Here is a 115,343-nt window from a genome sequence, read left to right on the forward strand (position 1 = left end):
AAGGATGCTTGCAAGTGTTGATACAATATCTGATTTTACGAAGTCAACCCTGTACGAACATATGGAATTTAAGAAACTTGATGAGAATTTTATTACAGAACTTCGTAATAACTTGACAACTAATTTTAGTGATGAAGAAACATATAATTATATGAAAAAAAGTAAACGGTGGCACGAGTTGGTAAGTAGTAATTCAAATTTGCTTAAAGGTTAAATATTGTGGAGGAAGTAAAAGGACCTGAAATTCTGTGGAATGAGAGCCAGGATACTGAGAATTCAAAGTATAGAAGTGAAATTTGGATTCCAGTAAAGAAAAAACATTATTAAGTGTAAATAATCATAGACGAGAGTACTCCTAATTTTGGGGTGCTATTTTCGAAAAATTGTTTTATTCCGAATTAAAATATATATGACATCTTACTGTCATATATTTGTGATATAATAAAATATCTTAATAGTATCAAACAAAGTATTAGGAGGAAAATTTTATGAAGAGAAGGTTAATTAGTATATTTTTAATAGTTATTATGACGATTGGTTCTGCGACCGTATTTGCAGATGCAGTTGTTGGAGATGTTATCGTTTCGTTGGGTGATGATTTGACAGAAAAAGAAAAAGAGGCAATACTGGAAGAATTTGATCCGTTGGAAAATGCAACTATGATTGTTACCACTAATGCAGAAGAACATAAATATTTAGGAGATGTTGTTCCAGCCGGTAAAATAGGGAATAATGCTATTTCTTCTGTTATGATAACCTATACAGAGAAAGGCAGTGGACTTAAGGTAGATACCAGTGATAAAATAACATACATTACTGATAATATCTATACCAATGCTTTAATCACTGCTGGAGTCGAAGATGCTGATATTAAAATTACTGCACCTAAAAATGCATCTGGAACAGCAGCTTTGACTGGAATAATGAAAGCTTATGAAATATCTACTGGGGAAGTTATAGATGACGATATAAAAAAGGTTGCTAATGAAGAGATGATTCGTACTGCTGAATTAGGTGAACAAATAGGTGATGAAAAAGCTTCAGAATTAATCAATAGGATCAAACAGGAAATTGCTGAAAAGAAACCAAAGACTAAAGAGGAAGTAAGAGACATCGTCACTAATATTGTAAATAATTTTAATTTAAGTCTATCAGATGAACAGTTAGAGCAATTAGTTGCATTATTTGACAAGATGAAAAACTTAGACATCGATTGGAATCAAGTATATAACCAAATCGAGAACATAGCAAAAAAGGCTTCAGATTATCTATCTTCTGAAGAAGGACAGGGGTTTTTACAGAGTTTGAAATTATTTTTCAATAAACTGATAGATTGGATTGCTTCCTTGTTTAGGAAGTAGTAACAATGTTTTAAAATTGAAAAGAATATCAGAATTGTCGACAAGGTGTGAGGTGTATTGCTTTTCATAATGGAAGCAAGATTTTGTGGCTGAAATTACGCAAAAGTTAGATAAAGAGGGATGATCTAATTTTACTTGACAATTAAAATTAAAACAAATATTATATATGTAGTATCAATCAAAGGAGTTTTATCATATGAGGAAGAATATTTTTAAATAACTATTAACAAAATAGAATGAGTACATTTTCCATACAAGATAATATTTGTATGGCTTGTTAATTGTACTTTTATTTAAAAATATTCTCATAATAATAAATTTATATTTCTATGTATTATATAGCATTGATTAGATTAAAGATATAATATCATGGTATTATATCCAATTATGTATGTTATATTTACTCTTAGTAATTATATAAAAAACAAGTTCCCCTATGAAGAGAATATTTTTTCATGGGGGATTTTTTATATAATTATGGAGGTATAAATGAGAATTATTAATATAGGAATTTTAGCACATGTAGATGCAGGGAAAACAACTGTTACAGAAGGTTTATTATATAAAAGTGGTGTAATTAATAAAATAGGGAGGGTCGATAATGGTACAACAATAACAGATTCAATGGAGCTTGAAAGAAATAGGGGAATAACTATACGGGCATCTACAGTTTCATTTAATTACAATGGTACTAAAGTTAATATCATAGATACTCCCGGGCATATGGATTTTATAGCTGAAGTTGAACGAACTCTTAGAGTGTTAGATGGCGCCGTTTTAGTAATTTCAGCAAAAGAAGGAATTCAAGTTCAAGCTAAAATTATTTTTAACACTTTGGTAAAATTAAATATTCCAACACTTATATTTATTAATAAAGTAGATAGAAAAGGAGTATGCTTAAATGATATATACACCCAAATACAGGAGAAATTAACTTATAACCTTGTAATAATGCAATCTGTTAGTATAAAAGATGAAGGTGATTTTGAATTGACAAATATTAAAGATGATAAAGTAATTCAAGATAAAATATCAGAACAATTGTTGAATATAAATGATAATTTGGCAGAAAAGTATATAAATGGGTATTACATTACAGGAAAAGAGTACTACAATGTGTTTTTGAATGAGATCAATAACTGCAATTTTTATCCTGTTTTTCATGGTTCTGCTCTGAAAAATATTGGGATTGATGAGCTGTTATTTGCTATTACAAGCTATCTTCCCATAAGAAATGATAATGCTGTAGATAATTTGTCTGCATATATTTATAAAATTGATAGAGACGAAGAATCCCGTAAGCTTACATATTTAAGAATATTCAGTGGAAATATAAAGATACGTGAAGATGTTTCCATAAATGGTACAGAAGAAATCCTCAAAATAAAAAATCTTGAGTCGGTTGTTAATGGGGGAATTGTAAAAGTGGATCAGGTTGATAGTGGGGATATTGCAATTATTTCTAATGCTAATTCTCTTAAGATAGGTGATTTTATTGGTGAGAAATATAATGGAGTTCTAGATATAAAGATAGCTCAGCCAGCATTAAGGGCTTCAATTAAACCTTGTGATCCAAGTAAAAGAAGCAAACTGATAGGAGCATTATTTGAATTAACCGAAGAAGATCCATTTCTGGATTGTGAAATTAACGGAGATACTGAAGAAATCATATTAAAATTATTTGGGAATATTCAAATGGAGGTAATAGAATCATTACTTAAAAACAGGTATAAAATAGATGCTAAATTTGGTGAATTGAAAACAATATATAAAGAACGACCTAAAAGGAACTCTAAAGCAGTAATCCATATAGAAGTTCCACCAAATCCTTATTGGGCATCTATTGGCTTATCCATAGAGCCATTACCAATAGGATCAGGATTATTGTATGAGACCAAGGTTTCCTATGGATATCTGAATAATTCATTTCAACATGCAGTAAAAGATGCTGTAGAAAAGGCTTGCAAAGAAGGACTTTATGGATGGGAGGTTACAGATTTAAAGGTAACTTTTGACTATGGATTATACTACAGCCCCGTAAGCACACCTTCAGACTTTAGGAATTTAACACCCTATGTATTTTGGGAGACCCTTAGAAAATCAGGAACTGAAATATTAGAACCTTATTTAAAATATACAGTTCAAGTTCCAAATGATTTTTGTGGAAGAGTTATGGGTGATCTTGGGAAGATGAGGGCTTCTATTGCAGATATAGTAGCTAAAGGTGAAGAGACAACTTTAACTGGGAAAATACCTGTTGATACATCCAAGTCCTATCAAGCAGAATTACTTTCCTATTCAAATGGAAAGGGTATTTTCCTTACTGAACCTTGTGGTTATGATATATATGATGGGGAGCCGATAATTAATAATATGAAAAGTAATGATAGTAACAAGGAAGGATTAAGATATTTATTTCAGAAACAAGGCGAAAATTGAAAAGGATGACTAGTCATCTTTAGAAATGTCCAGTCATCTTTTTATCAAAATCTAGCTGTTTATGAATTTGTTGTCTGACCCCCGTCTACGTGAAGCACTTGACCGGTTACAAACCGGGAATCATCAGATGCTAAATATACGTATGTAGGTGCCAATTCGAATGGCTGGCCAATACGCATCAGCATGTTATCTTGGGGGACTGCTACTACATCCGCAGAATAACTTGCAGGAATCAGAGGAGTCCATATTTCTCCCGGCGCCACAGCATTGACACGTATTCCTTGTTTACCTAAACTTCTGGCTAGAGCTCTTGTAAAACCAACGATAGCTCCTTTAGTGGAAGTATAATCAATAAGCTGGCTTTCACCTATATAAGTTACAACTGATGCAGTACCGATTATAGAACTGCCTGCACATAGATGAGGAAGCGCTGCTTTTGTAACATAGAAATGGGGATAAAAGTTTGTCTTAAAAGTTTCGTCAAATTGTTCGTCACTGATATCCAAAAGGCTTGGCTGTGGAAATTGTACACCTGCATTATTACACAGGGTATCTAACTTACCAAGAGTTTTAATCGTATCATTAACTATATCTTCACAATGTTTTTTATTCCTTAAATCTCCGGGCAGCAAAAGACATTTTCGTCCTAGTTCTTCAATACGATTTTTTGTTCGCATTGCATCATTTTGTTCATCCAGATAGGCAATAGCCACATCTGCACCTTCTTTAGCGAAAGCTATTGCAACAGCAGCACCGATACCACTGTCACCTCCTGTAATCAGAGCAACCTTGTCTAAAAGCTTATCAGAGCCTTTGTAATTTGGGTTTTCTATGATTGGGCGCGGTACCATCAATTCTTCGAGCCCGGGCTGACGAAATTGATGTTGTTCAGGAACACTGATGGGAATATCCTCATATCGTGTGATAGTTCCGTAATTCGGATACATTGGATAGGGTTTAAGTATCAAATTTTTTTCGAAATAATCCAATAACTCATTCATAATTTGTTCATTTGTAGGATTGTTAGTTGAAGAAGAATTTTGATTATTATCCATTTTAATCACCTTATTATTATAAGAAATCCATCTAAATTTCTTATAAATTACCTTTCTTTATTTATTTTTGTTATCTTTATACTTTCTAAATCACCGGATAATTTAAATCATACCTTGGATTAGTATAGTACGGAGGCCTAGGTCCAATAAGGGGCATTTTCCATACAAAGTCAAGGTATTTTACAGGTACGGTTTCATCGGAATAGTTTAAGAGCAATAATTTTACATATAGGTTGATTATAAGCATTATACATCCCTCACTTTTATATTTTAGTTAAGTATATTATCTATATTTTATATTATTCTAAAATAATAGGTTTTTATGCCAGCAATATTATTATGTGTGAGGATATTGTATTTTAGGATATAATAAAATAAAGAATTGGAGAATAAAATAAGGGAGAGGTACGTTATGAAAAGAAAGATATTTCAGGTTGATGCATTCACAAGCAAGCCATATTGCGGCAACCCTGCCGGTGTAGTCATTGATGCAGTTGGATTGACGGATGAACAAATGATGTTGATTGCTAAGGAAATGAAGCTTTCAGAAACAGCTTTTGTCTTTCCGGGAAGCACTGGATATGATTTTGAAGTACGGTTTTTTACTCCTACGGAAGAAGTTGATCTTTGCGGACATGCAACGATTGCAACTTTTAGCTTGCTTAAAGAGTTGGGAATAATAAATAAAGAAGAAGTTATTCAAAAAACAAAAGCAGGTCTTTTAAACATAAAATTTTTGGGAAATGGCATGGTTATTATGCAGCAAGCCCCACCTTTAATCATAGCAAGGGAAATTATGCTTGATGAACTATGTAAGATTATGGGGATTAGGAATACCGATGTTGGTATTTCGGAGCTTATGTTGTTGCCTGAAATATGGTCAACAGGATTAAAGGATATTTTGCTGCCTGTTAAGTCGATAGATGTTTTGAAAGGGATGTCTCCTTCAATGGATGAGTTAATAGATTACAGTAGAAAGATGGATGTCAGTGGTGCCCATGTCTTTACAATAGGTGAGGAAAATACAATTTGGTGCAGAAATTTTGCACCTTTGTGCGGAATTCCGGAGGAATCTGCCACTGGAACGTCCAATGGTGCTTTAGGCGCTTGTCTATATAATAAAGGATGGCATGAAGCCTTGTCCTTTACTTCGCATCAAGGATATTGGCTGGGAAGTCCAAGCCAAATATTTGTACAGGTACAAAACGGCAGCAATCCGGAAGTATGGGTAGGCGGGAAAGCAGTTACCGTCTTAGATGGTGAAATAGTAATTCCGGAGTAAATTAATTTATAAAATTTATAAATGGATATACACTTGGCACTAAAAACGGATATAAGATTTATAATTTTGTAGAATTTTAGGAACAGGATTTAAAAGCATCATATCCATAGCTAAGAGTCTCAATCTTTGCTTTCCAACATCTTATTATAAAAATCATATAAGTCATTAAAGGAGTAGCCCAATTTTTTAGATAAAAGAAAGGCAGAATCATTGACTAGATTTCCCCATTTATTTAGAACTGTTAAATCATGACGATTGTAAAAACTGACAATACTAATAGAACAGACAACATTGTTTGTCACATCTATAACCGGTGCAGCAACACATAGGGCATCATCATTGCTTTCACAGATGTCAGTTGTATATCCTTGTTTTCTGGAATTACTCAGTTCTTTAAATAAATCATTATAGCTTGTAATTGTCGATTTGGTGTTTTGTTCAAAAGGTTCGGCAGCCAATAGTTCATTTATTTGTAATTCTCTCATGCATGATAAAAATGCTTTGCCTTCACAAGTTGAGTAAAGGTTGTTGGTATCGCCCACCTGTATATTAGGGATTAATGAACTTTCAGCGGTGAATTTCAACAAATAAACTATATTCTTTCCGTCCCTTATAGTTAAATATGTTGTTTCTCCTGATTGTTTACTCAAACTTTCTAGGATAGGATATGCAAGTAAAAATAAATCATTTTGGGATAGAAATTTATTGCTAATTTGGAATAATTTAGTGCTCAATTCAAAATATTTTTGATTTACATGATCAGTTTCTCTAACGTTTAAAATATCTAAATCTATCAAAGTGTAAATGATATCGAAAGCACTACTTTTTGGTATCATTAATTTTCTACATATTTCAGAAATATTTGCATTATCTTTATTTTCAGATATATACTGTAAAATTTCAATAGTACGAATAACAGTTTTATTCATAATCTTATTCCTCTCATAATATATTTAAACATAGTGTAAATAACCAATATTATCTATTAGTATAGATTGCTTTAGCTATATTCAACTATTTTACCATAAATTAGCTAGATTTAAAAGATGAGTATTTCCATATGTTCGGCTACCTATTAAAAATAGTTTTTAAATTTATTATTGACAAAATATATTAGCAAGTGTTATCATGAATAAAGTTGTAAAAACGTTATACTATTGTGTTTTATATTTGTGTCCAAAACGTGAACGATGTACTATATTATCGAACGTAAATAGTAAATACATATTGAGAGGTGTAAAAAATGATTCAAAGTATTGAAAGAGCAATTAATATATTAGAGCTATATCATGACAAGGAATTGTTAGGTGTTAGTGAAATTGCAAGATCACTAGGCATAGCTAAGACTACTGCTCATGGCATCATTAAAACGCTGGAACATTATGGATATTTAGAAAAGGATGAAGAAACAAATAAGTATACTTTAGGAATTTCTTTACTCGAATTGGGAACGTTGTATATGGACAGGTTAGATATTAAAAACAAGTCAATAGATTACATGGTTAAATTGCAGGCTGATACAGGAGAAGCAGTACAATTAGCAACTTACAAGCAGGGGCATATAATTTATATAGCACGTTCACTAACCAACAACTTTATGCGTATATCAATGCGGGAAGGGCAGCTAACCCCCGCTTATTGTACAGCTACAGGCAAAGTTATATTAGCAAATCTACATAATGATGAATTAGATACCTATATTAAAAATATCAAATTTGAAAAGCGTACACCTAATACTATAAGCAATACGTTAGATTTAATAGAGGAGTTAAAATTGACTAGAGAGCGTGGATTTTCTATTGATAATGAGGAAAACGAAATTGGTATTAAAGGAATTGGAATGCCAATCTTTGATTTAAAAGGGAAGCCAATTGCTGCAATTAGCTTAGGATGTATGGCAGAAGAGTTTCATCCTCAATATATTAAAACTTTAGTTCCTAAATTGCAAAATACCGTTCAACTAATTTCAAAAAAACTAGGATATCAAGAAAAATAATAGAAAGGATGATGGATAATGTCAAAGATAATGGAGGCATCACAAGCCACTAAACTGATAAAAGATGGGGATTGTGTATGGGTGGTAAGCTGTGGAGGAGGCATCAATGAACCTTCTTTGATTTTAGAAAAATTAGAAGCATCATTTCTAGAGAGTGGACATCCTTCCAATCTTTTATTGTGTCATAGTTCTGGTATTGGTGATAAAAATGGTGGTGGTTCAGATAGGTTTTCACATCCGGGAATGGTACGCAAAGTTATCGGCAGCCATTGGTCATGGTCTCCTAGAATTCAACAAATGGCGCTAAATAATGAAATCGAGGCGTATGTATTGCCACAGGGGGTTATGGTACAACTGGCAAGGGAAATAGCCGGTGGAAAACCCGGATTAATAAGTCATGTCGGACTAGGTACATTTATTGATCCAAGGATTGAAGGCGGAGCAATAAACAAAATATCGAAAGACGAATTATCTAAAGTAATAGAAATAGATGGTAATGAGTACTTATTTTATAAATCATTCCCTATAGATGTAACAATTTTAAGAGGAACTACAGCAGATGAAGATGGGAATATTTCTTTTGAACATGAAGGACTTATTTTAGAAGGAATATCAGCAGCGCAAGCCGCTAAGAATTCCGGTGGTATTGTTATTGCTCAGGTAAAAAGAGTCGTTAAAAGAGGGATGCTGAAGGCGACAGAAATACGCGTTCCGGGAATTCTTGTTGATGCAGTTGTATTGGACCCGAACCAAAGGGTATCCTTTAAAACGGATTATAATCCCAGTCTTTCAGGGGAATATAAAATACCTTTAGAAGGTTCTATGGAGAGGATGCCATTGAATGAGAGAAAAGTCATCGCTAAAAGAGCTGCTATGGAATTGTATGAAAATGCTAAAGTGAACCTGGGATTTGGTATGCCTGACGGAGTAGCATCTGTAGTTGGTGAAGAGAATTTATCAGATTACATTACTTTAACTGTTGAGCAGGGAATAGTTGGTGGGGTGCCGGCTTCGGGTACGGATTTTGGAATTGCATATAATGCCAATGCAATTATTGAGGAACCATATCAATTTGATTGGTATGATGGTGGTGGCTTAGATTTGGCAGTTCTTTCATTTGCTGAGATAGACAAAGAAGGTAATGTGAATGTAAGCAAATTTGGAGATAGAGTAAGCGGCGTCGGTGGGTTTATAAATATTTCCCAAAATGCAAAGCAAGTAGTGTTTGTTGGTACCTTTACAACAGCAGGGTTGAAAGAGAAAGTTGATAATAACAAATTGGAAATCCTGTCAGAAGGTAAGGTCAATAAATTGGTTGATAAAGTTTCTCAGATTTCTTTTAGCGGGGAATACGCCAAGATGAAACAGCAAAAAGTTTTATACGTAACAGAAAGGGCAGTATTTGAGTTGACTAAAGATGGAATTATGCTCATAGAAGTAGCTCCGGGCATTGATATAGATAAAGATGTTTTAGCACAAATGGAATTTAAACCATTAATATCAAAACAAATAAAAATTATGGATCCGGATATTTTTTCGGATAGACCTTTAAACTTAAGGACAAAAATTGAAAAGAAGGGATAGAAACAATGAAATATAACATGTTATTGTTGGAGGAAAAAGATGATATTGCAATAGTATCTATCAATAGGCCTAAAGTTTATAATGCATTAAACAGAGAAGTGTTGGAAGAGTTGGACAAAGCTATAACATATATCGAAAATAATGCCGATATACACGCATTTATAATTACAGGAGTAGGGCCTAAAGCTTTTGTTTCAGGTGCAGATATAAATGAATTAAACGGAATAAATTCAAGCGATGGTACAAAATGGATGTTAGAAGGTCAACGCATATTTGCTAGAATAGAAAGAAGTGATAAGCCAAGTATAGCAGCTGTGAACGGATATTGTTTAGGCGGTGGAAATGAATTAGCAATGGCTTGCGACATTAGGTTTGCAAGTGAAAATGCAAAATTTGGACAACCAGAAATCAAATTAGGAAATATACCCGGTTGGGGAGGTACACAAAGGCTTCCAAGATTAATCGGACTATCTCGTGCAAAGCAAATGGTATTGTCCGGAGAATTTATATCAGCTAAAGAAGCTTACGATTATGGATTGGTTAACAAAGTTTTACCGGATCAGGAGAGTTTGCTGGAAGAATCTATAAGATTAGCACATGTTATAGCATCTCGAGGATCTATTTCAATAGCTTATGCAAAAAAGGCTATTAACTACAGTCAAGAAACATCATTAGATGCAGGACTTTCATTAGAAGCTTTTGGAGTAGGATTGTGCCTTAGTACAGATGATCAAACTGAAGGAGTTAATGCTTTTATTGAAAAGAGGGAACCGCATTTTAAGGGAAAGTAATGAGAGAGGAGGTATTAATTTGGAGCAGGAAGTAATACTGGAAATTAAGAATCTCAATAAGTCATTTGGACCTGTTAAGGTACTAAAAGACATAAATATAAAATTTAATAAAGGTGAGTGCCATGCATTAATTGGTGAAAACGGAGCAGGAAAATCGACTCTTATGAAGATTCTTGCCGGTGCTTATAGTAAAGACAGCGGTGATATTATACTTGATGGCGAAAAAATTGATGCGACCTCACCGTTAGCTGCCAGAGAGAAGGGAATTAGTATAATATATCAGGAATTATCTTTGATTTCGACTTTATCTGCAGCAGAGAATATATATTTAGGAAGGATACCAAAGAAAAAGAATGGGTTGGTTGATTGGAACAAAATCCAACAGAATGCTAAGGTGTTTTTCGAGGAGGTAGATCTTAATATTGATCCAAATGTTGAGACAAGAACTCTAAGTGTTGCTCAGCAACAGTTGATCGAAATATCCAGAGCACTATCTTTGAATCCCAAAGTAGTGATTATGGATGAGCCAACAAGTTCCTTGACAGACAATGAAATTGAGTGTTTATTTAAAATAATAAGAAAATTAAAAAGTCAGGGAATAACGGTTATTTATATATCCCATAAGTTGGAGGAAATCTTAGCTATATGTGATAGTGTTACGGTGTTAAAAGACGGTGCAATAACCGGACAAAAAGATATTAAGGATACTACAAAATCTGAATTAGTAAATATGATGGTAGGACGATCACTAGATCAATATTATCCTAATAGAACTAGTAAACCTGCAAATGAAGTTTTATTTGAAGTGAAAGATTTAAATGTCGGTGATTATATAAAAAATGTTAGTTTCCAAGTAAAAAGGGGAGAAATATTAGGTTTTTCGGGACTTGTTGGTGCAGGCAGGACTGAAACAATGAGGGGAATATTTGGAGCTGACAAGTTGGATTCAGGACACATGTACATGGAGGGAAAAGAAATTAAAAACAACACTCCATTAGATGCTATTAAAAATAAAATAGCTTTTGTTACAGAAGATCGAAGAAATGAAGGTCTTGTAATGAAAATGACAGTTAGAGAAAACACAACACTTGCAAGCTTTTGGACATTTGCCAATAAGTTTGGTCTGATCAAATCAAAGAAAGAACATGAGATTGCCAATAATTATATTGAAAAGTTAAAAACTAAAACATCCGGTTCGGAACAATGTGTTGTGGAACTTTCTGGTGGGAATCAACAAAAAATTGTTATAAGTAAGTGGTTAAATACCAGTGCAAAATTATATATATTTGATGAACCTACAAGAGGTATTGATGTCGGCGCCAAGGCAGAAATCTATCAATTAATAGTACAACTAGCTGAAGAAGGAAATGCCATAATAGTCGTATCGTCAGAGTTACCCGAAGTAATAGGAATAAGTGATCGAATAATTGTTATGCATGAGGGTCAAATCAAAGGATCGATAGATAAATCAAAAGCAACAGAAGAAAACATCATGACACTAGCTGTAGGAGGAGTTTAAAATGGAAAAGTTAGAAAATAAAAATAAATTATCAACATTTATGAATAAACATGGCATCATATTTATTCTTTTAGTAATGATAATTGTATCTACAATTATGGAGCCTTCATTCTTAAATTATAAAAATCTTATTAACGTTTTTAGACAGATTTCAGTTACAGGTCCCATTGCTATTGGTATGACGTTTGTAATCATAAATGGTGGAATTGATATCAGTGTTGGAGGAATTGTAGGGCTTGCAGGCATGGTAGCAATGATTTTAATGTCCAAGGGCTATGGGATTTTAATTGCATTACTGGCCGCATTAGCTATAGGAATTTTGGTGGGTTTTATAAATGGATATTATGTATCTAAGGGATTAGCGCCTTTTATAGTTACAATGTCTACAAATACAATTCTTAGAGGATTAGCCCAATTAACTACAAATGGACAACCGGTTTGGGGTATTGCAAATGGTTATGAAATATTCGGACAAGGCTATATTGGTTTTGTTCCTGTACCGGTGATTATCTTTTTATTGGTGTTTGCAGTTGCATATATTATTTTAAATCATACAACAATTGGTCGTTCGGTATATGCAGTGGGAGGCAATGCAGAATCATCAAGATTATCAGGAATAAGTATTTTAAAATCGAAGATATTTGTATATTGCATATCAGGGATATTGTCCGCTATAACAGCAATAGTTCTTACATCCCGCTTAGCTAGTAGCGATCCGACCATTGGATTGGATTATCAAGTCGATGCAATTGCTGCCACAGTAATTGGTGGAACTAGTATGAGCGGTGGGGAAGGCAGAGTAGAAAAAACTTTAGTTGGAATATTGATAATAGGTATTCTTTCAAATATTTTGAATCTTGCAGGAGTAAGTCCTTATATACAACAAGTAGTTAAAGGACTCATAATATTAGGAGCAGTAGTTTGGGATAATTCGAAAAGAAAAAATAAATAATTGAGTTTGGACCTATTGAATTATTCAATAGATTTAAATAATAAATAATGCATAAAAAAACAGGAGGCTTAAAAATGAAAAATATTAAAAGATTTTTATTAGCATCATTGGTAGTCGTCTTAGTTATAACAAGTTTGACTGCTTGTTCTTCAGATGGCAATAAGCCATCAAGTGAGCCTGAAAATACAGGCAATGACACAAATGGTGAAAAGATTACTATTGGAGTCGCACAATGCCATATGAACACACCATATCGTGTTGCGTTAAAATCCGAAATGGAGCAAACAATTGCTGAAAAAGGACTTAATTGGGAGATAATACTTACAGATGGTCAAAACAACTCAGCAAAACAAACAAGCGATGTTGAGGACCTAATACAAAAAGGAGTAGATTTAATTATTATGGCTCCTGTTCAATCAGAGCCATTAGCTCCGGTTGCAAAAAGGGTAATGGATGCTGGTATTCCTCTAATTTTAATAGACCGTACAATTAGTACAGAGGACTATACAGCGTTTGTTGGAGGCGACAATGTCATGATAGGTGAACTTGCTGCTGATTTTATTGGTGAAAAACTTTCAGGAAAAGGGAATGTGGCTATGATCCAAGGAACTCTTGGGGCTTCTGCTACAAATGATAGATACAAAGGATTCGTAGATACTATAAAAGAGAAATATCCTGACATAAAATTAATCTCGGATTTAACAGGGGATTATAAAAGGGATATGGGAATGAAAGTTATGGAAGATTTATTGCAGGCAAATGAACAGATTGATGCAGTATATAGTCATAGTGACAATATGATATTGGGAGCTTTACAAGCGTCAGATGCGGCAGGTCGTACTGAAGGGATGATAACAGTAAGTGCGGATGGGCAAAAGGAAGCATTTGATAAAATAAAAGAAGGAAAATTAAGTGCATCAATTATTTATCCAACAGGAGCTAAAGAAGCTGTAGAGATAGCTAACAAGGTCTTAAATGGAGAAAAAGTTGACAAAATAAATTTAATACCAGTTACTTTAGTTGACTCCGAAAATGTTGATGAAATGTATGATTCTGGTTTCTAATTCAATGCTTTAAATCAAAAATAGACTTGCGTAAAAAATAATAAAATATTTTCTTCGCAAGTCATTTTTTTAAGATAGAAGAAAGGATGTGTCATATGAGAACAATTAATACAGATGTTCTAATTATTGGCGGTGGTGGAGCAGCATTAAGAGCTGCAATTGAAGCATCAAGGTCGGGAGTACAGGTAACATTAGTACTTAAGGATAAATTAGGTAAAAGTGGGGCTACTGCATTTCAAGTTTCTGAAATGGCGGGCTATAATTCACCTGATGGTGTGGAAGATAAATTGGATAATCCTGAGAGTTACTTTGAAGATATGGTAAGTGCGGGAAAAGGAATGGCTGATCCCAAATTGGCTCAGATAGTTGCAGAAAATGCTGAAAGTTCAGTTCAGGAGTTAGATGATTGGGGTGTAGAATTTAAAAAGAATCCGAATGGAGATTATTATGCCTTCTTAAGTTGCTTTTCAACTAAGGCACGAACTCATGTTATAAAAGGTCATGGAGAACCAATTATAAAGGCAATGATAAACAATCTCTCAGATGATATAAATATTTTAGATCAAACTACTGCTCTCAGGCTATTAGTTAATGAAGGAGAATGTCTGGGAGTATATGCTCTAGAAGAAAAAGGTGAAGAATTGCTTATATTATCTAAAGCAACAATTTTGGCAACCGGCGGAGCAGGACAATTATTTGAGAAAAATATGAACCCTTATGATATTACCGGAGATGGATATGCTCTAGGATATCTGGCGGGAGCTGATATTGTTAATATGGAATTTATGCAAGTCGGAATTGGAATCAGCTATCCCTTAACAAGTTTGATAAATGCCTATATTTGGGGCGGACATCCGGATTTGACAGATATCAATGGGAAGAGTATCTTTGATGGAAGAATCCCAAATATATTGAAGAAAAATGATATCTTAGATGCACACCAACATCATTTTCCATTTAGTACAAGCGATGATTCAAAATATCTTGAGATATGCATTCAGAAAACAATTTTAGATAAAGTAGCAACAACAAATGGCGGTGTTTTATGCGACTTCACAAATATGACACATGAATATGTACAGTCTTGTACAAACAAATTTGGATTACATGAGATGTGGCCTATTGCATATAAGTTTTTATTATCCAGAGGAGTAGATTTATTGAAAAACCCGGTAGAGCTTTCATGTTTTGCACATGCAGTCAATGGAGGACTAAAGATTAACGAACAAGCCAAAACAACGGTAAATAGACTTTTTGCAATAGGAGAGACTGCCGGTGGACCTCATGGTGCAGATAGGCTTGGTGGAAATATGATGCTTACTTGTCAAGTATTCGGTAAGATTGCAGGTAGGGAAGCTGGAAAACTTGCAAAAGATGATAAATTTAATAAATATGATAACAATATGTTCAACGCTGATATAGATGAAGTAAAACAGATTTTATATAAAGATATAGACGTTAAATCATTCAAAGATAAAATCAAAAAATTAAATCAAAGATATTTACTGATTTTAAGAAGTGGAGAAGGGTTATTATTATTAAAAGAAAATTTGAAAGGACTTATGAAAGACTTGATATCAAGTCCTGCAGGGGATAAGCCTGAAATACAAAATGTAGAAATATATCATATGATTATAACATCATTATTAATGACAAGAGCAGCTGAAATGCGAAAAGAAAGTCGAGGAAGCCATTATAGAGAAGATATTCCTACGCTAAAAGATGAATATTCTAAGCCTAATATATTAAATAATGAATTATTTAACTTATTTGAATTATAAAAACGTGAAAATTTCAAGAATATAGTTAAAATCCTAAAAGTTCATGTAATCTTCAGATAGAATACACTTCTTACGGATGCAGTTTAGTGTTATGCTGCATCTGTATTTTTATAAACCGGTGCTGTGAAAGTGTGAATTGCTTCGCCCTACTTGATTTTTAAATTCGTTAACTTGTATTTAAAAAATCTTGTGATACAATTTTAAATATAAATTATATGAAATATAAGTAGGGAATGATTTTAAAATGGCTAAAATCTTGATATGTGATGATGAAAAAGGGCTGCGGACTGTAATAAAAAGATATGCTACATTTGAGGGTTATGATGTCATGGAAGCAGGAGACGGAATGGAGGCAGTTGAACTTTGCAGAAATAATGTTTTTGATATTATAATTATGGATGTTATGATGCCGGAATTAGATGGTTTTTCTGCTGTAAAAGAAATACGTAAATTTTCCAATACACCTGTAATCATGTTATCTGCCAGAGGTGAAGAATACGATAAGGTTTTGGGATTTGAAGTTGGAGTGGATGATTATGTGGTTAAACCCTTCTCCTCAAAAGAGATTATGCTTAGAGTAGCTGCTATTTTACGCAGAACCGGTGATAATCACTTAACAAGGCCGGAAGGCAATGAAAAAGAACACATTATATTTGAAAAAGATGGGCTTAAAGCGGATATGACATCATATAAGGTGTTTATTGATGGTGCAGAGGTTGATATGGCACCTAAAGAATATGATTTATTATTTTTCTTAATACGGAATAGAAATATTGCTGTGCCTCGGGAGAAAATAATGACTGAAGTTTGGGGATTTGATTATTACGGTGATGATAGAACATTAGATACACATGTGAAAATCCTCAGGAAGTCATTAGGGCCCTATGCACATTTTATAAAAACTTTACGTGGACTGGGGTATAGATTCGATGGATAAATTAAAATTACAGTGGAAAATATTTGCATTTCTCTTGGGATTTTGTGTTTTATTGATTTCAATATTATGGATATTTCAAACAACTTTTTTAAGTGATATGTATAAATTCACTCGAAAGATTGAAATTAATAAAGCAATAAATTTGGTAGAAAAGGAAATTAACAGTCCCAATCTTAAAGATATTTTGTATGAACTTGAATTCACAAAAGAAATAATTGTACAACCCACACAGGACTTTAATCCGCCTGCTCGTCCCGCACATCCTGATAAAAATAATCATAGACAACCGGAAACAATCACTAGAACTCAAGAATATACTTTAGAGGATGGAAGAAATATTTCACTTACTTTCTATGCTATGGTGACTCCCGTTGATGCGACAGTATCGACTTTGCGAATGCAGCTTGTTATTATAACAGTAATCATGGTTCTGCTTGCAATAATGCTTGCAGTCATTATATCCAAGCATATTTCAAAACCCATTGAAAAAATTAATCAGAGTGCTAAATTAATGGCAGAGGGAAATTATGAAATAGAATTTCATGGGAAAGGATTTTTGGAAATTGAGGAGTTATCTGATACTTTAAACACAGCGGCAGTGGGGCTTTCTAAAGTAGAAAGATTGCGACGTGAGCTTATGGCAAATGTATCACATGATTTACGAACCCCCCTTGCCTTGATCTATAGTTATGCAGAGATGATGCATGATTTTCCGCAAGAAGCAACACTTGAACATAGTCAAATTATCATGGATGAAACAAAGCGTTTGACATGCCTTGTAAATGATATGTTGGATATTTCTAATATTGAGAAAGGTATGGAAGGTTTAAATAGAATAAATTATAATCTTACGGAAAGCCTTGAAAAGACTATTAAAAGAATTAGTGAATTTATTAAAAAGGATGGATATCGGTTTGATTTTATATATGACAAATATGTTTATATAATTGCAGATGAAGTTAAGATTACTCAAGTATTCTATAACCTTTTGATCAATGCTGTTACACACTGTGGGAATGATAAGATAATTATTATTAAACAAATTATTAAGGACAACAAGGTTAGGATTGAAATAATTGATCATGGAGAAGGTATCTCGGAGGATAATTTGCCATATATATGGGATAGATATTATAAAGTGGATAAAAATCATAAACGTCCGGTAATGGGTACAGGTCTTGGACTTTCAATTGTAAAGAAGATTATTGCGATGCATAATGGAGAATATGGAGTCAAGTCAGTAGTTGGCAAAGGAAGTACATTTTGGTTTGAATTAGATATAATAGAATGAAAATACAAACGTAAGTTTCTTGAAAGAGAAGGGGTTTCGATAATAGATGAAAATGTTAAAACAATTTCCCAAAAACATACAACAATTTTTATTAGAATCATACGGGAAACCTCTTCTTAAAAATAAGTTAAATGGCATCAAAGCTGAAGGAGGATGTTATAGAGTTGATTTTTCTGACTATTCTGTAATAGTTAAGCAGATGACAAGACCACAGGAATATTTATTCTATAATGAATGTTCTCACTATTTAAAGGAATTTAGTAAAAATATTCCCGACTTATACTGGTCATATAGAGATGAAAATGAATATTGGATTGTGATAGAAAATATTACCTATGCTCTTCCAAAAGACAGATGGCAAGCTGATGAACAAGTATTGAGAGCATTATTTCTTTTTCATAAGGAAACGTGGGGGAAAGGAGTTCCTATTGAAGACTTCTATATATTAAAATGGGATAATCAGATGACAAACAGAGTGTTGGAATTATATTCCGATAAAGCAAGCAATAAATTACAGCCTATGTTGATTAAAGTACAGGAAGAATCCCAGCAATTATTCAAATCTCATTGTTGGATAAACGCTGACACCAACCCAACCAATTGGGGCATTAGAAAATGATGGTTCAGTAGTCCTTTTTGATTGGGAAAGAATTAATTATGGAAGATTTAACAAAGTATGCCTAGAGCTAGACAATTGTAAGCTATGGGGCAAATGAATTAGGAGGAGAAGAGTATGAAGAAATTTTTAGTTTTGTTTTTATCTTTGTTACTTATAATTGCACCTGTATCCACAGTACAAGCTGTTGACAACAATATTTCCAGAAGTGATTTTATAAAAATTGTAAATGATACCTTCCATGTTTATACGGTATTGGGTACAGAAGAAATGTTTTCGGATATTGACTTGAAAACCGAAGATTATTTTGAGTTAATGGCAGCAAAGGAGAATGGATATATAAAAGGTTATACAGATGGTTCGGTACATCCTGGAGATATTATTACCCGTGCAGAGGCAGCGCTGGCATTGGATAATTTAATCAAATTGCCTCAGCCTGTAGATGGGCCGGTATTTGAAGATGAACAGAATTTGCCTGCATGGGCTTTGGGGAGTATTCAAAGAGTTGTAGCTCGTGGAATATTATCGGCTGATGAAAATGGGGCTTTTAACGGCAATAAACCACTGTCAATGGTAGAAATGGACAATGCAGTTGCCTCAATCAAGAGTCTTGGACTTGAAGGACGTGAAGATGAAATTAAAATTATTAAATCCTTTGATGGGTTTGAAGTAACCGGTAGACTTTCCGTACCTGCCGAAAAAGAAAAAATTGATAAGCTTGTAATATTTGTTCATGGAACCGGACCTAATACTTATGAAATGCGCCGTCAAAACAGCCCTTCCGGAATTAGATTTAAATATCTGGATGTATATGCAGATAATTTCACCAACAACGGAACTGCCTTTTTTACTTATAATACAAGAGGCATAAGCTTGGGAGCTGAAGAACCATATTATGCTAATATCGATGAAAATGGCTACAGACAGTATACACCTCGAAATATAGCCCAAGATATCAAATGTATAATTGATGAATTAAAACAAGACCAACGGCTATCAAATGCAGAAGTTATATTACTGGGAGCAAGTGAGGGCACAGTTATAGCGCCATTAGCGGTATCGAAATATGGGGCAGAAGCTGATGGGCTACTGCTTATGGGATACTGTAATGACAATATGCGAGATGTATTAGAGTATCAATTAGGTGGTGAAATGTCATTTTTCAATTATACGCTTTTGTTTGACGTTGTTGGATCTAAAGAGATTACAAAAGAGCAATATGAAGCGGATCCGAAGAAAATTATAGATAGTGTATTGGGAGGAGCTTCATTTGAGGACATTGATATGGACGGTAATGGAGTGTTAACTGTAGATGATTTTGCCATTATGATGACTCAAATTAAAGATGGGCTTTTTGAGGCGGTTGAAGATGGGGATGATAAATGGATTAAAGAAAATATGACGGAAATTATGCCACCCCTCATGACAGATTGGTTTCAAGCACACTTTGAATTAGCAAAAACTGAGGATATAATGACTAAGGTTGATATTCCTATATATATCTTTCAAGGCACATATGATTCAAATTGTCCTGTTCAAGGGACATATGATGTTCAAAATAGGTTTGAGAAATTGGGAAAAGACAATTTAACGGTTAATATTTATGATGGATATGATCATGACTTGAATTTCTCACAATTGCTTTACGGTTCCGGCTCACAGGCTTTTGAAGATATATTTTCAACTGTAAAAGACTTCTAAATAGGTAATCACTGCTTACGTCATCCTTGGGTGAAACGAAGGATCTCTACTGTTTTTAATAAATATAACATGGGATTCTAGTGGCGATAGGGTCATCCGCCCCTACGTATGACACCTTTAATGTCAGTTTGCAATTCATAAAATGATTTATAAAAGAAATTGGAAAATTTGACATAAGCATTATAATATGATATTCTTTATAAGAATATGAAAATAATACTCGGTAGGTAAGGCTACTATGAGGATATGGATTACTGCCGCGAAATGGTGGAGACACTATTAGCTGGTATAAACAGTTGTTGTCGTGAAGGCTTCAACCAATGTAATTTCACCGCCTCGTAGAGTTAAAGCTCAAACGGGATTGCTTGTGATAATATGCTCCATGCATCGGTTTGAGATGTATGGAGTTTTTATTTAGAGATAATGGAGGTAATAAACATGGATTATCCTTATCCGTCGTGCATGTTTTTAATTGGATATTTAATTGAAATAACAGAGATATATGAAGGGTTGATCTAAATTTTTAAGCATGTAAAATTTAGCTTATTTGCTATGCCACTTATAACTTCTGTTAATGGTGGTTTTTTTATGCTCAAAATTAGTTATAGCTTAAAATTATAACAAACCTAATTTAGCAGGGTTAATATAGGTACTTCTATTTAAAAGGGGGTGCATTGAATGGAAAACGATCCGCTGGGAGGTAATAGTTTGTTATTGGAATGGATATGCGTTTTATTCAATGCATTCTGTTCATTATTTGTATTAGTTTTGGGAAGAATTTAAGTAGACTGTGAAATGATGACTTTTAAATAGGAGGTGTTTAAAATGAACAACAGAATCAATCAAAAAAAATTGATGGAAAACAAAGCAAGGCATGATGAAGTTAATAAAAGATTGTTAGATGTTTCAAAAAGCAATCCGGATAAAATTTATGATATATTGAATAGTTCAAAAAAAGGCAAGACGAAAACACAAATAAAGGAAGCCAGAGATCTATATGGTGACAATGTAGTAACTTACAATAAAGATAATTCTTTATTCAAAAGGTTCGTTCAAGCATTTATAAACCCATTTACAGTTATTTTGATAGCCCTTGCCATAGTATCCGCATTTACAGATATTATATTGGTTGAACCCGGAGAGAAGGATTTTACTACAGTAGTGATAATTGTGACAATGGTGTTGATATCGGGGATATTGCGTTTTGTTCAAGAATTCAGAAGTGGAAATGCGGCAGAAAAGCTGTTAGAAATGATTGAGACTACTGCAAGTGTTGAAAGGATTGAAGAGGGGATTAAGGAGATTCCCCTAGATGAAATAGTTGTCGGAGATATTGTCTATCTGTCCGCCGGAGACATGGTTCCTGCTGATATGAGAATTATTCAAGCAAAGGATTTGTTCATAAGTCAATCAGCACTGACAGGGGAAAGTGAGACAGTAGAAAAGACTTCAAGAGTTTTAAATGGTGACGGAGCAGTTCTAGATAGGAATAATCTTGCTTTTATGGGAACCAATGCTGTCAGTGGTTCTGCAAAAGGAATAGTTGTGTCGACTGGAAATGATACGATCTTTGGAGAGATTGCACAAACATTGAATCAAAAACCGACGGTAACAAGTTTTGAAAAAGGCGTTAATGCAGTATCTTGGGTTTTGATCAAGTTCATGCTGGTTATGGTCCCTATTGTATTTTTTGTTAATGGGTTTACAAAAGGGGATTGGTTACACGCTTTATTATTTGCTATATCCATAGCTGTAGGTCTAACGCCGGAAATGCTGCCGATGATTGTTACCACTAGTCTGGCAAAAGGCGCTGTGGCTATGTCAAAGAAAAAGGTAATTATAAAAAATCTAAATTCCATACAGAATTTAGGCGCAATAGATATATTATGTACCGATAAAACAGGGACACTTACAGAGGATAAGGTTAAATTACAATATCATTTAGATATTAATGGCAACAGCGATACAAGAGTGCTTCGACATGGGTTTTTAAACAGTTATTATCAAACCGGATTAAAAAATTTAATAGATATTGCAATAATAGATAAGACTATGGAGTTAATGGACAGCGATAAAAATATGGAACATAGCATCACAAGATATAAAAAAGTGGATGAAGTTCCATTTGATTTTAGCAGAAGAAGAATGAGCGTCGTAGTAGAAGACGAAACAGGTAAAACACAAATGATAACAAAAGGCGCAGTTGAAGAGATGCTCACCATATCAAATTATGTAGAATATGAAGGAGTTGTTGTTGAACTAACCGAAGAAAAGAAGGAATTTGTACTGGATAAAGTAAACGAATTAAACAATAATGGAATGAGGGTAATAGCTGTCTCACAAAAGACCAATCCTTCACCTGTAGGAGAATTTTCTATAGCTGATGAAAATGATATGGTATTGATTGGGTATTTGGCATTTTTAGATCCGCCGAAGAAAAGTGCAATAACGGCCATAGAAGCTTTAAAGGCAAGCGGAGTAGATGTAAAAATATTGACAGGAGACAATGAAGAGGTAACTAAAAGTGTTTGTAGACAAGTTGGAATCAAATTTGATAAAGCTTATTTAGGTTCAGATGTTGAAAAACTTTCGGACGAAGAATTAGGAGATCTGGCAGAGGAAGCAACTGTTTTTGCTAAGATGTCGCCTTCACAAAAAACCAGAGTTATAAATATTTTAAGAGAAAAAGGACATTCCGTAGGATATATGGGAGACGGTATCAATGATGCAGGAGCATTGGAGGCTTCGGATGTAGGAATTTCAGTTGATAATGCGGTAGATATTGCAAAAGAATCAGCAGATGTAATCCTTTTGGAAAAGGACTTAATGGTACTTGAAAATGGAATTCTTGAAGGAAGAAAGACTTATGCAAACATGATTAAATATATTAAAATGACAGCTTCATCTAACTTTGGGAATGTACTTTCCGTATTGGTAGCAAGCGCCTTTTTACCTTTCTTGCCCATGGAGCCTTTACATCTTATTTTGCTCAATTTAATATATGATATCTCATGTACTGCAATACCATGGGATAATGTAGATAAAGAGTTCTTAGAGGAGCCAAAGGAATGGGATGCAAGTTTGGTTTCTAAGTTTATGTTGTGGATAGGACCGACTAGCTCTGTATTTGATATTACCACGTATTTGTTGATGTATTATATCATAGCTCCAATGTTTACGGGGGGGTTGTTATTTCATCAACTAACCGATCCTAAAATGATGACGTTGTATATTGCTGTTTTTCAAGCAGGCTGGTTTGTGGAATCAATGTGGAGTCAAACCTTAGTGATTCATATGATAAGAACGCCTAAGATTCCTTTTATTCAAAGCAGAGCCTCAAACCAATTGACTTTACTCACATTTGCAGGAATAGCTATATTGACTGTAATACCATTTACCGGTTTTGGGGCGTCCATCGGACTTGCTCCATTACCAAAGATTTATTTCCTATATTTAGCTATTATTATAATTCTTTATATGGTATTAGCTACAATTGTGAAAAAATTATATGTGAGAAGATACAAAGAATTACTCTAAAATAGTTTGTAATTACTTTTTAAAGGCACTGCAATTCATGTTTATACCTATAGTATGGGCACGAATTGTGGTGTTTTACTTTCTTATATATGTGTGATAAAATGTAGTCAAATATTAAGCAGAAAGTTCCAATAATGGAAGATGCGATATGAAAAAGTAGCATCTATATTACTAATGCTTTCCCTTATATTTGTATTCGGCTGCAGTAAAGAAAACATACTAAATGACGCATTGTAGCTGAGCATACAACAAGAATAGGCTTGAATATAGACAAAGGGGGCAATCACTTGGCATCTATTACATTTAAAGAAATATGCAAAGTATATGATAAAGATGTTGTTGCGGTTAAGGATTTTAATTTGGAAATACAAGATAAAGAATTTATGGTTTTGGTTGGACCGTCTGGGTGTGGCAAAACTACTACTTTGAGGATGGTAGCAGGCTTAGAGGAAATAACCTCGGGAGAACTGTATATTGATGATATTCTGGTCAATGATTTGTTGCCGAAGGAAAGAGATATTGCTATGGTATTTCAAAATTATGCACTATATCCACATATGACGGTTTATGACAATATGGCGTTTGGATTAAAGATCAGAAAGATGGAAAAAAGTGAAATCAATGAGAAAGTGCTCAACGCAGCTAAGATTTTGGATATAGAAGAGCTTTTGCAAAGAAAACCTCGGGCATTGTCAGGAGGACAGCGACAAAGAGTTGCTATAGGGCGAGCAATAGTGAGAAGTCCAAAGGTATTCCTAATGGATGAACCCCTTTCAAATCTGGATGCCAAACTTCGTAATGAAATGAGAACCGAAATAATCAAGCTGCATAAGAGATTACAAACTACATTTATATATGTTACTCATGATCAGACTGAAGCCATGACATTAGGGGACAGAGTAGTAATTATGAAGGATGGATTGGTTCAGCAAATAGCTTCTCCTCAGGAAATATATGATAAGCCGGCGAATGAATTTGTTGCAACATTCATAGGCACACCCCAGATGAATTTATTTGATGCGGAATTGATTATGGAAGATGATGAATATAAGATTTCCTTAAACGGAAAGAGAATGGATATGCCAAATAAGTATAAGGAAACTCTAAGATATAAATCTATAAAACCTCAAAATATAAGGCTGGGAATCAGACCTGAAAATATCATAATAACGGAAAAAACACCTGAAAGCTTCGAGATAAATATAGATGTGTCTGAACTCATGGGACATGAAATGCTAATTCATAGCAAATTATACAATAATCCCATTATCATAAAGGCATCATCTCGTTTAAATATTGAAGTTGATGATAAGATAAACATATCCTTTGTGACAGATGAGCTGCATTTATTTGAAAAGGAAACAGGTAAAAATTTATTGTAATAGATATGCAAACTTTAAATTGAACTTATTATGAGGGGCAAAATAAAATAAATTTATTTGGAGGCGTTGAAATGCAAAATGAGAAGCAGGACTTAAAAAATGAAATGATGCGAGGCCTTAAATTTACATTGTTTTCTATTTCTGCTGGAGCAATAGAGTTAGTGGTTTTTTCTCTATTAAATGAGTTCACAAATTGGCGGTACTGGTCATGTTATTTATTGGCATTGATTTTGTCTGTAGTATGGAATTTTACCTTGAACCGCAAGTATACCTTTCATTCAGCAAATAATGTGCCTATTGCCATGTTGAAGGTACTTGGATTCTATTGCGTATTTACTCCGGTCTCAACTGTTCTGGGAGCTTATCTTGCTGATACTTTATTTTGGAATGAGTATTTGGTTACAATACTTAATATGCTTGCAAATTTTGTTTTGGAATTTTTATATGACAGGTTTTTCGTGTTTGGTAAATCTATCGACACAAATGACCTTGTAAAAAAGAAAGGTTAAAAAATCTTAGAGCAGAATGAATGCATAGCGCAAAAATAAAAACATAAAAAGATTTAAAAAATAAGTTAGAATTTAGGACATGAGGGTAAAACTATCATGTCCTTTTCATCTATTTAATACAAAAAATGCTTTAGAAAATAATTTAGTGGAGAATATTATGAAATACAGTCTCAGGAAAAATAAAAGTATTATATTTATAATAAGCTTTCTGTTCATTTTGGGAACCGCCTTTCCCACAGAAGCTATGGAATTTTTAACAGAAGAGGAAAAAGCATATATAGCTGATAGAACTGTAATAAAGGCAGCATTCATGCAAGGAGCAGCACCTATATCCTTTGTCAATTCCAACAATGAAGTAAGTGGTATTTCAAAGCGTGTACTCGACGAAGTCTCATCTATGACGGGATTGGTCTTTAAGTATACGCTTTGCGGATCGGCTGAAGAAATTACGAGTGATACTGATATTGTATGTGCTATTCCAAAAAACTACGCGCCAAAAAACATGAAATTGTCCAAGCCCTTTTTAAAATCCGAAACAATATTATACATTAATTCATCGGTGGACCCAGATTCCCTCGATGATAAAATATATGCAGCTATAGGAGGTAGTGATCTCCCCAATAGAATTAAAGAAGAAAACACAATTTACTTTAATACAAGAGAAGATTGCTTGGATGCAGTAGAAAAGGGAAAAGCCGATTATGGTTACGGAAATGCTTATTCTGTCGCATATTACTCAATACAGAATAATTATAAAAATATTGTTACAATTCCTATGGAAATGGAACCGAGGGAATATTGTGTAGGATTTTTAAATGATGATGAGATGCTCTTTTCAATCATAAATAAGGCGATGAGTTTAATTGATGAGGCACGATTGCAGACTTTGATTTTAGATGTAGCATCAAATATTGAACGGAAGATTACCTTAAATATGGTAATGGATGCCTATGGAAAGGAGATTATAGCTATCATTGGAGTAACTATAATAATTTTATTATATAGCGTTATCTCCAATATTCGGGCAAATAAAAGGTTGAGCATAGAAAACAAAAGATATGAAGTTTTGTCAATTATTTCTAATGAGTTTCTCTATGAATATAATATGAAAAGCAAACGACTTATATTATCGGAAAATTGCACTCAGTTATTTGGGAAAGGCGAAGTATTTTACGAAGCGGACGCAATACTTAAAAACTTTTTGTCAAACAATGAAATATTGGATATTAGCGATATAATAAGACTTCCATTAATAAATGGTGAAATGGGAGTGTTTAAATTAATAAGCTTAAGCATATACAATAGCTTTGGAAAAACCGATACTATCATAGGCAAATTAATTGATATCAGCACTGAAGTTGCGGAGAAAGAGAAACTTTTGACTAGGTCGCAGATTGATGGATTGTCAGGTCTATACAATTCCAGTACAACGAAGGAATATATTATTGAAAGGATAAATAGTAGGGAAAGCAATGTTATAGATGCATTTATACTTATGGATTGTGATGACTTCAAGGAGATAAACGACACACATGGCCATTTAGCAGGTGATAAGTTTTTAGAGTATTTGGGGAGGACTTTGGAACAAACTTTTAGGAAAACGGATATAATCGGACGTATCGGTGGGGATGAGTTTTGTGTATATCTAAAAAACGTGTCATCCATTGAAGTAGTTAAAGAAAAATGCAACGAAGTAAATCTTCAGCTTAAAGAATTCTCGGAAGAAGAGAATGTATCGGTTAGCATTGGAGTAGTACTGGTTAATGACAATGTTTCATATGAAACTATGTTTAAACAGGCGGATGATGCCTTATATCAAGCAAAACGAAATGGCAAAGGGCAATTTTCTTATAACTGTTTATATAGAAGTGACAAGGGGTAAAGATTTCATATGTCCGGAGTTTATTGCCAATTAAAATTAAAGATAAATAAGGAGGACACTATGAGTATGTTTTGTTATCAATGTCAGGAGACCGCAAAAAATACCGGCTGTACAGTCAAAGGGGTTTGCGGTAAGAATGAAGAAGTTGAAAGAAATATGATAACTTCGTCGGAAATTACGGTGGATCATGGTGGCGTCAAGTCGATGAATTTGGACCGTTTAATGGGCCTATACTTTTCACAACAAATTGTATTGTGCCTCCAAGAAAGGACGAAATCAGGAATCGTATCTTTACTACAGGAGCTGCAGGATTTCCGGGATGTGTGCATATTGAATCGGATAGTGATGGCAAAAAAGACTTTTCTCCAATTATTGAAATGGCTAAAAGACTTCCTGCGCCAACAGAAATTGAGTCCGGCACCATTGTAGGAGGATTTGCTCATGATCAGGTATTTGCTCTTTCGGATAAAATTGTGGACGCTGTAAAATCCGGGGCAATTAAAAAATTTGTTGTAATGGCAGGTTGTGATGGCAGAATGAAGTCCAGAGAGTATTACACGGAATTTGCAGAGAAGCTTCCTAAGGATACAGTCATTCTTACGGCAGGATGTGCAAAATATAGATATAACAAGCTGCCCCTTGGCGATATCGGAGGTATTCCTCGAGTATTGGATGCAGGGCAGTGCAATGACTCGTATTCATTGGCAGTGATTGCTTTGAAGCTTAAAGAAATTTTTGGACTACAAGATTTGAACGAGCTGCCAATTGCGTATAATATCGCTTGGTATGAGCAGAAAGCTGTTATTGTACTTCTATCACTTTTGTATCTTGGAGTTAAGAATATTCATCTTGGACCAACTCTTCCTGGATTCTTATCGCCAAATGTAGCAAAAGTATTGGTTGAAAATTTTGGAATTTCGGGTATTGGCACAGTAGAAGACGATATCAAATTATTTACAGCTTAATTATTGAAGCAGCCTCAGTGTGATGAGGCTGCTTCAATAATTACTATTTAAATATTACTTAAATTTTCTTCCTTTACGGGCGCTGAAACTATTTCTACTTCTTCATTTCCGAAGGATAGGATTAAGTTGAGGAGTATTCCTACTATTGCGGCAGTTGCCAATGCAGGCAGTTCTGTTCCAAACATGGGAATCATTCCGCCTTCAAAATTGTATGTTCCTCCTAAACCTACTATCAGTATAACGGCGATTACTGCAAGGTTTTTTGAACTGAACATGTCCACACCTTTGTCCATCATGATTGTGATGCCTTGTGCGGCGATTACTCCGTATAGATATATGGACAATCCGCCGATTACCGCATTTGGTATGGAATAGATTAGATTAATAAGCGGTGTAAAGCATGATATAATCATGGTTATAATTGATGCCGCTATCAATACAGGCACTGAGAAGTTCTTTGAAATTGCCATTGTACTCAAATTTTCACCATAATTTGTACCGGCAGGTCCGCCTATAAATCCGGAGATTATATCCGCTATACCATCTCCAATTAGGTTTAATCCCAATTTATTTTCTATATCGTATCTTTTAGTAGAACCTTTTTTCTTGGCCAAGTCATTTACATAAGTATCCAACTGATATACATGAGCGGTTGATTCCGGGATTGTAGCTATTGCTATTGGCATTATTGCAACGACTGCTGCCCAAGTTGGTTTTGGGAATGTGAAAATCGGTAGGTTTAAGATGCTACTAGATTCTATTGTGCTGAAATTTACAAAATTAATTCCGGTAATTGTTCCTATGATCAATGCTGTGAAATATCCGGTAAACAGTCCAAATAATATTGGTAATTGACTGAGCTTACCTTTTAAATATACCGAATAAATAATCGTTGATATTAGAGTTACTATGGCGATTATCCAAGCATAGCTTGTTGCAATACTTTGACTTGCTTCAGCAACATTTTCAGGAATTGATGCTGCATTTCCCATTGCGTTTGCTGCTAAAGATAATCCTATGATTATTGCAATACTGCCAGTTACCGTTGGTGGAAGGACTTTGTCTATGAATTTTTTACCTGTTTTTTGTATGATAATTCCGGCAATTATTGAGACAAAACCTGACATCACAATACCAAATTGCGCAACTGAAATTCTTTCATTCAGAGAGTAGCCTGCAAAAGCTTCTGCACTCATTATGGATGCTATTGCAGCTATATATGAAAAACTAGATCCGTAATACAATGGAAGTTTCTTACCTGTTATCAGGATAAAACCCAATGTTGCCAATCCACTTGCAAATATTGTTGTAGATACGTGAAATCCTGTTATTAATGCTACTAGAACGGTTGCGGGAAACATTACTACGATTTGTTGAAGAGCGAATAAGATAAGTTCTATAAATGGGGGTCTTTCATCCGGCAAATAGCCTACTACTTTGTTAGTCTTCATATTAAATTCCTCCTATTTTATGATTTAGGATAAAAAAATCATAAAAAAAATCCTGCTTATAGCAAGATTGCAAAATTAAAGCTTTAGTAAAAATTACATTATTACATAAATAATTACTATAGCTATTATTACAAATCTTACCGGTGTCTCTGCACCTGTTTAAAGATTTTTTATCCTTAAGATAGTATTACATATTTTTTCTGATATGTAAAGAGAAATTTTTCATTTTAATAAATGGTTTCAAAATAAAAGAAGGACTTTAAGTATTTATGTAGAATAAACAATTATAATAGTTGCAGTCAAGAAGTATAAAAGTTGGCTCAAGGGAGGAAATAATGGAAGCTTTACAGGTGATTAACTTAACAAAGCATTATGAAAATGTCAGGGCTGTTGATGGGATATCTTTTAATGTTAAAAAAGGTAAAATATGTGGAATACTTGGGCCCAATGGGTCGGGAAAGACCACTACAATAAAATGCATCAGCAATTTGATAATTCCAGATTCCGGAAAAATAAGGGTTTTAGGGGAGGATAATAAAAAATCTCTTAATAATATTGCAGCAGTATTTGAAGGAACGCGTAATCTATATTGGAGGTTGACGCCAAGGGAAAATTTAAGATATTTTGCTGGGATAAGAGGGTTAGGAGGCAGGGAATTAGAAAAGGAAATCAATATATTATTGGATAGATTTAATCTTACTGACAAAAAGGATGTTGTGGTTAATAATCTATCAAGGGGTATGCAGCAAAAGGTCGCAATTGCCATGACCTTAATATGTGATACGGAGATTATTTTGTTGGATGAACCTACCCTTGGTTTAGATGTCCAAAGCCATCTGGATATCAAAAATATTTTAATCGATGTATCCTATGAATTGGATAAAACTATATTGATAAGTACTCATGATATGAAATTGGTTCAAGATATATGTGAGGATGTAGTTATTTTAAGCAATGGGAAAATAGTTGCGAAGGATAGCATTGAGAAATTGTTTGATATGTTTAAGACTATGACATATGAGATTGTCCTTACTGAATGCCTATCGGAAGAAAAGAAAAGTTCTTTGATGAAATTAAATCGTGCATTTTATATTATTAACAATGGATCCAAATTAGAGACAGATATATTGAATGAAAAAGATATTTATAGGATCGTAGATGATTTAAAGAATTTAGATATATTCATAAAAGAGATAAAGCAGAAGGAACAAAATTTTGAAAGAGTATTTTTGAGTCTTACAGCCGGAGAGGTGGATTAAATGAAAAAGTATTATTATTTAATTAAAGTATCTTTCGAAAGAACGTTTAAGGAATTGATAAGATATAAATTCAATACAATTTCAAATATTATATTTCTCTATGCATTATTTATGGCAATGTTCTTAGGGCTTAAAAGTTTTGGAATAGATTTTGGCGTTTCTCCGCTGGATATGGGAAGCACTTTGGAAGGCTTTATAATAGGATATTTTTTATGGGCGATAATGATGATGACTTATTCTGGTATTGCTTATGGCATAACAAATGATGCCGGTAGGGGAACATTGGAGCAATTGAATATGTCAGGCATCAGTCTTTATATAATAGTAACTATAAGAGGTCTTAGCGATTTAGTTGTTGATATAATGGTTTCTATCGTATTGTTATTTATTATCATGTTTACTACAGGGCATTACCTTGAAATAAGAATATTATCCATATTACCTCCTATTTTGATTGGCATAGTGAGCATATTGGGTATAGGACTTATCTGTGGCGGTCTGGCTATTATTTTTAAAAAAGTAAATTCACTTCTGGATATTATCCAATATTTTTTAATAGCTTTTATAATGGTAAGCCCTAAAAACAAATTTGTATACAATCTATTGCCCTTTAGACCTTCATCAGATAAAGTTATGCAAATAATCTTGGGAGGTCAAACTCTTAAGGATTTTACCATAAATGAATATGCAATTATGATAGGAAATTCACTATTATATTTTATTTTAGGAATTATAGTATTCAATAAATCCGTTACCTATGCTAAGAGGAAAGGGCTTTTAGGAGGGTATTAAATCATTTAATGCTTAAAAGACCTGACTTCATTGCTAATCGTCTAAGAAAAGGATTATACATAGCGGGAGATTTTATATTTTTAAAGAGCAGGTTTAATTTTATGTCACCTACTTGCTTTTTATATCTATCTAAAAATCCGTCTATTCCCTGTTCCAGACTCTGAGCTAAGTATAAAGAGCTCTTTAATGCATAGCTGATTCCTTCTGCGGAGCTGGGGCTAATTGCCCCTGAAGCTTCCCCAATCAAGGCTATTTTATCTGTGCCTGTATAAAATTGTGATACCTTCTTGGGTCTATAGATATATGCGCTTTCTGTTTTTATTTTGTCGTCGAATCTAAAGCCCATATGGGTTAATTTTGATTTCAACATATCATATTTTTCCTTCGGATTCTCTTTAGGTCTAAGGGCAGAACCCAATAAAAGATAATTTTCTTTAGGTATTATCCATGAGTAAAAGTCGGTAATTTCTTCATCAAAAATTGCAGCATAATATGGAATATCATCTGTGCATTTAAACCATTCCTGAATTGAGAGATATCTTTCAGGCATGTTTATATCATTGCTAATAGACCTTCTTACTTTGGAAAAGGCGCCATCAGCACCTATTATGACTTTTGCCTTTGCAGATATTTCTTGCCCTTTATCAATATATCTAACTTCATATCCTCCAGGTATTTCCGCAAAGCTTTTAAATAGAGAGTTAAATTTTTTATCAACATTAGCGGGAATTAATGAAATGAGCCATCTATCAAATTTTCCCCTATCCATATTAAAATAAAATTTTTGATATAGCCTTTCCAGATTATTAGTCAAATCAATGGTTCTTACAGCAAAGAGTTGGGGGTCGACCAAAACATCTTTAGGCGTTCCTAAACCTAACTTTGCAATCATTTTTTGTGCATCCGGTGCTAGCAATCCTCCGCAGCATTTATTTGAAATATTTTCGATATTTTCATTTTCCAGATTCCTTTTATCTAATAATAAAATTTTATATTTATTTGCTATTAATCGCGCAAGGTTAGCTCCTGCAGGGCCTGACCCTACAATGACAATATCATACATAAATTCACCTCTATATATCACTTTTATATTTCAAGATTTTATCGGGTTGGCACTTTTATGTTGAAAGGCATCATACTTAATTAAATATATTATATTTCGGTATTTATTGTTTGTCAATAAATAATTATCTATTAGGAATAAAAGAATATTAATATTCAAGATTATTTATATTACAATCATTTATTGCACATTTTTATAATAATTATAAAAATCAAATTTGACAATCATGGCATTGAGAAGATAGTTTTAAGAATAAAATCAAGATAGCGATTACGTTGATATTCATTTATATAGGGTATATAATATTTATGAAGGTTACCATGTAATATACTATATTAGAAGAATAAAAGGAAATTATAATAATTAATAAGCTAAAGAAATGGAGGTTATTATGGTAAATAATTCAATATCAGATCAAACAAAACAAACAATTTTAAAGCTTCAACAAAAAGAAATTACAGAACAAGCTATTTATATTAATTTATCAAAACGACTTAAAAAAGAATCCGACAAGGAAATTTTATTAAATATTGCAAAAGAAGAGGGCATGCATAGCGAGATTTGGGGAAGATATACTAATAAAGAATTGAAACCTCAAAGATTTAAAGTGCTTTTTTATTCTTTTTTAAGCATAATCTTTGGATATACTTTTGTAATAAAATTAATGGAAAAAGGAGAGGTGGGCTCCCAGAATGCATATTTGAAATTATCTGAAGAAGTGCCTGAAGCTACTAGAGTCTATCACGATGAGCAAATGCACGAGCAGTCACTAATTGGAATGCTTGATGAAGACCGTTTACAATACGTTGGTTCCATGGTACTGGGTCTTAATGATGCATTGGTAGAGTTGACGGGAACTTTGGCGGGATTAAGCTTTGCATTACAGGACAATAAACTGGTAGCACTATCAGGGTTGATAACCGGAATATCAGCAACATTTTCAATGGCATCTTCCGAATATCTATCTGCTCGTTCCGAGGACAATTCCGATGCGAAGAAGTCAGCTTTATATACGGGAATTATGTATATATTTGCTGTGATTGTAATGGTGCTTCCATATCTGCTCTTTCCAAGTGATAAATATGTACATGCGTTGATTACCATGCTGATATTGGTGGTCCTTATAATATTAATATTCACCTATTATATATCCGTGGCAAAGGATTTGCCATTTAAGAAGAGATTTACAGAAATGGCTACTATAAGCCTTTCAGTAGCAGGCATATCTTTTATAGTAGGGATTTTAGTGAAAAAATTCTTAGGCGTTGATATTTAAGAAGGATTTTTGTGTTTAAGAGATGAAAATATGGATTTAAAATTTCTTTAAAAAGATTTTTGAATAATATTCCTATGATTTGAGAAGATATTCATAGGAGGTGTAAATATGGCAACAAATCTTTCAAAAAAAGAAGAGCTATTATTAAAGGATCAAAAAAGTCACGAAGAGGTGTGCATTGAAAAATATACAAATTATGCTGAGCAAGCTCAGGATCCGGAGCTAAAACAGTTATTTAACCAATATTTATCACAAGAGGAGCAACATTTGAACACGCTAAATCAGATTATGTCAGGGCAAGTCCCCAATCTGCAGGCTCAGCAAGGTGGGCAGAGTGGGCAGCAAGGACAGCAGGGCCAGCAAAGCGGGCAAAATCAAAACAGTCAACAGAGTGGGCAGAATCAACAATACGGTATGCAGTCGTCAAAAAGCACCGGAATGGTGGAACAAAGCGATATCGAGCTTTGCAAGGATGTACTTATGACTGAGAAGTATGTCTCCAACACATATGATACAGCGATATTTGAGTTCAGAGATACTAATATACGGAATGCATTAAACCATATTCAAAAGGAAGAACAGCAACATGGGGAAGGTGTATTCAACTATATGTATAGTAAAGGTATGTATAATGTAGAATAGAAAATTTAGGCCACTGGAGATAAGTTCCAAGTGGCCTTTTTTACATTAATCTTTCCGGTAATTAAATAATTTATATAAATATTGCAAACGTTTTCTGATAAGGGTATAATTAGATTAGGATATGTTCTAATATTAGTAAAGTTGACAATAAAAAGTAATGAGGGGGAGATTATTTTGGAAATATTTGATTATTTAGAGAAATATGATTATGAACAGCTAGTATTTTGTCAAGACCGTAATTCGGGATTAAAGGCGATAATCAGTATACACGATACCACATTGGGACCGGCTTTAGGCGGTACAAGAATATGGGATTATAAGAGTGAAGAAGATGCAATCGTAGATGCATTAAGATTGTCTAAAGGGATGACATACAAAAATGCAACTGCCGGTTTAAACCTGGGTGGGGGTAAAGCTGTAATCATAGGAGATCCAACAAAGATAAAAAGTGAAGAATTATTTAGATCGTTTGGTAGGTACATAGAAGGTTTAGGAGGTAGATATATTACTGCAGAAGACATGAACACTACTACTCAAGACATGGCATTGATAAATGATGAAACCGATTATGTAGTAGGGTTGGAAGGGAAAAGCGGCAATCCTTCGCCTGTTACGGCTTTTGGCGTATATAGGGGAATATTAGCAGCAGCCAATGAAGTCTTTGGAAGCGATGATTTGACAGGAAAGGTCGTAGCAGTTCAAGGGTTGGGGTCTGTAGGTTATGCAGTATGTGAACACCTTGTAAATGCGGGGGCGAAATTATTTGTTACTGATATTAGAAAAGAGAGTATTGAAAGAGCGGTAAATAATTTAGGAGTTACGGCGGTGTCCCCGGATGAAATATATAATGTGGAATGCGATATCTTTACACCATGTGCTATGGGAGCCGTAATCAACGATTTCACAGTTGAACAGCTAAAATGTAAAATAGTGGCAGGCTCTGCTAACAATCAACTAGCAGAAGAAAAACATGGTGAAATATTAAGAGAAAAGGGTATACTTTATGTTCCTGATTTTGTAATTAATAGTGGGGGAGTAATAAACGTATATGAAGAGTTGTTAGGCTACAATAAGGAAAGGGCTATGAAGAGGGCATCGGCTATATATGATGCAGTAAAGAAAGTAATAGAAATCTCCAAGAGAGACAATGTACCAACATTTATAGCAGCTGAGAGAATGGCTGAAGAGAGGATTGAAAAGATCCGTAAGGTAAACTCCATTTATTTGAAAGAATAAATAATGAAAGAATAAATATAATTGAGAATATAAAGAGCAAAAGGAAATTCCTTTTGCTCTTTTTAAAAATGTTGACATATAAAATTATTAGTATTACAATAGTAGAAATTAAGAAAAATTTAAATTAAATTCAATAAGTGGAAGTAGTAGTTAAAATTCAAGGTTATAGAGAGTTGGCGATAGGTGGAAGTCCAATATAAGATTTTTAATGAATGGATCTACTTGAAGTTTGGTGAAATGAATTTCAAATTAGCCAATACCGGGTTTTCCCGTTATAGAAATAGGATATAAAAAAGCTTAGGCTTAGAGTATCTGATGAGTGAGACTCTCGAAGAGAAGTCTAAATAAGGTGGCACCGCGAATAATGTCTTTCGTCCTTTTGATAAGGATGAAGGGCTTTTTTTATGCAAATTATAAAGGCGGTGAGTAGAATGTTGTGAACTGAATTAGATAAAGAAAATTGGAAGCTTATTAATTATAAACGAAAAAGGAGAAATATAATTATGAAATTAAAAAACAATATTTTTACAACATTACTATTAGCCATTGGTTTTATATTACATCAAATTACACCTGGAATACTTGGAGGAATGAAATTTGACTTTCTAGTTGCTTTTATGATTGTATCATTGATTCTAAATCATAAATTTCAAAATGCGATATTGACCGGATTATTAGCAGGTATTCTTTCTGCAATGGCAACTACGTTTCCATTGGGACAGATTCCCAATATCATAGATAAGCTATTAACAAGTATTATTTTAGCAATTATACTTAATTTATTAAGCAAATTGAATATCAATCTAAATACGATACTTGTTGCTCTAATTGGAGGCATAGGTACATTTATCAGTGGAATGACTTTTTTAACATCTGCGTCTTTTATTTCAGGATTACCTGCTCCTTTGTTATCGCTAATTATTACGATAGTTATTCCAACCAGTCTTTTAAACACGATAGGGACTGTGTTTATATTTAAGATAGTAAAATTATCATTACGAGCATCAGGCGTAGATATTTAGACCGTTAGGTGACGACCTGCCTTCTATTTGTAACTTTTTAGCTTATAGGAATAAAATTTTGATAAAAGAAGAAGATATAAGGTGAAGAAAAAAATTTAACTTTTCTATCTTAAGTGGTTGACATAATATTCCTAAAGTGGTATATTATAACTAGCACTCAAGGAGAGAGAGTGCTAACAAGATCTTTAAAATAATAAAAAGGAGTTGTTAAATATGGCTGGAATAGTACCGTCTAACAGAAGGAATAGTGTATTTAGTACAGGTTTTGATGATCTTTATAATGCCCTAGACGACTTTTTTTTCAATGATAACTGGCGTAACAATAGAATCAGCAGTATTGGGTCATTCAAAATTGATATTCAAGAAAATGATAACGAATATGTAGTAGAAGCTAAACTTCCCGGCGTTAAAAAGGAAGAGATAGGTATAGACTTAGATGAGGGAAGATTAAATATCTCAGTAGCAAGAGAAGAAAATGTAAATGAAGAAAAGAAAAACTATGTATATAGAGAAACTAAACATAGTTCAATGAATCGTAGTATTTATTTGGAAAATGCAAAATCAGACGGAGTAAAGGCTAAACTTGATAATGGTGTTCTTTACATCAAAGTACCAAAACAAGAAAAACCTAATACTAGCAGAAGAATAGAAATTGAATAAAAATTATTTAAAAGAAAAAGCCATTGGGAACGTTTCCCAATGGCTTTTCTTCTTTAAACGTATTTGCATTTCGTGTATAATAGCTAATGGAGGAGATAAAAATGAAAAAGGGAATATATATATTAGTATTTTTAATGATACTATCATCAATGGTGGGATGCAGTACAAAGGAAAATGTTCAAACTACTATTAGAGTTGCATCGCTTAAAGGACCAACATCTATTGGACTTGTAAAGCTAATGGAAGATAATAAAAATGGTGAGTCAAAAAACAAATATGATTTCTTTATGACTGCAACCGCAGATGAGATAGTTGCAAAACTTGGGAAGGGAGAGTTGGATGTAGCTGCAATACCGGCAAATTTAGCCTCTGTACTATATAATAAGATGGATGGTAAAATTTCTGTTGCAGCAATCAATACCCTTAGCGTATTATATATCGTAGAAAATGGAGGTAATTTAAACTCTTTAGAGGATTTAAAGGGAAAAACCATATATTCAACAGGCAAAGGTACGACTCCGGAACATGTTCTTAATTATGTCCTAGAGGCAAACGGGATTGACCCTGAGAAGGACGTAAATATTGAATACAAGTCTGAGGCTGCTGAAGTAGCTACGCTTTTGGCAAGTGAAGAAGATGTAATTGCATTGTTACCGCAGCCATTTATCACGGCTTCTCAAATGAAAAATGATAACATTAAAATAGCATTTAGCATGGAGGAAGAATGGCAGAAATTAAACCCTAATGAGTCTCAAGTAACCGGTGTAGTTGTTGTCACGGATGAATTTCTTGAAAAAAATCAAGAAGCGGTATCTACATTTTTGGAGGAATATAAAAAATCTGTTGAGTTTGTAAACTCAAATGTTGACGAAGCAGCAAAAATGGTAGGAGATTTAGACATAATTCCTGAACCTGTAGCAGTAAAAGCAATACCCTTATGTAATGTCGTTTTTATAACAGGAGATGAGATGGAAGAAAAACTGGGAGGATATTTGGCGGTACTACATGGCTCGGATCCAAAAAGCGTAGGAGGTAATTTACCTGATGAGGAGTTCTATTTCAAATAAGAGAGATTTAATAAAAAAAATCTACGCAAGTCTTTTTTGGATTATTCTTTGGTATCTAATTAGCAATATTATGAATAATAAGCTATTACTACCTTCTCCAATAGATGTATTTATATCTTTGGTCAATCTTTTAAATACTAAGGATATATATATATCAATAGCAAATACATTTATAAGAATTATCACAGGTTTTTTTCTGGGTTCAATTCTGGGAATTATTTTATCGATATTTTCATATAAATTTATTTTTTTTAAAAGTCTGATGGAGCCTCTTATCTTAATGATTAAAGCCACTCCGATTGCATCGATTATAATACTGGCTTTAGTATGGATAAGTTCAAAGAACCTTTCGGTTTTCATAGCTTTTCTAATGGTACTTCCTACGATGTATACTACCATTTTAAAGGGACTGGACAGTACGGACGAAAAAATGCTTGAAATGGCAAAGGTTTTTAAAATAAAAGGATGCAAGCTGATAAGATATATTTATATGCCTAGTATCAAACCTTACTTAATAGCAGCGGCTAGTTTGGCATTAGGATTAAGTTGGAAGGCAGGAGTCGCTGCCGAAGTAATAGGGCTTCCCTCCGGAACCATAGGGGAATCCCTTTATACTGCTAAGATATATTTAAATACACCGGAGTTATTCGCTTGGACATTCTTAATTGTTGCTATTAGCTTTATTTTTGAGAAATTATTTATTTTTTTATTGAATCGAATTTAGGTGAATGATATGAATATAGATCTGATAAATATAAATAAGTCTTTTGATGGAGAACAGGTAATCAACAATTTTAATGGGATAATAGAAGAAAATAAAATTACATGTATTATGGGAGAATCCGGAATCGGCAAAACAACGTTGATAAATATGATTCTAGGTCTGGAAAAACCCGACAGTGGAAAAATCCTTGGACTAGATCAAAGAAAGATTTCGGCCGTTTTTCAGGAAGATAGACTTTGTGAGGAATTTAACTGCATACAGAATTTACGTATTGTATGTGACAGAAATATAAGTGATAAGGAATTAACAAGATTGTTATACTCTTTAGAACTTGGTGAAGTTATGTATAAAAAAGTTTCTTTATTAAGCGGTGGAATGAAAAGAAGATTGGCTATAGGAAGAGCTTTGATTTTTGATGCGGATATAATTGTTATGGATGAACCGTTTAAAGGATTGGATAGAGAACTGCACGCTAAAATTATTGAATTGGTTAAGAAAAAGGCTAAAGGGAAAATTCTTATTGTAGTTACTCATAGCATGGAAGAGGTTAAATCATTGAATGCTAACCTAATTGTTTTGTAGAAAATCTATTGAAATTTCTGCAAATTAATGTTATATTATTAACTATTATGTTTTGACATGTAATTTTTTTAACATTGATAGTTAATAAAATAACAAATTAAGCATGAACTATAAAGTTTTTCAACCAAAGATTCATTTGACTCAAGGTGTAATAATTTTTACATATATTTATTTAATATTTAGACTTAGGAGGTTGGCTTATGGAATTCAAGTTTGATAAAGAAAAAAATAAAGAGAACATTGAAAAGTTTAAAAAGACAGTCCAAACTTATAAGGACACAAAGGGAGCATTAATACCGGTACTCCAAGGCGCACAAGAGATATTTGGATATCTTCCCGTTGAAATATTGCAATTGATATCTGTGGAATTAAATATTCCCATTTCGGAAATCTATGGTGTGGCAACATTTTATTCCCAGTTTTCCTTTATACCTAAGGGAGAGAACATTATAAGTGTTTGTTTAGGAACTGCCTGTTATGTAAAGGGAGGGCAGGAAATATTGGAGGAATTTGAAAATCAACTTGGAATAAAAGCGGGAGATACAACGGAGGATATGAAATTCTCAATAACTTCAACCAGGTGCGTTGGCGACTGCAGTATGGCACCGGTAGTTTTAGTCAATGATGACGTCTATCCAAGGCTAAAGAAAGACAAGGTTAAAGAAATTATTCTTAAGTATGGTGGTGTTGCTAAATGATTACAACGGAAAAATTAGAAAAAATTAGACAAGAACATAGGCCTATATTGGAGGAAAGGCTCATTAAAGAGGATAAGGTTGTCATTAAGGGTGATGAAATATTATTAAAAGGAAATTATTATAAGAAGCAATATAGAATTGCCCTAAGGAATTGCGGAATTGTTGATCCGGGAGATATTAGAGATTATATAGCCATGGATGGATATAAAGCACTCTCCAAAATATTAAGAGAAAAAGAACCTAAGGATGTAATTGAAGATATGAAAGCTTCAAACCTTAGGGGCAGAGGAGGCGCAGGGTTTCCTACCGGCAGAAAATGGGAAGAATCTTTTAAAAAAGCATCAGATAAGAAATATTTTATTTGCAATGCAGATGAAGGGGATCCCGGTGCATTTATGGATAGATCGATCCTTGAAAATGACCCTCATGCAGTACTCGAAGGGATGGCAATCGGTGGCTATGCAGTCGGCTCTGACCAAGGATTTATCTATGTAAGAGCCGAATACCCAACGGCAGTTGAGTCATTGAAAAAGGCAATAGCACAGGCTAAGGAATATGGGCTTTTGGGAGAGAATATCCTTGGGACCGGATTTAATTTTGATATAGAGCTAAGATTGGGTTCAGGCGCATTTGTATGCGGAGAAGGAACTGCGCTAATGGAATCCATTGAAGGCAAGAGAGGTATGCCCAGGAAGAAACCTCCGAGAACTTCCCATGTTGGATTATGGCAAAAACCTACTATTTTAAATAATGTAGAGACTTTGGCTAATGTGCCTGTTATTATGAATAAAGGTGTGGACTGGTTTAGAAGCATTGGCACAGAAAAATCTCCGGGAACAAAGGTATTTGCACTTGTAGGAAAAGTAGCTAATTCCGGTTTGGTTGAAGTACCTATGGGGACCTCTTTAAGAGAGATAATATATGATATCGGCGGAGGAGTACAGGATGGAAAAGCCCTCAAAGCAGTGCAAACCGGAGGTCCATCAGGAGGCTGTATACCGGCTTCACTTATTGATACTCCTGTGGATTTTGAGTCCCTTGCCAAAATAGGCTCAATTATGGGGTCAGGTGGAATGGTAGTAATGGACGAGAATACATGCATGGTTGATATTGCAAGATTTTTTTTGGAGTTTACTGTGGATGAATCCTGCGGGAAATGTACCCCTTGCAGAATTGGAAATAAAAGAATGTTGGAGATCTTAACAAGGATGACCAATGGTACTGCTGAAGAAAGGGAAATTGAGGAATTAAAAGAGTTGGCTGAGATAATTGAGGATACAGCCCTTTGCGGTTTAGGGCAAACATCGCCTAACCCTGTATTATCTACTATAAGATATTTTTATGATGAGTATGAAGCTCATGTAATGGACAGAATATGTCCTTCAGGTGTATGTAAAGCTTTACTTAGGTACAATATATCGGATGATTGTATTGGTTGTAGAAGGTGCGTTAAGGTATGTCCTGTTAGCTGTATAAGCGGGAAGGTAAAAGAAGTTCACGTTATTGATCAGGATAAATGTATAAAATGCGGATCATGCTATGATGTATGTCCTAAGAATGCAATTAAAATAGGATAGGGGTGAAAAAGAAATGGTTAATTTAAAGATAAATGGAAGAGAAGTAGAAGTTCCCGAGGGAACAACAATACTTGAGGCAGCTAAGAAGCTTAATATAAAAATACCAACTCTTTGTCATCTCGATCTTCATGACATAAAGTTTGTAAATCAATCTTCTTCATGCCGCATATGTGTCGTTGAGGTTGAAGGCAAAAAAAATCTTCAGACCGCGTGTTCAACTGCTGTATCAGAAGGGATGAATATAAGAACTGACTCAAGACGTGCTGTAAAAGCCAGAAGAACAGTATTGGAACTTTTACTATCTAATCATCCGAAGGATTGTCTTGTGTGTGCAAAGAATCACGATTGTGAACTTCAGAAACTTTCAGCTGATTTAGGAATCAGAGAAGTTAGATATGAAGGTGAAATGAATGATTTTCCTATTGATAACAGCAGCTTATCAATAGTAAGAGATCCTAATAAGTGTATTTTATGCAAGAGATGTGAAACCATGTGCAATAATGTACAGACCGTTCATGCATTATCTGAAATTGGGAGAGGGTTTGATACTGTTATTGGGACAGCCTTTAATCTGCCTATGCATGAATCAAATTGCACCTTTTGCGGACAATGTATTGCAGTATGTCCAACGGGAGCTTTAACTGAGGTAAATAAAATATCTAAGGTATGGAAAGAAATCAATAGTGATAAGGTAGTAGTGGTTCAAACCGCTCCGGCGATAAGGGTTGCCCTTGGAGAGGAATTTGGAATGGAACCGGGGACTCAAGTTACCGGTAAGATGGTATCAGCATTGAAACTACTTGGATTTGACAAGGTATATGATACTGATTTTGCAGCTGATTTGACTATTATGGAGGAAGCTACAGAGCTTATGCATAGATTAAAGCACGGAGGAAGGCTGCCAATATTAACAAGCTGCTGTCCGGGTTGGGTTAAGTTTATCGAACACAACTTCCAAGATATGTTGGATATACCGTCAACCTGTAAATCTCCACATGAAATGTTTGGGACATTGGCTAAGACCTATTTAGCGGAAAAAATGGGGCATAAACCTGAAGATATAATAGTTGTATCCGTGATGCCATGTGTGGCTAAAAAATATGAAGCAGCTCGACCAGAACTTGGTCTCGGCGGTACAAAAGCAGTAGATTATGTTTTAACCACAAGAGAACTTGCAATTATGATTAAAGAATCAGGTATTGATTTTGCTAATCTTCAAGATGAAGAATTTGATAATCCATTGGGAGAATCTTCAGGTGCATCTGTCATATTTGGGGCTACGGGCGGAGTTATAGAAGCTGCATTGAGAACAGCTTATGAGTTTATGACAGGTGAGACTCTTGAAGATGTAGAATTTCATTCTCTGAGAGGAATGGATGGAATCAAGGAAGCCAGCGTCACAATAAATGGAGAAAAGATAAATATAGCTGTATGTCATGGACTTGGGAATGCAAGAAGTATTCTGGAAAAGATACAAAGGGGAGAAGCGAATTATCATGCTATTGAGATTATGGCGTGTCCCGGAGGATGCATAGGCGGCGGAGGTCAACCATATCATCACGGTGATATGTCTATACTTAAAAAGAGGATGCAGGGTATATATAATGAGGACAGAGGTAAAGCAATTAGAAAATCTCACGAAAACCCTATGATTAAGAAGATTTATGAAGAATATATCGGAGAGCCTTATGGGGAAAAAGCTCATGAACTTCTCCATACCAGATATATACCAAGAAAAAAGATGTAAATGTCATTGGGGACTGACAGTCCCCAAGATGATTCATAGAAATTGATAAAAAAATTATTTAAGACCATTGTAGTCTGTTCTTACGACAGTTTTCAATGGTCTATAATTTTATCATCCTTTTGTTTGCTAGATAATTTACGATATCTTTCAGAGACATTATATATAAATTCTAAGGTCGTATCATTCAATTGGATATTTTTTTTTGTTATTACATCAAATAAGAGGTTTTTTTCACAGTATTCAATAGGAACAGATATTACATTGAACATGGATTGCTGTTTATCGAATTCGAGAATTCCTATAGTGTAAAAATTGCTGATGGATATAAGATTTAATAGAGTTGAACGTCCATAAACATAGATAATTTTGTTTGAGTTGTTAAGGTCCATATGGTGCCCTTTTTTTACGATATTATATATAAAGTCTTCATATTGGCCAAGGTAGCGTACAAAGCCATAATTTTTAAGAGCATCTAATGTTACTTTTTCTCCTTGTTGGATCAATTCATGATTCTTAGATATACAGATTTCAGGGGTAAACTTTGCTATCGTCTTATGTTCCAACCCATTTTTTTCGAGGATTGCATGGATGTTTTTGGATTCATGAATGTCATAATGGATTATACCTACATCGGTATAGCCATTTGCAACATCTTCTATTACGTCCCTTGTGGTTCCTTCGTTAAGTAGATATGTGAATCCGTCAAGTTTATCCTTTTTACTGCATACTTCATTGAAGCTATCCATAGTGTGAGTAAACTTAGTCATTGATACTCGCAATTTGTCTGAAATTTTAATATTAGTAGGTGTAAATTCTTTTAAAGCGTCTATCTCTTTTATGATTACTTCCGCATGCTTCAAAAAATGTTTTCCAGCAGAGGTAAGAGTAACTCCTCTATTGGTACGATCAAATAATTCAAAGCCAATGGAATTTTCCAAGTCTTTAATTATATTACTTAAATGAGGTTGTGATATGTACAATTTAGTAGCTGCTTTGTTAATGAATCCACATTCTGCAACAGTTACAAAATCTTTTAAATGGTTAATATCCAAAAATATGCACCACCCATAGCCAAAATTTATGTTCATATAATCTTAATTAAAGTTTATCATATTGTTAATTAATTAGTTATAGTTTATACAAATAATAGATATAAGTTTTAAGTATTACCGGATATTTACAAAAGGAGATACTATATAGGTGTTGGAATTAAATCAAATAGATTAGGGAGTATGTTTATAAAATGGAATTAACAAATATAGAGACAATTTTAAATGATGCATTAATACATAGTAGTAAGTATATAGACGATGGCAACGTTGCTACATATATTCCGGAATTGGCAAAGGCGGATAAAAATCTGCTGGGAGCAAGTATAGTTACCATAGAAGGTAAGAGATATCATGTAGGGGATTGGCATCAGGAATTTACAATTCAAAGCATATCTAAGACAATATCTTTGATCTTTGCTCTTCATAATCTTGGACCGGAAATCGTATTTAATAAGGTGGGGATGGAACCCTCAGGTGATCCCTTTAATTCTATAATCAAACTTGAAACTAAAAAATACCCTTCAAACCCCTATATAAATGCAGGCGCAATTGCGGTAGCTGGATTAATCTCCGAAAGATATTCCTTTGAAGATTATCTAAAATTGGTACGTTTATTTTGCGGAAGAAATTCCATTGAAGTAGATGAAAACGTATATATGTCGGAAAGCAAGACAGGTATGCTGAATCGTTCTTTAGCCTACATGATGAATAGTAGCGGAGTACTTGAAGCGGATGTTGAAAAGACATTAGATTTCTATTTCAAAATGTGCTCAGTTAAGGTAAATTCCAATGATTTAGCAAATTATGCGGCGATATTGGCAAATGATGGATTAGATCTCAAATCGGGGGATAGACTAATAGATAATTCCATTTTAAAAATCGTTAAATCCCTAATGCTTACTTGCGGCATGTATGATGGCTCAGGAGAATTTGCAATTAGAGTAGGCATGCCTGCTAAGAGTGGTGTCGGAGGAGGAATACTTGCTTTTGCCGAAAACAAGCTGGGTATTTGTGTTTTTGGACCGGCTTTGGATTCTCAAGGCAATAGCATAGGTGGCTACCATATGCTTGAATATCTATCCAAGGAATTAGGGCTTCACTATTTTAGTGGGAAATAAAATATTACAACATATGATGAAGAGAAAGAAGGTGGTTTATGTAAGCTATATATCAAAGTAGTAATACAATATCATATGTTATTAAAAAGGGAGGTATTTATTTGTACGCAAAATTTATAGGTAGTTTAAGCGGATTTCTTTATACTTATTTATTGCCATTACTCTTGATTGGCGGTGGATTATACTTTTCATTTAAGACAAATTTCGTTCAATTAAGGCTTCTAAAAGACTCCATAAAGGTTATCGGAGAACCTGCTGAAGATGAGAAATCAATTTCCTCATTTCAAGCCTTAATGGTTTCTACAGCTTCCAGAGTTGGAACAGGGAATATTGTAGGGGTATCCACAGCTATAGCTTTAGGAGGGGCAGGAGCAGTATTTTGGATGTGGGTTGTCGCTATTTTGGGAGCGGCATCTGCTTTTATTGAAAGTACTCTTGCACAAATTTATAAGAAACGAGATAAGGATGGAGGTTCCTATGGCGGACCTGCATATTATATTGAAAATGGATTAAAAAACAAAACTTTAGGAATGATTTTTGCGGTTATTTTGATTGTTACTTATATGGTAGGATTTAATATGTTGGCTGCTTATAATGTAAGCTCATCATTTAGTACTTATAGTTTTTGGAATCCGAAGGTAACACCGATAATTATGGGTATAATTTTAGCAGCACTAACAGCTCTTAGTATTTTTGGCGGAGGGAAAAAATTAAGCCAAATTACTTCACATCTCGTTCCCATTATGTCAGTAGCATATATCATTGTTGCAATCGTTGTAATAATAAAAAATATAACAATGATTCCGGGAATATTTGCAGATATATTCACCCAAGCATTTGATTTTAAAGCTATTTTTGGTGGTTTTACCGGATCCTGTGTCATGTTAGGATTAAAAAGAGGACTATATTCCAATGAAGCAGGTATAGGATCTGCTCCAAATGCAGCAGCAGCGGCTGATACATCACACCCGGCTAAGCAAGGACTGGTTCAAATGATGTCAGTTTATTTAGATACGATAATTATTTGTACAGCAACTGCGTTTATGCTATTAGCTTCTGGTGTTGTTCCAACTCCTGAGATGGCAGGTGCACCATATAATGTGGCTGCGCTGCAAGCTAACTTTGGAAACTTTGGTCAGTATTTCTTCTCATTTGCACTATTTTTGTTTGGATTTACAACCCTTATAGGGAACTATTTCTATGCGGAATCTAATTTGAATTATGTTCTTGGTAAAAAGCCAAATAAGACTACTTTGACAATTTTCCGTGTAGTGGCAGTTCTGGTAGTATTATTTGGACCAAAACTTGAATTTGGTGTAGCATGGGATACGGCAGATGTATTGATGGCATTCATGGCAATGATTAATATCCCTGCAATTTTCATGTTAAAAGATTCTGCAATAAAATGTATGAAGGACTATAGTGAACAAAAAAGGGCAGGGAAGAATCCGGTATTCAAGGCTTCTTCTATAGACCTTAAAGATAAGGTTGATTTCTGGCAAGATACTGTGAAGGCAAACAAATAGATTGATTGATTTTAAAAGACCATTGGGACATGACTGTTTCCAGTGGCCTTTTTACCGTCATGTATACTTAAGGCTAATTTTCATATACTAAGGTTAAATAAATTTTTAAGAAAACAAAGGAATGGTTTAATGAAATTATTTATGCCGGAAAGAGTAATATTTGAACCATCTAGTCTTAAGTATCCACTGGGTGTAGAGCTCTATGACTTCTTTACAAACAATGATATCGAAGTTATTAAATCCACATCAAATAAGACTTCTAGCTTTATACCCGGAATTACACCGATAACAAAGTATACTAATTCTAAGAAAACTATTTTAATAACAACAATGAAAAATAAAAAATTAGATTTTTGCAGTCCATCTGCAGATTATCAATTTTCTCTAGTAAGTAATTGTCCGGGCAGCTGCGAGTATTGCTATTTACAAACGACGCAAGGAGAAAAACCTTCCATTAAGGTTTATGTAAATCTTGAGGATATTTTTCAAGTTATAAAACAGCATATCAAGGATGAGGGAATAACCACGTTTGAAGTGGCAAGCTTAGGTGATCCGCTGGCGCTCGAACATATTACAGGTAGTTTAGCTAAAACTATTGAGTTCTTTGGTGAATTAGAAAATGCAAAGCTAAGAGTAGTTACAAAATTTAGCAATGTAGATTCATTATTACAACTTAAACACAATGGAAATACTAGGTTTAGGGTAAGTATCAATACAGAAAATGTAATAGATAATTTTGAACATAATACCGCAAGACTAAATGAACGCATTGAGACTGCATCAAAGCTTATAGCTCATAATTATCCTATAGGTTTTATCGTAGCTCCTATTATGGTTTATGACACATGGGAAGAGGATTATAAGGACTTGTTCACTTTATTGTATGAGGGATTTGGATATAAATATAATCATGAGGAGATTACATTTGAGTTAATTCAACATAGATTTACTGCAAGAGCCAAAGATATGATTTTACAAAGATTTCCCCATACAAAATTGGATATGGATGAGGAAAAACGCATGTTAAAATGGGGTAGATATGGAAGATTTAAATACGTTTATCCTAAAGAACAATCTTGCGAAATAAAAACATTCATTTCATCATTGATAATGGATAAATTCCCCAATGCTAAAATAGAATACTTTACTTAATCGGGTCACTGGGATTATCTGACTGTCCCAAGTGACCTTAATAATCTATCTTCTGTATACAAATTCTCCATCAATCATAGTCATCTCTACTTGTATATCTTTTATATGCGCTTCATCAATTGTAAATATATCTTTGTCCAATACTATTAGATCAGCTACATATCCCGGTTTTAATCTACCTTTAAAGTTTTCCTTAAATTCATTGTAGGCACCGCCATATGTGTAAGCATCGATTGCATCTTCTACACTCATTTTTTCTTTTGGGTAGAAACCATTTGCTGGGTTTCCATCCAAGTCCATTCTAGTTACTGCACAATAAATATTGGGGAAGGGATTGCAGTCTTCTACCGGAGAATCTGTACCAAAACTTATAGGAGCTCCCAGTTCTCTAAGGCTATTAAAAGCATATGATGTACTGGTTAATTTTTCTCCAACCCTTGATTTTACTATTTTTGTATCATAATCCAAGAATATTGGCTGATACATAACACAAATATTTAAATCCGCAATCCTCTCAAGCTGTTCTCTGCTGGTTATTTGACAATGTACTATTCCATGACGTAAAGGGTTTTTACATCCATTCATAGTTTTTTCATATGCTCTTATAACACTTTCAACTGCTCCATCACCAATAGCGTGAGTAACTACTGTAAATCCATTAGCCGTAGCTAAATCACATAGATCTTGTAAATTCTTATCACTTAATGCTTCTATACCTTTGATTCCTTTAGCATCCTTATAATCATTTAACATTAGAGCAGTCCTAGCTCCAAGGGATCCATCTTTAAATAGCTTTAATGCACCCTTAGATAAGAATTTTTCATCATAGTTTTCGGTATTATACTCTGATTTTAAATATTCTTTAAAATCATTTATATCTTGAAAGTTGAATTGATATCTATATCTTAATTTGGTTTTTTTATTCTTATATATATTATTGATTATATTGAAAATTTGATTGTAATTACTTCCTTTAACATCATTTGGCTGAACGGAGGTTATACCTACACTTAATGCATAATTAGCAGCCTTTAAGAATTCCTCTTCGATATCTTTGTCGTTTTTTTCCGGAATTATGGATTGTATAAGACCAATGGCATTTTCACTAAAAATTCCGTTTGGCTTTCCATCATCACCTAGCTCTATAACACCACCGTCAAATCTTGAATTTTCATTTATATTTAGCATCTCAAGGGCTTTGGAATTTCCAACGGAAACATGGCCGCAAATTCTATCAAAGACAATTGGAATGTCAGTAGAAATTTTATCCAAGTCATATTTATTTATTAGACGTTTATCACCGGTGATAAAATAGTCCTGATTCCAACCGCGACCAAATAAAACTTTTAAACCCTTGTTATCTTCAATAAATTTTTCACCTAATTGAATAATGTCGTCAATTGATTTTGCAGATGTAAGATTGCAGCTAGACATTGCTGCACCAACTCCCAATAAGTGTAAATGACTGTCATTAATTCCGGGTAAAACTGTTTTACCTTGTAAATCAATTATTTTGTCTGAATTGAGAGCTTTTATATCCTCATTTTTTCCTATTTGTTTTATTATGCTATCTTCAATCAATAAAGCTTCTTGAAAATTATTCTTTTCTACATAAATCTTTCCATTCTTCAAAATAGTTCTCACTTTACTTCACTCCTTTACATCTGCTTTTCTGCCTCACCTTTTAAGATGAGAATTATTATGAAATTGAATTTATGCTATGATAACATGATTAGTATGTGTACGTCAAATGATTTTAAATATGTGCTGTGATCCTTTATCAAAAGCAAGTAAAAGGGATTATATGTGAAATTAAACAGCGGGATTATAAAATTCAATATAATACAAGTTTTTATGGATCCTAGATGTATAACTCTACCAAATTTGATATAATTAAATTGCGTCTTAAAAGTAATCAATAAAAAAATATATATAGGAGGTTTTGAAATGAAAGGTAAAAAAGATTTACGTAAATTAATTGTAGTGTTTTTATTGGTTCTATCATTTACAATTGCTCCGGTATTAAATAAGAGTTTTGCAGAACCAGAATCTTTGGTAAAGGATACTCGATTAAATGTTAAAACATCTGCATTGGTCTTTCAATCGGATTTTGGAGTAAAAAATAATGCTGTTGCATCAATGAAGGGAGTTGCATTTGGAGTAAATCCGGATCTAAAAATGTATGATTTAACTCATGAAATTGAACCGTTTAATATTTGGGAAGCAGCATATTGTTTAGGCGGAGTAGCAGAATATTGGCCGGAAGGCACAGTTTTTGTATCAATTATAGACCCTGGGGTTGGTACAGATAGAAAATCTGTAGTATTAAAAACAAAAACAGGACAGTATTTTGTAACACCGGACAATGGGACTCTTACTTTAGTTGCCGAGAAGTATGGTATTGAAGAAGTCAGAGAAATTGATGAAGCGGTAAATAGGCTAAAGGATTCTGAAAAGTCCTATACTTTCCATGGCAGAGATGTATATGCATATACAGGAGCTAGACTGGCATCCGGTACAATAACCTTTGAAGAGGTGGGGAAGAAATTACCAAAACAAGTAGTGACTATAAATTATCAAAGACCGGAAATTAAAGATAATGCAATGCATGGGATAATTACAGTTATTGATCAGCCTTATGGAAACCTATGGACCAGTATTCCAAGAGAACTGTTTGAAGAATATGGAGCTAAGGTGGGGGATAAATTAACAGTGAAAATCACTCATGAAGGTCAGGTAGTATATGAAAAGAAAATACCATATGTCAATACCTTTGGGGATGTTGAAGAAGGCGAAGATATAATTTATATGGATTCCGAGCTTAATGCTGCTTTTGCAGTAAATATGGGTAATTTTTCAGAAGAATATGGAATAGATTCAGGCTTTGAATGGGCAGTAAGTATAAGCAAATAAGAAATTTATAAAAAAGGTCACTGGGAATAGTGAACATGCCCCTGCCAAGTAGACAGGGGCATGTTCATTTCATCAACGACCCAAAAATTCATTATACTTATTTACTTTAGAATAGACCTAGCAAACCATAGATTCTTGCTGAAATCTGCCACATAATCTTCAAACAACATAACAGTTTCAAAATCACCTGCTTCGTCAGCAGCATTTCTGATTTCAGTAGCTAACTTACGCATCAATTCAAAATCGCTCATTACTAATTCCCAAGATTCTTTAATAGAAAAATCTTTTGCATTTATTTCTTCAATGCTTGCATTTTCCAGATATTCTTTCATTGTTGATAGAGGCATTTCATTTTTCATCTTTAACAATTCTGCAACTTCGTCATAAGCTTCAAACAGATTGTCGTAAGCCTCTTCGGTAAATTTGTGAACTTCCATAAATTGTAATCCTGCTGCATTCCAGTGGATATTATGCAGTTTAACGTTCAAAACCGCCAAATTTGCTAAATATTTTTGTAATAAATCTAAATGTTTCATAAATAAACCTCCTCAAGTTTTTAAATATTTTTTCTCATTCACTAAACTATATATAAATTATATGATATAATGTATGTTACAAAAAGGCACAAATTTGTTAGTAGGAGTGATGGATTTGGAAAATATGATATCCAATGGATTTCAAATAGTACATGATTTGATAAAATTGAGATGGGTATCAGAAATATTGAAATCAATAGATTTGGGAAATCATCGTTATAGTGAAATTCTAAAAAGTATTCCATATATAAGTCATACGGAATTGAATAGGAAATTAAATATTCTAATTGAAAAAAATGTTATAGAGAAAGAATCTAATGATAACAATACTCTATATACATTGAAGAATTTTGGCAAGGATTTGGTTCATATATTTAACCATTTTGAGGATCTAGAGGAAAAATACTTTAATCAGAATATCCAATAGTTCCTTGATATTTGAAATTATAGTATTAGCAATTACCTCAAATTTTTTATCGAAATAATACAATGATATTTTTAAAAGTAACATACCACCCGAAAAATATTTAGTCCGGGTGGTATGTTATATAATAAAATAAAAATAATTTGTAACGTTTTTGATTTTCATAAGTTATATAGGTGAAGGTGGGTGAAAGGCATGGACTTCGAGGAAATATACAATCTGTACTTCAAAGAAGTATTTTTATATATAAAATCCATATCGCAAAATGAGAGCATGGCTGAAGAAATAACTCAGGAGGCATTTTTTAAAGCCATAAAGTCTATTGATACCTTCGATGGATCTAAGGATATTCGTGCTTGGCTGTTTACAATTGCGAAAAATACCTATTACTCATCTTATAAAAACAACAAAAAACAAGTAGATTTTGATTCAATAGGGGACATAGCCGATGTAGGTGTCACCATATCAGAAAATCTTATGAATGAAGAAGATGCCTTAATCATCCATAAATTTATTCATACTATGTCAGAACCTTATAAAGAGATTTTTTTCCTAAGAGTATTTGGAGAATTGCCGTTTGAGAAAATAGGCATGATATTTGGGAAAAGTTCCGGATGGGCAAGAGTAACCTATCATAGAGCAAAGAAACAAATAATGGAATATATGGAGGGGATGAATGATGAAAGAAATTAATTGCAATATCATTAGAGATATTTTGCCTCTTTATGTTGATGACGTAGTAAGTGATGATACAAAACAAATGGTAGAGGAGCATTTAAGAAATTGTGAAGAATGTAGTAAAGAGGCTGAACTAATGAAGCATAAGGTCTATATTCCGGCTGAAAAGGAAGCTCCCATAATTAAGAATTTCAAAAAGAGCTGGAGAAATAAAAAATTAATTATTTCAGGATTATCAATATTGATTACAGGGTTAATTTTATTTGGTGCTTTCAGCTTTGTTTTTTATTTTGATAGGATTATACCCTATTCGGAATCCCTAATTAAAATTGAAGAACAAGATAATATGCTTGTATCTCATTATTATGGAAAGGGATATTATTCTGTAAATGCTACTAATCCTATGAAAGTGAACATTGATGGGGAAGAAAAAAATATTATATTACTTTATTATACTGTAACTATTGCTGATTCTCCTTCAGGAAAGTTGGTTAATGATAAAAAAGAACGTGTGGAACAAAACTTCATTTTTCAATTAGGAAATAAAGATACTGTGGATGCTGTTTATTATGGAGAATTTGATTCTAGTAAAATATTTAGGAATGGGAATAATTGGGATAAGGTGTTGGAAAATTCTCAAATAATATGGGAGGAATAAAATTAGTGTAATGTCATTGATAAAGTTAAAAGCTTTATCAATGACATTTTTTTTCATTTTTTCTTTGACAATTCTTTGATTTTTCAAGCCATGAATGATTGATTTTATATTATAAAGTTAAATCATAAGATTAAATAATTTATGGAGGGCTTATGAAAAAGAAAAGAATAACACAGATTTTCCCATTTCTTATTCCTATAAGAAAGCTGCAACGAAAGATATTTTTCTATATGGGAATGAAATTGGATTCAAATAGGTATTCTAAAAGAATATCTGATGACACATTTGAATATAAAATTTTTTCTACCAAGTCAAAGATGATTAATCCTAAAAGCGGATTTGATATTAAATATCAAATAAACAAGGTGGATAATCTCAAACTGGTTGCAAACACCATCAACAAAATTGTCATAGAACCTGGTGAAACTTTCTCGTTTTGGATGCTTGCAAGGAAGGCGGAAAAATACGGAAGCTATAAGGACGGATTAGCAGTAGAAAATGATAAAGTTATAAATGTGAAAGGCGGAGGACTTTGTCAAATAAGCAACCTCTTATTCTGGATATTTTTGCATACACCTTTAACTATTGTAGAAAGACATCCCCATTCAGCAGAGACATTGCCACCTCCGGGCGGAGATATACCGGAAGGTGTAGATGCTACAATTGCGGAAGGTTGGAAAGATTTGAAGGTTAAAAATGATACAAAGGATAGATTTCAAATCTTAATCGATTTTGATGAAGAATACATTTATGGAGGTATCCTCAGTGACGCTAAACAAGATATATACTATAGAGTTAAAAGTGAAAATCTAAAATATACAAGAGAAAACGGTAAAATCTATAGATATAACGAGGTATATAAGCTTTGGTACAATTCCAGCGACAATTTGCTTAGAAAAGAACTAATCCTTAAAAATAAATATGAAATTCAATATGATGTAGAGTCTGAATTGGGAATCATTATAGGGGGAAATTAAAATGTCAAAAATAAGAGTAGGAGTAATATTTGGAGGAGCATCATCAGAGTATGAAGTGTCCTTAAAATCTGCTTGTTCGATTTTAGCAAATCTGGACAATGGAAAATATGATGTTATAAAGATTGGGATAACTCGTAAAGGACAATGGCTTAGGTATTATGGTGAAATAGAAAGGATAGAGGATGACACTTGGTATTTAGAAGATAGTTGCAATCAGATTTTAATATCACCCAATAAGATGGATAGCGAAATAATTGAAATAAAAAATGATATATTTATTCGTAGAAAGGTCGATATTATATTTCCGGTACTTCATGGTAAGAATGGGGAGGATGGAAGTATTCAAGGAATATTTGAAGTTGCCGGAATTCCATATGTGGGCTGCAATGTAGTTTCAAGTTCAATTTGCATGGACAAAGATTATGCACATAAAATTGTGGATAAGGAAGGCTTTAGAGTTCCAAAAAATTTAGTTATCAACAGTGAAGTTGATACAGAAAAAATAAGTGAATTTTTAATGAATATGGATTTTCCAATTTATGTAAAACCTGCTAATGAGGGATCATCCATAGGAATTACTAAGGCATCAAATAAAGACGAATCGTTTACTGGGATTGGAGAGGCCTTTAAATATGATAACAAGGTTGTCCTAGAAGAAAATATTGATGGATTTGAAGTAGGATGTGCTGTTATTGGAAACGATGATCTAATAGTTGGGACGGTAGATGAGATTGAATTTTCGGGATGGCTTTTTGATTATAAAGAAAAATATACTTTAATTCATTCTAAAATTCATTTGCCGGCTAGAATTGATAGAGCTTTAACAGAAAAAATCAAAAAAACAGCTATAGGAATATATAGAGCTTTGGGATGTACCGGTTTAGCAAGGGTGGATATGTTTTTAGACAAGAATAACAACATAATATTTAATGAAGTAAATACTATGCCCGGTTTTACTACAGGGAGCAGGTTTCCAAATATGCTATTACACTCCGGAATGAAATACAAAGACATGTTAGACAAATTGATTGAGCTGGGATTGGAGAGAAAACAATGAAAGAAATCATATTGAGAAGAAAAGACATCTACAAAGGGGACTTGATACTAATCAATAAGAAGTACCCCATTAGAATCGATGAAGCTGAGATAATAAGGGATTTGACAGAATTTGATGATAATTATGAGAAACATTTGTTGAATAAAAAGGTAGTTAAAGTTCTAAAAGAAGTATTAAATACAATCAACTCTGAAGAAAAAATCGTTCCAGTAAGCGGCTTTAGATCTAGAAAAGAACAGTCGGATCTATATGATACATCCATTAGGGAAAATGGACTGGAATTTACAGAAAAATTTGTGGCTAGACCTGATGAGAGTGAGCATCAAAGTGGCTTGGCTATTGACTTGGGAGAAAACAAAAAGGACATAGATTTTATTTGCCCTGATTTTCCTTATTATGGGGTGTTTAATGAGTTTAGAGAAGCAGCAACACAAAATGGCTTTATAGAAAGGTATAAGAAAGATAAAGAAAGCATAACTGGGATTTCACAAGAACCATGGCATTTTCGCTTTATCGGATTTCCCCATAGTGTTATAATAGAGGAAAAGGGATTTGCCTTAGAGGAATATCACCAATTTATAAGAAAGTATAATTCTGTTGATAACTCCTTAAAGTATAAAGATTATCAAATATTGTTTGTAAAATCAATTGAGGAAATTCAATCGATTTATATTGAAGATGATTTAAAATATAATATATCCGGAAACAATATTGATGGTTTTATAATTACACTAGGTGGGTGATGATTTGATTTACAATATTTTAGTTTGTGATGACGAGAAGGATATAGTCGATGCAATTGAAATTTATCTTAAAAGTGAAGGATACAATGTGATATGTGCATATGATGGCATGAATGCCTTGGAAGCTATTGAAAGCAATGATATTCACTTAATAATCATAGATTTGATGATGCCAAAGCTTGATGGAATATCAGCAATTTCTAAGATTAGGGCGGAGAAGAATATACCCATAATTATTCTCAGTGCTAAGAGTGAATATACGGACAAAGTATTGGGGCTTAATGTTGGCGCAGATGATTATATTACAAAGCCTTTCAATGCCATTGAGCTTTTAGCTAGGGTAAAGTCAAATTTGAGAAGATATACAAGCCTTGGCAGCATGCAAAAAGAAGAGGATGTGTTTGAAGTAGGAAGAATTACACTAAATGACAGGACAAAAGAGGTTAAACTTGATGATAATATAGTCAGTCTAACACCTAATGAATATGGTATACTAAAGCTATTGATTAAAAATAGAGACAGGGTATTTTCTTCAAATGAAATATATGAATATGTATGGGATCAACCTGCCTATAATGTCAAGAAGATTATATCGGTACATATCAGCAACCTTCGCAGCAAGCTGGAGATAAACCCCAGAGAACCTGATTATATAAAATCTGTTTATGGTATGGGGTACAAAATTGTAGGTGACTAAATGAATAGAAATATTAGTAGAAAATCCAAGATAAAATATATCCTAAATAATATGTATCTTGAGCCATTGTGTTTGTATTTCATATTGTTTTTTACTGTAGGAGCTGTAATTCTAAGGGCAGTGGTCTATATTATAGGCGGAATATTTCTGCCTTTTTTTAGGATATTATTTGGGGATAACCTAAGTAAAATTACAAGATTGGTAAAATTTTTTATATCAACAGAGGTAATAATTATAATTGGAGTAATAATTGTATTTATTATTATTTTAAATAAAATCATCAAAAAAAAGTTTTTTAAGTCCCTATTACTCTACAATATATTTAAATACCATAAAAGTGATTTTAAAGTATATAAAGGCATTATTTTACCTTTTCTGTTTTCTATAATATTAATATTATATTTTTTTCTGATGTTTTTAAGTGAAGTTGACATTTTATACCTATGCTTGTTCATCTTTACCCTTCTAATATCCATTACATTGCTAAACTATGCTGAACAGATAAATAAGATAATGTACAGCATAGATAATATTGCCAAATTGCAAAAGACTGATATTTCATATATAGGTTCTTTTGGTTTTACTCTGGAAGCCGTAAATATGTTGAACAATATAGACCAAAATATCTCTGAAACCATTGAAAGTCAATTGAAATCGGAAAGGTTAAAAACGGAACTTATTACAAATATTTCTCATGATCTCAAAACTCCATTAACTTCCATTATAAATTATACGGATTTATTGAAGAATTTGGATATAAAGGATAGCACTGCATTGGACTATATAACAGTTTTAGATAGAAACTCTAAAAGACTAAAGGTATTGATAACGGATTTAGTAGATGCATCCAAGACGGAAACCGGGAATGTAAATATAAATCTTAAAAAGTTGGAATTGAATGAGTTGATCTCACAGATCTATGGAGACTTTGATTCATTATTTAATGAAAAGGAAATCACATTTGTATTTGACCCACAAGAGGATATCTATGTTTTAGCTGATGGGGATCATCTGGGCAGGGTGCTTGAAAACATCTTAGGAAATGCATATAAATATACACAAGAAAAAACTAGGGTTTATGGAGCTGCAAGGCGAGAAGGAGATTTTGTAATATTTAGTTTGAAAAATGTTTCTAAAGAGAAATTGAATATTGAACCTGATGAGTTAATGGAACAATTTGTAAGGGGTGAAAGGTCTAGACATACTGAAGGCAGCGGCCTGGGATTGTATATAGCGAGAAATTTGATGGAATTAATGAATGGAGAGCTATTGTTATCAATAAATGGGGATTTGTTTGAAGCAAAATTAGTCATACCAACATTCAACAAATAACAAATAACAATGCACAATGCACAATGCACAATTCACAATTTATATAAACAATAATATAAACAAACGGAGGTAAGGTATATGTACAGCTTTAGAAATGATTATAGTGAAGGGGCACATCCCAGAATATTGGAATTACTTAATAAATACAATCTTGAGGCAAATATAGGCTATGGGGAAGATATTCATAGTGATAGGGCAAGAAAATATATTAAAAAATTGATTGGAAAAGATAATGTGGATATTCATTTTATACCGGGCGGTACACAAACCAATATGCTGGTTATCTCATCTTTTTTACGCCCGCATCAGTGTGTGATAGCAGCTGATACAGGACATATCAATGTTCATGAGACCGGAGCAATAGAAGCCACAGGGCATAAGGTAGTAGCAATGCATTGTAAGGATGGAAAACTCACACCGGAAATTATACAGAGAGCACTAGACCGTCATACTGATGAACATATGGTACAGCCAAAGATGGTATATATATCGAATTCAACTGAACTGGGCACCGTATATTCAAAGCACGAATTAAGTGCTATTAATGACAAGTGTAAAGAGAATGGATTATTATTATTTTTAGATGGGGCAAGGTTGGGTTCGGCTTTGACTTGTAAGACTAACGATTTAGATATAAAAGATATTGCAAATCTAGTAGATGTATTTTATATTGGCGGAACAAAAAATGGTGCATTGTTGGGAGAAGCATTAGTAATCATTAGAGAGGATTTAAAAGAAGATTTTCGCTATCTGACAAAACAAAGAGGAGCTATGGCGGCTAAAGGATTTATCTTAGGAATTCAATTTGAAGCATTATTCCTAGATGATTTGTATTTTGAGTTAGCAAGACATGCAAATGAGATGGCTGAAAGATTAGCGTCTATCATTGATGAAGCTGGATATAAGTTTTACGCCGAGCCATGTACCAATCAGGTATTTGCAATATTTCCGGATGTGCTGTTAGAAAAGATGGGAAAGGAATTTATATATGAATTTACAGATAAAGTAGACGAAAATAACACTGCAGTACGTTTTGTAACATCATGGGCAACTAAGATTGAAGCTGTAGAAGCCTTAAGAGAATTTTTAAATAAGAATAGATAAAATAGTGGGGATGAACCCCACTATTATTGTGTTTATAATCAAATAGTCAAATGAATTTTTAATTATTCAAATATAAATATTTTTTCTCCATAGGCTCTATGGATTTTATGATAGATCCACCCAGACATACTTCATCTTGATATAAGACAGCTTGTTGTCCCGGAGTCACAGCTTTGACGGGATTGTCAAATGCTATATGAAGATTTCCATCATCCAGCATATTTACAGTAACAGGTATATCTGCTTGCCTATACCTGAATTTTGCAGTACATTTTAACGGAAATTCGGGAGCTTCTTCCAATATCCAAGAAGGCGATTCCCCTACTAATGATTTGGCAAATAATGCAGGGTGGTTTTCTCCTTGAGCTACATAAAGTATGTTTTTCTTCAAGTCTTTGCCTACAACAAACCATGGCTCACCGGTACCTATACCTCCTATTCCTATGCCTCTTCTTTGTCCTAAAGTATAATGTATAAGCCCGGTATGCTTTCCGATTTTATTTCCATCTACATCAATTATATCTCCTTCTTTTGTGAGAAGATATCTGTCTAAAAATTCATCAAAATTTCTTTCTCCGATAAAACAAATACCGGTGGAATCTTTCTTTTTAGCAGTATATAAATTATGCATTTCGGCCAATTCACGCACACTTTTTTTATCCAGATGTCCAACAGGAAAGATGGTCTTCGACAAAGCCCTTTGCCCAATCCTAGCAAGGAAATAGCTTTGATCTTTGTTATTATCTTCTCCTCTTAATAGATAATATTTTCCATCTCTTTTTTCAACTTGGGCATAATGCCCCATTGCAATATAGTCCGCATCAAGCTTTAACGCATAGTCTAAAAAAGCGTTGAATTTAATCTCTTGGTTGCACATTACATCCGGATTGGGTGTCCTGCCTTTCTTATATTCATCTAAAAAATAGGTAAATACTGTGTCCCAATATTCTTTTTCGAAGTTTACGGTATAAAAGGGGATTCCAAGTTGATTTGCCACCCTTCGTGCATCGCTTGCGTCTTCAGTTGCAGTGCATACTCCGTCTTCATCTTTCTCATCCCAATTTTTCATAAAGAGGGAGATTACATCATATTCTTTTTCTTTAAGCAATAGTGCACAAACCGATGAGTCGACGCCTCCACTCATACCCAATATTACTCTCTTTGTCATCATTACACCTTATTCTTTTCGTAAGTTTAATAATCTATCCATTATTCTCATGTTTCTTATAGATTCTTCTGCATCAAGTTTAGGTTTTCTATTATTAAGTATAGCATCTGCGAATTCTTCTACTTCTAATGCATAACGTTCGCACTTCTCAACAGGTATATCTTTTCTACCTTCATTTGTAATAATTGTAATAAAACCGGCATCGTCTAAAAAAGTATCCGGAATTTCAATCAAGCCTTTTGTTCCTATTATTTCGGAGTACATTCTATTAAAAGCATTGAATCCGGAGTTTATGGTTGCTATAATTCCATTATCATATTTTAACACTCCTGTGAACATTACGTCTACACCGTCTTGATAAATATATTCTGCTGAGACAGAAATTGGCTCCTTATCTGTTACCATGCCTACAAAGTTGAGGGGATAACATCCAACATCATAGATAGATCCGCCACCCAATTCGGGTTTCATTTTGATAGTATTTTCTCGATCCAAAAAGAATCTAAATGTGGAGTTTATATATTTAATATCTCCAATGACTCCACTATCAAGTACCTCTTTAACCTTCTTACTTTTATCAGTAAACCTGTACATAAATCCTTCCATAAGGTTCACATTATTTTTTTTGCAAGTTTTGACCATTTCCGTACTTTCTTCTGCATTAAGAGCTATAGGCTTTTCACACAAAACGTGTTTTCCTTTATTTGCTGCTTTAATTACCCAGTCCTTATGAAGTGAATTTGGCAATGGAATATATACACAATCTACATTAGGGTCATCTAAAAGCTCATCATAGCTCGTATAGGTTTTTACCACACCAAATTCCTTTTTACATTGCTCCAGTTTTTCTTCATTCCTGGATGCAATAGCGTAGAATTCTGAATTTGGTGCCATCATTATAGCAGGGATACCTGAAAGTCTTGCAATTCTGGCATATCCTAATACACCCCATCTGATTTTTTTCATGAATTAACCTCCTAAAATTATACTAATAATAATTATACCCAACATTAACATTATAGCATAAGAAAAGCAACTCAAATATTTTATATAGCCTATGTAAAAAGTTCTCTATGTAATCTGCAAGGCATTACCACCTTTTATAAAAAATGTAATTTGACTATTGACGAAAATTCATATTATAATCTTATTAATAATGGCGATAATATAACTTAATATCTGGTAAGAGAGTTTAAAAGAAAGTTCTATTAAGCTGAAGTGCTTGAGGTGATTATTTTGTCTACCAAATTAAATATTTATTCAATAGTTGAAAATTTAAGTAGTCAATATACAATGAATGATATTAAAAACAATATCATAATTGGGTTTTCTGCCGAAGAAATTGGGTGTAAATTGGGCATTAAGAGGAACACAGCAAGTGCAGAGTTAAATAAATTATATAACGAAGGATATTTAATAAAAATCAAAGGTAAACCTGTTAGATTTATAGCTAGGGAGTCTATTGAACGGATACTTAATATAGATTTGAATTATACTAATCAAGGGTTAGAAGTATCCAATATTAACGATATTATTAATTTAAATGATTCAATTAACGATATCGTTGACAATGAATTAACATCAAAGGATAACGTATTTACTTCATTAATAGGATATAATTCCAGTCTGTTCCCACAAATTGAACAAGCAAAAGCTTCAATATTATATCCAGGGGGATTAGATACTTTAATTACAGGACCTAGTGGAGTTGGCAAGACATATTTTGCTGAATTAATGTACGAATACGCAAAATTTAGAAATATAATAGACAATGATAAACCTTTTGTTTCGTTTAATTGTGCTGAATATGCAGACAATCCGCAATTATTGGTTAGCCATTTATTTGGACATGTTAAAGGAGCATTTACTGGAGCAGATGATGATAAAGAGGGGCTAGTTGAAAAGGCAAATAATGGGATATTATTTTTAGACGAAATTCATCGATTGCCTGAAGAAGGTCAAGAAATACTTTTTTATCTCATGGACAAAGGCATCTATAGAAAGATGGGAGAAACAAAAGGAGATAGAAAGGCAAAAGTACGTATTATTGGTGCAACAACAAAGGATCCTGAATATACCTTCCTAAAAACATTTTTAAGAAGGATACCAATTATAATAAGAATTCCTTCGCTAGATGAAAGACCCTTGGAAGAAAAATACCAATTGATTATAACCTTTTTCTCTGACGAGGCTGAAAGGATCGGAAAGAAAATTGTATTAAAAAGGGATGTACTAAGAACTCTTTTACAAACTAAATTTGAAGGCAATATTGGAGAATTAAGGGGAGAGATTCAATTTATCTGTGCTAGAGGCTTTATAAAATCTATACAGAAAGATACAGGCAGTATAGTAATTGACAATCGTTCATTTCTTGGAAAGGTAAAATATAATATAAATGCTTCAAATGCAGAGATTGATTTAACTTTAAAAATCCTTAAATTTGAAGATGAATTGGTAATTTCTCCAATCAAAAATAAAAAGAGAATCGGAGTATCTAATTTTGAACAGAAGACAATTTATGACAGGCTGGAAAGCAATTACAACTTTTTAATAAAAAATGGTCATTCACAAAAGGATGCTTTAGATAACCTCATAGGAACAGTGAATGATTATTTTAAGGATTTACTTATTAAATTTGAAAATATAGAAGAAGCAGAAATAAATTTATTAAGGATAATTCCGCAAAATATTTATAATATAACAAATGAATTTCTATTATTGGCAGAAAAGGAATTATCAGAACATTATGGGAAGGACATATTGCTAAGTTTATCTTTACATATTCAATCATTTATTGAAAGAAGCAAAACTCACAAGCCCATAAATAATCCTAATTTAGAAAATATAAAAATAAATTATCCTGAGGAATTTATGTTATCTGCAAATTTTATAAAACAAATATCCGAGTATATGGATATAGAATACTCTGAAGATGAAGCAGGGTTTGTTACAATGTTTCTAAATACAGCAAGTAAAAATGTACGAGGGAAAATTGGCACAAATACTTTGATAATATTGTTAAGTCATGGATTAGGAGTTGCAACTTCTACAAAAAAATTGATTAATCAATTAATGGGAGATAACATAATAGAAGGAATAGATATGCCAATTGATATGGGTGCAAAGGAATTATTAGCGAATGTAATAAAGTTAATAGATAAATATGGCAATATTCATAAGTTATTGTTAATGGTTGATATGGGGTCTTTATCCGATTTAGCTGAGAAAATTTGGATTCATTATGATAAAAGGATAGGGGTAGGAATAATTACGGGGGTAAATACTCTTATGCTGCTAGACGTATCAAGGAAGGTATACTATACAAATACATCGATGGATAAAATTATTGGGGAAGTTAATTATTCTGATTATTTAAAAGTTGGACACTACCCTTTGATTGAAAATGGTAAAAAAAGAATAATTGCATCATGCCTAACTGGAATTGGTACTGCAGTTAAAATTAAGGAAATGTTGGAAGATATTATCCATAAAAATATTAAAAAGGAATTAGCAATAGATGCAATTGAATTTAGTAACTTAAAGGAAAATAAAAATCTTGAAAATGTAATTTGTATAGTAGGTACATTTGACCCACACATCAGCTATATACCGTTTATTCCATTAGAGGACTTACTAAGCGGTAGGGGCATAGATTTAATCAATGAAATGTTGAAGGAAAATGAAATGACCACTATAGAAGATAGCATATCTAAAAATAGTATTATTCAATCATTGTCAATGGATTTATTGATTGATTATCTAACATTTTTGAACCCTGCTAAGACTATAGAAATATGTACAAGATTTTTAGAGCAGATTGAAAGAACATTGAATATTAAATTTGATAATCCTGTTACTTTAAGATTTATTATTCATACTGCATGCATGATAGAAAGAATAATTTCAAATGAAGAGGTTTTAAATACCTACAGTGAGCATTTTATAAAAGATTCAATGGAATATAGTGCAATAGATAAAAATATCCGTGTAATCAATAATAACTTTAGGATAAATGTGCCAGATACAGAGATTTCATTTTTATATGAGATTTTATTTACAAATTAAATATTGGAAATAAGAACTTTCGTACTTTTATGCGAAAGTTCTTTTAATTTAGATATTCGACACATTACCGACACGTTGTTGGCATATTATTTGCAATAAATAATGCTAACGAAATTAAATTGAATAATCTGGGGGTTGGTCATGAATTCAATGATGAATAATTTGAGAAATGGACTTATTGTTTCTTGTCAAGCTTTCGATGGGAATCCATTTTATGGTCCAGAGGATATTTTTAAATTTGCATTATGCGCTCAAATGGGAGGTGCTGTTGGTTTAAGGATATCGTGGCCAGAAAATATTAAATATATAAAATCAAAACTTGATTTACCCATAGTCGGAATCAATAAAAAGTCTGTTGACGGTAAATATGATTCTAGGAACAATATAATAATCACTCCAACGTATGAGGATGCTGTTGAAATAATAGATGCAGGGTGTGATATAGCAGCGTTAGATGGTAGGTTAATAGCCGGAAGAACTTATGATGAACTAAAAGAAATAGTGGTCAAATTAAAAAAAAGTTATCCGAATATTTTATTAATGGCAGATATAGCGACCATAGAAGATGGATTGATTTGTGCAGAAATTGGTTTTGATATACTATCTTCTACTTTGTCAGGATATACACATGAAAATTTGCACATATATGACGGTCCAGATTATGAGATAGTTAAAGAATTGAAAACGAAAACAGATTGTTATGTAAATGCTGAAGGAAGGATTTGGGAGTTATCTCATCTGGATAAGGTCATGGAAATGGGAGCTGATACAGTCACCATAGGTTCTGCTATTACATATCCACATCTTATAGCAGAAAGGTTTAATACTAGATTTGTTGAAAATAGAAGCAAGTTTTATTTATAAGAATCTGTTCAATTAACAAGCGGGATATAATACTTTACGTGAAAGGAGGTGTGAAAAGTGGCAATTGTTGTAGCAAGAATAGATGATAGACTAGTTCACGGACAAGTAACTACGAACTGGGTTAGATCTAATGATATTCAAGTAATAGTTGTAGTAGATGATAAACTTGCAACTGACGAAATTCAAATATCTGTTTTAAAAATGGCAGCTCCATCAAATATCAAATTATATGTTCTGCCAGTTGATAAATTCACAGAAAAATATAAAGCAGGAATCTTAGATAAGTATAGAATAATGCTAATATTTAATAATCCATTTGCCCCGCTTAAGTTGATTGAAAGTGGTATCAAAATTAATTCTGTGAATATAGGAGGGATGCGTTTTAAAGAAGGAAGAAGACAATTGACAAAATCTGTTTCAGTTACTGAAAGAGAGGCGGAAGCTATCAGGAGTATTATTAGCCATGGCGTAGAAGTTGAACATAGACAGTTACAAACTGATACAAAGGTTTATTTAAAAGATATTCTATAAAAGGAGGGTAAATTTATGTTGTTAAATGCTATTTTGCTAACTATAGTTGCTTGGCTATTAGCACTAGAATATATGAACGGTCATTTTGGATTTAGCAGGCCGCTTGTAGCAGCTACGATTGTAGGTGCATTACTGGGAGACGTAAAAACTGGCATTATAATAGGCAGTTCGCTACAATTAATATTTATGGGTATGACCGGTATAGGTGCTGCTGTTCCACCGGATGCTGTAATAGGTAGTGTTATTGCTACTGCATTTTCAATTTTGGCTAATCAAAGTGTCGAGGTTTCTCTATCCTTGGCAGTTCCTGTTGCTGTTGCGTCTCAAGCACTGGATATATTTGCAAGGACTGCTACAACAGGTTTAATGCATGTGGCTGACAAGGCAGCAGAGGAAGAAAATTACAATAAAATTGAATTAACACACTATCTTGGAGCATTAATAACATTTGTTCGTGTTGCAATAATAGTATTTCCAGCTATATATTTTGGAGTAGAAGTTGTAGAAAATCTTATTTCAGCAATACCATCTTCAGTCTTAAGGGGACTGGAGGTAGCTGGAGGAATATTACCGGCAGTTGGATTCGGAATGTTACTTACTATGTTAGACGTTAAAAAATTAAAACCATTTTATTTTATAGGTTTTGCGTTAGCTACATTCGGAGGATTTAGTTTAATAGGAGTAACAATGTTAAGCTGCTGCATAGCGTTGTTATTTGACTATTTTTCAAAGAATCAAAAACCCTCTGATGATACTGTAGATGAATTAGATAAATTAATGAATAGTTAGGAGGGAAAACATGGACGCTAAGATAACTAAAAAGGATTTAAATAGAGTTGTTAGACGTAATATAATCTTTCAATTATCGTGGAATTTTGAGCGTATGCAAGCTTTGGGTTATTGTTATACTATTTTACCAATTCTTAAAAAACTATATAAAAATAATCCGGAAGGATTAAAAAAGGCAGTTCAAAGAAATCTTGAATTTTTCAATACTCAGCCTTATATGGCAGCACCTATATTAGGAATAACTTTGCCAATGGAGGAAAAATTAGCAACAGATGGCACGATAGATCCAAGTACTATTAGTGCAGCGAAAATTGCAATGATGGGACCGTTAGCAGGTGTTGGAGATTCGTTATTTTGGTTTACGATATTTCCTATTTGTGCAGGTATAGGCATCTCACTTTCAGAAGGTGGAAATATACTTGGTCCTATTGCATTTTTGCTTCTATTTAATATATTTAACTTAGGAACACGTTATTATGGTGTAGTGAAAGGATATGAGTTAGGAACTAATTTTATAGGAGAAATTACAAGTGGTTCAGTGATGCAAAGAATTTCAGACGCAGCTACTATATTAGGGTTAATGGTATTAGGTGTGATGACAGCTACAATGGTGTCCGTTCCTTTGGGTTTTGTAATTGGAAAAGGTGATCAAGCAATGTCTTTGCAAATGATTTTAGATGGCATAATGCCAAACCTAATTCCACTTGGAATTACTTATTTGGTTTATAGACTAATTAAGAAAGGTAAATCAGTTACTAAGATTTTGTTTGGAATCATTATCTTATCCATTTTAGGAGCGATGGTAGGTTTATTCTAGAATAATCATAAAAAGGAGAGGTATTGTGATAGGTATAATTATAATTAGTCATGGCATATTGGCAGATGGACTTTTAGAATCATCTAAAATGCTATGTGGAGAAAGTGCAGGCGTAGTATCGGCAAAGTTGGAGCCAACTGATTCACCGGATATGTTTCGTAAAAAATTAGAAATTGCAATTGAAAAAGTTGATGAGGGAGAAGGAATACTGATATTAGCCGATATCCCAGGAGGAACTCCAGCAAATCAAGGCGTTCTTTTACAAAAACATAGAGATGATATAGAGGTAATTACAGGAGTAAATGTGCCTTTGTTAATAGAAGCCATAATGATGCGAGGCAAAATGTCATTACCCCTCCTTTTAGAACATTTGCTTAATGTAGGGAAGGAAAGTATTGAAAGCCCTATGTCTAAATTAGATAAAGAAAGCAATTTAAAAAATAGTGACGATCAATTAGATCAATTAATTACCGGATAATTAAAGGGGGATAAGACATGGCCAAGCTGGGTTTTTCTCAGGTTGATATAACACCACCAATTGGTACAACACTTTCAGGATATGAGTGTGAAAGGATATCCGAGGGGGTACATGATGAACTTTTTGCTAGAACTTTATTGATAGATTTCGAGGGAGAATTATTTTGTATCGTTCAAATGGATTTAATTGGAATTGATGAACATTTTATAGAAAAAATATTTCATAGAGTTAAAGACTTAGGAATCAAAAAAGATAATTTGATTGCCTGCACAACCCATACACATTCTGGACCAAAGGGTATTTTTGATGAAACAAGTATTTTAGATGAAGAGAGCTTTGGATTTTATAATTATGAATTGGTTTCAGATTATGTCAACAAGGTAGAAAAATGCATAAGAGCAGCATTCGATGATATGATGCCTCTTGAAAGGATGGAAGTAGGAAGTTCATATGTCCAAGGGATTGGGTCGGAGAGGCATGTAAATACTGAGGGCGATGGCAGGGTATTTGCGATGAAGTTGATAAGAGAAGATGGCAAGAAGGTACTATTATATAATTTCTCTTGTCATCCAACTATTCTGCACCATGATAATTTATTAATTTCTAGTGACTTGCCCTATGGGGTTTTGAAATATTTTGGTAATTCCTATGATATGATAATGTTCACAAATGGAAGTGCTGGGGATATAAGCACCAGATTTACAAGACAAAGTACTACTTTTGAAGAAGTAGATAGGATTGGAAAGGAATTAGGAAAAGCCATTGAAAATGCGATAAAGGATCCTATATACTCAGGCAGTATTAATTACTTTAAAACAAAAAGATATAGGGTTTCTCTAAAATTCAGAGATATCCATTCAGTAGAAGAAGCGAATAGGAGGCATCTAGATGCTATAAAAAAGGTTGAAGAGGCTAAGATAGCTAATTTACCTCCAAGTGAAATGAGGTTGGTTGAATCATTATTTGAGGGAACCTCTAGGGATCTTAAGATTGCCAAGACTATGAAAAGACGTGAGTATTTAGAATTAGAAATAAATATATTTAGAATTAATGATTGGAATTTTATTACTATACCAGGGGAAATTTTTTCGAACCTGTCCAAACCAATAAGAGAAACTGATAACAATATTATTTTAGGATATACAAATGGATATTATTTATATTTCCCAGATGAAAAAGCATGGGAGAAAAATTACTATGAAGCTTCCTCTAGTTATGTGAAAAAAGGTGAAGGTGAGAGACTGGTATCAATAATCTTAAGTAAGTTGAACGAGGACTTTTCCAATAATTAAGGAGGGATTTAACTTGATAACAAAAAAATATTTAGATTTCGTAATGTCAAAGTTTGAAGAAGTACAGGAAAAAGAAACTGAAAATATAGACAAAGCAGCTGAACTTGTAGCAGAATCTTGTAAAAAGGATGGTCGCTTTTATGTATTTGGTTCCGGACATTCCCATATGATTGCAGAAGAGATTTATATTCGAGCAGGAGGATTGGCGTATGTAAAAGGAATATTGCCGCCTGAATTGATGCTGCATGAAATGCCCAATAAAAGTACCTATTTAGAAAGGTTAGATGGTTATTCAAAGGCGATTCTAGATTTATATAAAATTGATGAAAATGATACTATCATGGTTATATCCAATTCTGGTAGAAATAATGTTCCGGTTGAAATGTGCCTATATGCAAAGGAAAAGGGTGCAAGTGTTATTGCCTTAACATCGCTTAAACATTCAACTCAAGTTGCTTCAAGACATGAAAGTGGAAAAAAGATTTATGAGATAGCTGATATTGTAATTGATAATTGTGCTGAAAAAGGTGATGCAGCTTTCTATATTGACGGATTTGATATACCAACTGGTCCAACATCAGATACTGTTGGGACTGCAATAGCACAAGCTATTATAGTTGCAGTAATAGATAAATTGGTTAAAGAAGGGATAAAACCACCTGTTTTCATGAGTTCAAATGTTGATGGAGCTGATAAATATAATGATGAACTATTTGACAAATACTATGGATATTGGAAATAAAGATAAACTAAGAGCAATTATATTGGCCGGTGGGAAGGGAGATAAAATCTTTCCATATAACTCAAAATGGCAAAAATCATGTCTTACTATAGGGAATGTACCAAATATAATTAGAATAATCGATCAACTAGAGAAGGCGGGGATAGAAGATACGGTTGTATTAGTCGATTATCTGGATACTCAAGTAACCTATAATCTTAGAGATTATAAAAAGGTAAAAATTGTTAAAACATCACCCAATACGATTAGAAATGATATTTATAATGGTATTGGTGATAAAGATGCCATAATTTATTATGGAGATGTATATGTTTCCGATGAGGATATAAACAATTTATTATTAACATTTATAAATCAGGGAAGTTGCATATTGTTAGAAAAAAAGAATAATAACTTTAGATATAGCGATTATATCTGTGCAAATGAAAAAGATGGAATTATAAGAAGTATATATGGACATCCTAGAGAGCATTATGTAAATTCAAGAATAGGTGGTGTCTTTGCTATAGAAAATAGTTTGAGTGAGTATATTAGGTATTGCCCCGAAACATTCTTAAATGTACCTGTAGGTGGGATGCCGCCAACTGAATTCTTTTTAGAACAATGTATAATGAATGCTATTGAAGACCATAAGGAGATTAGTGCTGTTTATGTAAACAGACCGATTGTCGATATGGACTTTCCTTGGGATATATTATTTGCAAATGAGAAATATTGCATTGAAGAAGTAGGTAAATTAGAGGAAAATAAAATCGGTATAAACGTTCATATAAGTGATAAGGCAAAGATAAATGGGAAATTGTATATTGGAGATAATTCTATAATTGGAGACAACGTCCTTATAAAAGGTAATTGCTTTATAGGAGATAATACAATTATCGAAAATGGAGTAATAATTGAAGAAAATTGTGTTATTGGTCATGACTCTATAATAAATGATTATTGTAAAATACTCTCTAATACCGTAATTGGGAATCACAATAAGATTGGATTTACGGCTGAAATATCAGGTGTGACATTTGATAGGGTTTCTATGGTTCACCATAGCCAAATATTTGGTGTTGTCGGAAGAGGTACTGATATTGCAGCAGGCTGTCAGGTTGCTATTATGAGATTTGATGATTTAGAAAATCCAAATCGTGTGGGAAACAAAGTATATAACAATAGATTTAGCAATGCTGCTTTTCTCGGAGATAATACTAGGACTGGAATAGGAAATATTTTTTATCCGGGGGTTAAAATTGGAAGTAATTGTGCTCTAGCTCCTGGAGCAGTAATACAAAAAGATGTTCAGAATAACAAGATTGTTTTTGTAAACCAAGATTTAATAATTAAAGATTGGGATAGTGATAGGTATGGTTGGTAATCTTAAAATGATCCCAATCCGGTTTTTTTACGTGTACAATTTTCGAATCAATATTCCATTGATATTATGGAAAGAGGTGTTAGTAAAGATAATGGGTTAGAACGAACCAATATGCTGATTATATAACCCAAAATTCCAACAATTACGATGGGGTTAAAGAAGTTATTGATAAATTTATTCTTTAGGCTTAATAGGAGCGGAATGGAGCCATGGTAATTAATTCAAAACAGATCACTAGAGCACTATAATAAATAATTTATATGAAAAATAAGGAGGCTATACAATGTTAATTGACTTATCATTTCCAAATTCCATATTAAAAGTAAAGTATAATGATAAAGTTAACAAATTAGTTTGCGACAGAGATTTAATTATAGAGGAAGAAGCAGTAAGAATGTTGTCTGATATGAATACACTATTCAGGGATTTGAATCCCGATTTTGAAGATGAACCTTTATACTATATGATTAATGGAGTTTGTTATCCTGAACATAAAGAATTATTTGATAATTACAGATTAAAGTATGAGTATACTGTATTATTGCCGAAATTAATAGGAGGAGAATTTCTAAAGGCTCATGGGCATATCCATTATGCTAAAACAGATCCAGATAAAAGTATAATGGAGTTTATGGAGGTAATACATGGAAAAGGTGTGTTTCTTTTATTTTTGCCGAGTAATAAAGGATTTGAAGTAATAATTGTGAATGTAAAACCAGGAGATCGATTTATTGTTCCAAAGGAATACTACCATTTAACTATAAATACAGGCAGCGAACCTTTTATATTTAGTGATATCATATCAAATGTATCCGGTGGAGATTATAGCCTTTTAAAAGAAAGAAAGGGGGCACCTGTTTTAATGTTTAAAGATAGTAAGGGTGGCATCAGGTTAGATTGGAATCATAATTATTTACCTATAGAGAAAATAACAATTTGCGACGCAGATTCAATTCCTTGGGATCAACCGTTTACTATTGATGGACCATTGTATGAAGATTTTTTATCCAGCCCAGATAAATATAGAATATTGGCTAATCCCTATTAATATATGAATATTTAATATAAAAGCAAACAATAGATCTGGTAATGGCTAGCAATATATGCCATTACCATTTTTAAATAAGCAAATTTCTAGTAGTCATAACGTCCAAAGTCTATTATAATGTAAATAAGTATTGATGTGTTATAATCTTTCTTAATAGGTTAGATTAATTTTATTTGATAGAAAATATAGTTAGGAGAATTTGTTATGAATTGGTTAAAGAAGTTTATGCAGGGACGATATGGTGGAGATCAGTTATCATTAGCTTTATTAGTACTTTCTATTATTTTGTCATTAATAGGCGGGTTATCTAAAATAACCTTTATAGCTGTGCTTAGCTACATACCTTTGGTGATAAGTATTTTTAGAATGTTTTCAAAGGATATATCCAAAAGGAGTATGGAGAATTATAAGTTTTCAATGGCTTTTAGCCCTATTTACAAGAAGTACTTAGGCCTTAAAAATCGCATCAAGGATCGAAAAACTCATAAATATATTAAATGTCCAAATTGTAAACAAAAGTTACGTGTACCAAAAGGAAAGGGCAAAATCTTAGTTACGTGTTCAAAATGCAATCATAAATTTTATAAAAAAAGTTAAATGGGATGATTCAAGGGTCAATTGTTAACTCTGACGCGTGAATTGTTACAAGCTATTTTTAAAAAGGCGAGGTTAATTATGGAAATGTTAAGGAAAATTCTGGGAAACATTCTATATGGTATAGGCAAAATCATATCTGTTGTATTGGATATAATTATTGGAGTTACAGGTTTTATTGTATCATTTGTAGTTAGCGTAGGAAGGGGGATACTAGGACTAATAAGTGCGGGAGGCTGTTTATTTTTTTTCCTTCTGGGGCCATCCCTTTTATTTAATCCTGCAATACTTTTAATAATATCCATGCTTATTATAATTCCTTTTCTTGGAACAAAGTTTGTTTCTTTTCTTAAATATGCAAAATATATTGTAACTGAATATCTATTTGATAGGGCAAGATATTTAAAAGAAGGAAAGAAAGGCAAGTACAAATCATTCAACGAATATGGCAATAAATATCGAAGAATGGAAGAGGAAAAGTGGAGAAAAGAACAAGAACGAAGACAGGAAGAACAACAAAAGCAATGGGAAGAAAAGTTCAGACAATGGCATGAATATCAAAACACTCAAAACACCGGAGGCTACTCCTATGGAGGCTATCAGCAGGGTCAGACATATTATAATCCTACTGATGAATTCAAGAAAAAGTACGAAGAAAGTTGTGATTTGTTGGGTTTAGATTATGATACGGATATTTACAAAGTAAAATTAGCTTATAGAAAGAAAGCTAAGGAAAATCATCCGGATTTAAACAAATCCCCTGATGCAACAAAGATATTTCAAAAGATTAATGATGCTTACGAATTTCTAAGTGAAGGCAATATAGAAAGATATAAAAAAATGAAGTAGAATGTGTTGACTTATCCGATAGCTTGTAATTTTAAGCTATCGGATAAATTTTTTTAATAGACTCTTCTTCCGTATGAAAGGTGGTTATTATAATAATTATCTAATTCAGAGATAATAACGCCCTTTCCTGTAGAGCTTGCATGTATAAACTGATTATTTCCTAAATAAATTCCGGCATGGCTTGGACCCGATTTGTATGTATTGCTAAAAATCAATAAGTCGCCTATTTGTACATTTGCCTTTTCTATCTTGGTACCTGCTTGGGCTTGATCTTGTGATGTTCTGGGAAGTGATATGCCATTTTGTGAGTAAACAAAACTTGTATATCCCGAACAGTCAAAGCCAGATGCACTTGTACCACCAAATACATAAGGAACTTTCAAGTATTTCTTAGCAGTGCTAATTATAGAAATTGTTTTGCTGCGTCTACCTTCATCGCTTCGAGACGGTGATGATGTAGCATTTATCAAAGTTTTGTACGAATTAGGTCCAAATACTCCATCTACATCCAATCCTTTATTCTGTTGGAAGTCCATAACTGCTTTTTTAGTTATATCTCCATAATATGTAGTAGTATCTTCATTTTTAAAGTAACCTAAATCCTTTAGGCATTGTTGAAGTACCTTTATATCATTATTTTGCATACCTTCTTTTAGAACTTCATCACCCAAAGCTGCAAAACTGGGGCTTGTCCCAATAGTTAACATCCCTGCTAAGGCAATAGAGATTATTTTTCTTCTTGTAGTATTTACTTTTATAGTCAAAGTAACATCCTCCTTTGCTTTTTGTAAGTTGTTACTTAATAATAATACAACAAATTAATCTAAAATGGAAGAGAAAATTGTAACTATTTTGTAACTTATTTTTTCCAATTTTTTAAGACAGCGGATATATCCGCTGCCTTTAAGTTAAATCATAGAAGATAATACATGTGCTTTGGATACTATTCCCTTAAGGCTTCCGTCATCGCCTATTACTGCAATCGGAAATTTTGTTTCCGCTGCAATTGGCAATATATCATGGAGCAAAGTATCAGGTGTGGTTGTATTTATATCTCTTATAAGGATATCAGCGATGGTCAATCCTTCTTTATTGGCTCGAACTGCATCATCTATTGTCACCACGCCCTGCAGTTTCATTTTTTCAGCTACAACATAAGCACTTGAAACTCCATTGCTTCTCATCTGATTGATAGCGTAGCTTGGATTATCCTTTAGTCTAACTATGCTATTTGGAGTAATCATTACATTGCTCACACTTATAACTTGAGTCTTATCCGCACTGTCTATAAATTGTTTAACATAATTATTTTCCGGATGATCGCTCATCTCTTCGGGTGTTGCTATCTGTATTAATTCTCCGTCTTTCATAATAGCAACCTTATCTCCCAATTTAAATGCTTCATTTATATCATGGGTTATAAAAACTATAGTTTTATCCAACTTACTTTGGATTTTTAGTAGCTCAAATTGCATATCCTTTCTTACCAACGGGTCTAAGGCAGAGAATGGTTCATCCATAAGCAAAATTTCAGGATCATTCGCCAACGCTCTCGCTATACCGACTCTTTGCATCATTCCCCCTGAAAGAGATGAGATAGGCTCGTTTTCCAATCCTTTCAATCCTACCATGTTTATCATTTCCATAGCCTTTTCATGCCTTTCAGCTTTTGACATGCCTTTTACTTCCAGACCGTACTCAACATTTCCCAATATATCTCTGTGGGACATCAGCCCAAAGTTTTGAAATACCATGGAGATTTTATTTCTTCTATAATCGTTTAATTCATGTTTGTTAAAATTTCCTATGTCTTTTCCATCGTATAATACATGACCGGAGGTAGGTTTATTTAGCATATTGAAGCATCTTACCAAAGTGGATTTACCTGAGCCTGAGAGTCCTATGATTACAAAGATTTCACCCTTTTTAATCTCTAGAGATATATCCCAAATGGCTACGGTAACTCCGGTTTTAACATAAATTTCATCCTTATTTGCATTGGCTTTTTTCAATTTAATTGCTCTGTTTTTTTCTGCACCATACAGTTTCGATAGATTTTGAACAGTCAATATAGTATCATTATTGTTCATCAGCTTTCACCTCGCTACCTTTTACAAATCCTTGAGTTATTCTATCTAGAATTACGGCTATTATAACAATTGCAGTTCCGGAAATTAATCCTCTGCCAATTTCAACTCTGTTTACTCCTATTAAGACTTCCATTCCCAATCCTGTTGCACCAATCATAGATGTTGTTACAACCATGGACATAGCCATCATTAAGGTTTGGTTTACTCCTGTCATAATAGTAGGTAGTGCCTGGGGTACTTGTACCTTGATTAATGATTGCCATTTGGTAGATCCGAATGCAATCGACGCTTCTACAACTTCTTTATCAATTTGCCTTATACCATGACTGGTTAGCCGAATAATAGGTACAATAGCATAAATTGTAGTTGCTATTACTGCCGGAGGCTTTCCCAGTCCAAAGAACAGTAAAGCTGGGATTAGATATACAAATACAGGCATGGTCTGCATTGTATCAAGAATAGGACGAACAATTGCATTGGCTCTGTCACTAGTAGATATAAGAATTCCCAAAGGAAATCCTAAAGATAAAGAAATTATTACTGATGCAATAACTATTGACAATGTTTCGTTCATTAATGACCAAAGCCCTAATGAACCTATAAGGAATAATAATACTGAGTATATAATTCCTGTAGTAATTTTACCACTCAATTTCCAACCTGCTAAAAATACAATTATCAAGGTTATAAACCACGGAATGAAATTTAATACAGCATTTATTCCATTTACCAATTTTCCCAAGAAAACTCTGATGCTATTGAAGAAGGAATCATATTTTATGCTAAAATCCCTCACAATATTATCTATACTATTTACGTTTAATGGTATTCGTATGGGGAAATCCAGTATGCCTTTAGCTTTAGATTCTGTCCCTTCATTTAAGTAGGATCTTATGATTTCGGCTTCATCAGGATTTAACCATTTATCGATTAATTCGTCGTGTTCTTTTAAAAACCATATAGCCGTGTCATTATAATCAGCATCATAATCCTGCATATAAGCAAGCGCTTCAGACGTTAATGCGCTTGATGTTTCATATTTTGTTAAAAATTCCACTATTTCCGGTTCTTCATCATAGAAATCATTGCTTACACCTACTGTAACCGGGACAGGCGGTAACTCTGTTTTTCCTTCTTTATAAGTGGATTCATCAAAAGGCTCATCCTCCAATAATACAAAATCATATTTTCCCATAAGCCAAGTCGGCTCCCAATAATAAGCGACAACAGGCTCTTCTTTTTCATATGCTGATGTGATGGCTGAAGCTAATGCAGCATCTGATCCCGGTCTGAAATAGATGAAATTCTCATCAAGTCCATAATATAGATATTTATTATGCATTATTTCATCTACTTCCCACCCGGGAATAGCTCCATATACTCTTCCTTTATCAGGATACTCATCATCCGGGAAAATATCGGGATATTTTTTCAAATCCCAGACATACTTTAAATCAGGAGCATATTTGTCAATAACATACCTTGGAACGTAAAATCCTTGATAATTGTCACCAAAATTTAAGCCCAAATCTTTAAACTTGTCTTCTTTTACATCATTTTCATATGAGGCTATATTGCTGGTCCACACTTCCATATGGACATCTATTTCACCCTTTAATAGTCCTTCGTGCAATACTGTAGTTGAACCCGGGACTTCACTCCATTGATAACCATATACTTGTTCAATTATTAAGCCGGCAACAGCATTATGGAATTTGTTGCTGTCCCATCCGGCATCAGCAAATTTTATCTCCTTCGTCGCTCCTTCAGAATAACCTATAGAAGAAGTTAAAATTATGATTATTAAAACAAAACTAATAATTTTTTTCATATAACCACCTTCTTTTCATTTATTTTACCAATGAAAAGCATATAACATACATTTAAATTTTGTCATATTTATCTTCCTCAAAAAAACATAAAAAAGACTATGGAGTTCCATAGTCCTGAAATCAGTACAATATGACCCCCTTTAAATGCCTACGAGGTTAGCTGCCGGGTTAGGGTAAAGGGCACCCCTCCTCATTGGATTAACCCCATTGATTGGTTCCCCCGTTTCTTAAAAAGAATTAAGCATGCAATTCATTTATTCAACTATTAGCTTAAACACATTTTTTAGTATAACACAAAATTTTACTTTCATCAAATTCTAAAAGGGAAAGGCCAAGTTATGGTTTGGTTAAGTACAATTTAAAATTCAATATTAAATTGTAACTTTTTTGTAACTATTCTTTTTAAATTTGCTATAAAGCTAAATAATTAGGCATTTGGGAGCTAAGGCGATACACAATTATTTTCATTCAATAAACGTTCCCAATTAGAAAATCAACAAAATATGAGCAAATTACGTAAAATTTGTCATAGATTAGAAGTTAAAAGCTATTGACATTAATGCAGTATAAGGGTATAGTAGATAAAAATAAATATAATACTTTCTGAAATTTCAAATCATTTGTTAGCTGCTCATATGATTTTTAAAATTTCTAAAGTATTAAGAAATTAAAAGTAGAGCTGTGTAAAAAGGAGGAAAATTATGTTTAAGAAATCATTATTAATTGTACTAAGTATAATGATGGTAATAAGTCTTGTAGCATGTACTCAAGGCGAAGCTCCCCAGACTAATGGAGATGTCGAAGCACCGGCAACTGACGGAGCGGACGGCGAAGGTAAAATGCATATAGGTATTGTTACCGGTACTGTATCACAAGGCGAAGATGAATTGCGTGGTGCAGAGGCAATGATAGAAAAATATGGAGACGCAGATCAAGGTGGCATGATCAAACATGTTACTTATCCGGATAATTTTATGCAGGAAGCAGAAACAACTATAGCACAAATTGTAGGATTGGCTGATGACCCTGATATGAAGGTAATTGTTGTAAATCAAGCAGTTCCTGGAACTTCAGCGGCTTTCCATGAAATCAGAGAAAGAAGACCTGATATTATACTTTTAGCTAACTCTTCACAAGAAGATACGGCTATGATCGAAGAAGCTGCAGATCTAGTAGTAGATCCGGATAATATTAATCGTGGATATTTAATGGTATTGGCTGCTAAGAAGATGGGTGCTAAGACTTTTGTTCATATTTCATTCCCAAGACATATGAGTATTGAATTATTGTCATTGAGAAGAAACATTATTGAAGAAGCTTGTAAAGACTTAGGACTTACATTTGTTCAAGAAACAGCTCCGGATCCAATGAGCGATGTGGGTATTCCTGGAGCACAACAATTTATCTTGGAAAAAATGCCGGCATGGGTTGAAAAATATGGTAAGGATACAGCATTCTTTGCTACAAATGATGCTCAAACAGAACCTCTGTTAAAGAAAGTTGCTGAATTGGGAGCAATATTTGTTGAACCGGATTTACCATCACCAATTATGGGTTACCCTGGCGCATTTGGTATTGAATTAAAAGAAGAAGCAGGAGATTGGGAAGCAATTCTAAAGAAAGTAGAAGAAACTGTAGTAGAAAAAGGTGGAGCTCACAGAATGGGAACTTGGGCTTATTCCTATGGATATACTGCTACTCAAGCTTTAGCTGAATATGGTAAAAATGTAGTTGAAGGCACCATGGAAAAAGATAATCTTGAGGATGTATTAAAGGCATTTAGTGAATTCACACCGGGTGCTGAATGGAATGGTTCTTTATATCTAGATCAGGTAAGCGGCAATGAAATAAAAAATCATGTTATGGTATACCAAGATACTTATGTATTTGGTGAAGGTTATCTAGGGAATACTAGTGTAGAGGTTCCTGAAAAATATAGAAATCTTAAGTAAGATATTAAGTAAGATATAGATACTTTATGGAACGGTCCCGTATAGAGACCGTTCCATATATATGAATAGACATTTGGAGGTGAATCTATGTCCGAGACAGAGGCATTACTAGAAATAAAAAATGTCGGGAAAGAATATGATGGCAACCGCGTTTTAAAAGACATAAATTTTACGGTAGATAAAGGAAAAATAGTTGGTTTAGTTGGTGAAAATGGAGCTGGTAAGTCCACTCTTATGAATATCCTATTTGGCATGAATGTAATTGTTGAAACAGGTGGTTACGAAGGAGAAATCTATTTTGACGGCAAAAAGGTAAATTTTAAAGATCCGGTGGATGCATTAAATGCAGGAATTGGTATGGTGCATCAAGAATTTTCGCTTATACCGGGGTTTACTGTAGCAGAAAATATACTTTTAAATATGGAAAAAACTCAACAAAGCGTAATTTCAAAAGTATTAGGTAAAAGATTAGATACAATTGATTTACCTAGTATCCATGAAAGTGCCCGGAGTGCAATAGATAAATTGGGAGTACAATTGGATTCTCAAAGTTTAGTATCAGAAATGCCGGTAGGACATAAACAATTTATAGAAATTGCCCGAGAGATAAATCGTGAGAAGGTTAAGCTTATCATATTGGATGAGCCCACAGCGGTTCTAACAGAGACTGAGGCAGATATTTTACTAAAATCTATGAGAAGATTAGCTGATATGGGAGTGTCAATTATATTTATATCTCATAGACTACGCGAGATTACAGAGGTCTCAGATAAGATAGTAGTTCTACGAGATGGGCAAGTAGTAGTAGAAACACCGGCGGAAGGTGTTGACATAGGGCAAGTAGCCAAGTGGATGGTAGGTAGAGATGTAGATACTGAAAATATAAAGACTAGTAAAGTTGATAAAATAGAAAACAAAGAAATCATTATGGAGGTTAAAAATCTTTGGGTCGATATGCCGGGAGAAACAGTGAAGGATGTATCACTAAAGATACATCAAGGTGAAATTCTCGGTATAGGCGGACTTGCCGGACAAGGGAAGTTAGGAATTCCAAATGGAATCATGGGTTTGTTCCCTTCAGGCGGAGAGATTATTTTCGAAGGAAAATCCCTTCCGCTAAATAACACCTTAGAAGCACAAAAAAATGGTATTTCTTTCGTATCTGAAGACCGTAGAGGTGTAGGACTTTTGTTGGATGAATCTATTGATTGGAATATTACCTTTAATGCTATGCAAATTCAAGAAAGATTTATAAAACCTTATCTTGGAGGGCTTATAAAGTTCCGTGATGATAAGGCTATGAAAGAATGTGCGGATAAATATATTGATGAACTTGAAATTCGTTGTATTAATGAAAAGCAGCTGGCACGTAATCTCTCCGGAGGAAATCAACAAAAGGTGTGTCTGGCCAAAGCATTTGCTATGAACCCAAGATTGTTATTTGTTTCAGAGCCTACAAGAGGTATAGATATAGGTGCTAAAAGGCTAGTTCTGAATGCACTTGAAAAATATAATGAAGAAAACAATACAACAATTGTAATCATTTCTTCTGAATTGGAAGAATTAAGATCGATTAGCGATAGAGTAGCTATTGTCTGTGAAGGGAAAATCTTTGGTATTCTTCCTCCTGATGCTCCGGTAGAAAAATTTGGGCTGTTGATGTCAGGGATACACACAAAAGAAGAAGGTGAAAAATAATGGCTGAAGTTAAGGGATTTGTTAAAAATATAGGATGGCCACGTATAATTATTGCTATATTTCTACTTTCGCTATTTATAGTAGCTCCTATTTTTGGAGTAAGAGTAGATACTTCTATACATGATGTTATCGTCCGTTTTGGTATGAATGCCATTATGGTACTTTCAATGATTCCGATGATACAATCAGGATGTGGCTTAAATTTTGGAATTCCTGTTGGCTTAGTCGCAGGTATGCTTGGAGCCGTGATAAGTATTGAGTTCAATTTAACGGGTCTTTCAGGTATATTGGTTGCAATGGTAATAGGAGTTGCATTTGCAGCATTGTTCGGATTTTTATATGGATTGCTTTTAAATAGGGTAAAAGGTGACGAAATGATAATCGCTACATATGTAGGATTTTCATTCGTATTTTTTATGAACATGATGTGGCTTGTATTACCATTTAAGAACCCTGCAAGTGTTCAAGGATTTAAAGGCGAAGGACTGCGTGTTACTATCAGTGTAGAAGATTATTGGTTTAATATATTTAACAACTTTTTAAAGATAGACATAACAAAATATCTATCAATTCCGGTAGGAATGATTTTGGTATTTGCAATAATGGCATTGTTTGTATGGGCATTTTTTAAGACTAAAACAGGTACTGCAATTACAGCGGTAGGATCTAATCCGGATTATGCAAGAGCTTCAGGAATAAGCATTGATAAAATGCGTACAATTTCAGTAATGCTTTCCACAATGATTGCAGCTGTAGGAATGATAGTGTATGAGCAGAGCTTTGGATTCATTCAAATGTACAATGCGCCGTCTGCATTTGCCTTTCCATCGGTCGCAGCAATTCTATTAGGTGGAGCTTCTGTAAACAAAGCAAGCATAACCAATGTAATCATAGGGACAATATTGTTCCAAGGCATTTTAACTATGACTCCATCTGTTATCAATAGTGCAATCAATATTGATGTATCTGAAATAATTCGTATTGTTGTATCAAATGGAATGATAGTATATGCACTTACAAGGAAGGGGAAATAGAAGAAATGAAAAATTTTGATAGAAAAAAATTAAATCGACTATTGACCGGTAGTGTTGTACCTTTGATGTTCCTGATTATTAGCTTAATTGCAATTCCGATTTCAAAATTTACAGGAGTTTATTTAGCGGATCAAATTGTAACTCGTTTGGTAAGAAATTCTTTTTTGGTATTGTCATTGCTTTTGCCTATTATGGCAGGAATGGGTATCAATTTCGGTATGACATTAGGTGCAATGGCAGGGCAAATAGGGCTTATATTCATAAATGACTGGGGTATAAAAGGAGCGCCCGGTCTTATCCTAGCTGCCATAGTTTCAACCCCAATTGCAATATTGCTTGGATATTTTGGAGGCAAGGTTTTAAATAGAGCCAAAGGACGAGAGATGATTACATCCATGATGTTAGGTCTATTTATATCAGGCATCTATCAGTTCTTCCTTTTGTATTTATGCGGTTCTGTTATACCGTTTAAGAATCCTGGGTTATTGCTTTCGAGGGGTTATGGAGTTCGTAATGCTTTAAATTTGATTACAGCAAAGGGTTTTGATAGTCTGCTGTTAATAAAAATTGGCGGAGTAAATATTCCGGTTGGAACATTTCTAATAATAGGCTTAATTTGCTTGTTTACCGTTTGGTTTAAAAATACTAAATTAGGTCATGATATGAGAGCTGTAGGGCAAGATATGTCAGTTTCAGGATCTGCTGGTATAGATGTAGAAAAAACTCGTATTCAATCCATCATCATTTCCACCGTATTGGCATGTTATGGGCAAATCATTTATCTACAGAATATAGGTACTCTTAACACATATAATGGAGCAGACCAAGCTGCATTGTTTGCTGCAGCGTCACTATTGGTTGGAGGAGCTACTGTGGCAAAAGCTACAATATCCAATGCTATAATAGGGACTGCACTTTTCCATTTAATGTTTTTGGTAATGCCTGTAGCCGGTAAATATATTACAGGTCAAGCAATGATTGGTGAATATTTCCGTATGTTCGTTTCATATGGAGTAGTTACACTTGCGTTGATACTGCACTCTTGGAAACGACAAAAGGATAAGGAAATGGATCGGAGACTGGATAGGGAAATAAGTTCCGCACCAAAATAAGGATCATTAGGTAATTGGTGATGCTTCACTAATTACCTAATGATTTTTTTATTTTTATTTGTAATTATTTTGTAATATTTTAATGCTATAATAACTTATAGTCAAAATACGAAAAAAGGAGAAAGATATGCTATGGCAAATAAGTATAAGGCATTAAATAAGATAGTTCTACTGATATTGGCAATAATGCTCACTTTTCCTCAATATCTAAGTCCAAATACAATAGCTGCTAGTCAGATTAGATTAGTTATTGATGGGAAAGACTTTACTCAAAATGCTGCTCCGGTAATTGAGAACGACAGGACATTGGTTCCGATTCGAGTAATTACAGAACAATTGGACGGAGAAGTCGAATGGAACAATGCCGAAAGATCTGTAAAAATCACAAAAGGAGATATGCAGGTTGTTTTGAAGATAGACAGTCATTTAATTGAGATTAATCAAGAGGGAAAAATATATACTTTAGTTGATGTTCCTCCAAAGATAATTAATGATAGAACTTATGTGCCCTTACGTCTTGTAGGGAATCTTTTGGGAATTAGCGTTGAATGGGATAATGCAAATAGAATTGTAAGGGTAGATTCAAACATAATCTCAACGTTTGAACCTTTCTTTGATGTTAAATTCTTGAATATCGATAATGGACAAGCAATAACCGGAAAAACAAGCCTGCAAATTTCTACCGGGAATACGAATCTAAATGGGGCGGCAGAAATAAAATACCTTTTGCTCGATCCAAAGACTGTTACAGGGAAGGTAATATCTAGGGGTACTGATTTAACATCTCAGTATCAATATATACCATATGTAAATGATAATGGAGAAAAAGTATTGGTTGCTGCAATATATGATGGTAACGGTAATTTTACCGCAGGGGATGCACTAGAGATAAATGTGAATGTAGTACCTAGTGTACAATTGACCGGCATTAGCAACGATCAGATAATTGACAGTACAGTAGGATTTGGAATCGATACTAATTTTGTTCCTACTTTTGTAAAATATGAAATCACTAATATAGACAAGCCAAAAGCTACTTTAACTGATGAATCAGATCCATTTGGCTCTTATAATTGGGCACCGGATATGGAGGATAGCGGAAATTATTCTGTAAAGGCAATAGCTTATGATGAAAACGGAAATCCTCATGAATCGCCTGCAGTATTTTTTAAAGCGGATATAGCAAGAAAGCTTACATTGACAGGAATTCCGTCCAATGGAATAATAGATAAACCGGTATCGTTGCTTGCTTCGAGGAATTTTTCAGTTAGTGAAACACAATATATATTAAGGGACAGTACGAATGGAAATGAACAAGTCATAGCAACTATTCCCTATGGAAATTATACTTGGTTTCCGGAACCTGATTTAGCAGGTAATAAAGAAGTTTTTGTTAGGGTAAGAGATGGCAAAGGCGCTTATTATGAAAGCCAACCGATATCGGTTAACATTCTATCAACTCCTAAACTTATCTTAAGCGGCATAGGACCAAAACAGGTATTAACAGAGCCTGTTAAACTAAAGACAATTAACAATGTGAAACTAACAAGCGTGAATTATGTTCTTATAAATCCAAATACAGGAGCTAGAATACCTATAGCAACAAATCAAGATCCTTCAGCTGAATATACCTATACACCGACCACCTCAGGTGATTGGAAGATACAGGTGGAAGGTACTTTTGCTGGAAATACAATAAAGGGTGAAGAAATACCATTTAAAATTTATTTAGGAAAAATCTATGGACCGCAACCTGTTATAGAAAAAGATAAGTTCTTGGGGATAGCATCGGGATTAGCCGTTAAATCATGGAAAAAGACCGGGATGTCCGCAGCATTACAAACTGCGCAGTCGATCCTTGAAACAGGCTGGGGGCAAAGCGTTCCGACAGATAAATATACCGGGAAGCTTTCTAACAATCTATTTGGCATAAAGGGGTCAGGTCCCAATGGCTCGGTAACATCTAATACTTGGGAGGAATATGATGGAATCAAATTTAGAATAGATGCAGATTTTAGAGCATATAAATCGGTGAACGAAAGCTGGGAAGACCATAAGGAATTCTTGAAAAAAGATAGATATCAAATTCTAAGAGATGTAATGTATGATAGCACTCAAGGAGCTTGGGCGCTTCGAAGAGCAGGATATGCAACGGATTCTCAATATCCAATCAAGCTGATGAATTTAATCAAACAATATAATCTATTAGAATTAGATAAGGTTTCAATATAACAGATTTTCAATATAACATATAAGTTTCTCCGTCATATTATGTACTGAGGAGGAATGAAAATGTGTGAAAATAAAAAACCTATGGCTATTGCAAGACTTAGTGGCAGCAATATGTATCCCAATATTAGAGGACTTGTAAAATTCTATGATGCACCGGGTGGAACAGATGTAGAAGTTACTGTTTGGGGTTTACCCAATTATGTTCCGGCATCTCAAACACCAAACAATCAACCTATTGGACCGCATGGTTTTCATATACATGAAAACGGATCGTGTAAAATAACCGATCCCGACAATCCGTTTGAGTCTGCAGGCGGGCACTGGAATCCGACAAATCAGCCCCATGGAAATCATGCAGGAGATTTTCCGGTATTATTCTCAAATGGTGGATATGCAAATATGACCTTTTTTACAGATAAATTCAAGCCTGAGGATGTAATTTGTAAATCAGTTATTATCCATGAAAATCCGGATGATTATCGCACTCAGCCAGCTGGAAACTCCGGAACGAGAATTGCGTGCGGAGTGATATGCAAGGTAGTATATTAAATAAGGCGGGAAGATCCTCGCCTTATTTTTTAGCATATGGCATTTTAATAAAAACATATTGTATAATAACAATCAGGGTATTAAATATATTGTTTAAGAATAATTTAACTTTAAGGAGGTATTCTCATGGGTTTAATAAAAGCTATAAGTAGTTCAATAGGAGGTTCTCTTGCTGATCAATGGCTGGAGGTAATAGAGCCAAACGACATGGGGGATAATACTGTTTTAACATCCGGGATTAAGGTAAGACGTGATGATAGAAGAGGCTCAAATAAAAAAGGTACTCAAGATACAATTTCTAACGGTTCCATAATACATGTATACCCAAATCAATTCATGATGCTGGTTGATGGGGGGAAAATTGTAGATTATACAGCGGAAGAAGGGTATTATCAAGTAGAGAATTCAACATTACCTTCATTATTCAATGGACCATTTAAGGATGCACTAAAGGAATCTTTCGGACGTTTTAAATACGGAGGGGTAACCCCAACGAAACAAAAGGCATACTATATAAATTTGCAAGAGATAAAGGGAATAAAGTTTGGAACTCCAAATCCTCTAAATTATTTTGATAATTACTATAATGCAGAATTATTTTTACGAACTTTTGGGAATTATTCCATAAAAATTACAGATCCATTATTGTTTTTCATGGAAGCTGTTCCAAGAAATAAGGATAAGGTAGAAATCCAAGACATAAACGAGCAATATCTATCAGAGTTTTTGGAGGCGCTTCAATCCGCAATGAACCAAATGTCTGTAGATGGCATTAGAATTTCTCATGTCGCATCAAAAGGCAGAGAGTTAAGCCAATACATGGCACATATTCTCGATGAAGATTGGAAGGAGATGAGGGGCTTTGAAATTCAAGCTGTAGGTATCTCAAGTATTTCCTATGACGATGAATCCAAGGAACTAATCAATATGAGAAACAAAGGAGCTATGCTTGGAGATCCGTCTGTGAGAGAAGGATATGTTCAAGGTTCCATTGCCAGAGGGTTAGAGGCAGCAGGGTCAAATCCCGAAGGAAGTACCGGGGCATTTTTAGGAATGGGAATTGGCATGCAAGGTGCCGGAGCGTTTATGGGTGAGGCATCAAGGTCAAATCAAAAACAAATTGAGGAACAAAGGGCTAATAAATCCCAAGAAGCTCCAAAAAATCAATGGTTCTGTCCCGAGTGCGGAGTTAAAAATACGGGCAATTTTTGTACAGAGTGCGGCAATAAAAGACCAACATCTAATCAATGTCCTAATTGCGGATATAAGCCAACGGGCGAAACTCCCAAATTCTGTCCGGAATGCGGGCATAAATTCTAATTATTAAAGGGTGAATAAAAATGGCCGTAACTATTTATAAATGTCCGAGCTGTGGAGCAGGGATTGAATATAAACCTGATTTAGGAAAGTTTAAATGCGATTATTGTTTAAGTGAATATACGGAAGAGGAAATAAAGAAGCAGACTGAAGAAATCAAGTCCAGAAAACTAAATTCATATGAATGTAAATCCTGTGGGGCGAAGGTTGTAACAGATGAAACGACAACAGCGACATTTTGTTATTATTGCCATAATCCTGTGATCATTTCTGATAGGCTGGAGGGGGACTTTTTACCAAACAAAATAATCCCCTTTTCTATAGATAAAAAGAAAGCGGAAGATCTTTTTATGAAATGGGCAGGGAACAAGCGCTTTGTTCCAAATGACTTTAAAGATAAATCTCAACTGGAAAAAATAACAGGGATGTATCTGCCTTATTGGTGGGTAGATTCCAAGGTAAATATCGATTATTTAGCGGAGGGAAGAAATATACGTGTTTGGAGAGTTGGACAGACAGAATACACGGAAACTAAGAAATATGAAATAGTAAGACAAGGGCAAATAGATATAAACAATGTTTCTGAGTTAGCCTTTACCAAAATTGACAGGAATTTATTAAATGGCATATCTCCCTTTAATGAAAAGGATGCAATACCATTTACAATGCCATATCTGTCAGGATTCTTTGCCCAAAACTATGATATAAGTAGAGAAGAAGCTATGCCTCTAATAAAAAATCAGTTGGATCGCTATTATTCTTATTTAGTCAATGAATTGGTGAGCGGATATGATAGAGTAAACAACATCAAAAACAATGTAAACATAGATTTAAACAAGTGGAATTATACCCTGCTGCCGGCATGGGTTTTGACCTATAGATATAATAACAAGACCTATGTGTATGCTGTAAATGGGCAGACAGGGAAGTCTTTCGGAGAATTACCTATAAGCAGTTCAAAATTGAATAAAGCCTTTGGAATGATTTTTGCGATAACTTCAGTTGTCCTATTGTTAGGAGGTATGTTTATATGGTAAGAGAAACTAAGCTTTTACTCATTATGCTGATGATTACCTTAATAATACCGAATATTTCATTTGCTGATAGACAATTGGTATATGATGATGCAAATCTTTTTTCATCTTCAGAAATGGAAAGTCTTGAAGCGGAAGTGAACAATCTATCAACTGAGTATAATATGGATATAGTAATCGTTACTACAAATGATGCCCAGGGGAAATCATCAAGAGACTATGCGGATGATTTTTTTGACAATGGAGGATTTGGAGTAGGCGGTGATTATGATGGGATATTGTTTCTAATCGATATGGACAACAGAGAGGCATATATTTCCACATCAGGAATCGGGATAAGATATTTAACAGATATAAGAATTGAATCAATACTTGATATGGTATTTGATAATGGACTTATCGCTGGGGATTATTATGGTGCTGCTGGTGGATTTTTGAAGGGAACAAGAAAATATCTTGAGCTGGGAATACAACAAGGACAATATAACGAACCGGAACAAGTCAAAAAAATAAATAAACTAACTACAATGGATATTGTAATAAGCCTTGTAGGTGGAATTGCAGCAGGAGGAATATTTTATGGAATCACTAAAGCCAGATATAGAACTCCGAAACGTGACAATCCATATTCATATAAAACAAATAGCATAGTGAACTTAACGACTAATAATGACAGACTGATTAATAGCTTTGTAACAACAAGGCATATACCCAAGCCTAGTAGTAGCTCAGGGGGTTCATCAGCAGGAAGAAGTTCGACTCATACATCATCCGGCGGAAGGACTCATGGTGGTGGCGGAAGAAAATTTTAAAAATCCAGAGGATATTAATCCTCTGGATTTTGTCCTTTTTCTTTCATAATTTGTTTCTCACCGTCAGCAACTAAATGACGTACGATCATACCTGTATGTTTTGAAGCTAAATTTCTTGGGTCATCTACTCCAAATTCATTGGCGATTTCCAACTTATATTCTTCAAAAGCCTGCCTTGCCTCAGGTACTACTAATTTTCTTTTAGACATTTAATTCCCCTCCTCATTAATTACTTGCCATGAGCCATCCTGACTGCATAGGTATTCTCTACCGTCTTCATTTTTGATTTTTGTGCCTACTGCATGACGTTCATTGTTGTATACACAAAAAGCCCCAGTCCCGGCATTTCCAACAATATTAGATTGTGTCACAATATTTCCTGGTGCAGATATTGTTTTGATTGATAAATTATCTTTCATTTTTCTATTTTGCATACAATTCATCCTTTCCTAATTGAGGTTTTCATTTATCACATCCTTATAGAACATAACCATTGCCCCGGCAGTAGTTCTTTCGGCTAAGGAAATGCCGCATCTAGCAATTTTATAAAATCTTGTGGAATCATCTTTTATGTTTTTAAACTTTTTATAAATTCTAATTGCAACTCTTGCATTAAATTCTATATAATCCTCGATGGAGGTTAAAAGATATGCTCCGTTTTTGACGTTATATTCTTCCATCAGGCTATAAGTTTGTTTTATAAAATTTTCATATTGCCTATGATTATTTAAAAGCCTAATATTGGCGTGTTGAGGTACCGTCATATCTTGTATGATGTGCAAGGATGCACCCAGATAAAACATTGACTCATTGAATTTTCCTTTATTCCAAAGATCTGAAGCATTGTTATAGTATTCTACTCCTAAGTCCATTGCGCTTTTTCTACCATACATGCCTCTTTTTTTATATGGATTATAGAAATGATTCGAACTTTTAAAGTCTTGGTCTGCCCAAACACTTCCTTCGTTTATATCATTTAGATAGTTGTTAAAGAATCTATATTGAGGTAAATATTTATCGGTTTTTAAGATGATGATAGCGTGTGCATTGATGAATATATGCACTTTGCAATGAGTATTTATTATAACTTTTTTTATAGGATTCATTGCAGAAAATGATAGTTTTAAAAAGCCATCATATGTGGTTTCAAATTTACCCATATTTATTCACCTTCAGTTTAATATGGTATTATTATTTGTAATTAAAAGAATATTAGCCATTTAATTAACAGATATATCATCTTCCTTTAAATGGATTGTTTTCCAGGCCTTTTAACTTTATTTTTTCTTTTTAAGACCCCAAAGCTCGACCCCAACAACTCTTCGCTTTTAGTTCTTCACTCTTCACTATCTTAAAACCGGAGATCCTTCGATAGTTAGGTTAATCCTGTCCGGCTCACCCTTAGACTACAAAGGGTACACGGCAGGACGACCCAAGGGTCGATTGTGAACTGTGAATTGTGATTTGTGAACTGTGAATTGTGAATTGTGATTTGTCTTTTCAATTTTGAATTGTTTAAAAACTGTGATTTAAATCACTGCATAAAAGGCTGCTAGAAATTATAATTAAATTAACAGATTAAGAAGAAAGGTGATTTAGATGCAATGGGACAATTTTATTAAAGGTCAATGGGTTGAAGAAGTGGATGTAAGAAATTTTATACAGCTTAATTATAGACCCTATGAAGGAAGTGAAGAATTTTTAGCAAATCCGACTAGTAGGACTAAAGACCTATGGGAAAAAGCGGACGAAATAATTAAAGAAGAAATAAAAACCGGGAATGTGGAGATCGATACCACAAGATTTTCCGGAATTAATAATTTTATGCCGGGATATCTAGATAAGGAAAATGAACTGATTGTAGGTTATCAGGCAGATAAACCTTTAAAGAGGATTGTAAATCCTTACGGTGGATATAGAATGGTGGAGGCATCCCTAAATGCTTATGGATATAAGATGGATACCGAATTGGAATCAAATTTTAACGAATTTAGAAAGACTCATAATCAAGGCGTATTCGACGCATATACACAAGAAATGAGAACAGCGAGAACAGTAGGGTTGTTAACAGGTCTTCCTGATGCATATGGAAGGGGAAGAATCATAGGTGATTATAGAAGAATTCCCCTATATGGTATTGATTTTCTAATTGCGAATAAGAAAAAGGATTTAAATAACTTAAAAGGAAATGCAACTGAAGAATTAATAAGACATAGAGAAGAAATCTCGGAACAAATCAGAGCTCTTGATGAAATCAAGGCAATGGCATTATCATATGGGTATGATATTTCATCTCCTGCAAAAAATGCCAAAGATGCTATTCAATACTTATATTTCGGTTATTTGGCTGCTGTAAAAGAGAACAACGGTGCTGCTATGTCATTGGGGAGAAACACCGCATTTATTGATATTTATATTGAAAGGGATTTGGCAAATAAAACATTGACAGAAGAAGAGGCACAGGAGTTAATCGATCAATTTATTATTAAGTTGAGAATGGTAAGGCACTTAAGAACACCGGAGTATGATGAATTATTTGCCGGAGATCCTAATTGGATAACTGAATCCATTGGCGGAATGGGTGAAGATGGCAGAACATTGGTTACTAAAACGTCTTTTAGATTTTTACATTCATTAACAAATCTAACTTCTGCCCCGGAACCAAATATGACAATTCTTTGGTCAATAAAATTACCGGAAGATTTTAAAAAATATTGTGCAAAGATGTCTATTGAAACCGACTCAATTCAATACGAAAATGATGATTTGATGAGACCAATATACGGTGATGACTATGCCATAGCATGTTGTGTTTCGGCCATGAGAGTAGGAAAAGATATGCAGTTTTTCGGTGCTAGGGCAAACCTCGCTAAAGCGCTGTTATATGCAATCAACGGTAGTGTAGATGAATTAAAGAGAGCTAAAGATGGGAAATTGATAAAGCTATTTGATGATATAGAAAGAATTGATGATGAAGTCTTAAATTATGATAAAGTTATGGAAAACTATGAAAAAGTAATGAAGGAGTTAGCAGCTCTTTATGTAAATACAATGAACACAATTCATTATATGCATGATAAATATGCGTATGAAAAAGGTCAAATGGCTTTACATGATTCAGAGGTTCATAGATATATGGCATTTGGCGCAGCGGGAATTTCAATAGTGGCTGATTCCCTAAGTGCAATAAAATACGCAAAGGTAAGACCGATTAGAGATGAAAACGGCATAGCAGTTGACTTTGAAATAGAAGGGGATTTTCCTAAATACGGTAATGATGATGATAGGGTGGATGAAATAGCAGTTGATATAGTGACTAAATTCAGCAATGAGTTAAAGAAAACTCCAGCCTATAGAAATGCAGAGCACACGCTATCGATTTTAACTATCACGTCAAATGTGGTATATGGAAAGAAAACAGGTTCAACACCGGATGGAAGAAAGAAAGGAGAACCATTTGCTCCGGGTGCCAATCCAATGCATGGAAGAGATAGTTCGGGTGCATTGGCATCGCTCAATTCCGTAGCGAAACTACCATACGGTGGAATTTGCCAAGATGGTATCTCCAATACATTTTCAATTATTCCATCAGCACTGGGGAACAGCATTGAGGAGAGGATTGATAATCTGGTTGGAATAATGGACGGATATTTTGAGCAAAATGCATTCCATTTAAATATAAATGTAATGGATAGAAGCTTACTTATCGACGCTATGGAAAATCCGGAAAAGTATCCAACATTAACAATCAGAGTTTCAGGTTATGCGGTACATTTCAATAGGCTAACTAAAGAACAAAAACTTGAGGTAATAAACAGAACATTCCACAAGAGCGCTTAACTAAAGAAAAGGTGATTTTTATGGTAGAAGGTAGGCTTCATTCCATAGAGACTATGGGACTGGTGGACGGACCCGGTATAAGAACTGTATTTTTCATGCAGGGGTGCCCGCTAAGATGTGCGTATTGTCACAATCCTGATAGTCAGACAATGTTTTCTAAAAATCGAATAACACCGGAAGAAGTTCTAAAAACGGCAAAGAGATATAAATCATATTATAAACGAAGTAACGGAGGGGTTACCTTCTCCGGTGGTGAATCCTTGATTCAGGGAGAATTTTTACTGGAGAGTTTAAAGTTACTAAAAAAAGGAGGAATAAATACCTGCTTAGATACCAGCGGATATGGGCAAGAAGAATATTACAAAGAAATACTGGAGTATACGGATGTTGTTATATTGGATATAAAACAATTCAGCCATAAAGAATATAAAAATTTAACAGGTAAAAGCATGAATGGTTTTTATACATTCCTGTCATATCTAAATGACTTTAAGGGAAAAATATGGATTAGACATGTTATGGTTCCCGGATTTACCGACAATGAGGAAAGCATGTATAAGCTTTTTAATAATATTTCACACTTATGCGAAAAAATTGAAAGAATAGAGATACTCCCCTTTCATAAAATGGGTATAGATAAATATGAGAAACTAGGGAGAGACTATAAATTAAAGAATGTACCTGAAATGGATTTGAATAAGGCAAAAAAGTATGAAGAGATACTCTCTTTGCTGTTGGAAAAGGAAAAGATAAGGGTACAAAAAAGTATCATATAATATAAACAGGTGATAACATGTCAAAGTGTGAAGTATGTAAATACAACAATGAAAACTGTAAGGGGATAATGTGTATAAAAAACATCCCCTTATTGTCAAATTTAAATGATGATGAAATCGAAAAGATTTCGGAAGGCGTAGTTGTTAAACCCTATAAAAAGGGTGATGTTATATTTAGAACCGGAGATAGCGCTGATAGGCTATATATTATTTGCTCAGGAAAAATGAAGATATTCAAAAATTTAACTGATGGTAGGGAGCAAATACTTTATATTTATTCAACAGGGGATTTTATCGGAGGATTTAATCTTTTAAAGAAGGATGAATATAAATTTAATGGGGTCGCATTAGAGGATACTATAGTAAGTACGCTATCCAAGGCTGAATTCGATGAAATTGTTTTGAAAAATCCTACAATTCCTTTGAAGATATTGGAGAAGGCATATGATAGAATTATTTGGGCAGAAGATTTGGTAGATAGATTATCTTCTAATAATATAGATTCAAGGGTTGCAAGTTTGCTTTTGGAACTGATACATGATTTCGGGACAGATACAAAAGAAGGGATAATGCTCAATCTCTCTATAAATAGAGAAGAAATGGGAAGTTTTGCAGGCGTTTCAAGAGAAACTATGACTAGGAAATTAAATCATTTTAAGGAAATGGGTTATATAGATTTTAGGGGAAATAAAAAAATACTGATAAAAGATGTTGAAGTATTAAAAGATATGCTTTAGGGTCATTAGGAACTGTATCCAATGGCCCTAAATTGTCAGAAAAATGAAAGATGACGAAATATATATTTCATTTTTAGGCAAGGAAAGTGTTTTCAATTTTTCTCATTTAGAAACAATAGAAAAAACAATTGTGGGGCATAGCCAATTATATGTAATTGGCAACAATTAGATTAAATACTTACTATTGCAAATTATTTTTATATTGAAAAATAATAAAAAATAAATTTCAAATTATTGTTGACAAGTATGAAATATGATGCTATATTATTTCTTAAGTTAAAAAACGAAAAATTAAAAAACAATGATGAAGGGTAAGCTATCAAGATAATCTTTAAAAGAGAGCCGAGATTTGGTGAAAGCCGGTATGGATTGGATAGTAAGCGCTCACTTCTAAGTTTTATAACTGAACTTAAGTAGGTTATAACGGTTGCTCCGTTACAAGGCTAGGGTTTATTTGGATTTTTCCATCGGAACCTGATTTTGAGTTTATTATCGCAAGATAATAATATAATAGAGTGGTACCGCTAATGTTAGCCTCTATATGTAACTATACATATGGGGGCATTTTTAATTTTTTGATTTAACTTTATCAATTAAACAAATTGAAAAAGACAGGAGTGTTAATATGAAAAAAGTTTTATTAATAGTTATGTCAATGGTTTTAGTTTTAGGTATGCTTTCAGGTTGTAAACCTTCAACTGTAAGTAATGATGCTAATAGTAAAGATGCGGATACTATTAGGGTAGGGCTAAACTATGAACTTACCGGCGGAGCAGCAACGTATGGTCAGGGATTAGTAGATGGAATTGAACTTGCAATAGAAGAAGTGAATAAAGAAGGCATTTTGGGAAAGAAGATTGAAACGGTTAAAGCCGATAATAAATCGGAAGATACTGAAGCTGCGAATGTATCATCCAAATTAGCAACAAGAGATAATGTAGTGGTATTGTTGGGACCTGCAACCTCAGGAAATACAAAGGCAGCAACACCGGCAGCTATGCAAAACAAAATTCCCCTGATATCCGGTTCGGCTACTGAAGACGGCATTACAATAGACGGCAATGGAAATGTAAGAGATTATATATTTAAAACCTGTTTCAATGATTCATTCCAAGGAATTATGATGGCAGAGTTTGCATTCAATGATTTAGGGGCTAAGAATGCGGCAATATTAGCTGATACTACAAGTGATTACGCCCAAGGGTTATCTAAGAATTTTAATGAAACTTTTACGAATTTAGGCGGCAGTATTGTGACAATGGAAGCATATCAACAAAAGGATACGGATTTTAAAGCAGTGCTTACAAATATTAAAGGTGAAAACCCTGATGTACTATTTGTACCGGGATATTATGAAGAAGTAGGATTAATTGTCAGACAAGCAAGAGAATTGGGATTGAATATTCCGATCCTTGGCGGCGATGGCTATGAATCACCTAAGTTAATAGAAATTGCAGGAAAGGAATCATTAAACGATGTTTACTATTCAAGTCACTATTCTCCACTGGATGATACAGAAGAAGTGGCTAAATTCAAAGAAAGCTTTAAGGCTAAATATGGGAATTATCCGGATGCATTTAATGCTTTAGGTTATGATATGATTTACTTCTTAAAAGATGCACTTATTAGAGCAGGAGAAGCAGATCCGGAAAAATTAAAGGAAGCCCTTGCAGCAACTAAGGATTTTAAAGGAGTTACCGGAACTTTGTCCATTGACGAGAAGCATAACCCACTAAAATCTGTTACTATTCTGGAACTTAAAGAGGGAGAACCAACATTTTTAAAAAAATTGGATCCAAAATAGAATTTTAGGCTTTTAAGCTTAGGTATAATCGAAAGGAAGTTTTTAAATGGAACAGCTTATACAACAATTGATTAACGGAGTATCCTTAGGCAGCATTTATGCACTTATAGCTTTAGGTTATACGATGGTATATGGAATCATCAATTTAATCAATTTTGCTCATGGAGAAATTTATATGATGGGCGCTTATATAGGATTTGCTCTTACTACATTTTTAGGTCTTGGATTTGCACCTTCATTGATACTCTCAATGATAGGCTGCAGCATTTTAGGAATGGTAATTGAAAAGGTAGCGTATAAGCCTATTAGAAATTCTTCGAGAATTTCAGCTCTTATTACAGCAATTAGTGTTTCTCTATTTTTACAATATACTATGATGTATTTTGTAAGCCCGCAGACCAGGACTTTCCCGGAGGTCTTGAAAAGAAAAAGCATAAGTTTACTTAATGGAAAAATAATCATTGATCAGAAGAATATCTATATAGTTGCAATCACGGTTTTATTGATGTTGCTTTTACAATATGTAGTTAAGAAGACCAAATTGGGAAAGGCAATGAGAGCAGTAGCGCAGGATAAGGAAGCAGCAGAGCTGATGGGGGTGGATGTAAACAAGATAATATCATTTACGTTTGCCATAGGCTCTGCCCTAGCCGGCGCAGCAGGAGTATTGGTGGGAATTTATTACAACACCATCAACCCTCTAATGGGAGCAACCCCCGGATTAAAGGCATTTGTTGCTGCGGTATTTGGCGGAATCGGAATAATCCCGGGGGCTGTATTGGGGGGATTTTCTCTTGGGATGATTGAAACAGTGGTAAGTGCATATGGGGGATCTGTATTTAAGGACGCTGTTGCATTTGCCATATTAATTCTAATATTGTTGATTAAACCCAATGGTCTATTGGGCAAGACAGTTAAGGAAAAGGTATAGGGGGTATCGATATGAAGAAAAACATAATAATAATTATTTCATTATTGATTGCATATTTATCAGGACAATATTTGATAAATACAGGAATCATTGATTCATATCTGCAGCTCAATATTTTCCTAATTGGAATCAATATAATTTTGGCCGTAAGCCTTAATCTCATTACCGGGTTTACAGGGCAATTTTCATTGGGGCATGCTGCTTTTATGTCAATCGGCGCTTATACATCTGCTATTCTCACTGCTAAGATGGGATTGCCTTTTATAGTTGCATTGATCGCATCCGGTATTGTTTCAGCAATTGCAGGAGTTTTGATAGGTATACCGACTTTAAGGCTTAAAGGAGATTATCTGGCAATAGCAACCCTTGGGTTTGGAGAAATAGTTAGGATTTTAGCTTTAAATACTGATTACATAGGTGGAGCTATAGGGTTTAATGACATACCTCAATATACTAATTGGACCTATGTTTTTATAATGACAGTGGTTACAGTATTGGTCATCCGCTATTTTCTCAATTCATTTCATGGGAGAGCTTGTATTGCCATAAGAGAAGATGAAATAGCTGCCGAGGCTATGGGCGTAAATCTAACTTTATATAAGGTATTTGCTTTTGCTATCGGTGCATTTTTTGCCGGAATTGCAGGCTCCTTATATGCAAACTACTTTTATTTTATTAAGCCTGATTCCTTTGGTTTTATGAAATCAGTTGATATAGTAGTAACTGTTGTATTTGGCGGTATGGGTAGTATTTTAGGTTCAATCGTTGGAGCCATAGCTTTATCTGTTATTTCATTGTTTTTACAAAATATACCGGAACTTAGAATGGTAATTTACTCAATAATTCTCTTTTTAGTAATGGTATACAGACCTACAGGACTTGTAGGGAAAAAAGATAAAGAAGGAAAATATTTTAAGGGATTAAGAAAGGAGGATTTCCAACATGTCAGTGCTAAAGGTAACTAATTTGACTAAAAATTTTGGCGGAATTAAAGCTGTAACTGATGTAAATTTAAATATTGAGATGGGCGAAATTATCGGACTTATTGGACCGAATGGCGCTGGGAAAACCACTCTTTTCAATCTATTAACCGGAATATATGTGCCTACATCAGGTCAAATAGAATATAATTTAAATACTAAAGTTAAAACTAAGGATTTAAAACCTCATAAGATGGTTCACTACGGTGTTTCCAGAACCTTTCAAAACATAAGATTATTTAAAGATATGAGCGTTCTTGATAATGTTCTTTTGGGGTTTCACAGTTTATTATTTAAAAGGTCTATATCGAGAAAGGATTCATTTGATGAGGCTTATGAGCTTTTGAAAAAATTTAATCTGCTGAATAAAAAAGATGAGCTTGCGAAAAATTTGCCCTATGGAGATCAAAGGAGATTGGAGATAGCTAGGGCTTTGGCATCCAAACCTATGATATTGCTTTTAGATGAACCTGCCGCAGGGATGAATCCTAAGGAAACAAAAGAGCTGAAGGATTTAATTTTTTGGATTAGAAATGAATATCATCTTACTATTATATTGATAGAGCATGATATGTCCCTTGTAATGAATATCTGCGAAAGAATTTTTGTATTTGATTATGGGAATTTAGTTGCCAGCGGAACACCGAAAGAAATACAAAATAATAAGAGAGTTATAACGGCGTACCTTGGCGAGGAGGCAGTGTGATGCTGGAGGTTAAAAATGTAAATGTTTATTATGGTGCGATTCATGCATTAAAGGATTTAAGTTTAAAAATTAATGAAGGGGAAATAGTGACCCTAATCGGGGGCAACGGCGCAGGTAAAAGCACTACATTAAAAACCATATCCGGGTTATTGACTCCTAAGAGCGGGGAAGTAAAATTCAATGGTAAGATGACTAATAATTTAAGAGCAACTGATTTGGTTAAACTGGGCATTTCCCATGTTCCTGAGGGGAGAAGGATATTTACAAAGATGAGTGTTATGGAAAATCTTGAAATGGGAGCCTATATACGTGATGATAAGAAAGAAATGGACAAAGACTATCAGAAGGTGTTTTCTCTATTTCCAATTCTTGAAAAAAGGAAGGGGCAAATTGCGGGGACTCTATCAGGAGGAGAACAACAAATGCTTGCTATAGGTCGTGGATTGATGTCCAGACCTAAACTGCTTCTATTGGATGAACCATCCATGGGGTTGGCGCCTATAATAGTTAAGGAAATATTTAAGATTATAAGTGATATAAATGAGTCAGGCACCACAGTTTTGCTGGTGGAACAGAATGCCAATCTTGCATTGAAATTAAGCCATAGGGCATATATTATAAGAAATGGTGAGATTGAAATAGAAGGAAAATCGGAGGAAATCTTAGAGGATGATAGGGTGAGAAAAGCATATTTAGAAGGATAAAGGCGTTGGGGCTGTTCATTTTCCCCAATGCTTTTGCTTTTTTTAAAGTTTTTATGTATACTTATAAGGTGTGAATTGTTATAGAAAGGATTTGATTTTTATGAAGAAGAGGGAGCAGATCATGGAGTTATATTATATGAGAGCCATATCGGCTTTCGGAATATTTACCATACATGCAACCGGAGGGTTTGCATTATACTCCCAATTTAGCAGTAAGGTAATGCATCTAAGTACATTTTTAAACCAGTTTTTTAGATTTGGAACGCCGGTATTTATGATGCTTTCAGGATTTGTACTTTTTTATAACTACAGAATTCCCGAGGAATTCGATGCTAAAAAGTTTTATAAAAAGAAAGCGGTTTATTTGATACTTCCCTATATAATTTGGGCTATTGGATATTTTTTATTTAAGGCATATCTTTATAGGATACCTGTTGGAGAAAATTGGTTTGGAGGTCTAATTAAGGATATATTGTTGGGAAATACCTTCTCTCATCTATATTTTATATTTTTAATAGTGCAATTTTATATTCTGTTTCCCTTGTTTATAAAATACTTATCAAATTCGATGATAAATAAACCTGTTAAAACTTTTATAAGTATCTTTGTATTACAAGCAGCATTACTTATATATGAGTTTTATTTTAAGGTACCTACTAATATTGCTATTTTTAAATTTATCGATGAATATTATTGGAAGACGGCAATGGGATGGTTTTATTATTTTTTAACCGGAGGAATTATCGGTTATCATTATGATAAATTTGTTGAAATGGTGGAGAAACATATAAAGAAAATAGGAATTATATATATTTTATCCGCAGCATTTTTTTTAGGGGAAGTCTATCTGAACATATATACCAACAATAATATGAGTGAATTTGAGAAATATGGCTCTATAAGACCAATGAATATGATATATGGATTGACAACTTTTACAGTATTGGTCTGGGTTACCAGAAGAATAAAGGATATGGATAAATCATCTGTAAGACTTTTAAAATCCTTTGGAACTTATTCGTTGGGAGTTTATTTTGCACATCCCATGGTATTAGAGTTTATAAAGCAAAAACTAATGGCAAATTTTCCACGTTGGATAGGGTATGGAAGATTAAGTTCATTTCTAATAATTTATGCATTGGGTTGGATTTTGACAACAGGACTTGTATTTTTGATAGCATTATTTGAGCCTAGGTGGTTATTGATAGGCAGAGTTCCTAAACTAGTTATTAGAGAAAAGAAAAAATTAGAAGAGACAAAGAGATAAAAGCAGGATGAGGATAAAACATTTTTAAATACATTTTGCTTTACAAAAGTTATGAAAATTAGTACCATAATATATAGTATTATAATTTTGGATTTTTGGGGGAACTAAATGTTAGCAAATGCACATATAGCATTAAAGATATTATTTTTATGTGGCGCAGGGTTTTTGTCTGCTTTTGTCGATGCCATAGCAGGAGGCGGTGGCTTAATTAGCGTTCCGGCGTACCTTGCAGTTGGATTTCCTACTCACTTCACTTTAGGAACCAACAAGTTTTCTTCAAGTTGCAGCTCGATGACAAGTACTATAAAATTTACAAAATCGGGAAAGACTGACAAGAACATATTGAAGGTATTATTGCCTTTTACGTTTTTAGGTGCCTTGACCGGGGTAAGGACTGTACTTCTTTTGGATTCCGATATATTAAAACCTATAGTATTGATTTTGCTATTAGGTGTGGGAATATATAGTTTTTTCTCTAAGAGCATCGGACTTGAGGATAATTTTAAGGGAGTCAATAAAAAGATTCTTATTATAGGTTCGATATTTTCATTTTGCATGGGGTTTTATGATGGCTTCTTTGGACCGGGTGCTGGCTCTTTTATGATATTTGGGCTTATTAAAATCTTTGGTTTTGATTTTGTACGAGCTAGCGGAAATGCAAAAGCTATGAATTTTACCAGCAATTTTGCTTCTCTTTTGATGTTTTCATTAAATAAGAAGATTTATTACCTAATGGGTATACCGGTGGCTATATTTATGATTTTCGGAGCATCTTTAGGTTCAAAAATTGCTATAAAAGAAGGAGCAAAATTTATTAAACCGATATTTGTTACCATGTCATTGGTAGTCGCAGTAAAAATGTTATATGAATTGATTTAGTATAGAGGATGGTTTTGGCTAACCATTCTTTTTTAGTGCTTGTCTCATCCTTAGACTATAAAGGGTACACGACAGGACGACCCAAGGGTCGATTGTACATTGTGAATTGTGAATCGTGAATTGCAATTTGTAATTTATTCTCATATTATATCCGAATTTGTAATATTTTTGTTGAAAGGTCTGCCAAATAATGATAATATCATAATGATGAATGGTTACTATATGAATAACATATGAGGACGGTGGGGGGTAATATGAATTTTGAAATAATTGAAAGAAATTTGGAAAAGATTGAATCGGTAGTTTCTTGTAAAATTGTTTTAGGTGAAAAGGATATTATTGAGGAGATTCATATTGTTTCCAATGCACTTAGAAGTCCCAAACAAATAGTGAGGGATGTGCAATCTGTACTTATAGCTACATATGATATTCAAGTAGATCACAAAATAATCAGCGTTGCTGAAATATTGGATGAATCTTTAGGTAAGGTAAACTGTAGACTTGTTTTAAAATCAATATCTTATGAAAACCTGGGAACAAGGGCAACCATAAAAGTTGTACTTAGTTATAATAAAAATACATATGAAAATACCTTGTCAGGTATAAATTCTAAAAGAAATGTAGATAGAATGTTAGTAGAATCTACATTAAAAACTGTAGAACAAGCTTGTGAGCTTGGAGATACCTTTACATTAGAGGATATTAAGTCAATACCTGTATCTACCGAAAAAGCAGTAGTAGTTGTTGTTATGGCGCTGTTAGACGGAATAGAAAAAAGATTCTGTGGATCATGCCTTATAGGAAATGATTATAAAGAAGCAGCGGTTAGAGCAACTTTAGATGCAGTAAATCGATATGTATCAAAGAGGGTAGTTAATGCCGGCTAATTTTAAAAAAATATAACTAAAGCGAAGCGAATATAGCATGCTTAAATAGCGAAAGAGCATAGTACTCTAAAAGGGGGCTATATTCAATGAAAAAACTTACATTAGCATTACTTAGTTTATTAGCATTAGTTTTATCTGCTGGTGCAAACTTTACTTTAATCTAGTTGATTTAATTTATTAGCCGGCATAATTGCAAAAAGGAGAGTTTAAAAAATGAAACTGAATTTAAAAACTAAGATATATATTGGATTATTATCAGTTTTTGCTATCTTAATTTATTCTTTTATGCTTGAGAGTTCTTATAATACTGATATAAAACTATTAATATTTTGGACAATCCTATCAATAATTGTTGAATCTCTTCTTATTCCATTACCTAATAATGCTGTTGGTGTTTCAGTTGGCTATGCTATTAATATTGCATCTCTTATTGTTGGTGGTCCATTAATTGCAACTACTTCCTCATTTTTGGGTGTATTATGCAGGGTAGCTAAAGTAACAGGAAAGGGTTATATCCATACATTTAATCTTCCTTTATATAAGACGGTTTTTAATGTGTCTCAAAGTATAATAGTAACAACAACAATTGGGTTAATATATATTTTTGTGGGTGGTAAAGTTGGGGAATTCAATCTAATACCAACTATAGTAATATTGCTTTTCGGTGTTTTATTAAATACTGTGTTGATATCGGGGTTTTTATCCGTTTCAAACAATACAAAATTTTTTAAAACTTGGGGTACAAATATAAAGGGAGTGTTTCCGAGTGCCGTAGCCGTTGGGTCATTAGGCGTTATAATGGCTCTAGCTTATATAAGCTATGGATATGGAGCGGTTATTCTATTTTTTGGACCTTTGCTTTTGGCCAGATATTCATTCAAACTTTATGTAGAAATGAGAAATCTATATATATCCACTATACAAGCGTTGAATAAGACAATAGAGGCAAAAGATTCTTATACAAGTGGACATGCCTCTAGGGTTGAAGAATTAGCCGTAAGATTGGGAGAAGATTACAATTTGCCCTTTGATAAAATAGAAGATCTCAAAACTGCTGCAATATTACATGATATAGGCAAAATTGGTATTCATGATAGCATTCTGAACAAAGCAGCTGAGTTGAGTCAGGAGGAACTTCAAGAAATAATGAAGCACCCAAGTATAGGAGCCGAAATAATTGATAAGGTGGACTTTCTAAAAAATATCACCCCTATTATAAAACATCATCACGAAAGATATGATGGTAAAGGGTATCCTGACGGATTAAAAGGAGATGAAATACCTATTGAAGCGTGTATTCTTACTATAGTGGATTCCTATGATGCTATGATATCGGATAGACCTTATAGAAAGGCGCTGTCAAAAGAAGAAGCTCTGGAGGAGATTAGAGTAAATGCCGGGACACAATTTCATCCCGAATTGGCCGAGAGATTTGTATCTATTATGTTACACTAGGGAGTAGATTCAATGTTTATAGAGCCAGCCATTATTTCTATACTTTTAGTTATTTTAAGAAAAGGAAGTTTAAAAAAGCTTAAAGATGTTAATATTAAAGGATGGTATATATTATTTATATCTGCCGGTGTTCAGGTGCTTATTTCCTTATCCGTAAAATATAATATACTAGAAGACTTTGTATTTAAAAATTTCAAATATTTAATAATTTTATCCTATTTATTTATGATTATTACTATACTTTTGAACATAGAAAAAAAATACATGAAATTATTTTTAATAGGTATATTATTAAATTTAATAGTAATAACAGCTAATAATGGGAAAATGCCGGTATCTATAAATGGATTTAAAGGCATTAGAGATGAGACTATCTTGCCTTATAGGGAATTTGATATTAAACACATGGGAATAAATAAAAATACTAAGTTCAAATATCTGGCGGATATTATATTGATACCTAAACCCTATCCATTACCCAAAATTATAAGTATAGGAGACATATTTTTAATGTCGGGTATCTTTATGTTTTTTCAAGAGGAAACATTTAATAAGGAAAATGAATATCCCAAATTCCAAAGAAGTTAAGCTTAAGGGAATTTGGGATATTTTTAAATAATAATAAATAGCTAAGTTGTTCTTTTAAGCGATAAGAAAGATAACTTTTGCTCTAATCGGGGGGATTATAATGAATAATAAGGCTGTTATATTGGGCTCAAATTATTATATAGGTCTTAGTATTATAAGGTGTTTAGGAGAAAATGGAGTTTATACTGTTGCTGTTGATTATTCAAAAAAGGAAACATACGGTGCTAAATCAAAATATTTAAATGAACAATTAATAGCACCACATTATAAGGAAAATCCGGAAGGACTTCTAAAATTTTTAATTGACTTTGCAAAAGATGAACAATTAAAACCCGTATTATATCCTGGAGCAGATCAATATGTTGAATTTATGGATGCCTATCTTGATAGATTAAGTGAATATTATTTAATCCCTATGACGGAACAGGGCCTTTGGACAAAGGTAATGAACAAAGAATCTCTTCATGAATTGGCAGTAAAGCATGGAGTTTTAGTTCCTGAAACAACTAGGCCAACTGATAAAGATTTCTATGAAAGAATGGAAAAAGAAATTAAATATCCTTGTATCGTAAAGCCAACGGATTCGGCTTCCTTTGTAGCAAAATTCAGAAAAAAAATATTCCTTGTGAATAATAAAGAGGAATTGGATAAGGCATTATCTTTAAGTAAAGATGCAAAATTAGATGTCATTGTTCAAAGGATAATTCCGGGATTTGATGACCATATGTATACCTTCGATGCTCATATGAATCAGGAATCGGAAGTTACCCACTGGATGACTTGTCACAAGCTAAGACAATATCCAATCAATTTTGGCGCTTCTGTATATACAGAACAAAAATATGTTCAAGAACTTTATGATATTGGCGCGCCATTTTTCAAGGCTATAAAATATAAGGGCTTTGGAGAAATTGAATTTAAAAAGGATGCTGAAACGAAGAAATATTATTTAATCGAAATAAATACGAGAACTACAAACTTAAACAGCTTGCTCTACAAGGCAGGTATAAACTTTCCGTATGTGGCTTATAGAGATATGATAGGAGACCCTTTGGAACCAAAGGCAGTCAAAGAGGATACGGGGCTAGCATTTAGATATCTTCAAGAAGATTTATTGGCTATAAGAGGATATATAAAGAAAAATCAGCTGACAACCGGAAGTGTTATCAAGTCATTATCAAGAAAAAAAGCGCCGGCTATATGGAGTCTAAATGACCCAAAGCCTGCATTCAATTATTTTGGAATAGTTGTAGGGAAGGTGTTTAGGAAGTTGTTCAGGTAGGAGGTTTAAAAATATGCTTTTAGAAGAATTAATTAAATCACTGAATATAATAGATACACGAAATTATGAGGGAGATCTGAATATAGAGGGCATAGCATATCACTCAGAAAGAGTTAAATCGGATTTCCTTTATGTTGCAATAAAAGGATATATAACCGATGGGCACAAATATATAAATTCGAGTATCAATAATGGTGCTGTAGCGGTAGTAGTGGAAGATTTTTCAGATGGAATAAATATACCTCAAATTAAGGTCTCAAATTCCAGAGAGGCATTGTCTCAATTAAGCAATAAGTTTTATAATTCTCCATCAGAACATATGAGGGTAATAGGGGTGACGGCTACAAATGGAAAGACTACAACTACATTCATGTTAAATGAAATCTATGAGAAGGCCAATTTTACAACAGGATTAATAGGCAGTGTGATGAACAAGGTCGGGAAGAGATATGTCCCGGCCGAATTGACTACCCCGGAAAGCTTAGATTTGCATAGATTATTTGGTTTAATGGAAAAGGAAGGGATAGAAAAAGTTCCTATGGAAGTTTCATCTTCTGCACTGGAATTATATAGAGTGAATGATGTAGACTTTGATATAGTATCATTTAATAACTTCAGCAGAGAGCATATTGACCAACATGGCTCCTTTGAAAAATATTGGGAGGCTAAGTCAAGCCTAATTAGGAATGCAAAGGAAGGAAGCTATGCATTATTAAATATAGACGATGCAAAAATAAGAACGCTTATATCCAAAACAAGAGCCAATGTAATTACCTATTCACAGAAGAATGAAAATGCAGATATATATTTGAAAGATATAGAACTTATAAAGGGCAGAGCAAAATTTAAGGTAGTGGTAAATAGAGAATATAGAGCATTTTCAAATATAATAAGAAAAGATGAATTCCAAGTAGAATTAGGTATTCCGGGTTATCATTCTGTAGAAAATGCAATTGTAGCAATTGCTATAGCATTAACAGATGGAATACCCAAGGGAAAAATTCAAGAAGGACTAAAGGGATTCAAAGGAGTAGAAAGAAGATTTGAATATATATATGAAAACGACTTTCTCATCATAGATGATCATTTTGCAAATTTAAAAAATATAAATGTCAGTCTTGAAACTCTAAGCAAAATAGATCACAAAGATTTACATCTCATTTATGCAATAAGAGGGAATAGGGGGATTACCGTAAATAAGGAAAATGCAGAGGCGGTTGTTGCATGGAAGGACAAATTGAATATTAAAGAGATTATAGGCACAAAAAGCATTGGGGCTGTGACAGGTAAGGATATGGTGTCAGATGAGGAAGAAAAAGTATTTAAGGATACTATTGAGTCTGCCGGTATAAAGCTAAATATATATGATACATTGGAGGAAGCTATAGAAAAGGCATTAAAAAAGGTAGAAAAAGATGATATAGTACTTTTGGCAGGTTGTCAGGGCATGGATAAGGGAGCAAAGATAGTTCTGGATTACTTATATGGAATAAAGCCTGATATAAATAAGGAAGAACTATATAAGCCTATCAAAAAAAGAGTTGTTGGCAAGTAATAAGGATATTATATGTATTGGATAAAATTAAGCATTATTAGGAGGCGTATAAAATGGCACGGAATTCGAATTCAAATGCCAATAATTATAGTTCATTAAAAAGGAATATTTTAATTTTTATTTCTATATTGTTTATATCATTATTTAGATTTATACCCGGTCCCGGGGGGCTTACTCCATCACAGATGCAGGTTTTGGGTGTATTTATAGGTGTTTTGATATTATGGTTAACAATATCAATAGACTGGCCTAGTTTATTAGCTCTGGCAGGGCTGGCATTTATACCGGAGATAGATTTCAATGCAATGATATCAAGCTCAATAGGTGGCTCAACATTCTCATTTCTATTGTTCACATTTATGTGCACCTATGCGGTTTCACAGACTTCCTTTGTACGAAGATGCGCTATTGGTTTTATTACCAGCAAAGTCGCCAGAAAAGGACCATGGTGGTTCTTAATATCATATTGTGCATCTGTGTTGATAATAGGTTTAGTTATGTCACCAACAGTGTTGTATGTAATTTATTTGCCTATTTTAGATGAGATATGCCATACACTTAAGCTTAAGAAAGATGATAGGTTAGCAAATGGTCTAGTAATGGGACAAACTATAGCCTGTGCATTGTCTTCAGGGATGACCCCTATTGCACATGTATTTTCAAATATGGCAATGGGCTTCTATGAAGTTGCAACGGGTAAGACTATAAGTTATGCTTCATTTATGGCATTTGCCATTCCTGTTGGCTTGATTAGCTTTGTAGCTATGATTCTGTTATTTAAGGTATTTTTAAGACCTGATATGTCTAAATTCTCTACAATTGATATGAGATCATTAAAATCCAGCATTAAACCTATGGAAAAACACGAAAAAATTATATTATGTATTTTCTTTACTGTAATCGCATTTTGGGTTTTACCAAGTTTTCTTGAATCTGTATTCCCAAATTTTGCTAACTATATCAATTCATTGGGGACTTCATTTCCACCATTAGTGGGAGCTATTCTTTTGTTAATTATTACAGTGGAAGGAAAACCCTTAATGAATTTTAGAGATTCAATGAGCAAAGGAGTTTCATGGGGAAGCTTGATTATGACTGCAGCTACATTGGCCTTAGGTTCTGCTATGACAAATAAGGATATTGGATTAGCCGAGTGGCTAACAGGTAATATATCGCAGATGTCAGAAGGTTTAAGCCCATTGGCACTTATAACTATTTTTACATTGTGGGCAGCTATACAGACGAACTTTTCTTCCAATATGGTCACTATAACGGTAGTTTGCGCTGTGGCAATTCCAATTTGTCTTGCTACAAATGGGAAGATTAGTACACCGGCTGTAGCATCAATTGTTGGTATGATGGGGGCATTTGCTTTTGCTACTCCCCCTGCTCATCCCAATGTTGCCTTGGCAAGTGCATCAGGTTGGACTACTACGGGGCAGATGATGAAATATGGATTTGTAACTATGTTTATATCAGTTATAGTTACCATATTTATAGGCTACCCAATAGCTACAGCATTTATGGGATATTAGAGATTAGAAAAAACACATTTTGTGTCATTCGGCTGCAGTTGTAGGGGATGGGGACTGTACCATCCCGCAAATACCCCCTAAGAGGAGGGTATAAATAATAGTATTTATTTGATATAATAGGGGTATCCAAAATACAAGGAGGCTTCTATGGATAATCGTCCAAATCTATTTAAAGAAATCGTAAAAGATACAGGTAAAGGCATAAGGGGTTTTTTAAAATCACGATTAATTATAATGTTTATAACATTTATAATCTTGAGTATTGGTCTTACCATTATAGATGCTCCCTTTGCTATACCCATTGCTATATTAATATCAATATTAGACATAATTCCCATTTTGGGTGCTGGAATTGTATTGATTCCTTGGTCATTTGTTTCTTATTTCTGGACAAATAAGGAGTTTGGTATAAATTTAGCAATTCTATATATGGTTATGACAATATTAAAACAATTTATAGAACCTAAAATACTAGGTGACCAGATTGGAGTAAGGCCTCTGTACACTTTTATAGCTACAATTGTAGGTTCCATAATACTTGGACCAATAGGAGTACTTCTTGGACCATTGATTGCTGTGGTTATAAATTCAATAATAAGAGTTAATAAGAATTTAAATAGAAAAAAGTGAGAGAAAAATCCTCTAATCTCATACATGACATTTTGTCAATAAATTTAGTATGACATTATATATAGAATAATTACATATTTAACAAACCTATTGTTTATTTTTAGACAACGTGGTATAATAAATATTGTTGCACATAAATTAATATTTCAATTTTAATGGAGGGGTTTGAAAATGAAAAAGATAGTATCACTGATACTAGTACTTACTTTAATAATGACAGCTTTAGTTGGATGTTCAAAACCTGATGAAACAAAGGATAATCCAGAACCACCTGTAACACAACCGGAAGATCAAGATAATGATCAAGATTCTTCTGCTGAAGGCGGGAAGATTGCAAAATTAGGTTTAGGACAAAACATTTCAATTGCAAGCTCAAAAGATGCAGATGGAAATGATGTATTAGCTTTAGGACAAGCAGACGTAACAATGGCTGCTGTAGGATTTGATGCAGATGGTAAAGTAGCAAGCGTATCTATAGATGTAGTTCAAGCTAAGACACCATATGATAAAGATCTTAAGATTTCAGCAGATATAGATGCTCCGGTTAAATCAAAAAAAGAATTAGGACCGGATTATAATATGAAACCAGCATCAGCAATAGGCAAAGAATGGTTTGAACAAATGGATGCATTTGAAGAGTGGATGATTGGTAAATCTGTCGATGAAATAAAGAATCTTAAAGTTACACAAAAAGACGAACATCATACACATATACCTGATGTACCAGAATTAACATCTTCTGTTACAATGACTGTTCAAGACTATATTGCAGCAGTCGCAGAAGCTTGGGACAATGCAGTAGATGCTACAGGTGCAGAAAAAGTTGGTTTAGGCGTATCATCCAGTATTGCTAGTTCAAAAGAATTAGGAACTGATAAAGACGGAAAAGAAGTATTACCAGTAGCTCAATCCGATACAAATATGGCAGCAATGGCATTTGACAAAGACGGTAAGGTAGTGGCTGCTATAGTTGATACTGCACAAGTTAAGATAAACTTCGATAAAGAAGGCAAGGTCACTTCAGATGCAGCAGCAGAATATAAAACAAAACATGAATTAAAAGAAGATTATAATATGAAGAATGCTTCACCTATAAAGAAAGAATGGTATGAACAAATGAATGCATTCCAAGAATGGATGATTGGAAAGACTGCAGATGAAATCACCGGATTAAAGGTTAAAGAAAATGATCATGGACCAGGAATCCCTGACGTACCGGAATTAACATCCTCAGTTACTATATCAGTTTCTAGTTATCTTGATGTAGTTGGAAAAGCAGCAGCAAATGCAAAATAATTAAATAGATAGATAGGAATATTTAAACTCCCTCATTAATTGGGGGAGTTAATTTTTTACGATTTTCATTGTAGGTTAGATTTATTTTTGTTATTATAAACAAGGGTGAACAATAAATGAAGAAAAAAATTTCAATGATATTAATCTTAATTATCTTAATAGCCAGTTTATCAGGTTGTAAGAAAGATAAATATAATAAATACAGCGATAGTTTTTTTGATACATTTGATACTATTATTCAAATAGTCGGATATACAAATACCGAGGAAGAATTTAAGTCCTATGTAGAAGACATACATGAAAGGATGCTGGTACTTCATAAGTATTATGATAAATATAATAATTATGAAGGTATCAACAATATAAAAACTATAAATGATAATGCAGGGAAACAACCTGTAAAGGTGGATAAAGAGATAATTGATTTAATTCAATTCTCAAAAGATATGTATTATAAAAATGGAATGGAAACAAATATTGCATTAGGTGCAGTCTTAAATATATGGACCCAATATAGGGAAATGGCGGAAGAAGACCCTAAAAATGCAATGGTTCCGCCAATGGATGAACTCCAAGAGGCAAATAAACATACGGACATAGATAAGGTAATAGTTGATTTAGAAAATAGCACAATATATTTGGAAGACCCTCTAATGAGTTTAGACGTCGGAGCTGTAGCTAAAGGATTTGCAACCGAAATCGTTGCACGGGAAATTGAGGCAAAGGGCTTTAATTCAGGGATCATAAGTGCTGGGGGGAATATTAGAACTATTGGAAAGCCACTAGATGGAATACGGGAAAGATGGGGAGTAGGTATACAAAATCCCAATATGAGCATTGGAAACAATGAGTCCAATGTTTTGGATACAGTATTCATAAATGATGCTTCCGTTGTAACTAGCGGAGATTATCAAAGATACTATATGGTAGGAGACAAAGTTTATCATCATTTAATAGACCCAAAGACTCTGATGCCCGGAGATTATTATAGAGCCGTAACCGTTGTAACGGCTGATTCAGGAGAAGCGGATTTTTTATCTACTACTGTTTTTATGCTTCCGTTTGAAGAGAGCAAAAAATTTGTTGAATCCCTTGATGGAGTGGAAGCTTTATGGGTTTTTAAAGACGGTAGTGTTGAGGCGACTTTAGGCATGAAAGGGATAATGAAGAGTGAAGGCGCAACGGGTTCTAAAAGTGAGTAATGTATAGAGATTAGCGAGAAGCTAATCTCTTTTTTAATTATAATTAAGCATATTATAGAATATACATCTAATATAAATATAAAAAGATTCGATTAATATCTTAGGTATCATTCGTAGGGGCGATGATTTTGAAGGATATCCTCTTTTCATTGTGAATTGACATTGACTTTTTAACTTGTCCACTATATAATAAATTTAACAACTTGTACGTATTAGATGCTTGGTTTCTATAATTAATATCTAAACAAATTTAAGGAGGGGATTTAATGAAAAAGAATAGAATTAGGGCAATCGTTTTCCTACTTATTCTGGTATTTACACTGGGTGCATTTGTAGGATGTAGCCCTAAAACAGATGGTGGGGAAACACCAACCAGTGGTGATAACGATGCCACGCACGATACAGATACTAGTGGTAAGGTCGATGTAGGCATAGTTCTTCCTACAAAAGACGAACCAAGATGGGTTCAAGATGAGACCAGGTTCACAGAGGCTTTAAAGGATACAGAATATTCAGTCGAAATTTTATTTAGTCAAGGTTTATCAGCTAAAGAAAAGGAAAATGTAGAAGCTTTGATTACCAAAGGGATAAAGGTTTTGATAATATGTCCTCATGATGGTGATGGCGCCGCCGCAGCAGCTGAAGCAGCAAGGAAGGAAGGCGTAAAAGTAATATCTTATGATAGACTTATCACAGGCACTGACGCAATAGATTACTATGTAACCTTTGATAGCGTTTCAGTAGGGGAAGCTCAAGGTCAATATTTGATAGATAAAGCATCGGGCGAGGGCAATCCGCTATATCTATATGCCGGAGCCGCTTCCGATAACAATGCGTTTTTGTTCTTTGAAGGTGCGTGGAATGTTCTGCAACCTAAAATTGCCGATGGTACATTTGTAATTAAAAATTCAAGCGAGGCAATCGCATTACAAGATAAGCCAATATTGACAAGGGAAGAAATGAGCAAGATAATAGGTCAAGTTACAACAAATTGGGACTTTAATGATGCCAAGAATAAAGCTGAATCACATCTAACTGCAGCATCCGCAGGGGATAAGGGGGATGTGTTTATATTAGCTCCAAATGATGGTACTGCTCGATCAATAGCTGATACATTTGCGGCTGATACAGATGTTAAGTCCTATGTAATTACCGGTCAAGATGCGGAAAAAGCTTCTATACAGTATATAATCGATGGTAAGCAAACAATGACGGTATTTAAGGATGTTCGCACATTGGTAAAGGATTCTATGGATATGGCAATTGAATTGCTAAAGGGAGAAACACCTGTAACCACCGGCTCATATAACAATAAAACTATAGATGTTAAGGCAAAACAAACAGAAGTTATAGTAGTTGACCAATCAAATGTAAAGGAAGCTTTAATTGATTCAGGTTATTATGATGCTTCTGAATTTACAAACTTAAAATAGGTAGCAAGAGGTGAAGGGGTGGATGAAAGGCCACCCCCTAATTTTATCTGTAAGGAGTGTATACCTATGAGTAGACACGATAATGACTATATATTGGAAATGAAAAATATTACTAAAGAATTTCCCGGAGTTAAGGCATTAGATGATGTAAATTTCAAGGTTAAAAGGGGAGAAATTCATTGTC

The 115,343-nt window shown here is 33.7% G+C and carries 103 protein-coding genes, 1 pseudogene, 2 riboswitches and 1 other annotated feature (2 of these 107 running past the window's edge); of the genes and pseudogenes, 89 read left to right on the plus strand and 15 right to left on the minus strand.

Annotated features, from left to right (window positions below; translation table 11 throughout):
• The 3 genes from H8707_RS06085 to tet all read left to right on the plus strand — a co-directional run.
• Positions 1 to 214, plus strand: the final stretch of a protein-coding gene (locus tag H8707_RS06085) for a helix-turn-helix domain-containing protein (RefSeq protein WP_262429238.1). The gene continues 842 nt to the left of window position 1, outside the view; 214 of the gene's 1,056 nt are visible here — the last part of the coding sequence; the start codon falls outside the window, past its left edge; it ends in the stop codon at positions 212 to 214.
• 274 nt (positions 215 to 488) lie between these two features.
• On the plus strand, positions 489 to 1,361 hold the full coding sequence (locus H8707_RS06090; protein WP_262429239.1) for a DUF1002 domain-containing protein: 873 nt from the start codon (positions 489 to 491) through the stop codon (positions 1,359 to 1,361).
• 489 nt (positions 1,362 to 1,850) lie between these two features.
• On the plus strand, positions 1,851 to 3,800 hold the full coding sequence (gene tet / locus H8707_RS06095) for a tetracycline resistance ribosomal protection protein (RefSeq protein WP_262429240.1): 1,950 nt from the start codon (positions 1,851 to 1,853) through the stop codon (positions 3,798 to 3,800).
• Positions 3,801 to 3,859: 59 nt separating this feature from the next.
• Here the strand turns inward: tet and H8707_RS06100 are convergent, their stop codons facing one another.
• The gene (locus H8707_RS06100) at positions 3,860 to 4,855 is read right to left on the minus strand and encodes an SDR family oxidoreductase (RefSeq protein WP_262429241.1); all 996 of its coding nucleotides are present in this window, start codon (positions 4,853 to 4,855) and stop codon (positions 3,860 to 3,862) included.
• Positions 4,856 to 5,267: 412 nt separating this feature from the next.
• Here H8707_RS06100 and H8707_RS06105 point away from each other — a divergent pair, with 412 nt between their 5' ends.
• The gene (locus H8707_RS06105; protein ID WP_262429242.1) at positions 5,268 to 6,137 is read left to right on the plus strand and encodes a PhzF family phenazine biosynthesis protein; all 870 of its coding nucleotides are present in this window, start codon (positions 5,268 to 5,270) and stop codon (positions 6,135 to 6,137) included.
• A gap of 119 nt (positions 6,138 to 6,256) precedes the next feature.
• Here the strand turns inward: H8707_RS06105 and H8707_RS06110 are convergent, their stop codons facing one another.
• Positions 6,257 to 7,066: an IclR family transcriptional regulator gene (locus H8707_RS06110; protein ID WP_262429243.1), complete on the minus strand. Its 810-nt coding sequence runs from the start codon at positions 7,064 to 7,066 to the stop codon at positions 6,257 to 6,259.
• Between the two features lie 314 nt (positions 7,067 to 7,380).
• On the opposite strand from H8707_RS06110, the gene H8707_RS06115 reads away from it, so the two are divergent.
• The 16 genes and pseudogenes from H8707_RS06115 to hcp form a co-directional block, all read left to right on the plus strand.
• Complete coding sequence (locus tag H8707_RS06115; protein ID WP_262429244.1) at positions 7,381 to 8,133, plus strand: IclR family transcriptional regulator; 753 nt, start codon at positions 7,381 to 7,383, stop codon at positions 8,131 to 8,133.
• A gap of 18 nt (positions 8,134 to 8,151) precedes the next feature.
• Positions 8,152 to 9,717 carry an acyl CoA:acetate/3-ketoacid CoA transferase gene (locus tag H8707_RS06120; RefSeq protein ID WP_262429245.1) on the plus strand — a complete coding sequence of 522 codons (1,566 nt, stop codon included), beginning with the start codon at positions 8,152 to 8,154 and terminating at the stop codon, positions 9,715 to 9,717.
• A 5-nt stretch (positions 9,718 to 9,722) separates the two neighbouring features.
• Positions 9,723 to 10,508 (plus strand): enoyl-CoA hydratase-related protein, encoded by a 786-nt coding sequence (locus H8707_RS06125; protein WP_262429246.1) that lies wholly within the window; start codon positions 9,723 to 9,725, stop codon positions 10,506 to 10,508.
• Between the two features lie 19 nt (positions 10,509 to 10,527).
• Positions 10,528 to 12,027, plus strand: a complete 1,500-nt coding sequence (locus H8707_RS06130) for a sugar ABC transporter ATP-binding protein (RefSeq protein ID WP_262429247.1) — start codon at positions 10,528 to 10,530, stop codon at positions 12,025 to 12,027.
• A 1-nt stretch (position 12,028) separates the two neighbouring features.
• Complete coding sequence (locus H8707_RS06135) at positions 12,029 to 12,979, plus strand: ABC transporter permease (RefSeq protein ID WP_262429248.1); 951 nt, start codon at positions 12,029 to 12,031, stop codon at positions 12,977 to 12,979.
• Positions 12,980 to 13,053: 74 nt separating this feature from the next.
• Positions 13,054 to 14,043, plus strand: a complete 990-nt coding sequence (locus H8707_RS06140; protein ID WP_262429249.1) for a substrate-binding domain-containing protein — start codon at positions 13,054 to 13,056, stop codon at positions 14,041 to 14,043.
• Positions 14,044 to 14,138: 95 nt separating this feature from the next.
• A complete protein-coding gene (locus tag H8707_RS06145) occupies positions 14,139 to 15,824 on the plus strand; it encodes an FAD-binding protein (RefSeq protein WP_262429250.1) in 1,686 nt (561 codons plus the stop codon).
• Positions 15,825 to 16,068: 244 nt separating this feature from the next.
• Positions 16,069 to 16,761 carry a response regulator transcription factor gene (locus tag H8707_RS06150; protein WP_262429251.1) on the plus strand — a complete coding sequence of 231 codons (693 nt, stop codon included), beginning with the start codon at positions 16,069 to 16,071 and terminating at the stop codon, positions 16,759 to 16,761.
• A complete protein-coding gene (locus tag H8707_RS06155; RefSeq protein WP_262429252.1) occupies positions 16,754 to 18,052 on the plus strand; it encodes a sensor histidine kinase in 1,299 nt (432 codons plus the stop codon). Before H8707_RS06150 ends, H8707_RS06155 begins: the two co-directional genes overlap by 8 nt.
• Before the next feature lie 46 nt (positions 18,053 to 18,098).
• The gene (locus H8707_RS06160; RefSeq protein WP_262429253.1) at positions 18,099 to 18,671 is read left to right on the plus strand and encodes a hypothetical protein; all 573 of its coding nucleotides are present in this window, start codon (positions 18,099 to 18,101) and stop codon (positions 18,669 to 18,671) included.
• 114 nt (positions 18,672 to 18,785) lie between these two features.
• A complete protein-coding gene (locus tag H8707_RS06165) occupies positions 18,786 to 20,369 on the plus strand; it encodes an S-layer homology domain-containing protein (protein ID WP_262429254.1) in 1,584 nt (527 codons plus the stop codon).
• A 212-nt stretch (positions 20,370 to 20,581) separates the two neighbouring features.
• A riboswitch (M-box (ykoK) riboswitch) is annotated at positions 20,582 to 20,736 on the plus strand.
• Positions 20,737 to 21,194: 458 nt separating this feature from the next.
• Entirely contained in the window at positions 21,195 to 23,906 is a 2,712-nt protein-coding gene (gene mgtA / locus H8707_RS06170; protein WP_262429255.1) for a magnesium-translocating P-type ATPase, read from the plus strand.
• Between the two features lie 287 nt (positions 23,907 to 24,193).
• Complete coding sequence (locus tag H8707_RS06175; protein WP_262429256.1) at positions 24,194 to 25,288, plus strand: ABC transporter ATP-binding protein; 1,095 nt, start codon at positions 24,194 to 24,196, stop codon at positions 25,286 to 25,288.
• A 71-nt stretch (positions 25,289 to 25,359) separates the two neighbouring features.
• Positions 25,360 to 25,797 carry a GtrA family protein gene (locus H8707_RS06180; protein WP_262429257.1) on the plus strand — a complete coding sequence of 146 codons (438 nt, stop codon included), beginning with the start codon at positions 25,360 to 25,362 and terminating at the stop codon, positions 25,795 to 25,797.
• 157 nt (positions 25,798 to 25,954) lie between these two features.
• Positions 25,955 to 27,679: a transporter substrate-binding domain-containing diguanylate cyclase gene (locus tag H8707_RS06185; RefSeq protein WP_262429258.1), complete on the plus strand. Its 1,725-nt coding sequence runs from the start codon at positions 25,955 to 25,957 to the stop codon at positions 27,677 to 27,679.
• Positions 27,680 to 27,828: 149 nt separating this feature from the next.
• Positions 27,829 to 28,644: pseudogene (gene hcp / locus H8707_RS06190) on the plus strand (hydroxylamine reductase); the annotation flags it as partial.
• Positions 28,645 to 28,691: 47 nt separating this feature from the next.
• Here the strand turns inward: hcp and H8707_RS06195 are convergent.
• Entirely contained in the window at positions 28,692 to 30,095 is a 1,404-nt protein-coding gene (locus H8707_RS06195) for a uracil-xanthine permease family protein (RefSeq protein ID WP_262429259.1), read from the minus strand.
• A gap of 335 nt (positions 30,096 to 30,430) precedes the next feature.
• Between H8707_RS06195 and H8707_RS06200 the strand changes: the two genes are divergently transcribed.
• Positions 30,431 to 31,354, plus strand: a complete 924-nt coding sequence (locus tag H8707_RS06200) for an ABC transporter ATP-binding protein (protein ID WP_262429260.1) — start codon at positions 30,431 to 30,433, stop codon at positions 31,352 to 31,354.
• Complete coding sequence (locus H8707_RS06205; protein WP_262429261.1) at positions 31,355 to 32,146, plus strand: hypothetical protein; 792 nt, start codon at positions 31,355 to 31,357, stop codon at positions 32,144 to 32,146.
• Position 32,147: 1 nt separating this feature from the next.
• Here H8707_RS06205 and H8707_RS06210 read toward each other — a convergent pair whose 3' ends face one another.
• On the minus strand, positions 32,148 to 33,209 hold the full coding sequence (locus H8707_RS06210) for an FAD-binding protein (RefSeq protein WP_262429262.1): 1,062 nt from the start codon (positions 33,207 to 33,209) through the stop codon (positions 32,148 to 32,150).
• Between the two features lie 391 nt (positions 33,210 to 33,600).
• Between H8707_RS06210 and H8707_RS06215 the strand changes: the two genes are divergently transcribed.
• The 11 genes from H8707_RS06215 to H8707_RS06265 all read left to right on the plus strand — a co-directional run bounded on the left by H8707_RS06215 (position 33,601) and on the right by H8707_RS06265 (position 44,440).
• Positions 33,601 to 34,485, plus strand: coding sequence for a VIT1/CCC1 transporter family protein (locus tag H8707_RS06215; RefSeq protein ID WP_262429263.1), 885 nt, complete (start codon positions 33,601 to 33,603; stop codon positions 34,483 to 34,485).
• A 108-nt stretch (positions 34,486 to 34,593) separates the two neighbouring features.
• Positions 34,594 to 35,127 carry a spore coat protein gene (locus tag H8707_RS06220; RefSeq protein ID WP_262429264.1) on the plus strand — a complete coding sequence of 178 codons (534 nt, stop codon included), beginning with the start codon at positions 34,594 to 34,596 and terminating at the stop codon, positions 35,125 to 35,127.
• Between the two features lie 174 nt (positions 35,128 to 35,301).
• Positions 35,302 to 36,363, plus strand: a complete 1,062-nt coding sequence (locus tag H8707_RS06225) for a Leu/Phe/Val dehydrogenase (RefSeq protein ID WP_262429265.1) — start codon at positions 35,302 to 35,304, stop codon at positions 36,361 to 36,363.
• Between the two features lie 124 nt (positions 36,364 to 36,487).
• Positions 36,488 to 36,745, plus strand: a binding site (T-box leader).
• Positions 36,746 to 36,866: 121 nt separating this feature from the next.
• Entirely contained in the window at positions 36,867 to 37,385 is a 519-nt protein-coding gene (locus H8707_RS06230) for a tryptophan transporter (protein ID WP_262429266.1), read from the plus strand.
• Positions 37,386 to 37,598: 213 nt separating this feature from the next.
• A complete protein-coding gene (locus H8707_RS06235; RefSeq protein WP_262429267.1) occupies positions 37,599 to 38,045 on the plus strand; it encodes an Hsp20/alpha crystallin family protein in 447 nt (148 codons plus the stop codon).
• A gap of 101 nt (positions 38,046 to 38,146) precedes the next feature.
• Positions 38,147 to 39,112: an ABC transporter substrate-binding protein gene (locus H8707_RS06240; protein ID WP_262429268.1), complete on the plus strand. Its 966-nt coding sequence runs from the start codon at positions 38,147 to 38,149 to the stop codon at positions 39,110 to 39,112.
• Between the two features lie 70 nt (positions 39,113 to 39,182).
• On the plus strand, positions 39,183 to 39,836 hold the full coding sequence (locus tag H8707_RS06245; RefSeq protein WP_262429410.1) for an ABC transporter permease: 654 nt from the start codon (positions 39,183 to 39,185) through the stop codon (positions 39,834 to 39,836).
• A gap of 9 nt (positions 39,837 to 39,845) precedes the next feature.
• The gene (locus H8707_RS06250) at positions 39,846 to 40,418 is read left to right on the plus strand and encodes an ATP-binding cassette domain-containing protein (protein ID WP_262429269.1); all 573 of its coding nucleotides are present in this window, start codon (positions 39,846 to 39,848) and stop codon (positions 40,416 to 40,418) included.
• A gap of 200 nt (positions 40,419 to 40,618) precedes the next feature.
• Positions 40,619 to 41,116 (plus strand): NADH-quinone oxidoreductase subunit NuoE, encoded by a 498-nt coding sequence (nuoE, locus tag H8707_RS06255; protein WP_262429270.1) that lies wholly within the window; start codon positions 40,619 to 40,621, stop codon positions 41,114 to 41,116.
• Positions 41,113 to 42,693 carry an NADH-quinone oxidoreductase subunit NuoF gene (gene nuoF, locus H8707_RS06260; protein WP_262429271.1) on the plus strand — a complete coding sequence of 527 codons (1,581 nt, stop codon included), beginning with the start codon at positions 41,113 to 41,115 and terminating at the stop codon, positions 42,691 to 42,693. The genes nuoE and nuoF overlap by 4 nt, the downstream gene beginning before the upstream one ends.
• Before the next feature lie 13 nt (positions 42,694 to 42,706).
• A complete protein-coding gene (locus H8707_RS06265) occupies positions 42,707 to 44,440 on the plus strand; it encodes an NADH-dependent [FeFe] hydrogenase, group A6 (RefSeq protein WP_262429272.1) in 1,734 nt (577 codons plus the stop codon).
• Between the two features lie 92 nt (positions 44,441 to 44,532).
• Here the strand turns inward: H8707_RS06265 and H8707_RS06270 are convergent, their stop codons facing one another.
• Positions 44,533 to 45,492, minus strand: coding sequence for a LysR family transcriptional regulator (locus H8707_RS06270; protein ID WP_262429273.1), 960 nt, complete (start codon positions 45,490 to 45,492; stop codon positions 44,533 to 44,535).
• 191 nt (positions 45,493 to 45,683) lie between these two features.
• Between H8707_RS06270 and glsA the strand changes: the two genes are divergently transcribed.
• The 3 genes from glsA to splB all read left to right on the plus strand — a co-directional run bounded on the left by glsA (position 45,684) and on the right by splB (position 49,288).
• Complete coding sequence (gene glsA / locus H8707_RS06275) at positions 45,684 to 46,610, plus strand: glutaminase A (RefSeq protein ID WP_262429274.1); 927 nt, start codon at positions 45,684 to 45,686, stop codon at positions 46,608 to 46,610.
• Positions 46,611 to 46,705: 95 nt separating this feature from the next.
• Positions 46,706 to 48,136, plus strand: a complete 1,431-nt coding sequence (locus tag H8707_RS06280; RefSeq protein WP_394354646.1) for an alanine/glycine:cation symporter family protein — start codon at positions 46,706 to 46,708, stop codon at positions 48,134 to 48,136.
• 129 nt (positions 48,137 to 48,265) lie between these two features.
• Entirely contained in the window at positions 48,266 to 49,288 is a 1,023-nt protein-coding gene (splB, locus tag H8707_RS06285; RefSeq protein ID WP_262429276.1) for a spore photoproduct lyase, read from the plus strand.
• Between the two features lie 45 nt (positions 49,289 to 49,333).
• Here splB and H8707_RS06290 read toward each other — a convergent pair whose 3' ends face one another.
• The gene (locus tag H8707_RS06290; protein ID WP_262429277.1) at positions 49,334 to 50,932 is read right to left on the minus strand and encodes an amidohydrolase; all 1,599 of its coding nucleotides are present in this window, start codon (positions 50,930 to 50,932) and stop codon (positions 49,334 to 49,336) included.
• Positions 50,933 to 51,235: 303 nt separating this feature from the next.
• Here H8707_RS06290 and H8707_RS06295 point away from each other — a divergent pair, with 303 nt between their 5' ends.
• Positions 51,236 to 52,201, plus strand: coding sequence for an SAM hydrolase/SAM-dependent halogenase family protein (locus H8707_RS06295; protein WP_262429278.1), 966 nt, complete (start codon positions 51,236 to 51,238; stop codon positions 52,199 to 52,201).
• Positions 52,202 to 52,302: 101 nt separating this feature from the next.
• On the opposite strand, the gene H8707_RS06300 is transcribed toward H8707_RS06295, so the two are convergent.
• Positions 52,303 to 52,737 (minus strand): Dps family protein, encoded by a 435-nt coding sequence (locus tag H8707_RS06300; RefSeq protein ID WP_262429279.1) that lies wholly within the window; start codon positions 52,735 to 52,737, stop codon positions 52,303 to 52,305.
• Positions 52,738 to 52,861: 124 nt separating this feature from the next.
• Here H8707_RS06300 and H8707_RS06305 point away from each other — a divergent pair, with 124 nt between their 5' ends.
• The 9 genes from H8707_RS06305 (at position 52,862) to H8707_RS06345 (ending at position 60,407) form a co-directional block, all read left to right on the plus strand.
• The gene (locus H8707_RS06305; RefSeq protein ID WP_262429411.1) at positions 52,862 to 53,164 is read left to right on the plus strand and encodes a winged helix-turn-helix transcriptional regulator; all 303 of its coding nucleotides are present in this window, start codon (positions 52,862 to 52,864) and stop codon (positions 53,162 to 53,164) included.
• Positions 53,165 to 53,356: 192 nt separating this feature from the next.
• Positions 53,357 to 53,854: an RNA polymerase sigma factor gene (locus H8707_RS06310; RefSeq protein WP_262429280.1), complete on the plus strand. Its 498-nt coding sequence runs from the start codon at positions 53,357 to 53,359 to the stop codon at positions 53,852 to 53,854.
• Complete coding sequence (locus H8707_RS06315; protein ID WP_262429281.1) at positions 53,841 to 54,497, plus strand: zf-HC2 domain-containing protein; 657 nt, start codon at positions 53,841 to 53,843, stop codon at positions 54,495 to 54,497. Before H8707_RS06310 ends, H8707_RS06315 begins: the two co-directional genes overlap by 14 nt.
• Before the next feature lie 152 nt (positions 54,498 to 54,649).
• Complete coding sequence (gene vanW, locus H8707_RS06320) at positions 54,650 to 55,474, plus strand: glycopeptide resistance accessory protein VanW (RefSeq protein WP_262429282.1); 825 nt, start codon at positions 54,650 to 54,652, stop codon at positions 55,472 to 55,474.
• Between the two features lies 1 nt (position 55,475).
• Positions 55,476 to 56,531, plus strand: a complete 1,056-nt coding sequence (vanG, locus tag H8707_RS06325) for a D-alanine--D-serine ligase VanG (RefSeq protein ID WP_262429283.1) — start codon at positions 55,476 to 55,478, stop codon at positions 56,529 to 56,531.
• Entirely contained in the window at positions 56,528 to 57,274 is a 747-nt protein-coding gene (locus tag H8707_RS06330) for a D-alanyl-D-alanine carboxypeptidase family protein (protein ID WP_262429284.1), read from the plus strand. The genes vanG and H8707_RS06330 overlap by 4 nt, the downstream gene beginning before the upstream one ends.
• A gap of 7 nt (positions 57,275 to 57,281) precedes the next feature.
• A complete protein-coding gene (locus H8707_RS06335; RefSeq protein WP_394354647.1) occupies positions 57,282 to 57,971 on the plus strand; it encodes a response regulator transcription factor in 690 nt (229 codons plus the stop codon).
• On the plus strand, positions 57,972 to 59,303 hold the full coding sequence (locus H8707_RS06340) for a sensor histidine kinase (RefSeq protein WP_262429286.1): 1,332 nt from the start codon (positions 57,972 to 57,974) through the stop codon (positions 59,301 to 59,303).
• Between the two features lie 78 nt (positions 59,304 to 59,381).
• Positions 59,382 to 60,407 carry a threonine aldolase family protein gene (locus H8707_RS06345; RefSeq protein ID WP_262429287.1) on the plus strand — a complete coding sequence of 342 codons (1,026 nt, stop codon included), beginning with the start codon at positions 59,382 to 59,384 and terminating at the stop codon, positions 60,405 to 60,407.
• Positions 60,408 to 60,465: 58 nt separating this feature from the next.
• Here the strand turns inward: H8707_RS06345 and mnmA are convergent, their stop codons facing one another.
• The gene (mnmA, locus tag H8707_RS06350) at positions 60,466 to 61,578 is read right to left on the minus strand and encodes a tRNA 2-thiouridine(34) synthase MnmA (RefSeq protein ID WP_262429288.1); all 1,113 of its coding nucleotides are present in this window, start codon (positions 61,576 to 61,578) and stop codon (positions 60,466 to 60,468) included.
• Positions 61,579 to 61,584: 6 nt separating this feature from the next.
• Positions 61,585 to 62,541: a Gfo/Idh/MocA family protein gene (locus H8707_RS06355; RefSeq protein WP_262429289.1), complete on the minus strand. Its 957-nt coding sequence runs from the start codon at positions 62,539 to 62,541 to the stop codon at positions 61,585 to 61,587.
• A gap of 270 nt (positions 62,542 to 62,811) precedes the next feature.
• Between H8707_RS06355 and H8707_RS06360 the strand changes: the two genes are divergently transcribed.
• The 12 genes from H8707_RS06360 to H8707_RS06415 all read left to right on the plus strand — a co-directional run bounded on the left by H8707_RS06360 (position 62,812) and on the right by H8707_RS06415 (position 75,010).
• Entirely contained in the window at positions 62,812 to 65,640 is a 2,829-nt protein-coding gene (locus tag H8707_RS06360) for a sigma 54-interacting transcriptional regulator (RefSeq protein ID WP_262429290.1), read from the plus strand.
• 141 nt (positions 65,641 to 65,781) lie between these two features.
• Complete coding sequence (locus tag H8707_RS06365; RefSeq protein ID WP_262429291.1) at positions 65,782 to 66,504, plus strand: N-acetylmannosamine-6-phosphate 2-epimerase; 723 nt, start codon at positions 65,782 to 65,784, stop codon at positions 66,502 to 66,504.
• A 57-nt stretch (positions 66,505 to 66,561) separates the two neighbouring features.
• A complete protein-coding gene (locus tag H8707_RS06370; protein WP_262429292.1) occupies positions 66,562 to 67,035 on the plus strand; it encodes a PTS system mannose/fructose/N-acetylgalactosamine-transporter subunit IIB in 474 nt (157 codons plus the stop codon).
• Between the two features lie 15 nt (positions 67,036 to 67,050).
• The gene (locus H8707_RS06375; protein ID WP_262429293.1) at positions 67,051 to 67,824 is read left to right on the plus strand and encodes a PTS mannose/fructose/sorbose/N-acetylgalactosamine transporter subunit IIC; all 774 of its coding nucleotides are present in this window, start codon (positions 67,051 to 67,053) and stop codon (positions 67,822 to 67,824) included.
• Between the two features lie 10 nt (positions 67,825 to 67,834).
• Complete coding sequence (locus H8707_RS06380; protein WP_262429294.1) at positions 67,835 to 68,641, plus strand: PTS system mannose/fructose/sorbose family transporter subunit IID; 807 nt, start codon at positions 67,835 to 67,837, stop codon at positions 68,639 to 68,641.
• 25 nt (positions 68,642 to 68,666) lie between these two features.
• Positions 68,667 to 69,119 (plus strand): PTS sugar transporter subunit IIA, encoded by a 453-nt coding sequence (locus H8707_RS06385; RefSeq protein WP_262429295.1) that lies wholly within the window; start codon positions 68,667 to 68,669, stop codon positions 69,117 to 69,119.
• 17 nt (positions 69,120 to 69,136) lie between these two features.
• A complete protein-coding gene (locus tag H8707_RS06390) occupies positions 69,137 to 70,411 on the plus strand; it encodes a neutral/alkaline non-lysosomal ceramidase N-terminal domain-containing protein (protein ID WP_262429296.1) in 1,275 nt (424 codons plus the stop codon).
• A 13-nt stretch (positions 70,412 to 70,424) separates the two neighbouring features.
• Positions 70,425 to 71,153 (plus strand): SIS domain-containing protein, encoded by a 729-nt coding sequence (locus H8707_RS06395; RefSeq protein ID WP_262429297.1) that lies wholly within the window; start codon positions 70,425 to 70,427, stop codon positions 71,151 to 71,153.
• Positions 71,116 to 72,519, plus strand: coding sequence for a sugar phosphate nucleotidyltransferase (locus tag H8707_RS06400; protein WP_262429298.1), 1,404 nt, complete (start codon positions 71,116 to 71,118; stop codon positions 72,517 to 72,519). The genes H8707_RS06395 and H8707_RS06400 overlap by 38 nt, the downstream gene beginning before the upstream one ends.
• Before the next feature lie 283 nt (positions 72,520 to 72,802).
• Positions 72,803 to 73,567, plus strand: a complete 765-nt coding sequence (locus H8707_RS06405) for a glucose-6-phosphate isomerase family protein (RefSeq protein ID WP_262429299.1) — start codon at positions 72,803 to 72,805, stop codon at positions 73,565 to 73,567.
• Between the two features lie 204 nt (positions 73,568 to 73,771).
• The gene (locus tag H8707_RS06410; RefSeq protein WP_262429300.1) at positions 73,772 to 74,164 is read left to right on the plus strand and encodes a zinc-ribbon domain-containing protein; all 393 of its coding nucleotides are present in this window, start codon (positions 73,772 to 73,774) and stop codon (positions 74,162 to 74,164) included.
• A 78-nt stretch (positions 74,165 to 74,242) separates the two neighbouring features.
• Positions 74,243 to 75,010 (plus strand): J domain-containing protein, encoded by a 768-nt coding sequence (locus H8707_RS06415; RefSeq protein WP_262429301.1) that lies wholly within the window; start codon positions 74,243 to 74,245, stop codon positions 75,008 to 75,010.
• Positions 75,011 to 75,063: 53 nt separating this feature from the next.
• Here H8707_RS06415 and H8707_RS06420 read toward each other — a convergent pair whose 3' ends face one another.
• The 3 genes from H8707_RS06420 to H8707_RS06430 form a co-directional block, all read right to left on the minus strand.
• On the minus strand, positions 75,064 to 75,774 hold the full coding sequence (locus H8707_RS06420) for a C40 family peptidase (protein ID WP_262429302.1): 711 nt from the start codon (positions 75,772 to 75,774) through the stop codon (positions 75,064 to 75,066).
• A gap of 144 nt (positions 75,775 to 75,918) precedes the next feature.
• Positions 75,919 to 77,100, minus strand: coding sequence for a quaternary amine ABC transporter ATP-binding protein (locus H8707_RS06425; RefSeq protein WP_262429303.1), 1,182 nt, complete (start codon positions 77,098 to 77,100; stop codon positions 75,919 to 75,921).
• Positions 77,090 to 78,931 carry a glycine betaine ABC transporter substrate-binding protein gene (locus tag H8707_RS06430; protein WP_262429304.1) on the minus strand — a complete coding sequence of 614 codons (1,842 nt, stop codon included), beginning with the start codon at positions 78,929 to 78,931 and terminating at the stop codon, positions 77,090 to 77,092. Before H8707_RS06430 ends, H8707_RS06425 begins: the two co-directional genes overlap by 11 nt.
• 131 nt (positions 78,932 to 79,062) lie before the next feature.
• A riboswitch (cyclic di-AMP (ydaO/yuaA leader) is annotated at positions 79,063 to 79,186 on the minus strand.
• Positions 79,187 to 79,633: 447 nt separating this feature from the next.
• Between H8707_RS06430 and H8707_RS06435 the strand changes: the two genes are divergently transcribed.
• From H8707_RS06435 to H8707_RS06475, 9 genes are all read left to right on the plus strand, one after another.
• Positions 79,634 to 80,884 (plus strand): DUF3798 domain-containing protein, encoded by a 1,251-nt coding sequence (locus H8707_RS06435; RefSeq protein ID WP_262429305.1) that lies wholly within the window; start codon positions 79,634 to 79,636, stop codon positions 80,882 to 80,884.
• An 87-nt stretch (positions 80,885 to 80,971) separates the two neighbouring features.
• Positions 80,972 to 82,582: a sugar ABC transporter ATP-binding protein gene (locus H8707_RS06440; RefSeq protein WP_262429306.1), complete on the plus strand. Its 1,611-nt coding sequence runs from the start codon at positions 80,972 to 80,974 to the stop codon at positions 82,580 to 82,582.
• Positions 82,582 to 83,616: an ABC transporter permease subunit gene (locus H8707_RS06445; RefSeq protein ID WP_262429307.1), complete on the plus strand. Its 1,035-nt coding sequence runs from the start codon at positions 82,582 to 82,584 to the stop codon at positions 83,614 to 83,616. The genes H8707_RS06440 and H8707_RS06445 overlap by 1 nt, the downstream gene beginning before the upstream one ends.
• 5 nt (positions 83,617 to 83,621) lie before the next feature.
• Positions 83,622 to 84,728 (plus strand): ABC transporter permease subunit, encoded by a 1,107-nt coding sequence (locus H8707_RS06450; RefSeq protein ID WP_262429308.1) that lies wholly within the window; start codon positions 83,622 to 83,624, stop codon positions 84,726 to 84,728.
• 132 nt (positions 84,729 to 84,860) lie between these two features.
• Positions 84,861 to 86,960 carry a stalk domain-containing protein gene (locus H8707_RS06455; protein ID WP_262429309.1) on the plus strand — a complete coding sequence of 700 codons (2,100 nt, stop codon included), beginning with the start codon at positions 84,861 to 84,863 and terminating at the stop codon, positions 86,958 to 86,960.
• Positions 86,961 to 87,020: 60 nt separating this feature from the next.
• On the plus strand, positions 87,021 to 87,509 hold the full coding sequence (locus H8707_RS06460; RefSeq protein ID WP_262429310.1) for a superoxide dismutase family protein: 489 nt from the start codon (positions 87,021 to 87,023) through the stop codon (positions 87,507 to 87,509).
• A gap of 126 nt (positions 87,510 to 87,635) precedes the next feature.
• Positions 87,636 to 88,829 carry an SPFH domain-containing protein gene (locus tag H8707_RS06465; RefSeq protein ID WP_262429311.1) on the plus strand — a complete coding sequence of 398 codons (1,194 nt, stop codon included), beginning with the start codon at positions 87,636 to 87,638 and terminating at the stop codon, positions 88,827 to 88,829.
• Between the two features lie 20 nt (positions 88,830 to 88,849).
• The gene (locus H8707_RS06470; RefSeq protein WP_262429312.1) at positions 88,850 to 89,863 is read left to right on the plus strand and encodes a hypothetical protein; all 1,014 of its coding nucleotides are present in this window, start codon (positions 88,850 to 88,852) and stop codon (positions 89,861 to 89,863) included.
• On the plus strand, positions 89,857 to 90,672 hold the full coding sequence (locus tag H8707_RS06475; protein WP_262429313.1) for a TPM domain-containing protein: 816 nt from the start codon (positions 89,857 to 89,859) through the stop codon (positions 90,670 to 90,672). Before H8707_RS06470 ends, H8707_RS06475 begins: the two co-directional genes overlap by 7 nt.
• 14 nt (positions 90,673 to 90,686) lie before the next feature.
• On the opposite strand, the gene H8707_RS06480 is transcribed toward H8707_RS06475, so the two are convergent.
• From H8707_RS06480 to H8707_RS06490, 3 genes are read right to left on the minus strand one after another with little or no spacing between them, the layout of a single operon-like run.
• A complete protein-coding gene (locus tag H8707_RS06480) occupies positions 90,687 to 90,881 on the minus strand; it encodes an alpha/beta-type small acid-soluble spore protein (RefSeq protein ID WP_262429314.1) in 195 nt (64 codons plus the stop codon).
• Positions 90,882 to 91,091: a hypothetical protein gene (locus H8707_RS06485; RefSeq protein WP_262429315.1), complete on the minus strand. Its 210-nt coding sequence runs from the start codon at positions 91,089 to 91,091 to the stop codon at positions 90,882 to 90,884.
• Positions 91,092 to 91,121: 30 nt separating this feature from the next.
• Positions 91,122 to 91,832: a zinc dependent phospholipase C family protein gene (locus H8707_RS06490; RefSeq protein WP_262429316.1), complete on the minus strand. Its 711-nt coding sequence runs from the start codon at positions 91,830 to 91,832 to the stop codon at positions 91,122 to 91,124.
• A 439-nt stretch (positions 91,833 to 92,271) separates the two neighbouring features.
• Here H8707_RS06490 and pflB point away from each other — a divergent pair, with 439 nt between their 5' ends.
• The 22 genes from pflB to H8707_RS06600 form a co-directional block, all read left to right on the plus strand.
• Complete coding sequence (gene pflB, locus H8707_RS06495; protein ID WP_262429317.1) at positions 92,272 to 94,512, plus strand: formate C-acetyltransferase; 2,241 nt, start codon at positions 92,272 to 92,274, stop codon at positions 94,510 to 94,512.
• A 20-nt stretch (positions 94,513 to 94,532) separates the two neighbouring features.
• Complete coding sequence (gene pflA / locus H8707_RS06500; protein WP_262429318.1) at positions 94,533 to 95,288, plus strand: pyruvate formate-lyase-activating protein; 756 nt, start codon at positions 94,533 to 94,535, stop codon at positions 95,286 to 95,288.
• A gap of 92 nt (positions 95,289 to 95,380) precedes the next feature.
• On the plus strand, positions 95,381 to 96,025 hold the full coding sequence (locus H8707_RS06505) for a Crp/Fnr family transcriptional regulator (protein WP_262429319.1): 645 nt from the start codon (positions 95,381 to 95,383) through the stop codon (positions 96,023 to 96,025).
• Between the two features lie 43 nt (positions 96,026 to 96,068).
• Positions 96,069 to 96,194: a hypothetical protein gene (locus tag H8707_RS06510; protein ID WP_262429320.1), complete on the plus strand. Its 126-nt coding sequence runs from the start codon at positions 96,069 to 96,071 to the stop codon at positions 96,192 to 96,194.
• 456 nt (positions 96,195 to 96,650) lie between these two features.
• On the plus strand, positions 96,651 to 97,829 hold the full coding sequence (locus H8707_RS06515) for an ABC transporter substrate-binding protein (RefSeq protein ID WP_262429321.1): 1,179 nt from the start codon (positions 96,651 to 96,653) through the stop codon (positions 97,827 to 97,829).
• Between the two features lie 46 nt (positions 97,830 to 97,875).
• The gene (locus H8707_RS06520; RefSeq protein ID WP_262429322.1) at positions 97,876 to 98,760 is read left to right on the plus strand and encodes a branched-chain amino acid ABC transporter permease; all 885 of its coding nucleotides are present in this window, start codon (positions 97,876 to 97,878) and stop codon (positions 98,758 to 98,760) included.
• An 11-nt stretch (positions 98,761 to 98,771) separates the two neighbouring features.
• A complete protein-coding gene (locus tag H8707_RS06525) occupies positions 98,772 to 99,725 on the plus strand; it encodes a branched-chain amino acid ABC transporter permease (protein ID WP_262429323.1) in 954 nt (317 codons plus the stop codon).
• On the plus strand, positions 99,703 to 100,446 hold the full coding sequence (locus H8707_RS06530) for an ABC transporter ATP-binding protein (RefSeq protein WP_262429324.1): 744 nt from the start codon (positions 99,703 to 99,705) through the stop codon (positions 100,444 to 100,446). Before H8707_RS06525 ends, H8707_RS06530 begins: the two co-directional genes overlap by 23 nt.
• Positions 100,446 to 101,150: an ABC transporter ATP-binding protein gene (locus tag H8707_RS06535; protein WP_262429325.1), complete on the plus strand. Its 705-nt coding sequence runs from the start codon at positions 100,446 to 100,448 to the stop codon at positions 101,148 to 101,150. Before H8707_RS06530 ends, H8707_RS06535 begins: the two co-directional genes overlap by 1 nt.
• A gap of 121 nt (positions 101,151 to 101,271) precedes the next feature.
• Positions 101,272 to 102,417, plus strand: coding sequence for an acyltransferase (locus tag H8707_RS06540; RefSeq protein ID WP_262429326.1), 1,146 nt, complete (start codon positions 101,272 to 101,274; stop codon positions 102,415 to 102,417).
• A gap of 108 nt (positions 102,418 to 102,525) precedes the next feature.
• Entirely contained in the window at positions 102,526 to 103,296 is a 771-nt protein-coding gene (locus tag H8707_RS06545) for a TSUP family transporter (protein ID WP_262429327.1), read from the plus strand.
• Between the two features lie 254 nt (positions 103,297 to 103,550).
• A complete protein-coding gene (locus H8707_RS06550; RefSeq protein WP_262429328.1) occupies positions 103,551 to 104,183 on the plus strand; it encodes a type III PLP-dependent enzyme domain-containing protein in 633 nt (210 codons plus the stop codon).
• 213 nt (positions 104,184 to 104,396) lie between these two features.
• Positions 104,397 to 105,638, plus strand: coding sequence for an HD-GYP domain-containing protein (locus H8707_RS06555; RefSeq protein ID WP_262429329.1), 1,242 nt, complete (start codon positions 104,397 to 104,399; stop codon positions 105,636 to 105,638).
• A 12-nt stretch (positions 105,639 to 105,650) separates the two neighbouring features.
• A complete protein-coding gene (locus H8707_RS06560) occupies positions 105,651 to 106,226 on the plus strand; it encodes a DUF5317 domain-containing protein (protein WP_262429330.1) in 576 nt (191 codons plus the stop codon).
• A gap of 100 nt (positions 106,227 to 106,326) precedes the next feature.
• The gene (locus H8707_RS06565) at positions 106,327 to 107,508 is read left to right on the plus strand and encodes a carboxylate--amine ligase (RefSeq protein ID WP_262429331.1); all 1,182 of its coding nucleotides are present in this window, start codon (positions 106,327 to 106,329) and stop codon (positions 107,506 to 107,508) included.
• Between the two features lie 13 nt (positions 107,509 to 107,521).
• Positions 107,522 to 109,063 (plus strand): Mur ligase family protein, encoded by a 1,542-nt coding sequence (locus tag H8707_RS06570; RefSeq protein ID WP_262429332.1) that lies wholly within the window; start codon positions 107,522 to 107,524, stop codon positions 109,061 to 109,063.
• A 53-nt stretch (positions 109,064 to 109,116) separates the two neighbouring features.
• The gene (locus H8707_RS06575) at positions 109,117 to 110,598 is read left to right on the plus strand and encodes an SLC13 family permease (protein ID WP_262429333.1); all 1,482 of its coding nucleotides are present in this window, start codon (positions 109,117 to 109,119) and stop codon (positions 110,596 to 110,598) included.
• Between the two features lie 147 nt (positions 110,599 to 110,745).
• A complete protein-coding gene (locus tag H8707_RS06580) occupies positions 110,746 to 111,228 on the plus strand; it encodes an AI-2E family transporter (protein WP_262429334.1) in 483 nt (160 codons plus the stop codon).
• A 171-nt stretch (positions 111,229 to 111,399) separates the two neighbouring features.
• Positions 111,400 to 112,524 (plus strand): hypothetical protein, encoded by a 1,125-nt coding sequence (locus tag H8707_RS06585; RefSeq protein ID WP_262429335.1) that lies wholly within the window; start codon positions 111,400 to 111,402, stop codon positions 112,522 to 112,524.
• A 116-nt stretch (positions 112,525 to 112,640) separates the two neighbouring features.
• Positions 112,641 to 113,726 carry an FAD:protein FMN transferase gene (locus tag H8707_RS06590; RefSeq protein WP_262429336.1) on the plus strand — a complete coding sequence of 362 codons (1,086 nt, stop codon included), beginning with the start codon at positions 112,641 to 112,643 and terminating at the stop codon, positions 113,724 to 113,726.
• Between the two features lie 266 nt (positions 113,727 to 113,992).
• A complete protein-coding gene (locus tag H8707_RS06595; protein ID WP_262429337.1) occupies positions 113,993 to 115,159 on the plus strand; it encodes a sugar ABC transporter substrate-binding protein in 1,167 nt (388 codons plus the stop codon).
• 66 nt (positions 115,160 to 115,225) lie between these two features.
• Positions 115,226 to 115,343, plus strand: partial view of a sugar ABC transporter ATP-binding protein gene (locus H8707_RS06600; RefSeq protein ID WP_262429338.1) — the beginning only. Its footprint extends 1,415 nt past the window's final position; only the first 118 of its 1,533 coding nucleotides appear in the window; the start codon lies at positions 115,226 to 115,228; the stop codon falls past the right edge of the window.

Origin of the sequence: Paratissierella segnis (genome assembly GCF_014385195.1) — a bacterium.
Classification (GTDB): domain Bacteria; phylum Bacillota; class Clostridia; order Tissierellales; family Tissierellaceae; genus Paratissierella; species Paratissierella segnis.

Bases quoted from the DNA above. Each gene is read 5' to 3' on its own strand.
- H8707_RS06090 (WP_262429239.1), top strand. From the start codon at position 489: ATGAAGAGAAGGTTAATTAGTATATTTTTAATAGTTATTATGACGATT.
- tet (WP_262429240.1), top strand. From the start codon at position 1,851: ATGAGAATTATTAATATAGGAATTTTAGCACATGTAGATGCAGGGAAA.
- H8707_RS06100 (WP_262429241.1), bottom strand. From the start codon at position 4,855: ATGGATAATAATCAAAATTCTTCTTCAACTAACAATCCTACAAATGAA.
- H8707_RS06105 (WP_262429242.1), top strand. From the start codon at position 5,268: ATGAAAAGAAAGATATTTCAGGTTGATGCATTCACAAGCAAGCCATAT.
- H8707_RS06110 (WP_262429243.1), bottom strand. From the start codon at position 7,066: ATGAATAAAACTGTTATTCGTACTATTGAAATTTTACAGTATATATCT.
- H8707_RS06115 (WP_262429244.1), top strand. From the start codon at position 7,381: ATGATTCAAAGTATTGAAAGAGCAATTAATATATTAGAGCTATATCAT.
- H8707_RS06120 (WP_262429245.1), top strand. From the start codon at position 8,152: ATGTCAAAGATAATGGAGGCATCACAAGCCACTAAACTGATAAAAGAT.
- H8707_RS06125 (WP_262429246.1), top strand. From the start codon at position 9,723: ATGAAATATAACATGTTATTGTTGGAGGAAAAAGATGATATTGCAATA.
- H8707_RS06135 (WP_262429248.1), top strand. From the start codon at position 12,029: ATGGAAAAGTTAGAAAATAAAAATAAATTATCAACATTTATGAATAAA.
- H8707_RS06140 (WP_262429249.1), top strand. From the start codon at position 13,054: ATGAAAAATATTAAAAGATTTTTATTAGCATCATTGGTAGTCGTCTTA.
- H8707_RS06145 (WP_262429250.1), top strand. From the start codon at position 14,139: ATGAGAACAATTAATACAGATGTTCTAATTATTGGCGGTGGTGGAGCA.
- H8707_RS06150 (WP_262429251.1), top strand. From the start codon at position 16,069: ATGGCTAAAATCTTGATATGTGATGATGAAAAAGGGCTGCGGACTGTA.
- H8707_RS06155 (WP_262429252.1), top strand. From the start codon at position 16,754: ATGGATAAATTAAAATTACAGTGGAAAATATTTGCATTTCTCTTGGGA.
- H8707_RS06160 (WP_262429253.1), top strand. From the start codon at position 18,099: ATGAAAATGTTAAAACAATTTCCCAAAAACATACAACAATTTTTATTA.
- H8707_RS06165 (WP_262429254.1), top strand. From the start codon at position 18,786: ATGAAGAAATTTTTAGTTTTGTTTTTATCTTTGTTACTTATAATTGCA.
- mgtA (WP_262429255.1), top strand. From the start codon at position 21,195: ATGAACAACAGAATCAATCAAAAAAAATTGATGGAAAACAAAGCAAGG.
- H8707_RS06180 (WP_262429257.1), top strand. From the start codon at position 25,360: ATGCAAAATGAGAAGCAGGACTTAAAAAATGAAATGATGCGAGGCCTT.
- H8707_RS06185 (WP_262429258.1), top strand. From the start codon at position 25,955: ATGAAATACAGTCTCAGGAAAAATAAAAGTATTATATTTATAATAAGC.
- H8707_RS06195 (WP_262429259.1), bottom strand. From the start codon at position 30,095: ATGAAGACTAACAAAGTAGTAGGCTATTTGCCGGATGAAAGACCCCCA.
- H8707_RS06200 (WP_262429260.1), top strand. From the start codon at position 30,431: ATGGAAGCTTTACAGGTGATTAACTTAACAAAGCATTATGAAAATGTC.
- H8707_RS06205 (WP_262429261.1), top strand. From the start codon at position 31,355: ATGAAAAAGTATTATTATTTAATTAAAGTATCTTTCGAAAGAACGTTT.
- H8707_RS06210 (WP_262429262.1), bottom strand. From the start codon at position 33,209: ATGTATGATATTGTCATTGTAGGGTCAGGCCCTGCAGGAGCTAACCTT.
- H8707_RS06215 (WP_262429263.1), top strand. From the start codon at position 33,601: ATGGTAAATAATTCAATATCAGATCAAACAAAACAAACAATTTTAAAG.
- H8707_RS06220 (WP_262429264.1), top strand. From the start codon at position 34,594: ATGGCAACAAATCTTTCAAAAAAAGAAGAGCTATTATTAAAGGATCAA.
- H8707_RS06230 (WP_262429266.1), top strand. From the start codon at position 36,867: ATGAAATTAAAAAACAATATTTTTACAACATTACTATTAGCCATTGGT.
- H8707_RS06235 (WP_262429267.1), top strand. From the start codon at position 37,599: ATGGCTGGAATAGTACCGTCTAACAGAAGGAATAGTGTATTTAGTACA.
- H8707_RS06240 (WP_262429268.1), top strand. From the start codon at position 38,147: ATGAAAAAGGGAATATATATATTAGTATTTTTAATGATACTATCATCA.
- H8707_RS06245 (WP_262429410.1), top strand. From the start codon at position 39,183: ATGAATAATAAGCTATTACTACCTTCTCCAATAGATGTATTTATATCT.
- H8707_RS06250 (WP_262429269.1), top strand. From the start codon at position 39,846: ATGAATATAGATCTGATAAATATAAATAAGTCTTTTGATGGAGAACAG.
- nuoE (WP_262429270.1), top strand. From the start codon at position 40,619: ATGGAATTCAAGTTTGATAAAGAAAAAAATAAAGAGAACATTGAAAAG.
- nuoF (WP_262429271.1), top strand. From the start codon at position 41,113: ATGATTACAACGGAAAAATTAGAAAAAATTAGACAAGAACATAGGCCT.
- H8707_RS06265 (WP_262429272.1), top strand. From the start codon at position 42,707: ATGGTTAATTTAAAGATAAATGGAAGAGAAGTAGAAGTTCCCGAGGGA.
- glsA (WP_262429274.1), top strand. From the start codon at position 45,684: ATGGAATTAACAAATATAGAGACAATTTTAAATGATGCATTAATACAT.
- splB (WP_262429276.1), top strand. From the start codon at position 48,266: ATGAAATTATTTATGCCGGAAAGAGTAATATTTGAACCATCTAGTCTT.
- H8707_RS06295 (WP_262429278.1), top strand. From the start codon at position 51,236: ATGAAAGGTAAAAAAGATTTACGTAAATTAATTGTAGTGTTTTTATTG.
- H8707_RS06300 (WP_262429279.1), bottom strand. From the start codon at position 52,737: ATGAAACATTTAGATTTATTACAAAAATATTTAGCAAATTTGGCGGTT.
- H8707_RS06305 (WP_262429411.1), top strand. From the start codon at position 52,862: ATGATATCCAATGGATTTCAAATAGTACATGATTTGATAAAATTGAGA.
- H8707_RS06310 (WP_262429280.1), top strand. From the start codon at position 53,357: ATGGACTTCGAGGAAATATACAATCTGTACTTCAAAGAAGTATTTTTA.
- H8707_RS06315 (WP_262429281.1), top strand. From the start codon at position 53,841: ATGAAAGAAATTAATTGCAATATCATTAGAGATATTTTGCCTCTTTAT.
- vanW (WP_262429282.1), top strand. From the start codon at position 54,650: ATGAAAAAGAAAAGAATAACACAGATTTTCCCATTTCTTATTCCTATA.
- vanG (WP_262429283.1), top strand. From the start codon at position 55,476: ATGTCAAAAATAAGAGTAGGAGTAATATTTGGAGGAGCATCATCAGAG.
- H8707_RS06330 (WP_262429284.1), top strand. From the start codon at position 56,528: ATGAAAGAAATCATATTGAGAAGAAAAGACATCTACAAAGGGGACTTG.
- H8707_RS06340 (WP_262429286.1), top strand. From the start codon at position 57,972: ATGAATAGAAATATTAGTAGAAAATCCAAGATAAAATATATCCTAAAT.
- H8707_RS06345 (WP_262429287.1), top strand. From the start codon at position 59,382: ATGTACAGCTTTAGAAATGATTATAGTGAAGGGGCACATCCCAGAATA.
- mnmA (WP_262429288.1), bottom strand. From the start codon at position 61,578: ATGATGACAAAGAGAGTAATATTGGGTATGAGTGGAGGCGTCGACTCA.
- H8707_RS06355 (WP_262429289.1), bottom strand. From the start codon at position 62,541: ATGAAAAAAATCAGATGGGGTGTATTAGGATATGCCAGAATTGCAAGA.
- H8707_RS06365 (WP_262429291.1), top strand. From the start codon at position 65,782: ATGAATTCAATGATGAATAATTTGAGAAATGGACTTATTGTTTCTTGT.
- H8707_RS06375 (WP_262429293.1), top strand. From the start codon at position 67,051: ATGTTGTTAAATGCTATTTTGCTAACTATAGTTGCTTGGCTATTAGCA.
- H8707_RS06380 (WP_262429294.1), top strand. From the start codon at position 67,835: ATGGACGCTAAGATAACTAAAAAGGATTTAAATAGAGTTGTTAGACGT.
- H8707_RS06390 (WP_262429296.1), top strand. From the start codon at position 69,137: ATGGCCAAGCTGGGTTTTTCTCAGGTTGATATAACACCACCAATTGGT.
- H8707_RS06400 (WP_262429298.1), top strand. From the start codon at position 71,116: ATGAACTATTTGACAAATACTATGGATATTGGAAATAAAGATAAACTA.
- H8707_RS06405 (WP_262429299.1), top strand. From the start codon at position 72,803: ATGTTAATTGACTTATCATTTCCAAATTCCATATTAAAAGTAAAGTAT.
- H8707_RS06410 (WP_262429300.1), top strand. From the start codon at position 73,772: ATGAATTGGTTAAAGAAGTTTATGCAGGGACGATATGGTGGAGATCAG.
- H8707_RS06415 (WP_262429301.1), top strand. From the start codon at position 74,243: ATGGAAATGTTAAGGAAAATTCTGGGAAACATTCTATATGGTATAGGC.
- H8707_RS06425 (WP_262429303.1), bottom strand. From the start codon at position 77,100: ATGAACAATAATGATACTATATTGACTGTTCAAAATCTATCGAAACTG.
- H8707_RS06430 (WP_262429304.1), bottom strand. From the start codon at position 78,931: ATGAAAAAAATTATTAGTTTTGTTTTAATAATCATAATTTTAACTTCT.
- H8707_RS06435 (WP_262429305.1), top strand. From the start codon at position 79,634: ATGTTTAAGAAATCATTATTAATTGTACTAAGTATAATGATGGTAATA.
- H8707_RS06440 (WP_262429306.1), top strand. From the start codon at position 80,972: ATGTCCGAGACAGAGGCATTACTAGAAATAAAAAATGTCGGGAAAGAA.
- H8707_RS06445 (WP_262429307.1), top strand. From the start codon at position 82,582: ATGGCTGAAGTTAAGGGATTTGTTAAAAATATAGGATGGCCACGTATA.
- H8707_RS06450 (WP_262429308.1), top strand. From the start codon at position 83,622: ATGAAAAATTTTGATAGAAAAAAATTAAATCGACTATTGACCGGTAGT.
- H8707_RS06455 (WP_262429309.1), top strand. From the start codon at position 84,861: ATGGCAAATAAGTATAAGGCATTAAATAAGATAGTTCTACTGATATTG.
- H8707_RS06460 (WP_262429310.1), top strand. From the start codon at position 87,021: ATGTGTGAAAATAAAAAACCTATGGCTATTGCAAGACTTAGTGGCAGC.
- H8707_RS06465 (WP_262429311.1), top strand. From the start codon at position 87,636: ATGGGTTTAATAAAAGCTATAAGTAGTTCAATAGGAGGTTCTCTTGCT.
- H8707_RS06470 (WP_262429312.1), top strand. From the start codon at position 88,850: ATGGCCGTAACTATTTATAAATGTCCGAGCTGTGGAGCAGGGATTGAA.
- H8707_RS06475 (WP_262429313.1), top strand. From the start codon at position 89,857: ATGGTAAGAGAAACTAAGCTTTTACTCATTATGCTGATGATTACCTTA.
- H8707_RS06480 (WP_262429314.1), bottom strand. From the start codon at position 90,881: ATGTCTAAAAGAAAATTAGTAGTACCTGAGGCAAGGCAGGCTTTTGAA.
- H8707_RS06485 (WP_262429315.1), bottom strand. From the start codon at position 91,091: ATGAAAGATAATTTATCAATCAAAACAATATCTGCACCAGGAAATATT.
- H8707_RS06490 (WP_262429316.1), bottom strand. From the start codon at position 91,832: ATGGGTAAATTTGAAACCACATATGATGGCTTTTTAAAACTATCATTT.
- pflB (WP_262429317.1), top strand. From the start codon at position 92,272: ATGCAATGGGACAATTTTATTAAAGGTCAATGGGTTGAAGAAGTGGAT.
- pflA (WP_262429318.1), top strand. From the start codon at position 94,533: ATGGTAGAAGGTAGGCTTCATTCCATAGAGACTATGGGACTGGTGGAC.
- H8707_RS06510 (WP_262429320.1), top strand. From the start codon at position 96,069: ATGAAAGATGACGAAATATATATTTCATTTTTAGGCAAGGAAAGTGTT.
- H8707_RS06515 (WP_262429321.1), top strand. From the start codon at position 96,651: ATGAAAAAAGTTTTATTAATAGTTATGTCAATGGTTTTAGTTTTAGGT.
- H8707_RS06520 (WP_262429322.1), top strand. From the start codon at position 97,876: ATGGAACAGCTTATACAACAATTGATTAACGGAGTATCCTTAGGCAGC.
- H8707_RS06525 (WP_262429323.1), top strand. From the start codon at position 98,772: ATGAAGAAAAACATAATAATAATTATTTCATTATTGATTGCATATTTA.
- H8707_RS06530 (WP_262429324.1), top strand. From the start codon at position 99,703: ATGTCAGTGCTAAAGGTAACTAATTTGACTAAAAATTTTGGCGGAATT.
- H8707_RS06535 (WP_262429325.1), top strand. From the start codon at position 100,446: ATGCTGGAGGTTAAAAATGTAAATGTTTATTATGGTGCGATTCATGCA.
- H8707_RS06540 (WP_262429326.1), top strand. From the start codon at position 101,272: ATGGAGTTATATTATATGAGAGCCATATCGGCTTTCGGAATATTTACC.
- H8707_RS06545 (WP_262429327.1), top strand. From the start codon at position 102,526: ATGTTAGCAAATGCACATATAGCATTAAAGATATTATTTTTATGTGGC.
- H8707_RS06550 (WP_262429328.1), top strand. From the start codon at position 103,551: ATGAATTTTGAAATAATTGAAAGAAATTTGGAAAAGATTGAATCGGTA.
- H8707_RS06555 (WP_262429329.1), top strand. From the start codon at position 104,397: ATGAAACTGAATTTAAAAACTAAGATATATATTGGATTATTATCAGTT.
- H8707_RS06560 (WP_262429330.1), top strand. From the start codon at position 105,651: ATGTTTATAGAGCCAGCCATTATTTCTATACTTTTAGTTATTTTAAGA.
- H8707_RS06565 (WP_262429331.1), top strand. From the start codon at position 106,327: ATGAATAATAAGGCTGTTATATTGGGCTCAAATTATTATATAGGTCTT.
- H8707_RS06570 (WP_262429332.1), top strand. From the start codon at position 107,522: ATGCTTTTAGAAGAATTAATTAAATCACTGAATATAATAGATACACGA.
- H8707_RS06575 (WP_262429333.1), top strand. From the start codon at position 109,117: ATGGCACGGAATTCGAATTCAAATGCCAATAATTATAGTTCATTAAAA.
- H8707_RS06580 (WP_262429334.1), top strand. From the start codon at position 110,746: ATGGATAATCGTCCAAATCTATTTAAAGAAATCGTAAAAGATACAGGT.
- H8707_RS06585 (WP_262429335.1), top strand. From the start codon at position 111,400: ATGAAAAAGATAGTATCACTGATACTAGTACTTACTTTAATAATGACA.
- H8707_RS06590 (WP_262429336.1), top strand. From the start codon at position 112,641: ATGAAGAAAAAAATTTCAATGATATTAATCTTAATTATCTTAATAGCC.
- H8707_RS06595 (WP_262429337.1), top strand. From the start codon at position 113,993: ATGAAAAAGAATAGAATTAGGGCAATCGTTTTCCTACTTATTCTGGTA.